Raw genomic sequence first — 115,343 nt, 5'->3', positions numbered from 1 at the left:
ACAATCAGTCTGCGGTAACTATCCATGTGTTGCAGGGTGAGCGTAAACGTGCCGGTGATAACAAATCTTTGGGCCAGTTCAATTTGGATGGTATCCAAGCAGCACCTCGTGGTATGCCTCAGATTGAAGTGACTTTTGATATTGATGCTGATGGTATTTTGCATGTATCTGCTAAAGACAAAAACACTGGTCGCGAACAGCAGATCACTATCAAGGCCTCTTCCGGTCTGAATGAGGACGAAATTCAACGGATGGTTCGTGATGCAGAAGCTAACGCTGAATCTGATCGTAAATTTGAAGAGTTGGTACAAACGCGTAACCAGGCAGATCAACTGGTTCACGGTACCCGTAAGCAAGTAGAAGAAGCGGGTGACAAGCTGCCAGCAGAAGATAAAACTGCGATTGAAAGTGCTATCACTCAGCTAGAAACCGCAGCGAAAGGCGAAGATAAAGCGGATATTGAAGCGAAAATTCAGGCTTTGGTTCAGGCTTCCGCTAAGTTGTTGGAAATTGCTCAGCAGCAGGCTCAGGCTGGTGCAACCGCAGACGCTGGTGACAGTGCGAAGAAAGATGACGACGTTGTAGACGCTGAATTCGAAGAAGTTAAAGATAAAAAATAATAGCCCTTAGCGGGCGCGGTGACAGTTAGATGATGACAACTGTTGCTGATTAACCGGCACGGGCGTCGAGGGAACTCTGCGCCCGTGCGCGTATGTTAAGGGTAAAATAAGAGATGGCGAAAAGAGATTATTACGAAGTTTTGGGGGTTTCCAAAACAGCGAGCGAAAAAGAGATTAAAAAAGCCTATAAGCGGCTGGCGATGAAATATCATCCTGATCGTAATCAGGGTGATAAAGAAGCAGAAAGTCAATTCAAAGAAGTTAAAGAAGCTTATGAAATTCTGACGGATGACCAGAAACGGGCTGCTTATGACCAATATGGTCATGCTGCTTTTGAACAAGGCGGCATGGGCGGTGGCGGTTTTAGCGGCGGTGCTGATTTTAGTGATATCTTTGGTGACGTTTTCGGTGATATCTTCGGAGGTGGTCGTCGTCAACAGCGTCCAAGCCGCGGTGCTGATTTGCGTTACAGCATGGAGTTGACGCTGGAAGAAGCAGTTCGTGGTGTGACCAAAGAGATCCGTATCCCGACACTGGAAACCTGTGATGCCTGTCATGGTAGCGGCGCTAAAGCAGGAACCAGCCCTGTAACCTGCTCAACCTGTCAAGGTGCTGGTCAGGTTCATATGCGTCAGGGGTTCTTCACCGTTCAGCAACCTTGTCCACATTGTCATGGACGTGGTCAGATCATTAAAGATTCTTGCCATAAATGTCATGGTCATGGGCGAGTTGAAAGATACAAAACCCTGTCTGTTAAGATCCCGGCAGGTGTGGATACCGGTGACCGCGTTCGTTTGAGTGGTGAAGGTGAAGCGGGAGCTAAAGGCGCACCCGCAGGTGATCTGTACGTTCAGGTACAGGTGAAATCGCACCATATTTTTGAGCGTCAAGAAAGTAATCTCTATTGTGAAGTGCCGGTTAACTTTGCAATGGCGGCACTGGGCGGAGAAATCGAAGTACCAACCCTTGATGGCCGTGTGAAATTGAAAATACCTGCTGAAACCCAGACAGGTAAAATGTTCCGCATGAAAGGCAAAGGTGTTAAATCTGTCCGTGGTGGCATTCAGGGTGATTTACTGTGCCGGGTAGTGGTAGAAACGCCAGTTAAATTGAATGAAAGACAGAAAGAATTACTGTGCGAATTGGGTGAATCTTTCGGTGGTGCTGGCGAAGAAACGAATAGCCCACGTTCTAAAAGTTTCTTCGATGGTGTAAAGAAATTCTTTGATGATTTGACTAAGTAATAGTCGATGTCGCCACATATATACCCTGTGGATTTCAAGATACATCGCGACGGCAAGGGAGTGAATCCCCGGGAGCATAGCGAACTATGTGATCGGGGTGAGCGAGTGCAGCCAACAAAGAGGCAACTTGAAAGATAACGGGTATAGAGCTGGATTGCTAAATAAAGCTCAAATTACGGGTGAAAAGTCCTCGTTTTAAATGAGGACTTTTTGTTTAAATTGAAAATTATAAACTAACAGTAATTTGTGTGAGCAAGTTATAGGCATCATCCTCTTTCGGTGTCACTGATGGGTGATGAGTATACGATAAGCTATTAGTCCAATAGATTCCGTTGTAAACACGATAGGTATACGCTACAGAAGCGGTTGCACTATAACTTTCAGCAAGTTGACCATTGCGGGCGAAGTAATCTTTTGCATCGTTACTGAATTTATCGTATGCCAGACCAAAAGTGACCATATCGTTTGGACGTGAATTAAATGGCCCAATGCTGAACAGTGATAACGAAATATCAGCATTAAATAGGTTACGATTCTTTGGTGCGTAATTGGCTTTGCCGTCAATATACCAGCCACGGAAAGGCATTGACGCATCCGGTTTGGTTATTTGGCGGGTAGCCGCTATATAATGAGAGTAAGTGTTATCTTCATACTCTAAGTTATTATAGTTAAAATAAGGTGTTTTATTGAACACCGATCCGCCCCGCAGCCAGATCATATTTTCCGTTTCATTGGTATTAACACGATAACCTAATTCATTGATCACCAAGGTGCCTGCTTTGGGAAGTTTCCAGCGCAGACCGTAAGTATTATATTTTGAGTCTGCCTTTAAACCTTCTGAGCTTTGACTTCTGGCAACACCAATGTGGTCATACCAACGTTTATTTTCCGATAAAAACCGAATATCTATCGATGGACTCGGTTTGGTCATGGTGAGGCCAGCTTGGGCCAACATGACACTGGTTGGCCCCAACGCGGATGAGGCTGTACTGCTACCAAAAAATAATCCATAGAAATTGAAGAGTAGTGTTGTATAGCCGTAATTTAATATTACTTGGTCATTAAATAAGGGTTGGTTAATGGAAAAGGCTGAGACAAAAGGATGTCCATCTTGACCATTATTTTTGAAGTTATTATAAGCATAGGTTAAACCTAAACGCAGTTGTGCTTTATCAGTGAAACCAATCCGTGATAAATCGTAAGTGAGTTCTGTAGCCGCCATATTACCGGTAGTTAAGCGCTGTCCCATATAATTGGGATTAGGTGTATTTTTCCAGCTTCTTGATACATCGTAGGTTAGGTTAGTGAGTAGTTGAAAATTTGCATAAAAGCCACGATCTGCCATCTCTTTTCTAAGGCCGCCCCATTCAGGAAATACGGTATCGCATGCAGATGAAACCGAAGGTGTTTCTTGTCCTCTCGGTAAAAGGGCATCATACGAGCTACAGCTATTTTCTGCTGCCACAGTAATATTGTTATAAAGCAAAATAAGTGGAACTGTGAGTAAACGAAATTTATTGGTTATTTTCATTTTTTTCCTCCGGGGATTTAAGCGTATTCCCGTGACTGCTTATCACCTCTTTATACCAACTAAAACTTTTTTTACGTCGCCGTTCTAATGTCCCATTACCTTGGTCATCACGATCGACATAAATAAATCCATATCGTTTTGACATTTCTGCTGTAGAGGCGCTGACCAAATCTATTGGCCCCCATGAGGTATATCCTAATAATTGAACACCATCTTCAATGGCTTCTCGTATCTGAAATAAGTGATCGTTGAGATAGTTAATACGATAATCATCAATAATAGAGCCATCGTCTTGAATAACATCCCTGGCACCCAAACCGTTTTCTACAATAAACAGGGGCTTCTGGTAACGGTCATATAGCATATTGAGAAGATAGCGAATACCTTGGGGATCGATTTGCCATCCCCATTCTGAGCTGGACAGATAAGGATTTTTCACCGGATTAATTATATTCCCTGAGGTCTTGATAATCTCAGGATTTGTCGTTGCACAGCTACTCATGTAGTAACTGAAAGAGAGAAAATCAACGGTTTCTTTGAGTGCTTTTTTATCTTCATCTGTTATATCAAGTGTAATATTTTGCTCTTCAAATAGACGGGACATATAAGATGGATAATATCCACGAGCTTGTACATCAAAGAAGAACAACCATTCGCGATTCTTTTTCAATGATTCTAATATATCATCAGGGTGACAAGTCAATGGATAATAAGGTGCCGCTGCCACCATATTACCTATTTTTGCATCAGGAATAATTTCATGGCAGGCTTTAACTGCTTTAGCACTGGCAACTAATTGATAATGTAGCGCCTGATAAATATCTTGAATTTTACTTTTTTCTGGTAATCCTGCGCCGGTAAAACAAGAGAATAAAGACATGTTAATTTCATTGAATGTCAGCCAATATTTTACTTTATGTTGGTAACGTTTAAAAACAGTTCTGGTATAATGGTCAAAAAACGTAATTGTTTCACGATTTCCCCAACCACCATATTTTTTTACTAAGCCATAAGGCATTTCAAAATGAGAAAGCGTAATCAATGGTTGAATATTATGTTTTATCATTTCGTCAAAAAGGCGATCATAAAAAGCTAAACCATTTTCGTTCGGTATTTCTTCATCTCCTTCAGGGAATATACGTGTCCAGGCGATAGAGGTTCTCAGGCATTTAAATCCCATTTCAGCAAATAGCGCAATATCTTCGGGATAACGATGATAAAAATCGATACCAATATCCTTAATATGAAAATCACCCAAACTGCGTTCTATGCTGTGACCAATGACTCCGCGGGGTTGCATATCTGAGGTTGATAACCCTTTGCCATCTATTTGATAGGCACCTTCAACTTGATTTGCAGCCAGCGCTCCTCCCCAAAGGAAGTTATTTGGAAATTGTTTGTTCATGATTTTCCTCTTGTTAATTGCTCGTTAAACTTGGAAGATATCTTCTTAATATGATTCTTCCTCTCAGAGTTTAAATTAATTTTTTGTACGGGATGTTATTGGTGAAGCTTTTACTTCTGATGGCAAACCGAATAAATAGGTTGCGATACAGGAGAAGACAAATGAACCTAACGAACCTAATACGACACTCCAGAAAGCACTATCTATGCCGGAGGGAGAAATAAATGAGGTAAATGCAAAGATACCCATGCCGCCAACGTTATATGCTGTTCCTGAATAGAAACCGACAATTGCCCCGCCAAGTGCCCCGCCAATACAACCGATAATAAATGGGCGTTTTAGTGGCAGTGTGACACCATAAATAGATGGCTCAGTGATGCCAAAGAGACTTGATATCAGTGCGGTACCTGATAATGTTTTCATATTCTTATCGCGTGTACGTAAAAATACCCCCAGAGTTGCACCTGCTTGACCAAATATTGCTGGCTGGAGCAGTGGAGAGAGCATATCTCTTTTCTGGGTCATCATATTATTGATCATTATTGGGATAAGTCCCCAATGCAGACCGAAAATGACACAAACCTGCCACAATGCGCCCATCAAAAGTCCAGCAATGACCGGATTTAATTGATAGAAAAAGAGATATCCCGCTGCCAGGCTATCACTGAGCTCTGTTGCTATAGGGCCAATAACTAGAAAAGTCAAAGGAACCGTAATCAATAGACATAGGAAAGGTGTGGCAAACATTTTGAAGGAAGAATGAAACCAACTGTTAAACTTCTTTTCCAGCAAGCAGCTAAACCATGCTGATAAAATAATGGGAACAACTGTTGAGCTGTAATTAATGAAAGTAATAGGGACACCAAGGAAATTGAGGTGAATAGCAGGCGTAATTTGTGAAAGTTTAAATGTCTCGGTCATGGTTGGATAGGTTAAGGCTGCCCCGATAACCATGGTAATAAAAGGGTTGCCTCCGAACCGCTTACCTGCGGTATACCCTAATAAAATAGGCATGAAATAGAGCATTGCATCACCGGTAGCGTATAAAATTTTATAGGTACCGCTGTCTATGCTCATCCAATTGAATACGTTGGATAAAGCGAGAATGCCTTTAATTAATCCGGCTGCAACCAATACACCTAATAGCGGGGTAAAAATACTGGAAATAATATCAATGGCGACATCAAGAATGCGTTTTAAACCTCTGGCGTTATCTCGTTTTATCTCTTGTGGTGAAGTTATATTTTGTGCTGCTTCTGCGTCATCTTGTAAGTATTTATGATTAATATCATCGTAAACATCACCTACATGGCTACCGATGACTACCTGATATTGCCCACCACTCTCTACTACGGTAATAATTCCCGCAGTCTGTTTGAGTAATTCGCTATTGGTCAGGCTGCTATCTTTAAGTTTAAATCGTAAACGAGTCGCACAATGGACTAGGCTAGATATATTCTCTTTCCCACCTATTGTGCTGACTATTTTCTCAGCCAGACTTTCGTATCTCATTGGACCTCTCCTTCATTTTAGTACGCTGAAAACAGCGAAAGGCCAAATTTAAGGTAAAAAAAAACCTAACCCACCATCTACAATCGCCTTGGAATAAGGGAACTGTAGCGTGATGGATTAGGTTTTGCCCGACGTCAGTCGCAACTAAGTCGGTAACAAGCCTATATCAGTTGGTCAAAAACTAATTACTCCTTGCGATACTTGCAAGTTATTAAATGTAATTTTGGTAAAAATGTGATGCTTATCATAAATATCCTGGGTAAGTGGATATGTTGCTGTGTCGTTGACTTTGTAAAAATAATGTTTTAGCTTAAAAGGTAACATAATGAATATAGTGTACAGGAGTGTTACTGATTAGACTCAGGCACAACCAGGTCACAAATATATTTCACCTATTTTATAGGCTTAGGTTGGTGCATATATTGGTGCATATAATAGTTTATCCTGTAAGGTATCTCTTTTGTTAACGATAGTAAAACTCATAAATAATAATGTCGTTCTTGCCGTTGATGAGAATAATAATGAAGTTATTCTAATGGATAAGGGCATAGGTTTTAATAGAAAAAAAGGCGATAGGCTGAATATTCAAGATGTTGAAAAAGTCTTCACTGTTGAAAAGAACGATAGAATTAATCAAATTATTGCGACTATTCCAGTCTCAGTTATAGAGCTAACCGAGAAAATTATCGCATTAGGGAAAGATCTTCTTGGCAAATCTCTCAACGATTCATTACTCATTACTTTGTCAGAGCATTTAAACTTTGCATTTGAGCGAATGAGTAAAGGATATCAGATTGGTAATGTCTTACAATGGGAGATCCCTCATCTTTACCCGTTGGAATATGAAGTCGGTAAACAGGCGCTTATCTATATTAATGACCAGATTGAAAAACCATTACCGCCGATAGAAGCCTCATTGATTGCCTTGCATTTTGTCAATGCTCAATATGAAGGGCAAACAATGGGAGATACATTAAAATTAACGAATTTGATTAATAAAACGGTTAAGCTTATTCACTACTATTTTCATGTTAACCTTGATACAACCTCGGTAAATTACTCTCGTTTTATTACGCATTTGCGCTATTTCCTGATTAGACAAAATAAAAATGAGCATTCTTCTGCGATTGAGATGGATTTTTCTCTGCAAGAGTTGATAGAAGAAAAGTATTTCAAAAGCTACAACTGTGCAGTTAAGCTAATTAAATATCTGAGGGAGAAATACCAATGGAAAGTGCCCGATGATGAATTGATTTATTTAGTCATTCATATAGAGCGGGTGGTTAATGATAGTTATAAGGGCAGAGAATGATAAGTAAATGGATCGTCAAATAAGTGTCAATCGCTAATGGTATTAGATGAGTATATTTATGTGATTTAGATTTTTTGGGAGGTGGTGAATAAAATGAGAGATGAAGATTTTGCAAAAGAGATCATTATATTTATTGGCGGACAAGAAAATATAAATAAAAGTTGGCATTGTGTTACCAGATTGCGTTTTAATATTATAGATGATAGTAAAGTAGATATTGCTGCGATCAGAAAAATGCAGGGGGTTATTGGAGCACATTTTCACAGCGGGCAATTGCAAATAATTATTGGCAATAGAGTTGTTGAAATATTTAGTGAAATAATTAAGCAGTTAAAAGAAAATGAAGGAAATCATTATGGTCCAAAAAAGGGTTTCATTAGTCATATTCTTGACGTCATTTCAGGCATATTTGTTCCCATATTGCCTGCAATTGTAGGGGCGGGTTTACTTAAAGGCGGATTAATTTTTTTCTATATGATGGATTGGGTTTCAGAGCAGAGTAATGAGTATAAATTATTATATATTCTTTCTGATACACCTCTCTATTTTTTGCCTGTTCTTTTGGCTTTTTCAGCGGCAAGAAAATTTAAAACAAATGAATTTATTGCCGCCACATTAGCGTGTATTTTAATTTATCCAACATTATCTGATCTTGTGAGCAGTTCTGGTGGTGGATATTTCAGTGTATTTGGTATTACTATTCCCGCTATTCATTATAGTTATACTGCCATTCCAATTATTTTAGGGGTTTGGTTGCTCAGTTATATTCATAGATGGGTAGATAGGTTTATTCCAACGGTATTGAAAATAATATTTACACCATTATTGGTCTTATTAATTTCTGCACCTATTTTATTGATTATTGCTGCACCGTTGGGAAATACAATTGGTTTGTATATTGAAAAGTGGCTTTTAATATTATTTTCCGTGGCTGGACCGTTTGCGGGATTATTGTTAGGTGGATTGATACCTATTTTAGTTATTACTGGAATGCATTATGCCTTTTTGCCAAGTGTTTTTGCTAATTTTAAATCTCTTGGATACGATTTTATGTTATTACCCATCAGTTTTGCGAGTAATATTGCACAAGCTGGTGCGACATTAGCAGTCGCAATTAAAACTAAAGACAGGCAAATGAAATCATTAGCTTATTCATCTTCATTCTCTGCTTTTTTAGGCGTAACTGAACCTGCAATGTATGGCGTTACGCTTAAATTAAGAAAACCTTTTTATGCTGCATTAATGGGTGGAGCCGTTGGTGGCGCTATTATAGGTATTTTCTCTGTGAAAATATTTGCTTTTAGTGTACCGGGATTGGTGTCATTACCTTTTTATATGCAAAAAGATAGCAATAATTTTATTTTTATTTTGCTTGGCATTTTTAGTAGTTTCTTAGTGGCATTTATATCCACTTTATTAATGAAATTAGAATCTAATGTTGATTCTATAGTATTAATAAAGCCACGTTTTTCAAAAAAGAAGAAAATCATATTACGTTCTCCGATGACCGGCACAATAGAATCTCTCTCAAGAGTACCTGACGACACTTTTTCTGAAAAAATTATTGGTGATGGTATTGCTATTATTCCTACCGAAGGTGTGGTTAAATCGCCTTTTAATGGCAAGGTTTCAATGATTACTCCGACTGGACATGCTATTGGTTTAATTTCCGATCAAGGAGTGGAGTTATTAATTCATATTGGTATTGAAACGGTAGGTTTGCAAGGAGCGGGATTTAATTTGCAAATTATAGAAGGGCAGAGAGTAGTTGCCGGTGAGGTATTAGTTAATTTTGATCTGGAATTTCTTCAAGAGAATAAAATTCAGATTATATCGCCAATTATTGTCACTAATAGTGAGGAATATCACTCAATAATGCCTACTAAAAGAAAAAATGTTATTGGATGTAAAGATGATTTGTTGTTTATTAATCGATATTGATTTGTTTTTCAAATGATTAGTGTATATTAATAATATTCTTAATTCTTTTTTTGTATTTAAAGATTGCAATATGACCAGTTTTAATACCTGTTAATTGTTCATGCTGTTTTCTCGTTATTATTGTCTTATTTTATCTTTTCTGTCGAATCCTTAGAAATTATCTAGCTATATAAATTCTGAAAAAATATATTTTGCATAATATGAAGTCATATTGAATACTAATATTTTGAGGTGAAAAATTAATCGATCAACATTGACAATTAACCCTAAAAGGGCTGCTTTTTATTGTGTAATAATATAAGGTAGCGCTCAAATTCATTTAATTAATTGGCCCCGTAAGGGGCTTTGTTCTGGAATACTTATGCGACTGATCGGCAATTATTCTCCTCCTACTACAGAAGATCTCATTAAACTCAAAGAAGAATTAGGTTTCACGGGAGAACAAATGGCCGATTTAGCGGGAGTTTCCGGTAACAATCAATGGAGAAAATACACGGGCGGGAAAATGCCACGTGTTATTTCTCCGCACATTCTATTCTATACCTAATAGATTTCGAGTTGCAGCGCGGCGGCAAGTGAACGAATCCCCAGGAGCATAGATAACTATGTGACTGGGGTGAGTGAAAGCTGCCAACAAAGCAGCAGTTTGAAAGATGAAGGGTATATATAGCAACACAGTTAACACTATCAGAAGATGATTTAAACCGCATTTTGGCTAAGATGCGGGAAATTGGTGCTAATGTAAAATAAATAGGCACGCTTCACTTAACGATTTCCTCTGATTGATAATCTATTTTATTGAGATGTAGATCATCAATAGATCGGTTATATCGAATTATTCTGGTTATAAAATCGATTTTTTTCGAAACCATAGCTAGAGTACCATTTAAGCTCGATCAGTTTCAGAGGTTAATCATCGTGACAGCAATTATTCGTCAATTCCTGAAATTAGAAGCGGCTGGAGGGCTCCTTCTTATCATTGCTGCCATTATTGCGCTGATAATGGCAAACTCGCCATTACAGGGTATTTATCAGCAATTTCTTAATATTTCGATGGTAGTGCAATTCGCTGCACTGGAGATCAATAAGCCTTTATTGTTATGGATTAATGACGGCTTAATGGCTGTCTTCTTTTTGATTGTTGGTCTGGAAGTCAAGCGGGAATTGCTGGAAGGTTCTTTAGCGGGGCGTGATAAGGCAATATTTCCGGTAATAGCGGCGATAGGAGGTATGGCCGCTCCGGCACTGATATATCTGTTATTTAATGGCAATGATGAATTTACCCGTCAAGGGTGGGCTATTCCTGCGGCAACCGATATTGCTTTTGCCTTGGGGGTGATGGCGCTATTGTCTAAGCGGGTGCCAATAGAACTCAAGGTTTTCTTGTTGGCACTCGCGATTATTGATGATCTGGGCGTTATTGTGATTATCGCTCTGTTTTATACCAAAACGGTTTCTCTTGTGGCGCTTGGATTGTCAGCGGCAATGATTGCTTTGCTGGTTTGGATGAATTGGCGTGGTGTCGAAAAAACATCGGCTTATCTGGCTGTTGGCACTATCCTTTGGGTTTGCATCTTGAAATCGGGTGTTCATGCAACACTAGCTGGCGTCATTGTTGGTTTTCTGATTCCTCTGCGTGGTCAGAATGGTCATTCACCATCTGAATTACTTGAGCACGGTTTGCATCCTTGGGTGGCGTATCTTATTTTGCCATTATTTGCATTTGCCAATGCAGGCGTAGCCCTGAATGGCGTTACGTTAAATGGTTTGACCGATATGTTACCGTTAGGTATTGCTGTGGCTCTGTTTCTTGGTAAGCCATTGGGCATTTTTCTTTTTAGCTATATTTCTATTAAGATCGGATTTGCTAAATTGCCACAGCAGATTAATCTTAAACAGATATTTGCGGTCTCTGTTCTTTGTGGAATCGGTTTTACTATGTCTATCTTTATTTCAGGATTGGCTTTTGAAGGAGCGGATGAATCTTTCAGTGTCTATTCCCGTCTTGGCATTCTGATAGGTTCAACCATCGCTGCGTTTATGGGGTATGGCTTGTTACGAATGGTCTTACCAAAGAAAAAGTGATGGCAGAGTGGGGATAAATTCATTAACTTAGCCAAATGAAGTTCTACATTTTAGAGAAAATTTCTGGACTGACTCATCATTTTTGTATTTGCGGTACAACAACTAAAATTGTATCGCGGATACTTTATGTAGTGAAAAAACAGAAAATCACCGGGAGACGGTGGATTAGTAATGTATGGCTGGCGTTGTCTACCAGACGTAAGCGATACATAAGGAAAAACGTATGCGGGTGTCACATCTGAATTTTAATCATCTCTATTATTTCTGGCATGTTTGCAAGGAAGGATCAGTGGTTGGGGCGGCAGAAGCGCTTTATCTAACACCTCAAACGATCACAGGACAGATAAAAGCGCTGGAGGAGCGTCTGGGAGGGAAACTGTTCAAACGTCAGGGCAGGGGATTAGTGCCATCAGAGCTAGGACAGCTTATCTTCCGCTATGCGGATAAGATGTTTATGCTAAGCCAGGAGATGTTGGATATCGTTAACTACAGCCGTGAATCTAATCTTTTATTTGATGTTGGTGTTGCTGATGCACTGTCCAAACGTCTGGTTAGCCAGGTATTAAAAACGGCGGTTGTGGAACATGAGCAGATTCATCTACGTTGTTTTGAATCAACCCATGAGTTGTTGCTGGAACAACTCAGCCAGCACAAACTCGATATGATATTGTCTGATTGCCCGGTGGATTCTTCCCAACAGGAAGGGCTGTTCTCGGTAAAACTGGGTGAATGTGATGTGAGTTTCTTCTGCCGACAACCTATCCCGGAAAAACCTTTCCCGGAATGTTTGGAGGAACGTCGCTTATTGGTTCCAGGGCGTCGCTCTATGTTGGGGCGTAAATTGTTGACTTGGATACGTAATAAAAATCTTCAGGTTGAAGTACTAGGTGAGTTTGATGATGCCGCGTTAATGAAAGCGTTTGGTATGTATCATAATGCGATTTTCGTGGCGCCATCTTTGTATACCAATGATATTTTTACAGATAATGATATTGCCGAGATTGGTCGGTTGGATGCCGTGCAGGAAGAGTATTATGTGATTTTTGCTGAGCGAATGATTCAACACCCGGCTGTTCAAAGGGTATGTAATAAAGATTTTTCTGCGTTGTTTAATGTGCTATCTAAGAAGCGTACTTAAAAAATAATTGATAGTAACTGCAGACACAAAAAAACCGGCGCAGGCCGGTTTTTCAGTAACCCAAACGCAAATTATTACATTGCGTTGATTTGCGCCGTCAGATTAGATTTATGACGTGCTGCTTTGTTTTTGTGGATCAGACCCTTACAGGCGTGACGATCGACAATAGGTTGCATGTCATGAAATGCTTTCTGCGCAGCTTCTTTATCGCCGGTAGCGATAGCAGCATATACCTTCTTGATAAAGGTACGCACCATAGAACGACGGCTAGCGTTATGCTGACGACGTTTTTCAGACTGTATGGCGCGTTTCTTAGCTGATTTGATATTAGCCAAGGTCCAACTCCCAAATATATTCTATCGAGGACAATTCAAAGGCCGAGGAATATGCCTGTTCAACCTTCTTTTGTCAATGGATTTGTGCAAATAAGCGCCGTTGTACCGCGGCAACTTGTTTCGTTGTGATGGCGCAGGATTTTATCAGTTTACTTAGTGGGAATACAGTCTTTCACAATAAAAATCTCATTGAATAGTCCAGATAGAAATAAAATGAATATTTTTCGGGATTCCTGCTCGTTTTTGTTGTATGAATCAGGGCTATTGATTTAAATCATCTTATGATGGTGGGTTAACCTTGAGCTTTGTACAAGGTATAATTTGGTAATTTCCAGGGTATTGAGCCAGCTATGGAGCTAATTCGCGGTATACGTAATATCCGGACATGTCACCGCGGTTGCGTGTTGACGATTGGTAATTTTGATGGTGTCCACAGAGGTCATCAGGCACTACTGAAACACTTAAAACACGAAGGGCAGCGTCTGGGATTACCAGTAATGGTCATGATTTTTGAACCACAACCTTTGGAGTTTTTTGCTAAGGGTAATGCTCCTGCGCGTCTAACGAGATTAAGGGATAAAGCCAAATATCTCGCCCAATGTGGAGTGGATTATTTATTATGCGTGAAATTTGATAGAAATTTTGCGGCAAATACGCCAGAAGCCTTTGTTTCACGGTTGCTGGTGGAAAAATTGGGTGTTAAGTTTCTCGCTGTAGGAGACGACTTTCGTTTTGGTCAATCTCGCAGTGGTGATTTTGCCTTTTTGCAGCGAGCCGGTGAGACATACGGCTTTGATGTGACCAGCAGTGAAAGTTTTTGTGATGATGGTTTACGGATTAGCAGCACAGCTATCCGTCAAGCACTGCAAGATGATGATTTGGTATTAGCCGAAACATTATTGGGACATCCATACAGCATTTGTGGCCGGGTCGTTCATGGTAAGCGACTAGGGAGCACTATTGGTTTTCCAACAGCAAATTTGCCGTTAAAACGATTAGTGGTTCCGGTACACGGCGTTTATGTTGTTGAAGTCTATGGTTTGGGAGACCAGCCTTTACCGGGTGTTGCCAATATTGGTACACGTCCAACAGTCTCTGGTCAGGGTCAACAACTTGAAGTACATCTAATTGATACCCAAATGGATCTCTATGGGCGTTATATTGATGTGGTGTTACGTAAAAAATTGCGTAATGAACAGCGGTTTGCTTCCCTTGATGCACTCAAGCAGCAAATTGCGAATGATTTGGTTGCTGCGAAGGAATTTTTTAAGCAGCTACCTGTGTCATGTATCTAGCGGAAAATTGGAATTGAGAATCGAATGAGTGACTATAAAAACACCCTGAATCTGCCAGAAACAGGGTTTCCAATGCGCGGAGATTTAGCAAAGCGCGAACCAGATATGTTAAAACGTTGGTACAAAGATGGGTTGTATCAAGTAATTCGTAAAGCAAAAGCCGGTAAAAAAACATTTATTCTGCATGATGGCCCTCCTTACGCGAATGGCAGTATTCATATTGGTCACTCAGTCAATAAGATTCTCAAAGATATTATTATTAAATCCAAAGGAATGGCGGGATATGATTCGCCATATATCCCTGGTTGGGATTGCCACGGTTTACCCATTGAGCTTAAGGTTGAGCAGATTATTGGTAAGCCGGGGGAAAAATTTTCCGCCGCTGAATTTCGTGCCGAGTGCCGCAAATATGCTAAAGAGCAAATTGAAGGTCAGAAGAAAGACTTTATCCGTCTGGGCATATTAGGTGACTGGGAACGTCCATATTTGACGATGGACTTTAAGACCGAAGCCGACATTATTCGCGCATTGAGCCGTATTATCGCTAATGGTCATTTGTTGAAAGGTGCCAAGCCTGTTCACTGGTGTACTGATTGTCGTTCGTCACTGGCCGAAGCAGAAGTTGAGTATTACGACAAAACTTCTCCATCGATTGATGTGCGTTTTAATGCGGTTGATGCAGTTGCCGTTTGTGAGAAATTTGGTGTGCAGGTAGCAGATCAACCGGTCTCTCTGGTTATCTGGACAACCACGCCGTGGACGTTGCCGGCTAACCGAGCGATCGCTTTGCATGCTGAATTTAGCTATCAATTAGTACAGATTGAGGGTGAATGCCTGATCCTGGCTGCTGATTTGGTAGAAAGTGTGATGCAGCGCGCGGGTATAACTTCGTGGACAGTGCTAGGGAATTGTGCGGGTGCTGCGTTGGAGTTATTGCGCTTTAAACATCCATTTATGGGTTTTGATTCACCGGTTGTACTGGGTGATCACGTGACTTTGGATGCGGGTACCGGTGCTGTGCATACGGCCCCAGGTCACGGCCCGGACGACTTTGTTCTTGGTCAGAAATATGGCTTGGAAGTTGCAAACCCGGTTGGCCCTAATGGTTGCTACCTGCCCGGTACTTATCCTTCTCTGGATGGTGTGTTTGTCTTTAAAGCGAATGATGTTGTGCTGAATATCCTGAGTGAAAACAATGCGTTGTTGCATTTGGAAAAATTACAGCACAGTTATCCTTGCTGCTGGCGCCATAAGACACCTATCATTTTCCGTGCCACGCCGCAGTGGTTTGTCAGCATGGAGCAAAATGGTCTGCGTAAACAATCGTTGCAGGAGATCAAAGGGGTTGAGTGGATACCGGGTTGGGGTCAGGCTCGTATTGAGGCAATGGTTGAAAATCGCCCTGACTGGTGTATTTCACGTCAACGTACTTGGGGTACGCCGATGTCTCTTTTTGTCCATAAAGAGACGGAAGAGCTTCATCCACGTACTATCGAATTGATGGAAGAAGTTGCAAAACGTGTTGAAGTTGGCGGTATTCAGGCGTGGTGGGATCTGGAGCCAGCCGAACTGTTAGGTGATGATGCGGCTAACTATGTCAAAATTTTTGATACGTTGGATGTCTGGTTCGATTCGGGATCAACTCACGCATCGGTGGTTGATGCCCGCCCTGAATTCCAGGGTAACGCTGCGGATATCTATCTTGAAGGTTCAGATCAGCACCGTGGCTGGTTTATGTCTTCCCTGATGATCTCAACGGCAATAAAAGGTAAAGCACCTTACCGTCAGGTGTTAACGCATGGTTTCACTGTGGATGGTCAGGGCCGTAAGATGTCTAAATCTATCGGTAATACCATCAGTCCGCAGGATGTCATGGATAAATTAGGGGCAGATATTCTGCGTCTATGGGTTGCTTCTACCGATTACACTGGTGAAATTGCGGTATCCGATGAGATTTTGAAACGCTCTGCTGATGCATATCGTCGTATCCGTAACACGGCGCGTTTCCTGCTGGCAAACCTGAATGGTTTCGATCCTGAACAGCATAGGGTTAAACCAGAAGAGATGGCTGTGTTGGATCGTTGGGCTGTGGGGCGTGCTCAAGCGGCGCAAGCGGACATTACCAAATGTTACGATAGATATGATTTCCACACCGTTGTTCAACGTATGATGCAATTCTGTTCCGTGGAGATGGGATCGTTCTATCTCGATATCATTAAAGACCGTCAATACACCGCTAAGAGCGATAGTTTGGCTCGTCGCAGTTGTCAGACTGCGCTGTATCATATTGCGGAAGCATTGGTTCGCTGGATGGTGCCTATCCTCTCCTTTACTGCTGATGAAGTTTGGAATGAGTTGCCTGGTGGCAAACGTGCTCAATATGTATTTACCGAAGAGTGGTACGACGGTTTGTTTGGTCTGGCCGCAGGCGAACCAATGAATGATGTTTTCTGGGCTGATTTGTTGGCTGTGCGTGGTGAGGTTAACAAAGTGCTGGAGCAGGCACGCGCAGACAAACATATCCGTAGTTCACTGGAAGCCGCGGTGACGCTGTACGCCGATAATGAATTGGCGGATAAACTGAATAGCCTCGGAGATGAATTGCGTTTTGTTCTGCTAACATCTCAGGTTGTTGTTGCAGATTATGAGCAGGCTGGTGAAGATGCGCAACAAAGCGAAATCGGTAGTCTGAAAATTGCTTTCCGCAAAGCGGATGGCGAAAAATGTCCTCGTTGCTGGCATTACGCTAAAGATGTGGGATTGGTGGCGGAACATGCAGAACTTTGTGGCCGCTGTGTAACTAATGTTGCCGGTAACGGCGAAGAGCGTAAGTTTGCCTGATGAATAAACCCATTTGCTCCACCGGCCTTCGCTGGCTTTGGTTAGTTGTTGTGGTATTGATTTTGGATCTGGGTAGTAAGCAGCTAGTGTTGCAACACTTTCATCTGTATGAATCCGTTCCGTTGATACCTTATTTTAATCTGACTTATGCCCAGAATTTTGGGGCGGCTTTTAGTTTCCTTGCAGAGAAAGATGGTTGGCAGCGTTGGTTCTTTGCATTCATTGCCGTTGCTATTTCAGTTGTACTGATGGTGATGATGTATCGTGCCAGTGCAAAGAAGAAACTGAGTAATATCGCTTATGCCCTGATTATTGGTGGAGCATTGGGTAATCTGTTTGACCGGTTGGTTCATGGTTTTGTCATCGATTTTATTGATTTTTATGTCGGTGATTGGCACTTTCCAACTTTTAATATCGCTGATATGGCGATATGTATCGGGGCTGGATTGGTTATCATTGATAGCTTTCTAAGCCCGGATGAAAAGACCATCAAAGTGGGATAAGTAATATGTCAAATCAGGTGCAGGCGAATAGTGCAGTTTTACTGCACTTCACTTTAAAACTGCAAGATGGCTCTATTGTCGACTCCACTCACACTCAGGGCAAACCTGCATTATTTCGTTTAGGTGATGGAACCCTTTCTTCACCTTTGGAACAGCAGCTTACTGGGCTAAAAGACGGAGATAAACATACCTTTACTCTGGCTGGTGAGAATGTATTTGGTAAACCAAATCCTGATCTGATCCAATATTTTACTCCGCGTGATTTTGCTGAAACGGGTATTCCTGAAATTGGCACTATAATGTTATTTACGGCAATGAATGGCAGTGAAATGCCGGGCATAGTCAAAGCTGTAACAGAAGAATCTGTGACTGTTGATTTCAATCACCCGTTAGCTGATCAGAACGTCACGTTTGAAATTGAAGTGTTGGAAATTGATCCACAATTGGAGGAAAACCATGCAGATATTGCTGGCTAACCCCCGCGGTTTTTGTGCTGGTGTTGACCGTGCTATCAGTATTGTAGAGCGTGCGCTGGAATTATATGGTGCGCCGATCTACGTTCGTCATGAAGTTGTGCATAACCGTTATGTTGTAGATAACCTGCGCAAGCGGGGTGCTATCTTTATTGAAGAAATTTCAGAAGTACCGGATGATGCGATTCTGATTTTTTCGGCACATGGTGTTTCACAGGCTATTCGTGCTGAAGCACGTTCTCGCAATTTGACAATGTTGTTCGATGCGACTTGTCCTCTAGTGACTAAAGTCCATATGGAGGTAGCAAGAGCCAGCCGCAAAGGCAAAGAAGCTATTCTGATTGGTCACGCTGGACATCCCGAAGTTGAAGGTACAATGGGTCAGTACAACAATGCGGAAGGTGGAATGTATCTGGTTGAATCTCCGGAAGATGTATGGAACTTGAAAGTCAAAGATGAAGACAACATGTGTTTTATGACTCAAACCACATTATCTGTTGATGATACTTCAGAAGTGATTGATGCACTTAATGCGCGATTCCCAAACATCGTTGGTCCCCGTAAAGATGATATCTGCTATGCGACGACTAACCGCCAGGAAGCGGTACGGGATCTGGCGTCTGACGCCGATGTTGTTTTGGTTGTGGGTTCGAAGAATTCATCTAACTCTAATCGCCTTGCTGAGTTAGCTCAGCGGGTTGGTAAACCTGCTTACTTGATAGATTCTGCTGAGGATATTAAAGAAGAGTGGATTACCGGCATCTCTTTGGTTGGCGTAACCGCGGGCGCTTCGGCACCGGATATTTTAGTTCAGCAAGTTATTGAACGCTTGAAATATCTTGGTGCTGATTCCGTCCAAGAATTACACGGTAGAGAAGAAAATATTGTATTTGAAGTGCCAAAAGAGTTACGTGTTGAAGTTAAAGAAATTAGCTAAATTATCAAGATAAATAAGAATAAAGTATTGCATATACTCTTTATTTAGAGCATTCATCTGACTGTTCATCGTGTTAAATATAGTGAGGGCTTATGGCTGATACAGATATTCGTGTTGCTATTGTTGGCGCTGGTGGGCGTATGGGACGTCAGTTGATTCAGGCCATATATCAAATAGATGGTGTTGCTCTTGGTGCAGCTTTGGAACGCTCCGGTTCTTCTCTGATTGGCGCAGATGCCGGAGAGTTGGCGGGTATTGGTCATACAGGTGTGACTGTTTGTGATGACCTGAAAAGTATCGTTAATGATTTTGATATCCTTATCGATTTTACCCGTCCGGAAGGAACGTTGACTCATCTTGAAATTTGTCGCCAGAACGGTAAAGCGATAGTGATCGGTACAACTGGCTTTGATGAGGCTGGTAAACAGGCAATTAAAGAGGCTTCTGCTGATATCCCGATTGTATTTGCTGCGAATTTCAGTGTTGGTGTAAATCTGGTGCTTAAATTATTGGAAAAAGCAGCGAAAGTGATGGGCGAGTATAGTGATATCGAAATTATTGAAGCACATCACCGCCATAAAGTGGATGCTCCATCAGGAACAGCTTTAGCAATGGGAGAATCTATTGCTCATGCTTTGGGGCGGGATCTTAAAGCGTGTGCTGTCTATGCCCGTGAAGGTTATACCGGTGAACGTGATCCAAAAAGTATTGGTTTTGCAACTGTCCGTGCAGGGGATATCGTGGGAGAGCATACCGCTATGTTTGCAGATATTGGGGAGAGAGTAGAGATAACTCATAAGGCTTCCAGTCGGATGACATTTGCAAATGGCGCTGTAAAGGCTGCTTTATGGCTGAGTGGTAAAAATAGTGGTCTTTTTGATATGAAAGATGTGCTAAATCTCGACTTACTTTGAAAGAAAATTTTTACAACTTATTGATATCGCATAATTAAATATTTTATTGTGCGATTTTTAATTTCTTTGTTTATTTTCATTGCTTTTTAGTTTTTTTTTCTATTTTTATCTTATTTCTAACCTTAATTTTCTGCTTTTTTCTCCTTTTCATGATTATTTTCAACTTTTCATCTGAGAATCAAGTTTTCTATGCTGATTACCGTTTTCTAAATTAGTTTTATTGCTGTTTTTAGTCTTATTTCATTAATTCACTCAGTGAAATGTGTAAAAAAATAAGAAAAGTAACATTTTTTGTAGACAACTCTCCCTCTCATCATTAGAATGCGCGCAATTTGCCAAAATTTTGCCTAAAAAGCAGCTTTGGCATTGATTTTGAGGAATAAATCTGAATTAATATGCACTAATTGCGAGTAATTATTCTTTGGAGGGTGTTTTGATTAAGTCAGCTATATTGGTTCTGGAAGATGGAACCCAATTCCACGGTCGTGCCATAGGTGCGGAAGGGGCGGCAGTTGGGGAAGTGGTTTTCAATACCTCGATGACCGGATATCAAGAAATTCTCACAGACCCTTCCTATTCCCGCCAAATTGTCACTCTTACTTATCCCCATATTGGTAATGTCGGTGTTAACTCAGTCGATAAAGAATCACTAAAAGTACAGGCCCAAGGGCTAGTGATTCGTGATCTACCACTGTTGACCAGTAACTTCCGCTGCGAAGAAACACTTTCCGATTACCTTAAACGTCATAATATTGTTGCGATAGCAGATATCGATACCCGTAAACTGACACGTTTGTTAAGAGAAAAGGGTTCACAGAATGGTTGTATTATAGCAGGTAAACAGATTGACGCTCAGGTTGCACTGGAAAAAGCGCAAGCGTTTCCGGGGCTGGAGGGGATGGATTTAGCAAAAGAGGTGACAACTAAACAGATTTATCCGTGGTTACAGGGGAGCTGGACGTTGGCGGGGGGATTACCGGAAGATAAGCAAGAACAGGATCTGCCTTATCATGTTGTTGCTTATGACTTTGGCGCAAAACGTAATATCTTGCGAATGCTGGTGGATCGTAGCTGCCGCCTGACAGTGGTTCCCGCTCAGACACCGGCTGAGGATGTATTGAAGCTGAATCCAGATGGTATTTTCTTGTCCAATGGGCCAGGAGATCCGGCACCTTGTGGTTATGCAGTCGATGCAATCAAAACCCTGCTTGAGACAGAGATTCCGATCTTTGGTATCTGCCTTGGACACCAATTGTTGGCGTTAGCCAGTGGAGCTGAAACTATGAAAATGAAATTCGGCCATCATGGTGGTAACCATCCGGTGAAAGATCTTGAATGTAATGTTGTAATGATTACTGCACAAAACCACGGCTTTGCTGTGGATGAAAAATCACTGCCGTCAAATTTGCGCGTTACTCATAAATCTCTGTTTGACGGTACGTTGCAAGGGATTCATCGTACCGATAAACCTGCATTCAGCTTCCAGGGGCATCCAGAAGCTAGCCCCGGTCCACATGAGACTGCATCGTTATTTGATCACTTTATTGAACTCATTGAGCAGTATTGTCAGAAAAATAATCGTCATAACACCAAGTAATCAGGAGAAAATAAAATGGCAAAACGTACTGATATTAAAAGTATCCTGATCTTGGGAGCGGGTCCAATTGTCATTGGTCAGGCTTGTGAATTCGACTACTCGGGAGCACAAGCTTGTAAAGCGTTACGGGAAGAAGGTTATCGTGTCGTTCTGGTGAACTCGAACCCTGCTACTATTATGACTGATCCAGAAATGGCCGATGCCACTTACATTGAGCCGATCCACTGGGAAGTGGTACGTAAAATCATTGAAAAAGAGCGCCCCGATGCGATTCTGCCAACAATGGGCGGACAAACTGCACTGAACTGTGCGCTAGAACTAGAGCGTCAGGGAGTACTGGAAGAGTTTGGCGTTACCATGATTGGCGCTACCGCAGATGCGATTGACAAAGCGGAAGATCGCCGCCGTTTCGATATAGCAATGAAAAAGATTGGCTTGGAAACTCCGCGTTCTGGTATCGCTCATTCAATGGAAGAAGCGCTGGCAGTTGCTGATCAAGTCGGTTTTCCTTGTATTATCCGCCCTTCCTTTACTATGGGAGGAAGTGGTGGCGGTATTGCTTATAACCGCGAAGAATTCGAGGAAATTTGTGAGCGTGGCCTGGATCTTTCACCAACCAACGAACTCTTGATTGATGAATCTCTGATTGGTTGGAAAGAGTATGAAATGGAAGTTGTGCGGGATAAAAACGATAACTGCATTATCGTCTGCTCTATTGAAAACTTTGATGCAATGGGGATTCACACCGGTGATTCCATCACGGTCGCTCCGGCGCAAACGCTGACGGATAAAGAGTATCAAATCATGCGTAACGCTTCGATGGCGGTATTGCGTGAAATCGGTGTAGAAACTGGGGGATCTAACGTACAGTTTGCGGTGAACCCAAAAAATGGCCGTTTAGTTATCATCGAAATGAATCCACGCGTTTCTCGCTCTTCTGCGCTGGCTTCGAAAGCGACAGGTTTCCCGATCGCTAAAATTGCCGCTAAATTGGCTGTGGGCTATACCCTTGACGAATTGATGAATGATATCACTGGTGGTCGCACGCCAGCTTCCTTTGAACCTTCTATCGACTACGTAGTTACTAAAGTTCCTCGCTTTAATTTCGAGAAATTTGCTGGAGCCAATGATCGTCTGACAACCCAGATGAAATCTGTTGGTGAGGTGATGGCGATTGGTCGCACTCAGCAAGAATCTCTGCAAAAAGCATTGCGTGGTTTGGAAGTGGGGGCAACCGGTTTTGACCCGAAAGTCAGTTTAGATGATCCAGAAGCATTGACTAAAATTCGTCGCGAATTAAAAGATGCAGGTGCTGAACGTATCTGGTATATCGCGGATGCTTTCCGTGCGGGTATGTCTGTTGATGGTGTTTTTAACCTGACTGATATTGATCGCTGGTTCTTAGTGCAAATTGAAGAACTCGTGCGATTGGAAGAGCAAGTAGCAGAGCAGGGCATTAACAGCTTGACGGCCGACTTCCTGCGCCATCTGAAGCGTAAAGGTTTTGCTGATGCACGTTTGGCGAAACTGGTCGGTGTGGCCGAAAAAGAGATCCGCAAACTGCGCCACAAATATAATCTGTATCCGGTTTACAAGCGCGTTGATACCTGTGCGGCAGAATTTGCGACTGATACTGCATACATGTATTCCACTTATGAAGATGAGTGTGAGGCTAATCCGAATAGTGACAAGCCAAAAATCATGGTATTGGGTGGTGGCCCTAATCGTATTGGGCAGGGGATTGAATTCGACTATTGTTGTGTTCATGCGGCCTTGGCACTGCGTGAAGATGGGTATGAAACCATCATGGTGAACTGTAACCCGGAAACCGTTTCAACAGATTACGATACTTCGGACCGTCTCTATTTCGAACCGGTGACTTTGGAAGATGTTCTTGAGATTGTGCGTGTTGAGCAGCCAAAAGGGGTGATTGTTCAATATGGTGGGCAGACTCCGCTGAAATTAGCTCGTGAACTGGAAATTGCCGGTGTTCCCATTATTGGTACCAGCCCGGATGCGATTGATCGTGCGGAAGACCGTGAACGTTTCAAACAGGCGGTAAATCGCCTTGGCCTGAAACAACCCGAAAATGCCACAGTGACCACGATAGAACGGGCAGTTGAGAAGGCAAATATTCTGGGTTATCCGTTGGTGGTTCGTCCATCCTATGTTTTGGGTGGCCGTGCGATGGAAATCGTATATGACGAAGTTGACCTACGTCGTTACTTCCAGACGGCGGTCAATGTCTCTAATGATGCCCCAGTATTGCTTGATTGTTTCCTTGATGATGCAGTGGAAGTGGATGTTGACGCTATCTGTGACGGTGAGCGTGTATTGATCGGCGGCATTATGGAACATATTGAACAGGCCGGTGTGCATTCCGGCGACTCAGCTTGTTCATTGCCTGCTTACACCCTAAGTCAGGAAATCCAGGATGTCATGCGTCAGCAGGTAGAAGAACTGGCGTTTGAATTGGGTGTACGTGGCTTGATGAATGTCCAGTTTGCTGTCAAGAATGACGAAGTTTATCTGATTGAAGTCAACCCGCGTGCGGCTCGTACTGTGCCATTTGTTTCTAAAGCGACCGGTTTACCACTGGCGAAAGTTGCGGCTCGTGTGATGGTTGGTCAATCTCTGGTTGAGCAAGATGCAACTCAGGAGATCATTCCACCATACTATTCGGTGAAAGAAGTTGTATTGCCTTTCAACAAATTCCCAGGTGTGGATCCGATTCTGGGGCCTGAAATGCGGTCAACCGGCGAAGTGATGGGGGTTGGGCGTACATTTGCCGAAGCTTTCTCAAAGGCACTATTGGGGTGTAGCGCCAGAATTCCGCAAAATGGTAGAGCACTTTTGTCCGTGCGTGAAGGTGATAAAGGCCGGGTTGTGGATTTGGCCGCTAAATTGCTGAAACAGGGCTTTGAACTGGATGCGACTCACGGTACTGCGGTTGTGCTAGGTGAAGCGGGGATTAACCCTCGTCTGGTGAATAAAGTTCACGAAGGGCGTCCGCATATTCAGGATAGAACCAAAAATGGTGAATATAGCTATATTGTAAACACGACTGCGGGTCGTCAGGCGATTGAAGATTCCAAACTTATTCGCCGCAGTGCACTGCAATATAAAGTGCATTATGACACCACATTAAATGGTGGATTTGCTACAACAATGGCACTGAGTGCTGATCCAACTGAGCAGGTGATTTCTGTACAGGAAATGCATGCGATGATTAATAGCTAGTCCGTATTATGATTAATTGAAGTAATAAATAAGGTGCGCTTGAGAAAGCGCACTTATTATTTATTACTGACAAAATGCCGGATAAAAAAATCAGCGCTTTGTTAGGTGAGGTCAGAGATCTCACAATTTCCCCGGCATTGGCACCACTGTTAACGCCTTTGGCGCTGTGGGTAACGCTGCCGATGATTTTGCCACCCGCCTGAATTTTCATTGGATCGCTGAATGTTTTATCTGATGTTATTGTTACCCTCTTTTTAAATAATTTTCTCTGATAAGTAAATAGTAACTGACAGGTAAATAAGCCCCAGCCGTGGCTGGGGTTGTGAGTTATTTGTTTCGAGGATAGTTATAATGATCAGGTATTTTGTAATCTTCTGGAATCTCAGGCCACAAGTCCTGACTGTTTATTGATACAACATCGTCGATAATATCTGCATATAGATTAGACAGATTCAATGATGTAATCCGAACTCTTGTCAGCGCACATTGAATAGCTATTTGATCATTTTCTTCAATAGTTCTGTTAAGTAACATCACTGCCTGTTCAAAATCATAAATATATTCCTTGTATTTTTCGGTAATATCTAAATTCAGATTTAACTCAGATTGGATATTTTTCCTAAGTGAGAGTAAATTAATACAATAGCTAAGTTTGTTTAGAGTTTTCATCATTTTAATTTTCTCCCCTCCGCAGCTTTAGTTTTAGCATCATTAATTGAACCATCCAAGTTAAGCACAACTCTAAAATTTCCTCTTTTATCAAAAATTTCAAGATGATTCTTATGATCACCATCTAAGTAAATCTGATCGCCTTTTTTGATATATTTATCAATGTCACTTTTTGCAGAATAAATACTCTGCCCATCATACATTTTACTAGTTTTTTGAGTATTTCCTTTAATTTGGCTCCCAAAATCCGGTTGTTTCAGGAATTCATTCATATTACCAACAGCACCCTGATTCGGCTGATAAGGCTGTTTATTCTTCTCAATAATCGAAGCAACCGAAGCTTTACCGCCGATAGCGCCACCAATATCGGCAGATTCTACCGCCTCTTTGGCTATTAGTGCACCTTTTTCCCAAGTTGGCAGTTGTTCAAGCGTATTAAGAAAAGATCCCAGCTTTTGGTACTGGGATCTTTCTGGTTTAAGGGAGTTGAGCAAGTAAGGATTTTACTTGCTCTGTATCTTCTGGATGTAATTGAAGATATTTCTCACAGGCTAGTTTTATATATTCAAAGCCGATGGATTCAGAAACAATAACTTCACCTTCCCATACACCGAACATTATTCCTTCAAAATGGTATTTCAGGATCGGGATCATCTAAGTTTGGAAAAATACAATAGGTTTCATTAACTCCACACCCGTCCTTTTTTAGAACAAGCGGTAAAGCCCATAAAAATTCACCTTGGGAATATATAGAATTAAAAAACTCCTTCATAACCCACTCTGAATCACTGTTATAATCTATTTTTTCAAAAAGACGTTTATTACTCATTGTGTCACCGGGAAAAAGTTAGTAACTGTACTTATATTCTCTGTCTGTTATACGATAGGTCGAAAATTTCGCAATTTTTTTGGAACAGATAACTTATGGGTATGTCAATTCCCGGCACTGAAAACGCTCAGGGCTTGCTTGAACGTGTGTTTAATCAATCAACTGGCTGATAATTCCCCGTGTTAGCGTACTGCTAACACGGGAGGATAATCATTTCATTAACAAGAGATCACGCAAATCCATTTGTAGACTCTTAAATTTTACAAATATTCTTTAGGTATATTTGATATCTGCTCCTCTAGTGACCAATTTTCTGGCTTGGATCTTTCGAAATTCCACTTTGCGCCTTTATCCAACCACTTAGATCTGTAATTTTTTAATGCTGTTAAAGTAGCATCTTCATAGCCAAATTCCACCCCACAGCAATCACAAATATCAAACGTTGGTGAATTGCCATCTCCACCCCACGGAGGATCTAATTGTTCTGCACCACATACACGGCATACATATAATCTATTATTTTTGTGCATTGAAGTAATCCAAATTTGTTTTATATCCATGATCTACTGGATTTGGTTTAAACATTGTTTTAGGAACACCATCCGCATTTTTTACTGCGAAAATATTTGTCTCTGAATTGTAATATAAAGTATCTCCATTAGCTCGGGTTTTGATTAAAGTTCCTTTCGGAGGATTTTTAATAAAATTATGGGTGGCTTCAACATATTGTTTTGAATTCTGATATTCAGGGAATTTACTTTTATGTTTATCCCAGTGACCATAAGCATTTGCTACAGGTTCTTTTTTCTTCGTTTCCGTCCATATTTGAGTTTCTTTAGTTTTGCCTGAATCTATTGTGTTGCCAACATTACGATTCTTCCCAACAATCGAAGCAACGGAAGCTTTACCGCCGATAGCGCCACCAATACCGGCAGATTCTACCGCCTCTTTGGTTATCAGCGCGCCTTTTTCCCAGGCGGGTAACGAGTTATATAACAGCCCTAAATCGTTCTGGTTTTCTGTCGTTACAAACTGGCTGAGATGGTTGGAATTTTTAATCCTAACTCTGCATTAGACTGATAAATAGAAAATATTTATCCTTATTTAATCTAATCCGCCAAGTTAAAATAATCCCAGCCGTAGCTGACTGGGATTAGAGTTTTATCTAGACTTACGAGTCATTAGTAGATATTTTAGTTAACGGACATTGTGACATTTTTTGAATTACAGAATCAACTGTACCGGCAGGTAATAATGTCTCCTTTATTGTATTCCCATCATCAATACTCCAAATTAGGCGATCATTTTGGCTTGTTTTCATAAAATAAATATAATAGCCATTATCCCCCATTGCAGTACAAGTCATATCAAACAAGCCATCAATAAGATCTTCTCCTTCCCCTGTAAAATAACTTTCTGCATTTCTGTATAAGGTAATAGGATCAAAGGGAATATCATTACATGCTAACTCATCTATTTTCATATTTGAGTAAAATCCAATTGTTGTTCTTAATTCGAAAACATCAACAATGTCAAATAATTTATTCCCTTCTAAATAGAAAGAAAATATTCCATTTTTCCAAAAGCTATCTGGAGAGTTCCATGACTCAACAATGTCAAATTGAAGAGAAAAGTAAAATGGATCACCATAAATCATTTTAGTTTCACCCCTAGTTTTTTCTGAATATCACTTGGCACCTGTTTGCTTGTTAAGGAATTGTTAATATCTCCGGAGCTGCCATTCCAATGATATTCTCCGTTAGTTCCTTCGAATCGGTGAACATTACCGTTCTTATCTACTGAGAATCGAACCTCTTTATTGTTATAGTTTTTTGAGCTTGGTATAGAGTTTTCAAAAAGAATTAGAGAGTCTCTAGGTTCTATTCCTGCATTTTTGCGATTTCCATCACCTCCGGGAGTATGTTTAGGGTTTGATTTGTAAGTTAGCCCATTAGAAGCGACTATTGGCTCTGGTACCGGTATTGCGCTTCCTCGGCGTTTCCCAATAATCGAAGCAATGGAAGCTTTACTGCCGATAGCGCCACCAATACTGGCAGATTCTACCGCCTCTTTGGCTATCAGCGCACCTTTTTCCCAGGCAGGCAGCGAGTTATATAACAGCCCTAAATCGTTCTGGTTTTCTGTCGTTACAAACTGGCTAATACGATGGGCATCTTCAGCTGATAAATCAAACATCCATCTCAGACCACTAATAGCATCCGCTGTTTTTATCCCGCCGTCCATTTCAGCCTGATAGGTCAGTGTGCATAACCCACCGTTCCCGGCACAGGCAGATAACATTTCTGCCCGGTGTGCAGCGCTCAGTTTGTTGTATTTGTTCCAGATTATTTCGGTAGGCGTTCCTTGCTTATTAGCTTCCTGGAGCTCTCTAGCCAGATTATAGGCATTCATGGAGTTCAGGTGGTTAAAGAGAATAACAATTTCCCCGGCATTAGCCCCACTGTTAGCGCCTTTGGCGCTGTTGGTTGCAATGCTGCCGATGATTGCTGACAAAAGGTCGAAAGCCCGCGTGATGTGGGCTTTCGGTTCATAATGGCTGAGATTATTATTTACTAGATGGATAAATGTAATTGTCAGGGATCTTTGGCCAACCATTCAGATGAAGCAATACTTCTGCATCTTCAGTTATTGCTTCAAAGAAACTAGATAAACTCATTGAATGACTACGGATTCTTAATAAGGCTGCCTGTGTAGTCATTTCATCTCCATTTTCTGTTGCATCGGCTAGCAACTCAGCGGTACCACATAATAAAGTTAAATATCTTTTTAGTCTTTTATCTAAGTGGTCATTGTAGTTTATTGATAGGTTATCCGTATCTATCGTGCCAATAGATTTTTGGTTGAGAATGAGCAAAAAGTCTTTTTTCATTCTATCAAGAGGAATATGGTCTATCATTTTGGCAATCTCCGTCCTTCAATCATTGCTTTTTGGGTTTTAACCTCATTATATGAACCATCTAAATTAAGAACAGATTTGAATTTCCCATTCTTATCAAAGATTTCAATATGATTTTTATGCATTCCATCAAGATAATATTTATCGCCTTTAGCTATATGATCTCCGACCACATCTTTAGCTTGATAAACACTTTGGCCTTGATAGATTTGGCTGGTTTTACTTGAGCTATTCTTTATTTGGCTTCCAAATCCTGGCTGTCTAAAAAACTCCCCCATATTACCAACAGCACCTTTATTCGGCTGATAAGGCTGTTTACTCTTCCCAACAATCGAAGCAATGGAAGCTTTACCGCCGATAGCGCCACCAATACCGGCAGATTCTACCGCCTCTTTGGCTATCAGTGCACCTTTTTCCCAGGCAGGCAGCGAGTTATACAACAGCCCTAAATCGTTCTGGTTTTCTGTCGTCACAAACTGGCTGATACGATGAACATCCTCAGCCGATAAGTCAAACATCCATCTTAAGCCACTAATAGCATCCGCTGTTTTTATCCCGCCGTCCATTTCGGCCTGATAGGTTAGAGTGCATAACCCACCGTTCCCGGCACAGGCAGACAACATTTCTGCCCGTTGCGCAGCGCTCAGTTTGTTGTATTTGTTCCAGATTGTTTCGGTAGGCGTTCCTTGCTTATTGGCTTCCTGGAGCTCTCTAGCCAGATTGTAGGCATTCATGGAGTTCAGGTGGTTAAAGAGAATAACAATTTCCCCGGCATTAGCCCCACTGTTAGCGCCTTTGGCGCTGTTGGTCGCAATGGCCCCTGCAACGTTGCCGATGATTTTGCCGCCCGCCTGAATTTTCATTGGATCATTGAATGTTTTATCCAATGTTATCGCGGCCAGTTCTGCGGCTAATGCCCCGGCAGCAGCACCTTTGGCATCACCGCCGCCAATTTCCGCTGCAAGGGCAGAAACTACCGCATGGCTGATGGCTTTTCCGGGTAAACCTGACACCTGACCGTTCTTGCCAATCAACCCGGCCCCTTCGGCGTTAATCTGGCTGCTAATATTGGCCAGTAATGCGGTGGTAAAATTGTCCTTAAAACTACCGCCATTGATGGCTGTACCCAGGCTGGAACTGATAATGGATTGACCTGCTACCCGTTGAGCCACTTTGCTCCAGTCACCCTTGCTCAGTTGAGGTAATGTCGCTTTTGCCGGGTCAATTTGCGTGCCATTGGCGGCTTTATCCCATCCCATGATGTTATCAAAACCCGCCAAAGCGCCACCCATCGCCATTGAAGTGAGGGTTGATTTAACGGTGTCGCTGCTTCCCATCATTTTTAAGGTTTTGGATAAGTCACCCTGATTATCCACTAAAGCTACCGCTGCCTGAGAAGTGAGTGCGGCCATACCGGAAGCTGTCGCGCCGTAAGCGACTGAACTCATGGCGGCGGCCGTGCTGGCGGTAGCGCCTGCTGCCGTCGCGGCTGAACCCGCTGTACTTGCGGCTGACCCGGCAACCGAAACCGTTAAGCCGGCTCCCGCTGTTGCAGCGGCGACGGCAATCGCGATAACCGCAGAGACCACCGGATTCAGGTGCTGGCTTTTATAATCCCAACTATCATAGGCATCTTTAACTAAATTCCATTGAACGTCTTTACGTTCACTGAGTCCTTTTAACCAGGCGGTTTCCGGCGTATTACCGAAGACTGACACCACATTTTGTAACGATTGACCGTTTTGGGCTTTGATATCCGCGCTAACCCCTTTGGCCGCCTCCACGGTGAATTTTCCGCCAATATGAATAGCAGGAAGAACCCACTTATCTTCGGTATAACCTTTATCCCTTTGCGTAATATAAAAGCCTTTGGAATACGTAATAGTCTGTTCAAAAGCGGTATTTTTTACTGCTTTAAAATTGACTTTACTGTGAGTGCTGGTCAGTTTGGCATTTTTATTAGTCGCCATTTTACTGGCTTCGTAAGTGCTGTCATCCCGGCTTAACAGATTAATATCACCGCCAGCGGTAAATTCAGTGACTTTATTCGTGACATCATGACGGGTACGTTTAGCGGTTTTCTTCTTGCCATACCAATTACGATTTGTCTCTGTTTTTTCATAGTGGCTGGATTCTTCCATCGCCTGAGCGTAGAGATAACCGCCTTTCGCCGCGATATCCATTGCCCCTTTGGAAGCCAGTTTGGTGGCCTGAAAAAGAATGCTGCCGTTTGAAAGGACAGTCAGCACGCCACCACTGGTTAATTCAGTACTTTGTTGAGTATAGGTTTCTGTGATGCTGTCATCTTTGAAATAATCAGCGCGATCTTTGTAGAAGTGATTCCGAGCCGACTCGAAACGTATATCACCACCAGAGGTAATCGTGATATCACCATCAGAAAGTAGCGTTGAACCCACAGTGGTAATGGCTCCATTTGCAGCCATTGTCAGCTTTTTGGTACCACGGATTTGTGCGCCATGATTTCTGTCATCCTTATATTCATCATAATGCTCAGGTCTGTCATCGTCATTGTAAGCAATAGCCGAGTAAAGCAGGGGCAGGAGTGTGATATTCCTGCCAGAGGATAATAATGCGTTACCGTTTGCCTGTATCTGGACCGCCTTTCCGTTGATATCTGTACCGCTGATAACACTGATATTATTTCCGGCGGTTAATCGGCTGCTTAATTCTCCTGAACGTGATGAAGGGAATAATTTATTCAGTGACGGCGATAATTCACGGGGAGTCAGATCAATACTTTTTGCCGAAGTTAAGTTGATGTCTTTTTCTGCGGAAAAACGAATACTCTTCGCAGATAAATTTCTGCCGGCATTAATCACAACAGAATTTTTTGCATCCAGTTTACCCATTTTAGATAACATGTTATTAAAAAGTTCTTGCTCTTTAATGTAAGAGAGAATATTGCCAATTCGGTTATGTGATAATAGCACCGCATTGTTATTGTCAATCGTAATATCATTATTTGCCGCCAAAGTAATATTATCACTTTTAGTTAAAAATACATCCCGTAAAATAATATTCTTGCCTGCGTTTAACAATAAATCACCGGTTGCTTCAATGCTGCTGATTATTCGATTACCATCGTGGTTGAAATATCCGGCAGTCTCATTGCTTTGCAATTTTAAATCCGCATTACGGCTAATAACAGTAATATTTTTTCCCTTGATTTTACTCTGCAATGCATCAATATTATCAGCGGCAATCATAGAGATATTACCACCAGAAATAACTTCCGCTGTATTTAATGTAATAGAGTCAGTTGCCAAAATAGTGATATCGTTATTCGCTTTAATAATATTATTGTTACTAATTTTCCCTGAGTTTAATACAATATTTTTAGCAGATAATGTATCATAACTGCCTGCGACAGTTATTTGGGACATTTCATTTATGTCATAGGGTAGTGGGGTGCGAATATTAATATTATCTTTAAAATCAGCGACAAGATTACCGGTAGCAACAACACTGGCTGGTTCAATAATATTTTTTTTATCCTCCCATGTTTTAACGTTTCCTGATTTGTCAAAGTCTGTCCTAATATATACGTCACCAATGGAAGATATATTACTTTCAGTTTCTTTTTCAGTATATACAATATAATTATTTAGCACGCCGGTTATTTTGCTTTCATTAATAAAATTAATTCCCGTCAAGAAAATATCTTTACCGGCACTAATCTTACTGACAAAATTCAAGAGTTCATCACTGTTGATATAAATATTCTTTCCAGATGTTATCACTCCAGGTTGCTTACTATCAGAAATGATGGTTTCAGTTCTAGAGTGATTTACATGAACTTCTCTATCTGTTGTATTATCCCCACCAAAATCAACACGTCCAAACCATTTCTCAGGAAGTGGCGTTATTAATTCAGCCTCATGAATAACTGAGTTTCCAAAATCACTGGTTTCCGTTTCATTAATAATCATGTTTTTATCTGTTGAATCTGGCATTAACTCTTTGTTTTTAAAAACAAAAACATCACGTGCATTATTAAGTTTTTTGGTCCTGACAACCAAATCTCCCTTCACGGTTTTTATTGTCGCAGATCTATTTTCGACTAACTGACCTTTATTCCCCTGAGCATCTTTCTGTATCCACATATTATCGTTGGCTTGTAGCAAGGCTTTGCTGCCTGTATTTTTCACAGTGTCGCCAAATATCCGTATATCCCGACCTGCGGTTACACTGCCTTTATTATCCAGTGTGGTATTTTCCAGAGTAATATCTCGTCCCGCTTGCACTTTAATATTGGGCGCAATATGGGTTTCTTTGCCAATAATATTCAGGTCCGTTTTAGCCTTAATATTTCCCAGCTCAATTTTGCCATTGGCGTTTAAAGTAATATCACGCTGGTTACTGGTTAACTCTTTCAAATTAACGCCAACGCCCTCTTCAGTGGCAACCAGTCGAATTTTATTGGCATACATGCCGCCTAATGCTTTGGTATCAACCGCTAATTGAGGTTTAGCACCTTCGCCAGCGACAGGTTTAACTGTGCCGTCTTTTAAACTGATTCGGTTAGCGCCTTGCGTCAGGGACAGGTTATTAGCCTGAATTTTTCCATTTAATTCCGTTGCACGGCTGATAATATCGATATAATCCGTCGCCTTGCCATCTAACCCTTTACCGCCAATAGTAATTTGGCCTTTTTTAACCTCCAATGCTTCCAACGCGCCCTGTTTATCAAATTGGGGTTTACCCGTGGTCAGTGTTGCGCTCGAGGTATTAATAAAACCACAGCCATCACAGGTAATGCCATTGGGGTTAGCAATCATCACATTGGCTTTATTGCCGAAAATCTCCAATTGGCCTTGCAGATTAGATTGTCCGCTGCCGGTCACTTCATTAATAATCAGTTCCCCTGCTTTTCCATGCAGATTAGGGTTAGCGTTAAGTTGTCCCGCCAGTTGTGATTTAGCCGTTTGAGTGGCGTTATTGAGTACGGCGCCTTGAGTGGCGATATTGAACTCTTTATAAGTATTGTGAGATATCCCCGCGTCATTCGGCGTAGCAATATTCACCACCGGGACATTGCCCTGATTTTGTACCTGAGTCTGGTTATTATCCGGTGTGATTCCAGCGGCAATCGCCGGGTGTAGCGGCTGGATTGCCGTCAGGTAAATTAAAAGATAACTCTTGCCTCTCGCCACAGAGTGGTTGTGTTTACTCATCGTACTCTCCCTTTTGTTGAATTTAAGTGTTACAAAGTTACAAAGTCAGTGATACTGACCAATAAGTGACCCGGTTATCTGCGGTCAGGCTGTGGTGATAAAATGGTCATATACCCACAGAGAATATTGATGATTTAATAGTTACATCATTAAACTATACTAATATGAAATTAATTGATTGTCAGAATGGGTAGTATGAAATGTGATCAGGTGTCGATTTTTTAATCCTGATAATGGGGAATCTGTTATATTAAATGCCGGTAAATTGCGATAAGGCTAGAGGTATTGTTTCCTTACTCCTGCCTTGACACTTTCAGTTTTCGCGTGATGGTATCTGGCAATTTGATTAGGACGGGCTCCCACGATGAAAAGACCCGTAAAGAATTTAACCATTAAAGGTAAAAGACCTTGATTAAAGATTTTTTAAGGTGGGTATATACCATTATGATTAAAATTAATAAAATAACAGGCGTCAAAAATGGTAAAAAATCGTTAAAACTTTATACTATTAAACCCAGATGTTAAAACAATGACTTTTAGTCACAGTTTAAAACCTACCTATCGAAATTCTTAATGAAAAAAATTGACTTTAATAACGTTTTCAACCGAAGAATGAATTTTTTCATAAGCCAATTAAATAATTGATGGTAAAAAACTGGAATAATAAAATCTCTGAATAAATCAGGGCTGGATTTTGAGGTGCGCTTTATTAAGCGCACTTTTCTATGTTTATTGAAAATTTAAAAGAAAAGAATCACTGTCTGTTATCCCAGTGCTACTTTGACACCTAAGCCAATTAAAACGATGCCTAGTAGTTTATCGATAATCTTCTGAGCCTTAGCTAATCCGCGGCGTACTGGGGCACTTTGGATCAATATGACTAACAGTGGCCAATAGATGACTGACAATCCCCAGATAATAGAGGCATACCATAATTTCTCGCCAACACCAGAATTGACATTTAGCAACTGAGTAAATATTGCCAGAAAAAACAATGTTGCTTTTGGATTCAGTAAGTTACATAAGAACCCCTGCATAAACGCTTTTTTGAAAGTAACAATCTGCTGTGGTTGATCATCGAAAGTTAGAGTATTCCCACCACGTGAAAGCATGCTATTGATCCCAATCCAAATAAGATAAGCTGCTCCGGCATATTTCATCAGGTTAAATAGCCACGGCGTTGTGGTGATAACAATAGCCAATCCGGCGACGCAATAAACCATATGGCAAGTTATAGCAGCGATTAAGCCCACTACTGTCATCATAGCGGCGGAACGTTGGTAACGTATAGCATTTTTGACTACCAAAAAGAAATCGGGGCCGGGAGAGAGCATACCCAACGTTGAGATAGTGATGACGACCAGTGATGTTTCCAGCATAATGTACCCTATGGTTAATATTAGCTTTGTTATTATTTTGATCAATAAATGTCTTAAGTAATAAACCAAGTATAAATTAATCTTTTGTACTTAAGAAAGCGTTGAGCCTATCGACTGGGTACATCCCTTTCCGTATAGTGTCATCAATTTTTATACTATTTGCCTATTAAGGTGGCTTAATGAATATCAGCTTGATCGCTGCTTTAGCTATGGATCGGGTTATCGGCATGGAGAGTAAAATGCCGTGGAATCTGCCGGGAGATCTGGCCTGGTTTAAACGTAATACATTGAATAAACCCGTTATTATGGGGCGAGTAACTTATGAATCTATAGGTCGTCCGTTACCGGGAAGACTCAATATTGTATTGAGTAGTCAGCCGGGTAATGATGAATGTGTAACCTGGGTAAGTTCAGTTGATGAAGCACTGGCTGTGGCGGGTGATGTAGAAGAAGTTATGGTCATGGGTGGTGGTAAAGTTTATGACCAATTTATTTCACGAGCGAGTCGTATGTACCTGACTCACATCGATGCAGAAGTGATAGGTGATACACATTTTCCTGACTATGAACCGGATGAATGGGATTCTGAATTTACTGAGTACCATGATGCCGATGAATTAAATTCTCACAGCTACTGTTTTGAGATTTTACAACGTCGTCTGTGATTGATAGAACACGCCGGTGAGCTTTTTTCACGGCGTGTCTGGCTTAATGCTGTTTTACTGCCGGTAACGATGATTGTGTAAAATATTGCTTATCTTCCCAACGCAACATCGTCAGTTGTCCTCCCCAACAGCAGCCTGTATCTAATGCATAAAACCTTTCGGGTGTTCCCTGGCCTTCCAATGATGCCCAGTGACCAAAAACGATGGCATACTCTGATGGGATCTGCCGTTCCAGTTCAAACCAAGGTCTTAGCGGCGCAGGCGCGTTTTCGGGCTTATCTTTGCACAACATGTCTAACTGACCATTTGGAAAACAGTAACGCATACGTGTCAATGCATTAGTACTGAAACGTAAACGTGCCAGCCCAGAGAGTTCTGGTGACCAGTTGTTTGGCATATCCCCATACATGGAATTGAGAAACAGAGGGTAACAGCTACTGTTGAGCATGGTTTCAACTTCGCTGGCACACATTTTGGCTGTTTCCAAATCCCATTGAGGCGTAATACCGGCATGTGTCATGAGCAGTTTTAGATCATCATCGAACTGTAGTAATGGTTGTTTGCGTAGCCAATTAATTAATTCATCGGCATCTGGCGCGGACAGTAACGTATCAATTTTATCTTTAGGTTTATTACGGCTGATCCCGGCATAAACGCCCAATAAATGGAGATCGTGATTACCTAATACCATTCTTACGGCTGAACCTAACTGTTTAACATATCGGAGAACTTTAAGAGAGTTTGGGCCTCGGGCAACTAAATCCCCCGTTAACCACAATGTATCCTTTTTAGGATCAAAATTAGCATTAGTTAATAAAGCACGTAATTCACGGTAGCAGCCATGAATATCACCAATGAGATAGGTAGACATAATCAATTAATCAGCGTTGGGATAGCCAGACGGAAAACCGGAATGGCAACGCGAAATGGTTCGCCATTGTGGTCAACCATTTCATAATGGCCTTCCATAGTCCCCAAGGGCGTTTCCAATATCGCGCCGCTGGTGTAACGGTATTCGGTACCTGGCTGGATTATGGGTTGCTCACCAACAACACCTTCCCCCTGAACTTCCGTTTGATGGCTATCGCTGTTGGTAATCAGCCAGTAACGATTCATTAACTGAACCAGTTCGCGCCCAAGATTTCGAATAGTAACTGTATAGGCAAAAACGAAACGCCGTTGATCGGGACACGATTGGCTTTCTACATAAACACTTTGTACCTGAATAGAAACCCTGGGCGTATTAATCATAATTGACTCCTGTTATGACTGCATTTCAGGTTGTTCTGATAGCCAGTTTGCCATTTTACAGTACTGCTCAACAGAAATATTCTCTGCACGAGTACTTGGATCGATACCAAGTTCTGTTAGCTGTTCTACAGTAAAAAGATCACCGAGGCTGTTACGGATAGTTTTACGCCGTTGGTTGAAAGCTTGAGTCGTGATCCGGCTCAGCATACGAATATTTTTGACGGGGTGCGGTATGCTTTTGTGCGGTACCAGACGTACAACGGCTGAATCGATTTTAGGTGCGGGAGTAAACGCGGTTGGCGGTACTTCCAGCACAGGGATAACCTGACAATAATATTGGGCCATGACACTCAAACGCCCGAAAGCTTTACTTCCGGGGCCAGCTGCCAGACGGTTTACCACCTCTTTTTGTAACATAAAATGCATATCAGCAATAGCATCAGTATAGCTGAAAAGGTGGAACATTAACGGCGTGGAAATATTATAAGGTAAATTACCAAAGACGCGTAGCGGCTTCCCTCTTTGCTGAGACAATTCGCCAAAATTAACCGTCATGGCGTCTTGCTGGATGATGGTAAGTTTATCTTTTAATTGTGGATGAACTTGTAGACGTGCGGCTAAATCGCGGTCGAGTTCAACCGCGGTCATTTTATCTATACGTTCGCCGACCGGTTCTGTCAATGCACCAAGACCGGGGCCAATTTCTAACACTGCTTGGCCGGGTTGTGGATTGATAGCGGCAACAATACTATCAATGACAAATTGATCGGTTAAGAAGTTCTGCCCGAAACGTTTACGGGCAAAGTGCCCTTGGTGGACTCTGTTATTCATTACTGTTTTGTATCATTTTAATTGCTAAATTTAATGCGGTGATAAAGCTTCCCACATCAGCTTGACCTGTCCCGGCCAGTTCCAGTGCTGTGCCATGATCGACCGAAGTACGGATGAACGGCAGGCCCAATGTAATATTCACTGCTCTGCCAAAACCTTGGTATTTTAACACGGGTAATCCCTGGTCGTGATACATTGAGAGTACGGCGTCTGCATGTTGAAGATATTTAGGTTGAAACAAAGTATCTGCCGGTAAAGGGCCTTCCAGCACGATGCCTTCTGCTCTCAGACTGGCTAATGCAGGAATAATAACATCAATCTCTTCCCGTCCCATATGGCCGCCTTCTCCCGCATGAGGATTCAGACCGCAAACATAAATACAGGGTTTTGCCAGGCCAAACTTTGTTTTTAAGTCATGGTTAAGAATAGTAATCACTTCTCGCAGGCTATCGAAAGTGATGGACTTTGGTACATCAATAATGGGTAGATGCGTCGTTGCCAGGGCAACCCGAAGTTCTTCTGTCGCAAGCATCATGACGACTCGTTGGCATCCGCTGCGATCGGCAAAGAATTCGGTATGGCCGATAAAAGGCACGCCAGCATCATTGATATTCCCTTTATGAACTGGCCCTGTGACTAATGCTGAAAATTCCCCGTTTAAACAGCCGTCACAAGCTTGTGCCAGTGTTTCGGTGACATATCTACCGTTTTCTTGATTCAATTCGCCAGCGATTGCGGGTACATGAAGAGGAACTGGCAGTATTGTCAACGTCCCGGCAGCCTGTGGTTCGTGGGGCTTGTCAGCAGAATATTCTTGTAGTTGCAAAGGTAAATTAAGTTGTCTGGCTCTGTCGAGAAGCAGGTTGGGGTCTGCGCAAGCGACCAATTGCCTTGGCCAACTTTGTTGAGCAAGAGCCACTGTTAAATCAGGCCCAACCCCGGCAGGCTCGCCGGGGGTAATAACGATCGGTTTATTAATAACAATTGGTTTATTGTTGTGCATCGCTGCCATCTAAAATTTTCACATAAGCTGAGGCGCGTTGTTCCTGCATCCAACTTTGTGCTTCTTCGGTGAATTTACGGTTGAATAACATACGGTAAGCACGATCTTTCTGAGCGACATCTGTTTTATCAACTTTGTGAGTGTCCAGCAGTTGGATCAGATGCCAACCAAAAGATGAGTGAACTGGCTGGCTGATTTCACCTTTGTTCAGTCGCATTAATGCGTCACGGAAAGCAGGATCGTAGATATCAGGGGTAGTCCAGCCGAGATCACCACCACGCAGGGCGGAGCCTGGATCGTCTGAAAACTCTTTGGCGGCATCGGCAAAATCAGTTTTTCCACTGCGAATATCACTGGCGATTTGCTGCAACTTGGTACGCGCTTGATCATCGGTCATGACAGGAGAAGTTCTTAATAGAATATGGCGGGCATGAACTTCAGTGATGGCGATGGTTGGATTACCGCCACGGATGTCATTAACTTTGAGAATATGGAAACCAACACCGGAACGAATTGGGCCAACAACGGCACCTTTCTGAGCTAATTGCAGTTGTTCAGCAAACAGAGTTGGTAACTCCTGAAGCCTACTCCAACCCATATTACCGCCTTTCAGCGCTTGTGGATCGGCAGAATAGGCGATAGCCAATTTACCGAAATCAACACCATGTTTAAGTTCAGACATAATTTTCTGCACTACCGTCATGGCTTTTTCCATTTGTGCCTGATCAGGATTTTCTGGCAATGGGATCAGAATGTGGCTGATATTCAATTCAGTATCGTTAGTATTCTGGTTGCTAATTTGTTTAACTAAGGCATCGATCTCTTGAGGCAAAATGGTGACACGACGGCGGACTTCATTATTGCGCACTTCTGCTATCAGCATCTCTTTACGGATCTGATCACGGTAAGTATCGAAACTCATTCCGTCAGCAGCAATGCGATGTTTCATTTGATCCACTGTGATGTGGTTCTGGGCTGCAATATTGGCAATTGTAGAATCCAATGCTTGATCAGGAATGGTGATCCCCATCTGTTTTGCCATTTGTAGCAGGATATTATCTATAATCAGACGCTCAAGGATCTGATGACGTAGCGTTTGTTCATCCGGTATTTGCTGGCCGGCATGTTGCGCATCCAGTTTGACAGATTGTAAGCGGTTGTTGATGTCGCTCTCCAGTACCACCCCGTTATTAACGACCGCAGCAATTTTATCCATTTGCTGAGGCGCAGCGAAGGCAGTACTCACTGAAAACATCAATCCGAAAATGAGAGTTCTCCAGTTCTTCATACTTTTCCCATCATATGTAGGTTCCGCAATAGCGGATTTATCATGTTTAATATCAAAATGAAATCCATAGGGTATAGCATCAGAATGCACGTTGGTATGGCATGATGCCAGACTGCAACATTTTTTTGCTACCCAAACTATGATTGTTACTTAAGCCACGAAGTTCAAAGTTAAATGACCATTTGTTGTCATATTCGCTATTGTTGTTTTTCCAACCAACGATCTTACGTTCATAGCCAACGTTAATTGCCCAGCAACAAGTGTTGTACTGCAAACCCACTAACTGACTTGCTGGTTGCTGTTCTTTAGTATCGTAATAGTAAGCACCTACTAAACCCCAGCGATCACTTAACGGCCAACTTGCAACCAGACCAACTTGAGAAATCCCTTGCTGGAAAGCCGGAGCACTCTTAGCTGTAGCTTGGATATAATCTCTGTCAACAAAACGATAGTTCAACTGTACAAGTCGGTCTTCATCACGGCGATATTCTAGTACTGCATTCCCCATCGTTACGCTGCTCAGGCGAGTATCGTACTGCATACCACCTTTCAAGCCCCAGGAATCATTAATTTTCCAGTAAGTATCACCTGCCCAGGTCATCATGCCGGTACTATCTTTACTGTTGATGATGGTTTCTTTACCGGTGCGTGGACGTTCAAAGTAATAGATTTGACCTAATGACAGGTTAAAACGTTCAACCAAACCTTCATCATAAATACGGGTAGTGAGACCGGTAGTCACTTGATTGGCCGATGAAATACGGTCCAGGCCACCATAAAAGCGGTCACGGAACAGGCCGTTGTAGTCAGTTTGCAGTAAAGATGAGTCGAAGTTATTGATATTATCTTGGTCTTTGTATGGCACATACAGATACTGAACCTGCGGTTCTAGCGTTTGGGTGTAATTGTTGTTCAGGTACGTTGAACGCTCAAATACCATTTTGGCTTCGCTTTTGAACTGTGGCAGAACCCGGTTAACGGATTCTTTATATTCAGCATTCTCGGTAGCTTTGGGAATATCCTGCTGATAGTGAGTCGCCATCAGCTTAACTTCATTATTCATACTGGCCCAGCCATTGGAGAGTGGCAGGTTAATGGAGGGTTCCAGATGCCAGCGGGTCGCTTCCGGGTTATTTTTACCTACACTGGTAAATTTCGCCGCTTGACCATAAACTTTAAGGTCAAATGGCCCCAGATCATTTTTGTAATAATTCAAATCTAACTGAGGTTCTGCTCTGTAAGCTTTTCTACTGGTATCTTTAGAAAAAATTTGGAATTGTTTAGTTGATAGCGTGGCATTCCAGTTTTGTTGAGCATAGCCCAGACTGAATTTTTGTGTGGCATAGCCATCGGTGGTGGAACCATATTGAGAGCTGAAATCAGAAAAATATTCGGGATCACTGACTTTGGTATAGTCGATATTAAAACGCCATACCCTATCCATCACACCACTGTGTCTCCAATAAAATAACCAGCGATTATCACTTTCTCTGGCGGTACGTGTGTTTGTCTTTTTGTCTTTGACATACTGTTCGTCGTTATTCAGCCAGTCGAGAGCAAGGGTTCCTGTGCCTGCTTTGGTTAAATAACGGAATTCATTATCCAGTTTTAAACCACGTTTACTGATATAGTGCGGTGTAATCGTGGCATCATAATTTGGTGCGATATTCCAATAATAAGGCAGCAGAAATTCAAAGCCGTCATTTTTGGAATAGCTGGCGTTAGGAATAAGAAAACCGGAACGGCGTTTATTACCGATCGGTAATTGAAGATACGGACTGTAAAATACGGGAACGTTAGCCACTCTGAAACGAGCATTCCATATTTCTGCCACTTCTTCTTCGCGATCGAGAATGACTTCGGAGCCGACAACGCTCCAGCTATCATTACCCGGCAGGCAGGAAGTAAAAGTACCGTTATCCAGAATGGCATAACGGTTTTCACCACGCAGTTTCATTTTGTCTGCGGTGCCGCGTCCTTGACGCCCGACCATCTGATAATCACCTTGATACATATCGGTATCTTTATTATTTAAATTAGACCAAGCGTGTGGACCTTTCAGAATAATCAGGGGATCATCATAATGGACATTGCCCGTTGCAGTTACGGTTCTTAACGGAACTTTATCTTCTGTTTGATCAAGTTGTACCTGATCGGCGGTCAGGGTTTTATTACCCTGTTTAATATTAACATTACCGATAAATTTAGCAGAACGCGGATAATCTGCGCGTGAATCATCTGCCAGAATATTGATAGGAAGTTGATTTAAATCGCCATTAATGATTGGCTGATCATAAACAGGTATCCCCAGCATACACTGCGCTGCGAGATCAGCATGTGCATGCTGACCATAAAGTGCGGCCCATACCGTTGTGGCCAGCAAAGTTGGATAACATTTCTTCATAGATATTTATGCGGTTCCGTCATCAGTGGCATTATGCCGGGCAAACCTCAAGAGACTAGCGTACTCGATGAATATACGCCAGTGTAAAGTCATACCTTTACTTATCTTGCCGTTAGGCACAGAGCTGAATGAATAGTATGATAATGCAAAACTACACTCAGAGCATTGGTGAATTGAGGAGTATATGCATTATTGGGGAAAATTGCTTGGGCTGATCTTTGGTGTTGTGTCTGGAACAGGCTTCTGGGGTATTGTCATTGGTCTATTTATTGGCCATATGCTTGATAGGGCCAGTGTACGGAGAAACCAAGGTTTTTTTGCAAATAATCAGTCTCGCCAACTGCTATTTTTCAGCAGTACTTTTCAGGTGATGGGCCATATTACTAAATCAAAAGGGCGGGTGACTGAAACAGATATCCGGCTTGCGAGCCAGTTAATGGAACGAATGCAACTTCACGGACAAGCCAGGATTGCAGCACAGCAGGCTTTTCGTGAAGGTAAAGAGCCTAATTTTCCTTTGCGTGAGACACTAAGACAATTGCGTCGTGCCTGTTTTGGCCGGTCTGACTTAATTCGCATGTTTTTGGAGATCCAGTTACAGGCGGCATTTTCTGATGGTCAATTGCATCCGAACGAGAGGATGGTACTGTTTATTATTGCTGATGAACTTGGGATCTCTCGTAACCAATTCGAACAATTCCTTGCCATGATGGAAGGTGGTCGCAATTTCGGTGAAGGAGGAGAGTGGCAGCAACGGCAGTATGGCGGTTATCAGAGGGCTGCGCAGGGGCCAACATTCGCGGACGCCTGTAAGGTGTTGGGGGTGCGTGAAAAGGATGATGCGACGACAATTAAACGAGCCTATCGTAGATTGATGAGCGAACACCATCCGGATAAGCTGGTAGCAAAAGGTTTACCACCGGAAATGATGGAGATTGCTAAACAAAAGGCCCAGTCAATTCAGGCAGCTTATGATCTCATTAAAAAAGAGAAGGGTTTTAAATAGCTCATTTTTTATTTTTAAAAACATGTTACTAAATGTATAGGGGAATAACATCCCCTATGGCTGTTGAGTTTATTTTTTATTCCTCTAAAATATTAGAATATTTTATATTTTTGTTTGTTTTAATTGAGGAGGAATGCAAAAAAATGGCAAATATCCGTGTTCTTTTGGCTTGTTGTGGCTTGGCCTTATGTCTGATATTGGCTTCATTAGATTCGGTTACCGTATTTGTCTATTAATCAAAAATCGGCTTTACACTGAAAATGCATTGGCGTTCCATAGACCGGATGTGTGATATATAACTCTTGTGCATGTAATTGCAGGCGAGGTGCCATTGCTCTTGCCTGCTGATGAGCGTAAAACCGGTCTCCCAAAATTGGGTGTTCAAGTGCTAGCATATGCACCCTGAGCTGATGTGAACGACCAGTTATCGGTGAGAGTTTTATTCGAGTTGCCTCATCTTCGTAAGCGAGTACTTCGTATTCAGTCTGGGCTGATTTTCCGGTTTCAAAACACACTTTCTGCTTTGGCCGGTTCGGCCAGTCACAAATCAGCGGTAAATCGACAAGACCCGTTTCTGGTTCCAGACGTCCCCAAACCCGCGCAATATAGGTTTTTTCCGGTTCTCGTTCACGGAACTGACGTTTCAGTTCACGCTCTGCATCTTTGGTCAGTGCAACTACCATTACGCCGCTGGTTGCCATATCCAGCCGGTGAACAGATTCTGCCGCTGGAAACTGCTGTTGTATCCGCGTCATAATGCTGTCTTTATGTTCTTCTGCCCGACCGGGAACAGAAAGTAGCCCACTGGGTTTATTGACCACAATGATATATTGATCCTGATAGAGCACATGTAACCAAGGATCGGTAGGAGGATTATAAGCTTCCATTGAGGCTCCGGTAGCTGAATATCAGGAGGCGCGGGAATAGGGTCCTTAGTGAAGGTTACCCTATCCCGGACCAGCCTCCAGGTATTGCTAATATTTACTGGTGTGTAACGACGACAAGGCGAATAGCATCCAGACGCCAACTTGCCTGATTTAAGTTAAGCAGTGACTGTTGGCGATTGGTTTCAATAGCTTCCAATTCATCATCACGAATATTTGGATTGACTGCCTTCAATGCTTCCAAACGGGAAAGTTCAGCAGCAAGATTTTCATCTGCTTCCTGTTTTGCTTGTTCAATCAATGATTTTGCCTGAGTTTCTACTAAACCTTCGGCCTGTTGCAAAATAGCGTGAACTTCTTTTTGTACCGCATTGACCAGTTTACTTGCAGTATGACGATTCACTGCATTAAGCTGGCGGTTAAAGCTTTCAAACTCCACTTGACCCGCCAGATTATTGCCTTTTAGGTCCATTAGTATCCGCAATGGCGTTGGTGGAAGGAAGCGGGTCAATTGCAGGCGTTTAGGGGCTTGTGCTTCAACTACATAGATCAGTTCTACCAGCAGAGTTCCAACAGGTAATGCTTTATTTTTCAAAAGGGATACCGCACAGCTACCTGTATCACCGGAAAGGATCAGATCCAACCCATTACGGATAATTGGGTGCTCCCAACTGATAAACTGGGCATCTTCACGGGACAATGACTGTTCACGATCAAAAGTGATAGTACAACCATCTTTTGGTAATCCAGGAAAATCTGGGACCAGCATATGATCGGATGGTGTCAGCACTATCATATTGTCATTGCGATCTTCCTGATTGATACCAACGATATCAAATAGATTGAGAGAGAAGTTCACCAAATCAATATCATTATCATACTCTGAAATTTTCTCTGCCAGCCGCAAACCATGCTCGCCGCCATTGGAGTTCATTTCCAGCAGCCGGTCACGGCCTTGCTCCAGTTGCTGTTTGAGTTGCTCATGTTGCTGACGGCACTGATCAATAAATTCACCAAATTTTTCCTGCTCCTGGTTATTGGGTTTGGCAAGATAGTTCAGCAGAGTTTCATAATAGTGATCGTAAATAGTACGACCCGTTGGGCAGGTATGCTCGAATGCATCCAAACCTTCGTGATACCAGCGAATCAGGACTGCTTGGGCGGTATTTTCCAGATAAGGCACACTAATTTGGATATCACGGCTTTGGCCGATACGATCCAGACGTCCGATACGCTGTTCCAGTAAATCCGGGTTGAATGGTAAATCGAACATCACTAATTGGTTGGCGAACTGGAAGTTGCGGCCTTCTGAGCCAATTTCGGAGCATAGTAATACCTGAGCTCCTTCTTCTTCGGAAGCAAAATAGGCTGCGGCGCGATCACGTTCAATCAGTGATAAACCTTCATGGAAAACAGCACCACGAATCCCTTCTCGCTCACGTAGTACCTGTTCCAATTGCAGAGCGGTGGTTGCTTTCGCACAAATTACCAGCACTTTTTCATGGCGATTTGCCATCAAAAAACCGAGTAGCCATTCTACGCGGGGATCAAAGTTCCACCAGGTAGCGTTTTCGCCTTCAAACTCTTGATAAATTTGTTCTGGGTAGAGCATATCCCATGCGCGTGCTTCCAGCGATTTTTTAGCGCCCATAATATCGGAGACTTTAATGGCGGTCTGATATTGGGATGGCAGAGGCAACTTTATCTGGTGCAATTCCCGGTGGGGGAAGCCTTTCACACCATTACGGGTATTACGGAACAGAATACGACTGGTGCCGTGGCGATCCATCAGCATGGAAATCAGTTCACGTCGTGCAGTTTCACTTTCATCGCTATTACTATTGGCGGCTTTCAACAGAGGCTCAATATCCTGCTCACTAATCAACTCACCCATTAGGTTTAATTGATTATTATTAAGTTGTTCACCTGATAACAGCAGTGTGACAGCATCGGCAACTGGACGATATTTTTGTTGTTCGTCGATAAAAGTCTGATAATCGTGGAAACGGTTTGGATCAAGTAGGCGTAGACGGGCAAAATGACTTTCCTGTCCTAGCTGCTCTGGTGTTGCAGTCAATAGCAGTACACTTGGGATCTGTTCAGCTAATTGTTCGACAACCTGATATTCACGGCTAGGTGTATCCTCGCTCCAGGCCAGATGGTGAGCTTCGTCCACCACCATCAAATCCCAGCTGGCTTCAAGCATATGCTCAAAACGCTGTTTATTACGGCGGGCAAAATCCAGTGAACAGAGTACCAATTGTTCTGTTTCAAATGGATTGTCACTGTCGTGCCGTGCTTCGATATAGCGGCTATCGTCAAACAGGGCAAAGCGCAGATTGAAACGGCGCAGCATTTCTACCAGCCATTGATGTTGAAGGCTATCCGGCACAATCACCAGAACACGTTCAGCACGACCGGCCAGCAATTGCTGGTGGATGATCATCCCGGCTTCGATGGTTTTACCCAAACCCACTTCATCGGCCAATAGAACTCTTGGTGCGTAGCGCTTGCCGACTTCATTTGCGATGTGAAGTTGATGAGGGATCAAGCTTGCGCGGATACCCCGCAAACCACTTTCAGCCAGTTTAAATTGTTCGCTTTGGTATTTACGGGCGCGAAAACGTAAGGCAAAGCGGTCCATACGGTCAATCTGACCAGCAAACAGGCGATCCTGTGGTTTGTTGAAGGTAAGTTTACTGTCAAGTAACACTTCGCGCAGACTGATATTTTCTTCCAGAGTATCAAGTCGTGTGCCTGTATAAATCAGCAGGCCATTTTCTTGTTGGATTTCATCTACTTTGAGTTGCCAGCCTTCATGGCTGGTGACAACATCCCCCGAGTTAAACATAACACGGGTAATAGGAGAATCATTGCGTGCATAGAGGCGGTTTTCACCGCTGGCAGGAAAGAGCAAAGTGACCATTCGTGCGTCCAGTGCAACAACGGTTCCTAATCCAAGTTCGCTTTCTGTATCGCTGATCCAGCGTTGACCGAGGGTAAATGGCATAAATTTTAACTCAGTTTCTGTTAGATAATGTTATTCATAGGTGGAGGACGACAGCTTTTTATTTGATCTAACGGAGATAATGGGTAGACAGCAAGACACCCCGTCAATCCCCTTATCACTCGTCAAAGGGGCGATATGTTAATGGAAGCAAAGCCGGTCGTCACCTGCAAAAAATAGTAATCAGCCAAATAGTAATTAGCCAAAAGGCATTACCATCTGTCCGGTGAGTAAAGTTATAAAATCATCCTGTAAAAACGGCAGGATAGCATCAGCGATAGGCTGAAGTTGCTTATTGATATAGTGATCATAGTCTGGTGATGAATACAGATTTTCCAGTGGTTCCGGCCCGGATTGTGTCATGACATAGCTTATCCACCCCCCATTTTGGTACTGCAAGGGCCGGTTATGTTGCAGATTGTATTCATCTGCCAGCCTTGCTGCCCTCACATGGGGTGGTACATTGCGCTGATAGTCAGACAACTTACGGCCCAACCTTTTACGGTAGATTAGTTTATCATCAAATTTTCCTTTTAGGGTACTGGTAACATAACCACGGATAAACTCTTGATAAGGTTGTTCATGAAAAATCAGTGAATACAGTTGCTTCTGGAAATTTTGCGCCAGAGGTGTCCAGTCAGTGCGTACTGTTTCCAGACCTTTATAGACCATGCGGTCATCACTGAGACCGGCATAACGCTTTTTACTGCCTTGTTCAGCTCCACGGATGGTTGGCATCAGAAAACGGCGATAGTGAGTTTCAAATTCCAACTCAAGGGTGCTTTTAAGCCCAAAATGTTCTTGCAGGTGTTTTTGCCACCATTGGTTAACGAATCGCGCAAGTTCTTTGCCGATACTGAGAGCCAGTTCTTCTTCATGCGCCTGTTTCAGCCATATAAAGATAGAATCTGTATCACCGTAGATAACTTGATAGTTTTGAGATTCAATCAGCTTTCTGGTCTGGAGCATAATTTCGTGGCCGCGCATAGTAATGGAAGACGTCAGGCGTGGGTCGAAGAAACGACAGCCCTCCGCCCCAAGAACGCCGTAGAAAGCGTTCATGATGATCTTCAATGCTTGTGACAATGGGGCGTTATGCTGTTTTTTTGCTGCGTCACGTTCATGCCAGATTTGCGTCACGATATCAGGCAGACAGTGCTGAATACGGGAAAAGAAGGCATTGCGAAAACCGGGAACCGCATGCTCGCTGTCCGGCTGTGCCAGACCTTCCACCATACCGACAGGATCGATAAGAAAAGTGCGGATAATCGAGGGATATAGACTTTTATAATCCAGCACTAGCACTGAATCATACAAGCCGGGGCGAGAATCCATCACGAAACCACCGGGGCTGTTATCTTCAGGCTTCCCGCCTGGATTTGGGGCAACATAACCGATGCGGTGCATTTTTGGCATGTAAAGATGGGTGAAAGCGGTGACTGAACCGCCACTGCGATCTACGGCGAGACCGGTAACTGTTGCCCTTTCCAACAGGAACTTCATTAAGTGGGTTTTATCGAAAATCTGGTTTACCAGAATACAGTCTTGCAGATTATATTGTGCCAGTGCGGGCTTATCTTGCTGGAAACGGCGGTCAATCTCATCCATACGCTGATAGGGTGTATCAATGGCTTTGCCTTCGCCCAATAGTTCTTGCGAGACATATTCCAGACTGAAAGAAGGAAAATTCCAGGTAGCGGTTTTCAGTGCTTCAATACCATCAATAATCAACCGACCGGCCGTGGAAACGAAAAAGTGCCCCGGTTTAAAGCCGTGCTCCCGCCACTCCAGTAACCCTCCGGCCCGTCCAAATTTCAGTGGAACACTGTAACGTTCAGCATGTTTTTGTAAAATCCGCAGATCGAACTGAATCAGGTTCCAGCCAATAATGGCGTCAGGGTCATATTTTTCCAGCCACTCGTTGAGTCTTTCCAGCATTTGCGGACGACTTGCTACATATTCCAAGTCAAAATTTACCGGGTGCTCATTACCGTTAGCAGGGCCAAGCATAAATACTTTTTGCTGATCACATCCTGCTAATCCAATGGAATAAAGTTCTCCATGTTGGCTGGTTTCAATATCCAAGGATACCCATTTCAATGTTGGGCGATAAGCCGGGTTAGGTTTCATCTGATAGCTACCATTAGGCGCCTGACTGAACCAGATGGGAGCAGTGATAAAACGTTCCATCATAAACCTGTCTGGTGGACGGATATCTGCTTCATAAACCTGAATTTCCTGTTGCTGTAGCACTTTCTCAATTCGTTGTAATTGGCGATATTGCTGGCAATAAAGCGCGGCAACAGGCTGGAGATTGAAATCCTTCAATGAAAGTGGGCGGAGATGGTAGTTGCGCTCTTGCGCCAGAATTTTTTCCACCTGCGGCATATTAACTTGCAAGATAAAAGCAACAGCTTGTTGGTGAAGAATTTTTATATGACGTGGCCCCTGATCTGTCACCAGCCAGTATTCCACCTCAATACCCGAGGGAGTATCCCGCCAATGGCGTGTCAGTATAAAACCTTGTTCAGCATGATTCTGTTGCATATAGAGGCAGGCGCTTATTATTTGTTGAAAATGACCACAAATATAGCATTAGATAATGGTTATTTGTACAGTTGTTTGAACTCGCTATATCGTGATGTGATGTATACCCGTTATCTTCAAGTTGCCTCTTTGTTGGCTGCACTCACTCACCCCGGTCACATCGTTATCTATGCTCCCGGGATTCGCTCCCTTGCCGTCGCGCTGCATCTTGAAATCCATTGGGTATAGATATTATTTTTGTTCTTGTAAGTTTAAGTTATTTATGGGGGTTATAATAAAGTTAAAAGGCGGGTTAAACTTATAAAACCGCTAGGTTAGACATCATTACGCTTATCCCGTCTAGCAATAAAGCATAAATCTAGCGTAGTAAGTATAGAACCAATAAAGAGCAAAGACAGCGGAAAAAACGAAGTAAATCACAGATCTGACTTTGTTTTTTTTAAATAAAACGAATGATTTGTAGAAACATGCAATATAAAAAGGGATAAGCGGAGTTAAAATAAATAAAGGAGTTATTATATCAATGCCGCCTTCTTTATATTGCCAAAGTTCACAATCAACATAACCAAAATCGAAATAAGGTTCCTTAATATTAAAGGCAAATCCGTTAATAATAAGGAAAGATAAGAATGACAATACTACGAATGTTATAATATCTGTAAATTTTATTTTCATTTTTATCTATTCAATAAATTATCTATATGATCTAGTCGATTATATACAGCTTCTCCGTATGAGACCCATTCATCTTCAGCTAATGTCCTTTGCCCTTTTGATTTGTAAATTGCTTTAATAAAATTGTCTTTTTTTCTTGTTATTCCTCGATTATATCTAGAACCCACCATAATATACTGTTCTTTTGTTAAGTTGCTAGTATCTGCATTAGGATAATCATAGAGAATTAAATCCTTTAAATGTCGAGCGACCATTTTAATATTAAATTCATCAAGTTGTAGGCAAGTTGCAATTTCTAACTGATCCCTAGTGGTTAATGTGTTTGAATCAAACCCCATCATATCGGCTACATGTCTTATCTGCATTGCAACTATACCAGTAGAGGTTTCATTTGAACCTTTATGGCGAGTTTTATTAATATTAAAAGCCTGCTCGTTCCATTGCCTCATTGCAATAGTATTTAATTTCCACATATCCTGTTCCCGTTTATTTTGATAGCGATGACATTAATAACGCCTAAATAGAAGCGACCTTCCTCCCCAAAATAGCAGCTTCAGAAACAGTACCGGCAACCAGTGCATTTGTTGAACCGTCATAATGAATATTGCCATCAACAATTAATAGAGCGCGATCAGCTATACGAGCGGCATCATCCAGATTATGGGAAACCATCAATAATGTAAGCTGGCGTTCATGGCAAACTTGTTCCAGTAATACCAGCATTTCATTACGCAGTGCCGGATCTAGGGCTGAAAAAGGCTCGTCAAGTAATAAAATTGGTTGCTGGCGTACTAGGCAACGAGCTAATGCTGCTCGCTGTCGTTGTCCACCAGAAAGTTGAGCTGGCAGACGGGTTAGACAATTTTCCAACGAAACTTGAGAGACTATTTGCTGTAATGTCTGTTTCTGCATGCTATTAAGGCGTAATCCGGGATGTAAACCTAGTCCGATATTCTGCTCAATTGTCAAATGAGAGAAGAGATTATTTTCTTGAAACAACATAGAAACCGGGCGTTGAGCAGGTGACGTACTGGTATGATTTTCCCCGTTCAGCCATAGGGAGCCTTTTTCTGCTGTTTGGAAGCCGGCGATTAAGTTCAGGAGTGTACTTTTACCCGCCCCACTAGGGCCTAGGATTGCGATACGTTCTCCGGCCTGAATTTGCAAGTCAAAGCGCATCGCCAGATGTTCATTGCGGTAAGTCAGATTTTCAAGTTTGAGCATTACGTGGTCTCGGTAAGCGTTCAAGTAAACTAAACAGCATAAAGCATAACAATAACAGCAATAAGGCAGTGATCGCGCCATCCTGACTACGATAAGCCCCAATTTGCTGATAGAGGTAGAAGGGCAGGGTACGGAAATCTTCATTACCAAACAGCGCGACAATGCCAAAATCTCCAACGGAAAGGACACAAGCAAAGGCCAGCGCTTGTACCAGCGGAACTTTTAGTGCTTTTAGTTCAATCCAGCGTAGTCGGTTAATACCTTGAATATTCAGGGAGCGACACAGTGGATTATAGCGAGCCGCCAGATCTTTCATTGGATTATCCAGAACTTTCAGTGCATAGGGAATTGCCATCAGTGCGTTGGTTAAAATCACCAGACCGTAGGGTGAACGGGGCAGGCCGACGGTATCGTTGAGCAACAGAAAGAATCCTGTTGCCAATACAATGCCTGGCGTAGAGAGGATCAACAAACCACTCATCTCCATTGCTTGTCCCCAGTGAGGAGAATAACGCAGGTACAGCTCACGGCTGCTCCACAGCAGCATCATAGTGAATAAAACACATAATAACCCCGCGCCTAAAGCAATCACCGCTGAGGTGATAAATGCTTGCCACAATGCAGGCTGGCGTAATACGTTAAGCAACCCGCTGTTAAGGCCATCCACGACAACCGCCAGTAATGGTGGCACGAGTAGTAATAATGCTGCGATAATTAACAGACTGTCGCAGATTTTTCTCAACAAAGTATCCTGTGGATTACGCCATTGCTGTTGGTTGCTGTAGCCGACAGATAGAGCACTGTTAAGTTTCTGACTGAGGAGCACAAGGCCAAGGCAGCAGGTAATCTGAATTAACGCCAGTAACGCGGCACGGTTAAGATCGTAGTCATAGCTTAACGCTTGATAGATTGCCAGTTCGACAGTTGTTGCAGCAGGTCCGCCACCTAACGCCAGCACAGTAGCAAAACTGGCGAAACAGAGCATAAAAATCAGTGCGCCAGTGGGCAGGATCTGGCGGCGTAGATAAGGCCATTCAACAAAACGGAAATGTTGCCATTCATTCATACCTAGCTGCGCCGCTAATTGCCGTTGTTCCACCGCAATGTTTTCCAGCGATTGCAGTAAAAGCCGTATTGCCAGTGGCATATTAAAGAAAATATGTGCCAGCAAAATGCCTGGTAAACCGTAAGGGGTGAAGTGGTAATCGATGCCGATCCATTTGCAGAACTGAGCCAGCCAGCCGGCTCTGCCATAAACCGTCAGAATGCCGAATAGAGCGACTAGCACGGGCAAAACCAGCGTCATAGCGCACAGGCGCAGAAAGAGGGTTCGGCCTGGAAAATGACGGCGATAGAGTGCTCTGGAAAGAAAAATAGCCGGAATAACAGAAAATAGCGCTGATAAAAAGGCTTGCCAGAATGTGAAGCGTACCACGTGCCACAAATAGCGATCTTCTATCAATAAATACCAGTCACTTGCAGGTGAATTAAACCAGAGCGTTCCGAATGCCAGTAAGGCGACCAACAGTAAAAAACCGGCGGCAATCGCCCCCGGTAACAGCCATCCGGCTATCAGCGGCTGACAGCGCTTTGCCATGTACGAATCCATTGGTTACGGTATTTTGCGACTTCTTCCGCGCGATATTGTAGAGATTTTGCGGGTATGGAAAGCTGCAAATATACTTCCGGGAGTGGGATATCAATGACCGGATACATCCAGTTAGTGGTTGGAATTTCCTGTTGGAAAGTTGGAGTCAGCATAAACTGCATAAATTTCTGAGCAAGTTCCGGTTGCTTGCTGGAGGCCAGTTGTGCGGCCACTTCGATTTGAAGGTAATGACCTTCACTGAATGTAGCCGCAGCGTAATTGTCATTCTTCTCAGATAACAGGTGGTAACCCGGTGAAGTGGTGTAACTCAGCACCAGATCGCCTTCTCCTTTGAGGAACAGACCATAAGCTTCGCTCCAGCCCTTGGTAACGGTCAGCGTTTTCTTTGCCAGTTTTTGCCAGGCTTGTGGGGCATCATCACCGTAAATTTTCTGCATCCATAACAGCAAACCTTGCCCCGGTGTGCTGGTGCGAGGATCTTGATAAATCACTTTCCAGTTATTGTGGCTGTTAATTAGCTCATCCATGCTTTTTGGCGGGTTTGGTAAAGTCTTTTTGTTGTAAATGAAGGCAAAATAGCCATAGTCATAAGGAATGAATACCTTGTTATTCCATGACACCGGCAGTGTCAGTTTGCTGGTATCTACTTGACTTTCAGTAAACAGCCCCGTTTGTTGGGCTGCTTGAATCAAGTTGTTATCCAACCCAAGAATAATATCGGCAGCAGTACGCTTGCCCTCCATTCTTAGGCGATTGAGCAAGGAAACACCGTCTTCCAGAGCAACCAGTTTCAGCTCACAGTGACATTCAGCTTCAAACGCTTTTTTAATTGCGGGCCCGGGTCCCCATTCAGTGGCAAAAGAATCATAGGTATAGACCGTTAATACTGGCTTGGCCTGTACAACTTGACTTAATAGCAACGCAGGAGCTGATAGGGCTGTCAGTACGATTAATTTGGAAAATAACGTCTTAAACACTTTGCTCTCCTTAAATTAAGAGGATTGGCAAAGGATTTGAGGAAGCGCTAAACGGCAAGATAACGTCTGTGAAATAGTTAGCAGCTCAAATCCCTACGCCGGTATTAGCCGGATCAGGTTCGGCGGGTTTACTCTCAGCAAGGCTGTTTTAAACAGCCAGCACCCCGTTGAGATGGCGCTATTGTAGAGATTTAGCTAGCGACTGCAAAGTCCAATGATAGAGGTTTACCACTTGAGGGTAGTGTGAAACAATTAGTCATCTTTCAAATTTAGTTTATCGAGGTAGTCTGGTGATCGATGATGATGGCTACCGCCCGAATGTAGGAATTGTAATTTGTAATCGGCAAGGCCAGGTTTTGTGGGCCCGGCGTTATGGGCAGCATTCCTGGCAATTTCCTCAAGGGGGAATTAATCCGGGGGAATCACCAGAACAGGCTATGTACCGGGAACTGTATGAAGAAGTGGGGCTAGGTCGGAAAGATGTACGCATTCTGGCCTCTACTCGTAATTGGTTACGTTACAAATTACCCAAGCGTTTGGTGCGTTGGGATACACGACCTGTCTGTATTGGTCAAAAGCAGCGATGGTTTTTATTACAACTGCTCTGTAATGAAGAAGATATTAATGTGCAACACAGTAATACCCCGGAGTTCGATGGTTGGCGTTGGGTCAGCTATTGGTATCCTGTTCGGCAGGTAGTCTCTTTTAAGCGTGATGTTTATCGGCGCGTGATGAAAGAGTTTGCTTCGGTTGTAATGCCAATGCAGGAAAGCGTATCTCTGCCACGTTCTTCGTATTTTTACCGCCGCAAAAGAAGTTAGGTGAGTTCCATGCTCATGCGTTTACGGGAAATTGTTGAAAAAGTTGCTATGGCAACCAATCTGGCCGAAGCGCTTGAGCTATTGGTGAACGAGACCTGTCTGGCAATGAGCACGGATGTCTGTTCTATCTATCTTGCTGATCATCAACGGCGGTGTTATTACCTGATGGCAACCCGAGGGTTGAGGAAACCCCGAGGAAGGACTATCAGTTTGGCTTTTGGTGAAGGAGTTGTCGGGCAAGTTGGTCAATTGTCTGAACTGATTAATCTGGCGGATGTCCGCAGCCATCCAAGTTTCAAATATTTGCCTCAAGTTAAAGAGGATAGCTTTCGCGCCTTTTTGGGCGTTCCCGTGGTTTACCACCGTCAGTTGCAAGGTGTTTTGGTCGTTCAGCAGCAGGAACAACGCTTGTTTAATGAAACCGAAGAGTCCTTTATGGTGACGCTTGCGACACAACTCGCGGTGATCCTTGCTCAAGCTCAGACTAAAGGCTTGTTTGGTCGATATCGGCAGACCAGAATTAAAGCATTGGCAATTTCCAATGGCATCGTGATGGCTCAGGGATGGCAAGATTGCTCCCAACCCTCACTTGACCAAATTTTTGAAGCCTCAACCCTTGATCATGCAGCAGAACGTTCTCGTTTAATTCAGGCACTGGAAGATGCAACAGCAGAATGTCGTCGGCTCAGTAAACGTTTTACCGCGGGTTCTCAAAAAGAGAGCGCCGCGATTTTTGATCTTTATTCCTACCTTTTGAATGATCCCCAGTTGAAACAAGATCTGTTCTCCTGTGTTGAACAGGGCTCTGTTGCGCAATGGGCTGTTAAACAAGTTATTGAGAAATACGCAGAACAATTTTCCTGCTTGCAGGATGCTTATATGCGGGAAAGAGCATCAGATTTACGGGCACTTGGACAGCGATTATTATTTCATCTGGATGATTCACTTACTGCCAGCCATCAATGGCCTGAATGGTTCATTCTGGTTGCAGATGAACTGAGTGCTAACCTATTGGCAGAAATGCCGCAGGAAAGGTTAGCAGGGGTTATTGTTCGTGATGGCGCTACTCATTCACACTCTGCCATATTGGTTCGAGCAATGGGTATTCCGGCCATTATGGGGGCGGATGTCCAGCCGGAACTCCTGAACAATCGTATGCTAATTCTTGATGGTTTCCGTGGGGAAGTTTTCATTGAACCTGAACCACTGATTTCGCAGGAATATAAACAGATTATCGAAGAAGAAAAAGCACTTAGCAGACTGGCTGAGGGAGATGTTGAGCAGGAAGCACGGTTAAAAAGTGGCGAGCGCATTTTGGTTCAGCTTAATGCGGGTTTGAGCCTGAAATATGAGTTGCAGATCAGTAATAGTATTGATGGTGTTGGACTCTATCGCACCGAAATACCCTTTATGCTGCACTGTGGTTTCCCATCAGAAGATGAACAAAAAGCGCGTTATCAGGAGATGTTACAATTATTTCCCGATAAGCCAGTGGTATTGCGTACACTTGATATTGGTGCGGATAAACAACTGCCCTATATGCCGATCAGCGAAGAGAACCCTTGTTTGGGATGGCGTGGTATACGAGTGACGCTGGATCAACCGGAGATTTTTCTTATCCAACTGCGGGCAATGCTCAGGGCTAACGCTGATATGGGTAACTTGAAAATCCTGCTGCCAATGGTGACGAGTGTAGAAGAAATTGATGAAGCTAAGCGATTGGTAGACAGAGCGAAAGAGGAAGTCGAGCAAATGCTGGCGCGCCAAATATCTATGCCTCAGCTCGGTGTCATGATTGAGGTTCCTTCGATGATTTTTCTGTTGCCACAACTCAAAAACAGAGTCGATTTTGTGTCTATTGGCACCAATGACCTAACACAATATCTATTGGCAGTGGATCGGAATAACACTCACGTCGCTTCTCTTTATGATTGCTTACATCCGGCGGTGATTCGGGCATTAAAACTGGTATTTGAAAATAGCCAGCGGGCAGGTCTTACGATCAGCATTTGTGGTGAAATGGCAAGTTTCCCTATGGGAGCGCTGTTATTGATTGGTCTTGGCTATCGCAGTTTGAGTATGAGTGGTTGTAGTGTGCCAAGAATTAAGTATTTATTACGTCATCTGGAGCTGGCTCAGGTTGAAAAATTAATGACCGAAATACTACAAGCTGAAACCAGCCTAAGAGTAAAGGAGCTGTCAGCAACGTTTATGGAGCAGCATGGGGTGGGCGGTTTGGTCAGAGGTGGCATTTAATCCGTTTAACGGCCTGTGCTATGATTCTCAATCAATTGCCTTAGGGCATTAACGCTAAATATTAAGTGGGGAAAGATGAGTAACAGCTACCTGGCATTTCCTAATATTGACCCGGTCATTTTTTCAATAGGTCCAATAGCCCTCCATTGGTATGGTTTCATGTACCTGGTTGGGTTTGTATTCGCCATGTGGCTAGCGACACGCAGGGCAGCGAAACCCAATAGTGGTTGGACAAAAAACGAAGTAGAGAACTTGCTTTATGCAGGGTTTGCTGGCGTATTTGTCGGTGGCCGTCTAGGTTACGTCCTGTTTTATAATTTCCCGGCATTTCTCGATAACCCCCTTTATTTGTTTAAAGTTTGGGATGGTGGGATGTCTTTCCACGGTGGTTTAGTGGGGGTTATCTGCGCAATGTGGTGGTTTGGCCGCAGAACGAAACGCCATTTCTTACAAGTTGCTGACTTCATTGCCCCGTTAGTCCCTTTTGGTTTAGGCATGGGGAGAATCGGTAATTTTATTAATGGCGAGTTGTGGGGACGTGTCACATTGGATACGCCGTGGGCGATGTTATTTCCAAGCTCCCGTGGTGAAGATATTGCACTGGCTGCAACAGATCCCTCACTGTTATCAGTACTTGAACAATATGGTGTTCTGCCTCGTCACCCTTCACAGCTTTATGAAATGGTGTTGGAAGGGATCGTTCTGTTCATTATTTTGAATTTATATATCCGTAAACCTCGGCCGATGGGCAGTGTTTCCGGTTTATTCTTAATTGGCTACGGTATTTTCCGAGTGATAGTCGAGCTCTTCCGCCAACCAGATGCGCAACTGGGCTTATTCGACGGGATCAGTATGGGGCAAATTCTTTCTATACCAATGATTCTGGCAGGAATATTAATGATGATATGGGCATACAAACACCAAGGTAATAAGGTACAAGAGGTAAAATGAAACAGTATCTGGACTTAATGAAAAGAGTGCTTGCAGAGGGCACTCCGAAAGCAGACCGCACTGGGACGGGGACACTCTCGATTTTCGGGCATCAGATGCGTTTCAATTTACAGGATGGTTTTCCGCTGGTCACAACTAAACGTTGCCATATCCGCTCAATTATTCATGAACTTCTCTGGTTCCTGCATGGTGATACCAATATTAAATATCTGCATGAAAATGGAGTGACTATTTGGGATGAATGGGCGGATGAAAATGGTGATTTAGGGCCGGTATATGGTAAGCAATGGCGCGCATGGGGGGCCGCGGATGGTCGCCAGATTGACCAACTAAAAACCGTACTGGAACAACTTAAAAGCGATCCAGATTCACGTAGGATCATTGTTTCAGCTTGGAACGTTGGTGAACTAGATAACATGGCATTAGCGCCATGCCACGCTTTCTTCCAGTTTTATGTCGCGGATGGCAAACTTTCCTGCCAGCTTTATCAGCGTTCCTGTGACGTATTCCTTGGCTTACCGTTCAATATTGCCAGCTATGCATTGCTGGTTTATATGATGGCGCAACAGTGTGATCTAGAAGTGGGTGATTTTGTCTGGACTGGTGGTGATACCCATCTTTATAGCAACCATATGGAGCAGACAAAGTTACAACTCAGCCGTGAGCCGCGTTCACTGCCAAAATTGGTGATAAAGCGTAAACCGGAATCACTTTTTGATTATAAATTTGATGACTTTGAAATAGTCGATTATGACCCGCATCCAGGAATAAAGGCTCCGGTTGCTATTTAGTTGTTTGGTTATTAGCAATAATCTGGAGGGAGACTATTGAGTATAAATTGTCTCTCTTTTAATTTTGATGATATAAACACAGACATGCAGAAGTAGAGAAAAAAGGCCATCAACTATTTTTCAAAAGAAAATTTCTCAGAAGAACGTCAGAGATCTGCTTGGCAACTCAGAGTATTTGGAGCGTAGGATGTTTATCATGAAAAATGAGATATCTGAATTGAAACGTGAGAAAGATCAAGCCGATATAAACGCAGAACAGCAGGCGATAGCGTTGCTTAAAATCGCGATGCATCTTGAAATCCATAGGGTATATATTTAAAACATTGAACGCTATACTTAATAAAATATTCTCAATTAATTATTTTCTGGTCTGATATTATTTATTTTTATAGAATAAATTAATAGTAATAACATCCTTATGTCAAGCACTCAATCTTTTCTTTATTATATTCATGAAACTTCTTCCTCATAGCCATATAAGCTTACAATGCATGACAATAATAATAAATAAAAATCGCTATTCTTATTGGTTTTTGCGAAGCTCTACGCAATTTAAATGTAACAATGATAAACTATTATTTTTTTATTGATGCACTCTCGCATAAAATTCAATTATGTATTTATTCTGTGTTTAAAATGAATAAAATGTTTTACGAAAGGAAATAAGGAATTATCAATGGTAAGTAATATGAATATAATCGATCATTATAATATTGATAATCAATCAGGTTTTTCTTTATTGGAATTGATGATCGTTATTGTTTTGGTTTCAATATTTTCCTTATGGGGTGTGCAGGAATGGGGCGATCACCAGGAAAGAGCCAGGTTACAGGAATCAGCACAGAAGATATTGACATTTATATCCAGGCAACAATCTTTGGCAAATTATTTGAACAAAAGGGTGATATTGTGGTTGAAAACTGGAAAAAACTGGTGCATAGCGCTCTCTAATTCGGTATTGGCTAATTGTGATTTAGAAAATGTTGAGGGAATAAGTTCCCCCTATCAGGATGTTATTATTAATTCAGCAACTAAGGATCAGATAGAGTTTCATGGAATAAGAAACACCATGATACCTGCGAGTTTTACTTTGGCGAATTCCGCAGGTGAAATATCCATTATTTTTTCTTCACGAGGTAGGATGAGATCATGTAGTAATAATAAGTTTAATCAAATTCCAGCTTGTGATTAATTATACTTTTTCTACTAAAATAATTGATACTTTATTGGAATAATGAAAAATAAAAATCAATCTGGAATGACATTATTAGAGGTTATTGTAGCGATGGCTATTGGTAGTATTATCTTACTAGCGATTGCTAAAAGTTATCCTATTTTAACTAAACAAATAATGGAGTTATATCAGAGATATCGTTTAGGTTATTTTGTTAAACAAACATTACATATTATAGAAAAGGATATTCGCCGTGCTGGATATTGTCAGCATTATTGTGATGGAAAGCCAATATTCATCGATAATAAAAGTGATGAGAGTGAGGATTCATGCCTGATTATTGCATACGATCTTAACATCAATAACCAATGGGAGCCGCCAGAACACAGTGAATCAGAATTCTTTGGCTATCGTCTTAGCAATAAGTCAGTAGAGTGGAAAAGGGGGGCGGGTAACTGTCAGGAAAATGGCTGGGAAAGGCTGTTTGATCCAAATGAAATAGTGGTAGATTCCTTTAAAGCTGAAAAATTACCGGCAAAAGATGGCTTAGTTTTTATCAAATTGGTGCTTATTGCACATTGGTTTAAACATCCATCGATAAACTACCAATATCAGTCAGTAATACGTTTGCGCAATATCAGGGGATAAGTACCGTGGCTGAGCATTCTCCACATGTCTGTTTTCAATATCAGCAAGGTAATGTATTGCTCATTTCAGTGCTGATATTACTGGCCGTTAGCCTGATGATGTTAAAGGCTTTGCATCATCATCTGGATAACGCTTTAATCATGATGGTCGATGAACGCAGATATCTAAAAGCTTTTCAGCAAGCAGAATCTTCATTGGCATGGGGAATTGCTCAGTCATGGTCACTTGATAGTAATAAAACAGAAGAGTGGTATTGCCAGCAACAACAAGAATTTCATTTGACCAGTTGTTTAAAAAGGCAATCGAGTCATTTTTTTCTACTGAAAGGTATGGCTGATGTGGCATCCGGGCAATCTGTTGGATTATATCAATGGATGAAATTACACTCATCTGGTGGAAGTGATTCCCTTATTCCGGTAGAGAGTGGTTGGCTGGATTTTTGTCCTGAGGTAGATGTGGGATTTTGTTCATGAAGTCAGAGCTTTTTTATGAGCATCAAGCAGGCATGAGTTTGCCCGAAGTGATGATTGCTGTTATGGTCTTTTCGGTCTCTTTATTGGGATTAATGCGTTATCATCAGGCGTTATTATTTGGGTTTCAGCAACATTGGCAGCAATCAAAGGCGGATAAATTATCTTATGGATATTTGGAACAATATGAATTAATTGCAGGTCAAAATGTTTTACCAGAAATAACATTGCCACCGGGATGGCATGCTGAATTTCAGACAGCCTATCCGTTGTCTGGCTGCTATCAGCTTACAGTTATAGTGACAACGCCTTATAATCAGCAAAGTAAAGCAAGCCGATTGATTTGTTCAAATGGGAGTTCTGATGTTTAAGGTTTATCATTCTAACCAATTAGATCTTCTTAAGGAATTGATAGCAATATTGATCGGGGGTAACCCACTGACTGATCCATTTGCGCAGGAAGTCATTTTGGTACAAAGCCCAGGTATGTCACAGTGGATGCAAATCCAACTGGCCGAAAGAATAGGCATATCAGCTAATATTTCATTTCCGCTTCCCGCTACGTTTATTTGGGATATGTTTACCAAAGTATTGCCTGATATTCCTAAAGAGAGTGCTTTTAGTAAAGATGCTATGACATGGAAATTGATGGCGTTATTGCCTCAATTGCTGCCGGAAGCGGAGTTTGTCGCACTCAGGCACTACCTTGATCAAGATTTTGATAAACGGAAGATTCATCAATTAGCTGGACGGGTTGCTGATCTGTTTGACCAATATCTCGTTTATCGTCCGCAATGGTTGGAAAGTTGGCAGCAAGGTCAGCTTATTGATGGCTTGAGTGATAATCAGTTGTGGCAGAAAAGATTATGGCTGGAACTGACGAAATATACTCACCAGTTACAACAACCCCAATGGCATCGTGCTAATTTGTATCAGCGTTTTATTTCGATGCTGGAAAATAATACTGAACTGGAAAATAGTACTGACTTTTCAGCTTGTTTACCGAAGCGGGTATTTATCTGTGGTATTTCTGCCTTACCACCGGTCTATTTACAAGCTTTACAGGCATTGGCACGGCACATTGATATTCACCTGATGTTTACTAATCCATGTAAATATTATTGGGGAGATATTCAGAATTATGCTTTTTTGGCAAAACTGAGTAGCCGTAAACCACGTCATTATAAGAGCGAACAGGAGCTGGAATATTTTAAAGATCCTGGTAATGCTCAATCATTGTTTAACGATGACGGTGAACAAGATGTAAGTAATCCCTTGTTGGCATCGTGGGGACGGTTGGGCCGTGATAATCTCTATTTATTGTCGCAGCTTGAGCAGAGTTCGGATATTCACGCTTTTGTTGAATTAGAACAGGATAATCTATTACATCAATTGCAAAGGGATATTCTCTATCTGGAAGATCATGCCCAAATTGGTTCAACAAAAGAAACATTTGAAAACAGTTTGAAAAAAAGAGTACTTGATCCGTTGGATCGTTCTTTATCTTTCCATGTTTGCCATAGCCCTCAACGTGAAGTGGAAGTTTTACAGGATCAGCTATTGAGATTATTGGAAGATAATCCATCGCTGACGCCAAGGGATATTATTGTGATGGTCGCAGATATTGACAATTATACTCCCTATGTTCAGGCAGTATTTGGTAATGTCTCTGTTGAACGCTATATTCCATTTGCTATTTCTGATCGTAAAGCCCGTCAGGCACATTCGATTTTACAGGCATTTATTACACTGCTTGATTTACCTCAAAGCCGTTTTACAACAGAACAGGTTTTAGCATTGTTGGAAGTACCCGCGCTGGCGAATAAATTTGACGTACATGAAGATGGTTTGCGTTTATTAAGACGTTGGGTTGAAGAATCAGGCGTTCGTTGGGGGCTGGATGACGATAATGTCGAAGAGCTATCTTTACCGGTGACAGGCCAGCATACATGGCGTTTTGGACTGACCCGAATGTTATTGGGTTATGCAATGGATAGCCGGTCGGGTCCTTGGAAAGAGGTATTGCCTTATGATGAATCCAGTGGTTTAGCTGCGGAGCTTGCCGGCCAATTGGCTGAATTTTTAATGCAATTAAGCTATTGGCGCAAAATTCTTGCTGAGAGCCGAGCATTAACAGGTTGGTTACCTGTCTGCCAGCAGTTGCTGGAAACATTTTTTGTATCAGATAATGAGACTGAATTAGTACTGGCAATGATAGAACAGCAATGGCAAAAAGTCATAGTCAATGGCTTGAATGCCCGTTATCAGGAAAGTGTGCCATTAGTTTTATTGCGAGATGAATTGGCACTTCAGTTTGATAATGAAAAAATCAGTCAGCGTTTTCTCGCCGGATCTGTCAATTTTTGTACTCTAATGCCGATGCGTTCTATTCCCTTTAAGGTTGTCTGTTTATTGGGAATGAATGATGGTATCTACCCCCGTTCAATTCCACCGCTTGGATTTGATCTGATGGCGGAAAAAGGTCAGAGGGGAGACAGAAAACGGCGGGATGATGACCGTTATCTATTCCTCGAAGCCTTGATATCTGCCGAACGGTTTCTCTATATCAGCTATATTGGTAAGTCTATTCGTGATGATACGGAATGTAATCCTTCCGTGTTGGTGAATGAATTACTGGATTATGTTTGCCAAAGTTTTTGTTTACCGGGAAATGAAAAACTGAATGTTGATGAAAGTGCTACCCATGTTAGAAAACATCTGTTGTATCTTCATGCCCGCGTTCCATTTGCACCGGAAAATTTTATACCGGGCAGTTATCAGCAAAGCTATGCCGGGGAGTGGTTACCAGCGGCAACTGAGCAAGGTGCAGCATACGCTGAATTTTGCCAATCTATTGAAATGGTGCAAATTCAAGAAATTACACTTGATAATTTGAGCAGTTTTTACCGCCATCCCGTTCGGTTTTTTTTCCAACGTTGCTTGAAAGTAAATTTCGTTATTGAAGAAACGGAATTACCAGAGGAAGAACCTTTCGTTTTAGATAATCTTCAACGTTATCAGTTTAATCAGCTATTGTTGAGTGCGTTAATTGAACAGCAATCGCCTGAACCACTTTTCAATCGGCTGCGTGCTGCTGGAGGATTACCTTTTGGTGCTTTTGGTGAGGTTTATTGGTTAAGACAGCAAAAAGAGATGCAGCCTTTGGCGGATAAAATTCGTGAACAACAAATGGAAACTTTATCTGTCGATTTACATCATGATTTAGGCCAGATGATTCTGACGGGGCGTATTAATAAGGTACAACCGGATGGTTTGCTACGTTGGCGGCCTGCCAGTTTGACAGCCAATGATGGTATGCAATTGTGGATTGAGCATCTGGCTTATTGTCTGACAGGTGGTGAGGGTGAAAGTCGCAGCTATGGGCGTGATGGCAACGAATGGCGTTTTGCTCCTGTACCTTCAGAGCAAGCTAAAGATTATCTGAATCAATTGATTGAAGGCTATCAGCGAGGAATATCCGAGCCTTTACCGCTGTTTTGTAAAAGTGGTTGGGCGTGGCTTTCAGCATGTATGAATAAAGAGACTGGTGAGATTGATGATAGTGATGAAATTCAATCAAAAGCTGAAAGCCAGTTATTGAAAGCATGGCTTGGAGATCAAGGACGCAGAGGCGAAGGGGATGATCCTTATATTCAGAGGGCTTTCAGGCAAGTGGATAAATCATTTTTGGCAAAACTTAAACAGGAAGCGCTCAGTTATTTGTTACCGATAGCGCGATATCAGAATACATAGGGAGAATATCAAATAATGCATAAACATTTTGTTCGCATGATAACTGTGATGTTCCTGCTTTTTTGGGGAACGGAGAGTTATGCGCAAACACCACAATCACCACAACTACAGTGGCAGCTACTGCAAGAGACAATTTATAAAAGCGAAAATGATCATCGTCAGTATCAGGGAATCAGATTGGCAAACAATATGACGGTCTTGCTGGTATCTGATGAGAAGGCAACCAAATCTCTGGCAGCGGTAGCAATTCCGGTTGGTAGTATGGAAAACCCTGACAGCCAGCTCGGGCTTGCACATTATCTGGAACATATGGTTCTGATGGGATCTGAACATTATCCACAATCAGGTGATTTATCTGAATTTTTGCAAAAACATGGTGGTAGCTATAATGCCAGCACGGCTTCTTACCGCACGGCTTTTTATCTTGAAGTAGAAAATGAAGCGTTAGCTCAAGCCACAGATCGTCTGGCTGATGCACTGGCTGAGCCGTTACTTGACCCAGTGAATGCAGATCGGGAGCGAAACGCGGTTAATGCAGAGCTGACAATGGCGCGTTCGCGTGATGGGATGCGGGTTGCTCAAATACGAGCAGAAACGCTGAATCCTAAGCATCCCAATGCCCGTTTTTCTGGTGGTAATCTAGAAACATTGAAAGATAAACCAGGGAGTCAATTACAGACAGAACTGGTGGATTTCTATCAGCGTTATTATTCAGCCAATCTGATGAAAGGTGTCATTTACGGTAACCAGCCTATCGATAAACTGACTCAAATTGCTGTTGATACTTTTGGTCGGATACCTGACAGAAAAGCGAGTGTGCCGCTGATTACTGTTCCGGCAGTCACGGAAAAAGAGAAAGGCATTATCATCCATTATGTTCCTGCTCAACCGCAAAAGGCATTGCAACTGGAGTTCAGCATTGACAATAACAGTGCTGATTTCCGCAGTAAAACTGATGAATATCTTGGTTATGTGATAGGCAACCGTAGCCTGAATACATTGTCAGACTGGCTGCAAACTCAAGGGTTAGCAGAAAGTATCAGTGCTGGTGCGGAACCTATGGTTGATCGTAACAAAGGTATCTTTTTTATTTATGTGACGTTGACAGACAAAGGGCTTGCGCAACGGGATCAGGTTGTTGCGGCTATTTTTGCTTATATTAATTTATTAAAACAAAAAGGCATCCAGAAAAGTTATTTTGATGAGATCGCAAAGGTTTTGAATCTGTCTTTCCGATATGGCTCCATTGTTCGTGATATGCATTATATCGAATGGTTATCGGATGCTATGTTGCGGGTTCCTGTTTCCAATGTACTTAATGCCGGTTATTTGGCTGATGACTATGACCCGGAAGCAATCGCCAACCGACTTGATGAATTGACTTCTGAAAATGCGCGTATCTGGTATATCAGCCCAAAAGAGCCGCATAATAAACAGGCTTATTTTGTTCAGGCACCTTATCAGGTTGATCGAATTACATCTCAGCAGCGAGTTAAATGGCAGCAATTAGAGGCACAGATGAGCTTTTCTCTGCCAGCACCAAATCCTTATATTGCTGATGATTTGAAGCTGATAAAAGCAGACAAGAGTCAAAAACATCCAGAGATGATTCTTGAACAACAAAGCGTTCGCCTGTTCTACATGCCGAGCCAATATTTTGCTGATGAGCCTAAGGCTAGCATTACGTTAGATTTACGTAACGCAAAAAGTTTGGATAGCGCCCGTGAGCAGGTCACTTCCTCTTTGCTTGATTATTTGGCGGGGCTTTCCCTTGACCAGCTTAGTTATCAGGCTTCTGTTGCTGGAATGAATATTTTTACGAGTTCATCACAGGGAGTGCAACTAGGAGTAAGCGGTTACACTCAAAATTTGCCGGAACTTTTAACCTCTTTAATCAGTAATTACATAGCATTTACGCCAACTGAGAGTCAACTGGAGCAAGCTAAGTCTTGGTATCGTGAACAGATAGAAGTTTCCAATAACGCTAAAGCTTATGAAATGGCTATGCAGCCGTTGAAGCGCCTTTCTGTGGTGCCATATACGGAACAGTCTACTCGTCTGAAGGTGCTGGAAACTATCACTATTCAGGATATTGTTACGTATCGTCATGAAATGATAAAAAATGCTGCTTTGCAGATGATGATCATTGGAAACTTGGCCGAACAACAGAGCAAAGTGATTGCCGAATCTGCTCATAACCAACTAGCAAATCAAGGAAATGACTGGTGGATTGGGGATAAGGTGGTGATTGATAAAAATTACCCGGTCAATTTCCAGCGCGTTGGCAGTAGCACCGATGGTGCTTTGGCAGAGGTTTATATTCCGACAGGTTATAACCGTATAGAAAGTTATGTTTATTCCAGTTTGTTGAGCAATATGCTCCAACCGTGGTTCTATGATCAATTAAGAACAACAGAGCAACTGGGGTATGCGGTGTTTGCTTTCAATACCAGTGTGGGGGAACAGTGGGGGTTGGGGTTCCTGTTACAAAGTAATAGTAGGCAACCAAAATATTTGAATCAGCGTTATCAAGATTTCTATCAGAACGCCGGTAATAAATTGAAAGCAATGTCTCAAGCTGATTTTGAACAGTACAAGAGTGCGCTGATTAATGAAAAGCAGCAACCGCCACAAACTTTCTATGCCGAAGTTGCCCGCTTCTCTGGTGATTTCAGCCGCAATAACTTTAATTTTGATAGCAGAGATAAAATGCTTGAGATTCTAAAGAAAACTACACAACAGCAACTGATTAATTTCTATCGGAATGCGGTAATCGAACATCGGGGGCTGTCATTAATTTCACAAGTGATTGGTAAATCAGGAAACTTGGATGGATATGCGAAATTGAAAGGTTGGAAAACCTATCAGAATGTGACTGAATTTCAGAAACGGTTACCTGTTGAGGTAAGAGAGCAGTGATCACAGAGATATCTGTTCACAGGCTTAATGTATTAACTCTGCCGCTGAATGGTCAGCGGCTGATCGAAGCATCGGCCGGGACGGGTAAAACCTACACTATCGGTATCTTATATTTGCGTCTTTTACTTGGACTGGGAAAAGATGCTGCTTTTTCACGGCCTTTGAGTGTGGAAGAGATTCTGGTGGTTACTTTTACTGAGGCAGCAACAAATGAGTTACGTGGGCGTATCCGTGAAAATATTCATAAACTTCGCCTCGCTTGTATTCGAAACGAAGTAGAAGATGCAGAACCAGCCTATCAACAGCTATTGGATGAAATCCCAGATAAAGGGAGGGCGGCTATCTGGTTACTGGCTGCAGAGCGGCAAATGGATGAAGCGGCGATTTATACTATTCATGGTTTTTGTCAGAGAATGTTGGCACATAATGCTTTTGAATCTGGGATCTTGTTTGAACAGACATTAATTCAGGATCAACAGCCATTAGAACGGCAGGGGTGTGCCGATTTCTGGCGGCGCCATTGTTATCCATTGCCGTTATCAATGGCACAGGTAATCAGTCAGGAGTGGAGTGGGCCTGAAGCTCTGATGGCTGAATTACATCCTTATTTACAAGGGGATATGCCATATATTGTTAATGCGCCGGACAGTGATGAAACGTTGTTAAGTCGCCATGAAAAAATTATCCAGTTGATCAGCGATGTTAAATACCAATGGAATGAAGTTGCTGGAGAATTGCACGATTTAATTGCGGGCTCTGGTGTTGATAAAAGAAGTTACAGTAGTAAGCACTTACCAAATTGGTTGAATAGTGTCTCGGATTGGACTCAAGCGCCTACAGAGGATTATCTGTTGCCAAAAGCATTGGAGAAATTCCGACAGTCGGTATTGGCAGAAAAGACAAAAAAAGGTGAGGTGCCTGAACATTCACTTTTTGTTGCGATAGATGATTTATATAAGCAGCCACTTACTTTACGTGATTTGATTATCTCCAAGGCTATTATTGAGATTCGCCAATCAATCTGTCAGGAAAAATTAACGCGTGGTCAGATGGGGTTTGATGATTTATTAACCCGTCTTGATGATGCTCTGAGAGGCCCTGGCAGTGATTTGCTTGCTGAGACAATTCGCCGACGCTATCCGGTTGCGTTGATCGACGAATTTCAGGATACCGACCCACAGCAATACCGGATTTTTCATACCATCTATGGCAGTCAGTCTGAAAATGGGTTGCTGTTTATCGGCGATCCTAAACAAGCTATTTATGCATTTCGTGGCGCAGATATTTTCACTTATATTCGTGCCCGTTCTCAGGTAAGTGCTCACTATACTCTGGAAACAAACTGGCGCTCAGCCTATTCAATGGTACAGGCAGTAAATAAGCTATTTATGCGTTCGGAAAACCCATTTTTGTTTGAGCAGATCCCTTTTATTGAGGTTTCCGCGGCAGAGAAAAATCGAGCACTTTCTTTTCGTTATGACGGCGAAGGACAGGCTGCATTAAATTTCTGGTTACAACCAGGAGAAGGTGTTTCTACTGGAGATTATGAGCAAACGATGTCACGGCTCTGTGCTGCGCAAATTCGTGATTGGTTGCAGGCAGGTAGTGAAGGGCGGGCTTTATTACATAAAAGTGAAGGTTCTCGACCTGTGACGGCTGCTGATATTACGGTTTTGGTGCGTAGCAGAAAGGAAGCTACACTGATCCGTAATGCACTTAACCTGTTATCTATTCCTTCTGTATTTCTTTCTAACCGAGAAAGTGTATTTGCTACCGCGGAAGCCAAGGATATTCTCTGGTTATTACAAGCGGTGTTATCACCAGAGAAAGAGCGGGTTTTGAGAAGTGCGCTTGCCAGTGGTTTGTTTGGTTTGACCGCTCGACAGATAGACAAACTAAATCATGATGAGAAGGTGTGGGACCAGTTAGTTGATGAGTTTGATGGCTACTTTCGTCTGTGGCAACGCCGTGGCGTGTTACCTATGTTACGAGCGGTAATCGCCAACCATCATATTGCTGAGAACCTGCTTGCCAGTTATGACGGTGAACGGCGTTTGACAGATGTGATGCATATTGGTGAGTTGTTGCAGGAGATATCTTTACAACTTGATAGTGAACATGTAGTCACCCGCTGGTTGGCTCAGCAAATCTCTCATCCTGATCCACAATCTGAAAATCAGCAGATGCGGCTGGAAAGCGATCGTCATTTGGTACAAATTTGTACTATCCATAAATCTAAAGGTCTGGAATATCCGCTAGTATGGCTGCCATTTGTCTGTAATTTCAGGGAGCAGAAGCGGGCGATATATCATGATCGTACAAGCTTTAATGCTTGCCTCGATATCTTTCCTGACGACGAGACGATTGAGCTGGCGGAACAAGAGCGATTGGCAGAGGATTTACGTTTACTCTATGTCGCATTGACGCGTTCTGTTTACCATTGCAGTGTCGGCGTGGCTCCGCTGATAAAAGGCAATAAGAAAAAGATCGGCGATACTGATCTGCATCAGTGTGCTCTAGGCTACCTGTTGCAAAAGGGAGTAAAAGGGGATGCTGATTTTCTGGCAACATCGCTTAAAGAATTAAGTGGGGATGGCATCGTTGTATCGTTAATCAATGATACTGACGATCATCCTTGGCAGTCGCCAAGTAAAAATGATTTAGTCCTGTCGGCCCGGCAATTTAAACGCAGAGTTCAGGATGAGTGGCGTATTACCAGTTATTCTGGTTTACGAAACTCTGTGGTTCATCGTGGTAATGCTTCTGCTTATTTTGCTGGAGAAGAATTTATTGACGTGATTGTCCAGTCTATTGCGCCAAAGCTTGATGTTGATGCTAGTGGTGAAAAGCAGTTAGCAGAACAACCTGAAATGACGCCACATACATTCCCTCGGGGAGCCTCTGCGGGGACTTTTTTACACGCTATTTTAGAAGAAATTAGTTTCAGCCAACGACCTGATGAAAAATGGTTGGCAGAACAACTGCAATCAGCCGGATTTGATGAACGCTGGAATGCGACATTACAGCAATGGATGACCGACATTTTTACCATTCCATTGAATGATGAAGGAATGCAGCTTGCAAAAATTCCGCTGCATCATCAACAGGATGAAATGCAGTTTTATCTGCCGGTTGAGCAACTTTTGCGCTCTCAGACATTGGATACACTGATGCGTCGTTATGATCCGATTTCTGCTCGTTGCCCCCCACTGGAATTTCAACAGGTGAAAGGGATGCTGAAAGGGTTTATTGATTTAGTTTTCTGTTGGCAAGGCAAATTCTACGTGCTGGATTACAAATCAAACTGGTTGGGGGAGGAGAGTCAATCTTATACCCGCCAGGCAATGGAAATAGCCATGATTGAGCATCGCTATGACCTGCAATATCAACTTTATACACTAGCATTACATCGTTACTTGCGTCACAGGTTGGCTAGTTATGACTACCAACAACATTTCGGCGGTGTGATTTATCTGTTTCTGAGGGGGATAGATAAGCAACAGCCGGGGAATGGTATTTTCAATTGTCGGCTATCGGCTGAATTTGTTGATGCTTTGGATCTGCTTTTCAGTGGTAATGAACAGTCTGAAAAAGAGAAAAATTGATGATTTCGTTATTACAACAGGCAGTAAACCTCAGACTTTTGCGTTCATTGGACTTACAGTTTGCTCATGCATTGATTGAGGATAAAGATCCTGTTTTGTTGTTGGTGATGGCGTTGTTGAGCGCCGAAACTGGTACCGGGCATGTTTGCCTGCCGGTTAATCGGATAACGCCAGAATATTTTTTTGATGGGCGACATCGTGAATTTGCAGAGCAATTATGGCGAGCTGCGGGAAAACCTGATGAGCAGAGTTTGCTGATAGCACTGGAAAATTGTGCTGCTGTTAGTGATGGATTTCAACCAACGCCTGTGGTGCTTTCCCATGACCGGCTTTATTTGCAGAGAATGTGGCAAAGTGAATGTCAGGTGGCGGCTTTCTTTTCCGGCAACCAACCAACCGATAATATTCAGGAACAGCAACTGAGAACTGTTTTAGATGAATTATTCATATTGCCTGAGGAAACGGTGGATTGGCAAAAGGTGGCTGCGGCTGTCGCGGTGACTAGCAGAATTTCGGTTATTTCTGGCGGACCGGGAACCGGAAAAACAACGACAGTTGCTAAGTTATTGGCTGCCTTAATCAAACTTAATCCTGATAAAAAGCAGGTTATCCAACTGGCAGCGCCGACTGGAAAGGCAGCTGCCAGATTGACCGAATCTCTTAATAGTGCGGTCAGAAAATTGCCTCTGACGGAGAAACAGTTTGCATATATGCCAGATCAGGCGCAGACGATTCATCGGTTGTTGGGAGCTCAACCTGATAGCCAGCGATTGCGCTATGACCGGGATAACCCATTGAATCTGGATGTGCTGGTGGTGGATGAAGCTTCAATGGTGGATTTACCCATGATGGCTAGGTTGATTGATGCATTGCCACCGAAAGCGAAAATTGTTCTGCTGGGTGACCGAGATCAATTGGCATCAGTGGAAGCAGGCGCGGTGTTGGGTGATATTTGCCGTTTTGCTGAACTGGGATACAGCATAACGAGGGCACAACAACTAAGCAGATTGACAGGATGTCGGTTAGTTGCGGGTGATCAGCAAAATATTCCAGAGGTTCGTGAACATTTATGTCTTTTACGCAAAAGTTACCGCTTTAATGTAGATTCTGGAATTGGTCAGTTGGCTGCGGCTGTTAATCAGGGAAAGAGTCGGCAAGCTCTCTCTATTTTGCAGCAACTGTTGAAGGATATCTGTTTTTACCCATTGTCCGACGATGAAGATTATCAGCGGTTGCTGACAGAAACGGTATCGGGTTATCACGCTTACTTGTGTCTGGTGGCAAAGCAGGCACCTGTCAAAGAGATTTTAGATGAATTTAACCGCTATCGTTTGTTGTGTGCGCTTAGAGAAGGGCCATTTGGTGTCGCTGGGCTTAACGAGCGTATAGAACAGCTATTGCATCGTCAGGGGCTTATTCGTCGCCCAGTCGGGACTTTCAGCCGTGGTTATGCAGGCCGCCCCATCATGATATCGCGTAATGACAGCACATTGGGCCTGTTTAATGGTGATATCGGTATTATGCTCAGAGACGAAAATCATGAACTGCGCGCTTATTTTCAGCTGCCTGATGGACAGATTAAAGGAATCCAGCCAAGTCGTTTACCACAACATGAAACTGCGTATGTGATGACCGTACATAAATCGCAGGGCTCAGAATTTGACCATACAGCTTTAGTATTGCCAACGCAGTTTGTGCCGGTTGTCAGCCGTGAACTGGTTTATACAGCGATAACCCGTGCCAGAGAAAAACTAACTCTTTATGCACATGAAGCGGTATTGCGTCAGGCAATCCAGACGCCAACTCAAAGGCGAAGTGGATTAGCAGAGCGGCTTAGCTTACAGGTGGATTAGCGCTTGCCCAGATAGACTAATTTGTGCAAAAAAATTTATATATTAATGATGCGGTCATATCTTCCCTGACGTTTTTTGATCGCTATTTGCGCAGCTGTTGGATTGGGCTTTTTAAGCCTGACAAGTATATCATTAATTATTTTAATGAATTTTCTGATTTGCCGTACTAACTTCGGTAAATATGCCTTTTATTTTTGTAAAAAGTTCTCGATTGGGTGATTGCAAAACCCTCGCGCAGTGATCTATAGATTATATTGACCTATGCAAGACAAATGTATCTTAAACCTGCCTATATGCCAAATTTTGGCTAATTTCTAACTAAAATATCCTTTATTCGTTTTTTGAGTTGAGTGATTATTGCTCGTAATGTTCAGTCGGTAATACCGATTAGTTTCATTGTGATGGCGATAACTGATCGATATCTTAATTTCACCGATTCAAAAATCGTTGCAATGACTGAATCAAATTGTTGATGTTTGTATTTTGTTATCAATGTAAACAAAAAAATTATAAATTTAATAAATTTTAATATTATTGTGTGGTTAATGTCACAGTTTGTGAATATATTAAATGAAATTTATTATTATTTGATGATATAAACGCCTAATTATATGAATTGTAATTTGTTTACTAAACGGATTGCGGATATGTCTGGATAGCTTGCTAGGGGTGAGATGAATATCCAGATTTTTGATTTAAGGATTAAGTTGTCTGATGCAAGATAATGAAATAAGTACTGAGCCACCCCATTCTTCCCCGGAGCTGGACACCGGCCTGATTTGCCTGGCTATGTTGGCTAGGTTTCACAACATTGCTATATCGACTGAACAACTTTCACACGAATTTTCCACTTCCAACCAAGGTCTTACCCTGAAGGAGCTGCTGCTGGCTGCTCGTCATTCAGGGCTGAAAGCCAAGGCTGTACACACAACACTTGCCAGACTTGAACATACTCCCTTGCCCGCCATTGCCATTGACCGAGATGGGCAGTTTTTTATTTTGGCTAAACTGGACAAAGAACAGGCTCTGATTCAGGACCCACGTTCGGCGCGTCCCGAAGTTATCAGCTTCGAGCAGCTTGAGCAGCGTTGGACAGGGCAACTGGTGCTTGTGCGTTCCAGTAACAGTCTGTCCGGAGAGACTTCTCGCTTTGACTTCACTTGGTTTATCCCGGCTATCGTCAAATATCGCAAGTTGTTGGGGGAAGTTTTGCTAGGGTCTTTTGCCTTGCAGCTGTTTGCCTTGGTGACGCCGTTGTTCTTTCAGGTGGTTATGGACAAAGTACTGGTGCATCACGGCCTAACCACACTGGATGTTGTCGCGGCGGGATTGCTGGGCATCATGCTGTTCGAGTCGGCCTTGAGCGGTTTGCGTAGCTACGTGTTTGCTCATACGACCAGCCGTATTGATGTGCAGTTGGGATCGAGTCTTTTTCGGCACTTGATTAATCTGCCGCTGGCTTACTTCCAAGCCAGGAGAGTCGGTGATTCTGTGGCTCGTGTACGCGAACTGGAAAACATCCGCAGCTTCCTTACCGGCAACGCCATTACCCTGATGCTCGACGTGCTTTTTTCTCTGGTGTTCATCCTTGTGATGTTCTATTACAGCGGCTGGCTGACTCTCGTTGTGGTGTTATCATTGCCGCTCTATGCACTCGTCTCGGGGTTGGTTACACCTCTCTTGCGTAAGCGATTACAGGATAGCTTTACACGTAACGCCGAGAATCAGGCATTCCTTGTCGAAACGGTAAATGGCATCGATACCCTAAAGTCAATGGCGGTTGAACCGCAGGCCATCCGCAAGTGGGACAACCAACTGGCGGCTTATGTTGCCGCAGGTTTCAAAACACAGACCTTATCCACTATCGCCAATGAAAGCGTCTCGCTTATTGGCAAGTTAGTGACGGTCGCCACACTCTGGCTCGGCGCCCGCCTCGTGATAGACGGGCAGCTGTCAGTGGGGGAACTGATCGCATTCAATATGCTGGCTGGCCGTGTCAGCGGCCCTATCATGCGTCTGGCGCAACTGTGGACCAGCTTCCAGCAGACCGGGGTCTCAGTGCAGCGTCTGGGAGACATCCTTAATTCCCGTACTGAATTGTCTCAGGCTACACGTAGTACAGTACCGCCGCTCAAGGGGCAGGTAGCGTTCGAACAGGTACATTTTCGTTATCGGGCTGATGGTTCTGAGGTGCTGCGCGGAGTCAACTTGGTCATTGGCGCGGGAGAAATCATTGGTGTGGTGGGTCGCTCCGGTTCCGGTAAAAGCACCCTGACCCGCTTGTTGCAGCGGCTCTATGTTCCTGAGCGTGGACGGGTCATGGTCGATGGCATGGACTTGGCATTGGCTGATGTGTCCTCGCTGCGTCGGCAGATTGGTGTGGTGTTGCAGGACAATATGCTATTCAACCGCAGCATTCGTGAAAACATTGCCTTGAGCGATCCGGGGGCGCCGCTCGAAGTGGTCATGCATGCCGCCCGTATGGCTGGAGCCCATGAATTCATCCTTGAACTGCCCGAAGGTTACGACACCATTGTGGGTGAGCACGGAGCGTCACTTTCGGGTGGTCAACGGCAACGGGTAGCCATTGCCCGAGCCTTGATCGGCAATCCTCGCATTTTGATTTTTGACGAGGCGACCAGTGCGCTGGACTACGAGTCTGAACGGGTTGTCCAGCAGAACATGCAAAGCATTTGCAAGGGGCGTACGGTCATCATTATCGCTCATCGGTTGTCCGCTGTACGCGACGCGCATCGTATCCTCGTGATGGATCGCGGGCAGATCGTTGAACAGGGAGACCACGCCGAGTTACTGGCGCGTCAGGACGGCCACTATGCACGGCTGTATCGAATGCAGCAGGGCTGAAAGGCTTCCATTTCCCGAACGTACGATGAAAGCGGCTAATAACGTAATCAATGGTTAATAACACAAGCAATGGTTAATAACACAGTCAGAGGTAGATGTGACCAAGATAAACATACTCCGATTCAAGGAAAATAACTTCGAATGAGCGCCACCCTTCCCTTATTGCAGCGTTATCGTCACGCGTGGCGTCAGTCTTGGCGCCAACGTAAAAGCATGGACGTGTCGCCGCGACTTGCTCATGAATTACAGTTTTTACCGACGGCTTTGGAGTTGCAGGAAACACCTGTTCACCCAGCACCGAGGATTTTCACCTGGGGCATTATGGGTTTCGCTGTATTGGCGTTGCTCTGGGCCTACATCGGCAAAATCGAGGTAGTGGCTATCGCTCCGGGAAAGGTTGTTCCCAATGGCAAGACCAAGTTGATTCAATCTAGCGAAACGGCGGTGGTCAGAGCGATCCACGTCAATGATGGTCAGACGGTGAAAGTCGGCGAATTGTTGGTCGAACTCGACCCGACGGCGGCGAATGCCGACGTCAGCCGGATTCAGAGCGAGCTGCTGGCTGCTCGTATCGACAGTGCGCGGAGTGCCGCTATGCTTGATGCTATCAATCAGCAACAGTCGCCGGCGTCGCTGGTAGGGACGATTGCCAACGCCAACCCTGAGCAGGTGCTCAGTGCTCAGCGCTGGCTTCAAGGACAATACCAGGAATACCGCAGCAATCTAGAGTTGGTGGACGCAGAAATCCTCCAACGCAGTGCCGAAATCCAGTCTGCCCAGTCTCAGGTGGCTAGCCTGCAAAAAACGTTACCGATTGCTACGCGATTGGCCGAGGATTACCAACGGTTATTAACAAAACAGTATGTGTCGCGGCATGAATATCTGGAAAAAGAGCAGACTCGGCTGGATCTGCAACGCCAGTTAAGCGTACAGCAGGCCAGTGTCTTGCAGCACACCGCCGCCCGGGACGAAGCGCGACGTCGGCGTGAGGCTGTTGTTGCGCAAAATCGCCGCGCTATGCTCGACCTGCAACAGGAAGCCAACAAAAAAGCAGCAACCTTGGTTCAGGAGCTGGCGAAGGCCCATTACCATGAAACCCTGACCAGCCTCAAAGCCCCGGTGGTTGGCACAGTTCAACAACTTGCTATCCATACCGTCGGTGGTGTGGTAACACCGGCACAGCCGCTGATGGTTATTGTTCCCGCAGACCAACCGGTAGAAGTGGAAGCCATGCTGGAAAACAAGGATGTGGGTTTCGTTCACGTTGGCCAACCAGTCACTGTCAAGGTGGAAACTTTCACTTTCACCAAGTACGGTACCGTTGACGGTGAAGTGCTCAACGTATCGAACGACGCTATCGAGGATGAAAAACGTGGGCTTATCTATAGCAGCCGTATTCGCTTGAAGTCTGATCACGTGCTGGTCAATGGTCAGCGAGTCGCGCTGTCTCCGGGCATGTCGATCACGGCAGAAATAAAAACCGATCAACGTCGAGTGATCGATTACTTCCTAAGCCCGTTGCAGCAGCATCTGGATGAAAGCCTGAGAGAACGATAAGAGAACGGCGGCTCGTGGGGGCAGCTCTGTGAACCCGGCTCGCTATACTCACCGTTTTCCGCGTTTGAGATAACTTATTGTTAATGGTCAAAGATGGTTTTTCACAGTTTTACTTTGTTTGGAGTGACGTGATGAAAATATTACGGGTACATGAAAGATTCAAAAATTGGCGAAATATTATTATTTTTATGAGCTGCACCTTATTAATGGCATGCTCTAAGTACATTGATATATACAGACCGATTGATGTATCGAAGTCTGGTCAATCAGTAAAAATTGATTTTGAAATCAGCAAGGAAGGTAATTATCAGTTTGTCCTGCTGTTTGAAACTGGGGAGGGTTATGATGAAATGGAAAGGAGGTTTAAGTTGTTTGGGAGAACTGATAAAGATGGAGTAATAATCCCTGTTTCACTCCATATCGTTAAAGATGGAGAGATTTTTTTTGACAAGAAAATAAATGCTAGGGGATACGATGGGGGACAAGCCTTCTATTACGAAGAGAAATATGTAAATACGGCGGTGCGAGAAATTAAAACATTTTTGTTACCCCCCGGGCGTTACTCTGCGGTTATTACCACCCTGGGGGATGTTCCCGCTTTTAGTGGAATCGAGAGTTTTGTTGGATTCACCTATTACGATCCGAAGATTTAAAATGGTATCAGTATAAACAAAGGAAATATCAAATTTTGGAGTGATGAAATTAAAGTATTACGTATATATGAAAGGTTCAAAAACTGGCGCAATATTATTATTTTTTTAAGTGGCGCTTGGTTATTGGCCAGCTATATATACATTGATATATACAAACCGATAGATATAACGAAGCTTGGCCAATCCGTCAAGATTGATTTTGAAATTATAAACGAAAGAGACTATCAGTTTGCCCTGCTGTTTGCTACTGGGGATGATCATGATGAAATGGAAAGGCGATTTAAGTTGTTCGGAGATCTTGGTAACGATGGGATTATTATTCCAGTTTCGCTTCGTTTGGTTAAAGACGGTCAGGTTCTTTTTGATGGAGAAATAAACACGCTGGGGACCGGCTGGGAGCACGCCATTCATTATAAAAAGAAAAAAATAAATACGGCGGGGCGTAATATTGAAATATTTAAATTACCTCCTGGAAGTTACTCTGCGGTAATTACCACCTTGGAAGATGCCCCTGCTTTTCATGGCATTGAGAGTTTTGTTCAGCTCACGTATTTTCCGAGTATTTAAAATAGTATCAGCGTATACTTTACAAATTTTAAGTTGAGGTTCGCAAGATGAAAGCAACTTATTATCTCCCCCATACTATGGAGAGGTAATAAATACATATTGAAGTACGACAAGCATAAGTAAATAAAATATCAAAATTTGGAATGACATAATGAAAGTTTTACAGGTTTATGAAATGTTCAAAAAATGGTACAAGATGATTATTTTTTTAAGTTGTGCTTGGTTGGCGGCCTGCTCTGAGCCCATTGATATATACAGGCCGATTGATGTGACGCAATCTGACCAATCAGTCAAGATTGATTTTGAAATCAGCAAGATTGGAGATTATCAGTTTGCCCTGTTGTTTGCTACTGGGCGTGGTCATGGTGAAATGGAAAGACGATTTAAGTTATTCGGGGATCTTAATCATGATGGGGCTGCTATTCCCGTTTCGCTTCGCTTGGTTAAAAACGGCGAGATTTTTTTTGACGGGAAAATAAACGCCGTGGGAACCGGTTGGGGGAGTACCGTCTATGATAAAGCAAGAAGTATAAATACGGCAGTGCGCAATATTAAAATACTTGAGTTACCCCCGGGGAGTTACTCTGCGGTAATTACCACCTTGGAGGATGTGCCTGCTTTTCATGGGATTGAGAGTTTTGTCGAGTTCACTTATTACAATCCGAAGATTTAATAAGATTTAAAATGGTATCAGTATAAACAAAGAAAATATTAAAATTTGGAGTGATGAAATGAAAATATTACAGGTATATGAAAGATTTAAAAATTGGCTAAATATTATTATTTTTATGAGCTGTACATTATTAATGGCCTGCTCTAAGCACATTGATATATACAGACCGATTGACGTATCGAAGTCTGGTCAATCAGTTAAAATTGATTTTGAAATCAGCAAGGCTGGAAATTATCAGTTTGCCCTGCTGTTTGATAAAGGGGATGACTATGAAGAAATGAAAAGGCGGCTTGAATTGTTCGGGAATGTTGATAAGGACGGGGTAATAACCCCTGTTTCGCTTCGTCTGGTTAAAGATAGCAAGATTTTTTTTGACAAAAAAATAAATGCAGGAGGACGTGGTTGGGGACAGTCTTTCGATTACGAAGGGAGAAGAATAAATATGGCTGTGCGAAACATTAAAATACTGGAGTTACCCCCCGGACGTTACTCCGCGGTAATTACCACACTGGAGGATATCCCTGTTTTTAATGGTATTGAGAGTTTTGTTGAATTCAACCATTACGATCCGAAGATTTAAGAAGGTTTAAAATGGTATCGATATAAATAGAGAAAATATTAAAATTTGGAGTGACGTGATGAAAGTATTACGGGTACATGAAAGGTTAAAAAACTGGCGCAATATTATGATTTTTTTAAGTTGTGCCTGGTTAGTGGCATGTTCTGAGTCCATCAATATATACAGACCGATTGACGTGTCGAAGTCTGGTCAGTCAGTCAAAATTGATTTTGAAATCAGAAAGAAAGGAGATTATCAGTTTTCCCTGCTGTTTGCTAGAGGGCATGGTCATGATGAAATGAACAGGCGAGATGAGTTATTTGGGAGTATTGATGATGACGGGGTGACAACTCCCGTTTCGCTTCATTTGGTTAGAAACGGCCAGGTTTTCTTTGACAAGAAAATAAACGCAGGGGGATATGCTTGGGGGCACGCTTTCTATTACGAAGAGAGAAGGGTAAATACGGTTGTGCGAGAAATTAAAACATTTTCGTTACCCCCCGGACGTTACTCTGCGGTAATTACCACCCTGGAGGATGTCCCTGTTTTTAATGGAATTGAAAGTTTTGTCGAGTTCACTTATTACAATCCGAAAATTTAACGAGAATTACTTTATTTGGAGTGACGAAATGAAAATATTACGGGTACATGAAAGGTTTAAAAACTGGCAAAACATTATTATTTTTATGAGTTGCACTTTATTAATGGCATGCTCTAAGCACATTGATATATACAAACCGATTGACGTGTCGAAGTCTGGTCAGTTAGTCAAAATTGATTTTGAAATCAGCAAGGCTGGAAATTATCAGTTTGCCCTGCTGTTTGATAAAGGGGATGACTATGAAGAAATGAAAAGGCGGCTTGAATTGTTCGGGAATGTTGATAAGGATGGGGTAATAACCCCTGTTTCGCTTCGTCTGGTTAAAGATAGCAAGATTTTTTTTGACAAAAAAATAAATGCAGGAGGACGTGGTTGGGGACAGTCTTTCGATTACGAAGGGAGAAGAATAAATATGGCTGTGCGAAACATTAAAATACTGGAGTTACCCCCCGGACGTTACTCCGCGGTAATTACCACACTGGAGGATATCCCTGCCTTTAATGACATCGAGAGTTTTGTTGAATTCGCCTATTTTAATCCAAAGATTTAATTTATTCAGAAAAAAACAAAGAGAAATAACAAGTAGAGGAAATAATAAGTATGGAAAAGAAATATACTGTGACCTATAAAGTTGCTCCGATGGGGGCGAAGTATGTTTATCAGGAAGATAAGAACGAACATAAAACGGGAGACGTACATTCTTCATCCGGCGGTCATATGTGGTATGTTTTGAATGACGGGAGCGGAAATGAAATAAGTTACGGTTTCGAGTCAAGGTATGATGAACCGTGGGGCGAAGGGCGAGTAACAAATAATGATAATGCTGCCTACCAACAGATCTCTTATGAAGTTACCGTAGCCTTGACTGAAGCTCAGTATAACAAGTTAGTCAAATTTTCGGAAAATCCAAAGAAAATAGGTGGATTTAGGGATAAAGAATACAGTGTGAACAGCAACAGTTGTGTAGATTTCGTGTTTTTCTCATTAACATCCATTGGATATAATACGCATGGTATGCAAGGAAATCAGTTTCCCGTAAATAACATTATTCCTTTGAGTAATATGTTAAAATATAATGGAGCTGAAATTATTCGTAACAATCTGGTTCGTGATGGTAAGTATTATGAGTATCATGAGGCAAGAGATGTTATTAAAACTTTATGGTTGACCCCAGATGAGAATAAGCGCGTTTCCCCACCATCGACAAACTTGATTAATATTGATATCAATTCTTCTCCACAGCCGCAGAAACATATTCAGGGCGAAAACAAAGCTCAGCAGGATGTTGCCAACGGGTTTATACAAAATGCCGCGACACATAAAATATCTGCTCTTGGAGATATCCTCAATAAAACAGACTTCACCTCAACCCAAATGGCAAGCCTTGCCACCGGTGGTATTCGTCCCGGTGAAATGCAGCTCGACCCCAATGTCCGACCTAACACCTATCTGTCGGAGTTCTACAAGCCTTTCTACCAACCCGGGGACACTAGCAAGCTGGACTTTGGCCTGCGCAACGCCGTGACGTTGAACGGTTTATCGGCGATGACGACGTTCAACACCTATGTTGACCCGTTGTTATTAGATTTGAGTGGCAATGGTGTGCACATGACCGACATCCGTGATGGCGTACTGTTCGATATGGACAACAGTGGAACGTTCAAGCGTAGCGGTTGGGCAGATAGCAATACCGGAATACTGGTGATCGACGATGGTAGCGGTCAGATAAAAAATGCCAGTCAGATGTTCTCCGAGTATTACAGTGGTAAGGCCGGAATAAACGGAGCCGCTGGCGAAAAAAAATTCAAGGATGGTTTTGGTGCCTTAGCCAGTGAAGATGCCAACAAGGATGGAGTGATTGATGAACGTGATCCTATCTGGAGCCAGTTGCGGGTTTGGGTCGACAGCACCCACGATGCAAAAGTCGATGCGGGCGAACTCAAGACACTGGCGGAATTGGGTATTACCCAGATAAACGTCCGGGCTTTGGACAAAGCAGAAGTGCGTGATGGGAATAAGGTCGTTGCCAGTGGATCGTTTACTATCAATGGTAAAACTCAGGAAATGCTGGCCGTCGATTTTCTTGGTGATACTGTTAGCAACACCCTGAGTACTCAGGGTGCTGGCACGAAAGTGACTTCCACCACCAAAGGTATCACTACCACGGCTTATGCCAGTCAGAGTAACACAGATGAAACCCTAAATGCTGAGCAATTGGGAGTAAGCAATCTATATGGTGGTAGCGGCAATGATACGTTGATTGCGGCAAAAACCGGCAGTTGGCTGGTCGGGGGCGCGGGAAGCAATACCTATGTTGGCGGTGCCGGCGATGACGTTTTTGTCATCAGCGCTTCTGACGATACGAAAAACATTCACGGCAATGGGGGAAATGATACAGCGATCATTGTTGGTAACAAAGGCATAGAACTGAACATGGCCGAGGCCGGTTTAACTATGGCTCAAGGCGGGAGCGGCAGTGATGTCATTAAAAGCGGAGGAGCCAACGGTGTCTTTATCAAGGGAGGTTCCGGCGATTCAGTTTTGGTCGGTGGAATGGGTAACGATGTCCTGGTCGGCGGCAGCGGACATAACACCATCATTGGCGGCAGTGGCAAGTCGGTTATCTATGCCGGTCCTCAGGGCGACACAATCTATGCTTCCGAAGGCGGCAGCATTATTCACGCTGGCGGCGGCGCCGATAAAATTTTCGGCGGTTTGGGTGACGACGTAATCGAAGTGGGTCACGGCAATGCAACTATTGATGGTGACGGCGGGGTCAACATCGTCAGCCTACACGGTAACCACGGCGATTATCAGATCACCCGTACCGATAGCGGATATATCGTGGCCGACAAGGTCGCCGGACGTGACGGCACGGTAACGCTGAAAAATATCCAGAAACTCAATTTTTCAGATATTTCAGCTGTTGATTTACAAATACCTGATGCTATGCCTGTCGAGGATGTCCTCACCCACGACAAGGACGGCAAGGTTTTTGATCGTACTCAGCCTCATCTGATTTCCGCAGAGAGCCTACTGGCCAACGATCAACACCTTAACAGTCAGGGAGCCTTGCGCATTGCCAATGTTGGGGATGCGATAGGCGGTATGGTCAAACTCACAGCCCAGGGCGATGTCTTGTTTACCCCAGACCCGAATTACACTGGCTTGATTAGCTTCAAATACGGTGTCACCGATGCGGCCGGTAATCCTTCGGCATCGGTAGTAGACCTGAACAGCGGGGAGACTGCGCCGATGCGTGCTCCTGTCACGTTACTGACCCCGGAAGTTCCTCTCGATCCATTGGCTGCTCAGCAGTGGTATCTGAGCGATGCCAATATTCTGCCGGTCTGGAAGGACTACACCGGCAAGGGAGTACGCATTGGTCAGTTCGAGCCGGGAGGTAAGTTTGCCACCGCGCCTGAAATATTTGATATCAATCACCCCGACCTTGCGGCGAATGTCGACAAAGCTTGGTTGCAGACTCAACAAACCAATGGCGCCTTGCCGGACGTGGTCTCCAACCACGCGACAATGGTGGCGGGTGTGATGGTCGCGGCGAAAAATAATGCAGGTGGCGTCGGGGTTGCCCATGATGCTACGTTGGGCGGCTATTATCTGGCCAATGACGGTGCCGATCTTGCGGGACTGGGGCATATGGTCAGTTTTGACGTTGCCAACAATAGCTGGGGATTTACCAACGATTTCGCACTCAGCAGCTTTCAGGACGGCTCTATAAATACCGCCGCGTCGCTGAGTATGAATGCGCAGTACGCGGCGGCTAATGGTCGTGGCGGATTGGGTACCGTTATCGTAGCGGCGGGCGGCAATAATCGTGCAGAAGGCGGCAATGCCCAAGGGTCGCTGACCAATAACAACCGTTTTTCGGTGGAAGTCGGTGCGATCAACGCACAGGGCGATTTGTCGACTTTGCAGATTGGCTCTTCACCGTTCTCCAATCCGGGAGCCAGCCTGCTGGTTTCGGCGCCGGGCAGCAATGTCGTGTCTACCAGCCATATGCTGAAAACTGAACGTGGCTCAACTTTCGGCAATGACTACACCAGCATGCAAGGCACCAGCTTTGCCGCTCCGATAATTTCCGGTGTTGTTGCGCTGATGCTTGAGGCCAACCCGAACTTAGGTTATCGGGATGTGCAGCAGATCCTTGCTCTATCCGCTCGCAAGATCAATGATCCATCTACCAAATGGAACGATAATAACAGCCATAGCTGGAATGGCGGCGGTATGCATACCAGCAACGATTATGGTTTTGGTCAAGTCGATGCGCGAGCGGCTGTTCGTTTGGCCGAGTCTTGGATGACTCAAAGCACCGCTGCTAACGAGTACGTCTATAGCGCATCCAGCGGCCCTCTGGGGAAAACCTTGGCCGCGGGTGAGACGCTAACGTCGTCCATCGCCATGAATGCCGGTCTGAATGTCGAGCATGTCGAGATCGATTTTGACGCCCAAGTAGGCCGTCTTGGCGATCTGACGCTCAAACTGATCTCTCCTGATGGCACTCAGAGCATATTGCTCAATCGTCAGGGTAAGGTTCCAGACGGCATGCCGGGCGCGAGTGCGACCGATCTGGGTAGTAGTCAATCGGGGACGTTCAAGTACAGCTTTATGTCGACCCATGATTTTGGCGAACGCTCGGCTGGCAACTGGACCCTCCAAGTGACCGATGCGAATTCCGGCCTGCCGGTCACATTAAATGCCTGGTCGCTACGTTTGTACGGCAGCAAGAACACCCCGGATGACACTTACTTTTACACCGACGAATATATCCAGTCGGTGGTCAAGCAGGCCAACCGCGCGGTGCTGGATGATGCGGTCAATGGCGTGGCGGGAGGGCGTAATACCCTCAATGCGGCGGCTGTTTCACGGGATACCTCAGTTAACTTGCTGACCGGTGTTGCCAGTATTGGCGGCGCAGCGTTGACGATAAAGAATCCGTCGGGCATTCAGAACATTATCACCGGAGATGGCAACGATACGCTGGTCGCTGGTAATGCCGATGCATTGCTTGATGGCGGGCGTGGAAACAACACACTGGCAGGAGGCGCGGGTAAGGACTTCTTTGTGGTCCACCGTCGTGAGGCGGGCAGCGATATTATCAGCAACTTCGAGGCTGCTCGTGGCGAAATTATCGATCTGGTAGGATTTGGTGGCAAAAAATTTGCCGATCTGTTGCTGACGCAGCAGGGGGCGGATGTTAAGGTCGATCTGGGTAAGGGGCAGAGCATTGTTCTGAAAAATCAGACACTCGCCGGGATCGGTGCGACGAACTTCGAGTTCCAAGACACCTTTATCGCCCCGGTGGCTTACACGAGTAGTGACGCTTCAACACTCCAGCCACAAGAAGGCTTGGGAACCGTGATCCTTAAGGGCGGCGGCAAGGGCGTCATGCTTACTAGCGATGCTCAGGGTCAGATGAAATTTAGCTTGAATGGGACTATCTATAGTCATGACAGTGCGGTGTCAGACGTTTTTGTGGTGGCAGCCCAACCGGGCGTCAAGGACTACAAGAATGCATTACGTGGATTCCGTCATGGCATTGATAAAATTGATTTGCGTCAAACCGGAATCACTGATTTCAGCCAACTAACCATCACTAAGAGTAATCGTGGCACGATCAACGGCCTGTCACAAATTCATGGCGTTGAAGTTATCTTTAATGGGGCCAGCGGTACTGATTCAAACGTGAAGCTGCTGTATCTCGATACCTTGGATATTTCGCAGGTTGATGCTGCCGACTTCCTCTTTGCGGAGCCTTCGCCGGATTTGGTGCCAACGGTTGGGCCAGTGGTGACGCAATCTCCTGATAAACCGACGGTGACTTTCCCTGACGCATTAACACCGATCACTATTCCTAAGTGGGAACCGGTGACTATTCCTCCTATTGAGTGGGAACCGATTAAGTTTGAACCGTTCACTTTTCCTAAAGTTGAACCGATTGATATGTCTAAGTTTGAACTGACTGTTACCCCTGAGCGGGAAGCGATCAGTATCCCTCCTTTTGAACTACACCTAATGCCCAGCGTTCCGAAAATTGAGCCAGCGGTGGAACCTACACCAGTGACTACTGATCCTAATTCCATTACGGTCGAAATTCCCTTTGCCAAGGTTACTTTGGGGGACGAGAGCAAGACTATCAATGTGGAAGCTATGGGTGGCAATGTGGTTGCCGGCAACGGTGACAATAAGGTGAATGTGATGGGCCGTTCTGCCGATATCACGTTAGGTAATGGTAACAACGTTATTGTCGGTAATGTCGACAGACTAACAGTCGGACATGGCAACAACACCATTAAAGCGTCGGGAACCTTCACGAAAGTAAAAGTAGGGGATGGTCATAACCATATCGTGACCAGCGGTGAGATGTCGACGGTAGAAGTAGGGAATGGTGATAATCATATCGTGACCAGCGGTATTATGTCGAAAGTGAAAGTCGGGGATGGTAATAACAATATTGTGACCAGTGGCACTATGTCGACGGTGGAAGTCGGGCATGGGGACAATGATTTGGAATTTAGCGGTAATATGGGGCGGTTGGTGTTCGGAAAGGATATCAGCCCTGAGCGTCTGTGGTTCCAGCATGAAGGGCAGGATCTGCAAATTTCAGTCATTGGCAGCAAGCAGGAGGTAACGCTGCATAATTGGTATTCCAGTCACCCCGAACGACCAAGTAACATCATGGCCGGTGATGGTCATCGGTTGATGGACAGTGATGTCGAACACCTTGTCCAGGCTATGGCTGCATTCGCGCCGCCAGCGCCTGCGACCGCAATGCTCGGCGATGTCGAGCAACAGCGGCTGCAACCTGTGCTGGCAGCTAACTGGCACTAACTCGGTAACAAGGCCCGCGATGGTTATCGCGGGTCTTCCATAAATAGGTGAATTGCGTCGTTTAACAAAACCTGCGGAATTCTCCCTCCTGAATGCTCATTGTGAGTAAAACGCGCTTTTAGCATTAGGGGGAGATGGAGAATAAATAGCTCGAAGAGCTGTTATTTCGTTGGGTTTTCTTGCTTCTGGATATCTATTTTTAGTCTCTTAATCGGAGCGCCGTCTGCGGTAATCATACAATATGCACGAGTCCAAAGTCCCAGTTTCCAGTAAAAACGGCTGATATATTCAGCATACTCTTTTCGTAAAAGTCGGCTTTTTCGGCATGAATGCGTTTATTACTGTGGTTCCAAACTTAACATAAGGATTTTAGAACGGCGTTGATAGTTGTATAACACTTGTTTCTGAATCGGTAGCATTGAGAGTTCTGCGGGCTCAAAACCCCGTTCCTGGAACCAATGAATGCTGCGGGTAGTCAGAACAAACAGTTTTTCCAGTCCGAACTGTTTGGCGTGCTCCGCAATGCGATTCAGTAATACTTCACCTCTTAAAGAGCTGCGGTATTTAGGATGAACGGCTAAACAAGCCATTTCGCCAATTTTCTCATCAGGATAAGGATAGAGCGCAGCACAGGCGATAGTCAGGTTATCGCGTTCGATAATGATGAATTTATCAATTTCTCTTTCAAGTTGTTCTCTTGAACGGCGAACCAAAATGCCTTGTTGTTCCAGTGGGCGAATAAGTTCGAGAATACCACCAATATCATTGATATTAGCCCGGCGTATTTGTTCTGCACTTTCCATCACTATTTGAGTGCCAATGCCATCTCGGGAGAATAATTCTTGAAGTAGAGAACCATCTGCCTGATAACTTAATAAATGGCTGCGGCGAACACCACGACGGCAAGCTTTTACTGCACTCCGTAAAAAACGGACTGTGCCTGAATAGTAATCACCTTTAACTTCTAGTTTTTTAATTAACTCCGGTGCTTGATTAAGAAAAACTTCCGATAGAATTTTTCCGTCTTCATCTTGTACACCTTGAGTAGAGCAGAAACCAATCAGTTTTTCAGCCTGTAGTGTGATAGCTAACTGCGTAGCAACATCTTCAAATGCCAGATTAAAACTCTCTCCGGTAACAGAAACTGCAACAGGACCAATTAGCACGATTGCTCCACTGTCTAATTGGCGATTTATGGCATGTTCATCGATACGGCGAATTTTTCCACTGTGGCAATAATCCACACCATCATCAACGCCAAGCGGTTGAGCAATAATGAAGTTACCGCTGACAACATTAATATTGGCTCCTTGTAACGGGGTATTATTTAGGTTCATAGAAAGACGTGCGGTAATATCCAGTTGCAGCAAACCAGCAGATTGTTTGACTAATTCTAATGTTTTATTATCGGTTACACGGGTATGTTTGTGGTAAATCGGTTGGTAATGATGGTCTACAAGATTTTGTTCAATTTGAGGTCTGGCGCCATAAACGACGACCAGGCGGATACCCAAACTATGCAACAATCCTATATCGTTGATAATATTGGTAAAATTTTCATGGGCAATAGCCTCTCCACCAAGCATAATAACAAAGGTTTTACCACGATGTGCATTGATGTACGGAACAGAATGACGAAATCCTTCAACTAATTCGGTGCTGCGTTCTTTCATAACAGACTCTCGATTGAATTTTTATTCGTAATTTATGCTTTTTTATTCCTTTTGAGAGAAAATGGCAAGAGGCAATTCAGATAAAAACATTTTCATATACCTGTAGACGTTAATAATTTGCAAAATATAAAATGCTGTTTATTGATGACAGCATAATGCCGATTGGTTAAAGTTTTTTATTTGATCGTTTCTTTGGTGAATATCACCTGAGTGTTTGTATTTTATGAATGGAATATTAAGTAGATGAGTCATTCAGATCATAATCTGTCACGACGTCGTTTGTTGCAGGGAGCCGCAGCGATGTGGTTACTTAGTGTTAGCCAGGTGGGTTACGCAGCGTCAGCAAAAGTTATAGCGGTACGTATTTGGCCAGCATCCAGTTATACCCGTGTGACTCTTGAATCCAATATTCCACTCAAATATCGCCAGTTTGTGTTAAAAAATCCAAATAGAATTGTGGTTGATCTTGAAGGTGTACAACTGAATCATACTCTAAGCGGGATGGGGGAGCAGATTCAATCCCGTGATCCTTATCTTAAACTGGTGAGGGTAGGGCAGTTTAATCCTAAAACTGTTCGCTTGGTGTTCGAAGTTAAGCAATCGGTCAACCCACATATGTTTACTTTGAAACCAGTGGCGAAATTTAAACATCGTTTGGTATTGGATATTTATCCGGCAGCGAGGGTTAATACGGATGATGATCCATTACTTGCTCTACTTGAAGAGTACAATAAAGGTCATTTAGCAGAAGATTTGCCAGTGGAAAGGCCAAAGTCAGGTAAAGCAGGTAAAGACAGGCCGATCATTATCATGCTTGATCCTGGACATGGAGGGGAAGATCCTGGCGCTATTGGCAAATATAAAACTCGTGAAAAAGACGTTGTTTTGCAAATTGCCCGTCGATTAAAAGCGCTTATTCAGCGTGAACCGGGTATGAAAGTTTATATGACCCGTAATGAAGATGTGTTTATCCCGCTAAAAGTCCGGGTGGCAAAAGCGCGTAAAATGCGAGCTGATCTCTTTGTTTCTATTCATGCTGATGCCGTTACTAACCGAGTTGCCCGTGGTTCTTCGGTTTTTGCACTCTCGACTAAAGGTGCAACCAGTAATACCGCACGTTTTCTAGCCCAGACGCAAAACGAAGCTGACCAAATTGGCGGAGTGAGTAAAAGCGGTGATAAGTATCTGGATCATACGATGTTTGATTTGTTACAAACTGCGACAATCAATGACAGCCTTAAATTTGGTAGCGAAGTGCTTAAGCGTATGGGCAAAGTGAATAAATTGCATAAAAATCGGGTGGATCAAGCTGGATTTGCGGTACTGAAAGCACCAGACATCCCTTCGATTCTGGTAGAGACTGCGTTTATTAGCAATTTGGAAGAGGAGCGGAAACTGAAAACCGCACGTTTCCAGCAGCAAGTCGCAGAGTCAATTTTTGCGGGTATCAAAGCTTATTTCAAGAATGGTGGTAATTTGGCGATTTGAACCCGCTGCTATGGGTAATTTTTGCTGTTAAAAAGGGAAGGGGCTATTTTCCTTTAGCCTATACTCCCTCCCCCTATTTTAGTGGGTAGTGATGAGTTGAACTGCCAGGCGCAAGCCCATGACACGCAGAATCGCACTTAGACTCCTAACTTCCGGGTTGCCCTTGGCCGACAAGGTGCGATAGAGCAATCAGTAATTCGGCTTGTTCGCTATCTTCAAGGATGCTGTTTAGTAACTCGATCACGTAAGCTGGGTCTTTGCGGAACACCTCGGTCATTGCTTCGTCGTATGATCTATCCTTCATTACTTGTTCTCGCCATTCTTCAAAGACGTCACGTCCGGTATTGTCGATATAGTATCGTATCTCGTTCATGGTTTTGTTGTCGTTTGTAAACGATAATCTGTCAAGCCAGAAATGACCACAGGTGGATGTTTGTCATTAAACTGAACGCAGATACGATGGCGAAAAAATTATCGAAAAGTCATTCACAAGTTGCTTTTGGAGTTTGTATGCTGAAATGCATAGAGAATTGGTTGCGGGGGCCGGATTTGAACCGACGACCTTCGGGTTATGAGCCCGACGAGCTACCAAGCTGCTCCACCCCGCGTCCGTATAGATATTTTGAGTAGCGAAAATTGGTTGCGGGAGCCGGATTTGAACCGACGACCTTCGGGTTATGAGCCCGACGAGCTACCAAGCTGCTCCATCCCGCGTCCGTATTAGAACCTACTTTGTACTTTCCTGCATCACTAACGCCTGCTGGAATCGGTTCCATTCGCAAATATTGAACTACTTTATAGTGTTGGTTGCGGGAGCCGGATTTGAACCGACGACCTTCGGGTTATGAGCCCGACGAGCTACCAGGCTGCTCCATCCCGCGTCCGATGCGGGCACTATACTCAGGATAAGATCTGTTGCAAGTTTTTTTATTAATTATTGTTTGTTTCGTTACGTTTTTGATTAGTTACTCTGCGTATTGATGTTTTTCTATTCGTTTGTGTCGTTGTTTTGTTAAGTTATTTTTTTTATGGTAAGTTGCATCGTTTCTATTGGTTTAGCATTTTGTTCGCCACAGAGTTATGTTGGTAAGAGAGAAAACAACAATGAAATACTGGGGTAAGTATCTGCTGTGTGGAGCCGTGATTTCACTGTTGGTTGGATGTCATTCTCGCCCAACGGCACAGGGCCAACAATATAGAGATGGTCATATCGAGCAGGATTTACGGCTGGTTAATCAACCTAATGCGCAGGGTAAGCCAGTTAATGCAAAGGATTTTTCAGAGCAGGTTGCGCTAATTAGTCAGTCTGCTCCTCGTCTGTATAATCGTAATAGCTTAACTTTTGACGCTGTTCAAAACTGGATGTTAGCGGGTGGTGAAACCAGTAAGTTGAATCTGTTTAATTTACGCGCTTATCAGATGGAAGGGGTGGATAATTACGGCAACGTCCAATTTACCGGTTATTATACGCCAGTGTTACAAGCTCGTCGTGTTAAACAGGGGGAATTTAAGTATCCTCTGTACCGGATGCCGCCTAAGAGTAAATACCGTTTACCAAGCCGAACTGAAATAGACAACGGCGCTCTTAGCCCCAGTCTGATTATTGGTTATAGTCGTTCACTGATTGATAATTATATTATGGAGGTACAAGGGAGTGGTTATGTCGATTTTGGTGATGGTGAGCCACTGACTCTTTTGGGTTATGCCGGTAAGAATGGGCATATTTACCGGAGCATTGGCAAGTTGCTGATTGAGCGCGGAGAAATTGCGCAGGAAGATATCTCTATACTGGCGATTCGTAAATGGACAGAATCTCACAGTGAGGCAGAAGTCCGTGAGCTGTTGGAGCAGAACCCATCATTTGTTTTCTTTAAACCTGAAAACTATGCGCCGGTACGAGGTGCGAGTAGTGTTCCTTTAATTGCAAAAGCTTCTGTGGCCGCTGATAAAATGCTTATTCCACCAGGAACAACCCTGTTAGCAGAGATACCTCTGTTGGATAGAGAGGGTAAATTTACCGGTCAGTACCAGATGCGGCTGATGGTTGCATTGGATGTTGGTGGGGCGATAAAGGGACATCATTTCGATATCTATCATGGTATTGGTGGGGCGGCGGGTATAGCGGCAGGTTTCTATAACCACTACGGTCGGGTTTGGGTGTTAAAAAAAGCGCCGCCTACCATGTTGACGGTAAATCAGTGATTGCTTTTCATAAATTTTATAACAGGTTTTCAGGATTGATATTCAGTAATGCAAACTTCTCTTTCTGATGCATATATGCAGCGCTTTGCGGGGACTGCCCGTTTATATGGTCAAAAAGCGCTTTCTTTGTTTTGCCATTCTCATGTTTGTGTTGTGGGTATCGGTGGTGTTGGCTCCTGGGCGGCTGAGGCTTTGGCTCGTACAGGAATCGGTGCGATCACCTTGATTGATATGGATGATGTTTGTATCACCAATACCAATCGCCAATTACATGCTTTAAAACAGCATATTGGGCAACCAAAGACTGAGGTGATTGCCGAGCGTATTCTGGCAATTAATCCAGAGTGCAAAGTGACTTGTGTTGATGATTTTCTCACACCCGATAATGTTGAAGAGATGATGGCGGTTGGATTTAGTTATGTGATTGATGCTATCGATAGTGTCAGGCCGAAAGCGGCGCTGTTGGCTTATTGCCGCCGCCATAAAATTCCGCTGGTGACAACCGGTGGAGCAGGAGGGCAACTTGATCCTACACAGATTCAGGTTGTTGATTTGGCAAAAACGGTTCAGGACCCTTTAGCGGCTAAACTGCGAGAAAGGCTGAAATCTGATTATTGTGTTGTGAAGAATGGCAAAGGTAAATTGGGCATCGATTGTGTGTTTTCAACCGAGCAGTTAGTTTATCCGCAGAGTGATGGTTCTGCTTGTGCCGCGAAAAGTACCGCAGAGGGAACTAAGCGTATGGATTGCGCTTCTGGTTTTGGTGCCGCAACGATGGTCACGGCGACATTTGGATTTGTGGCGGTTTCCCATGCCTTGAAAAAAATGGTGGCTAAAGCGCAACGTCAGGGTGATCTTTGATATACCCGTTATCTTTCAAGTTACCTCTTTGTTGGCTGCACTCGCTCACCCCGGTCACATAGTTATCTATGCTCCGGGGGATTCACTCCCTTGCCGTCGCGATGCATCTTGAAATCCATAGGGTATATAAGATGTTGCGGCGTTCTGCACAGTATTGATTAGCGATTTGACTCCGTTCAACCGTGAGCCACTTATCTGTTGTTCCAGCCCTAGTTGGTGGAACAGTGCCAATAGGTTAGTTGCTAAAACTTGTTCCGGTGTTTTGCCTTCTACGGCAGTTAAGATTACCGCCAGCAGGCCTTTTACAATGCGGCCTTCGCTGTCACCATAAAAATGTAAATAGCCATCTGGCAGTAATTGATGCCCTAACCAAACCCGGTTTTCACAGCCGGACATTTCAGTGTCTTGCTGTTTCAAGTTCTCTGGTAATGCGGGCAGTTTCTTTGCCAGTAAGATTAACTGGCGATAACGATCTTCCCATTGGCGGCATTGGTCAAAGGTTGCAATGAGCTGTTGTTGGCTGATTTCCTGGCCAAATGGGTGTGGTGCAATCCGGTTTTCAGCGGTTTGAGTCATAATGTCATTCATCTTGTATTCATTCATCCCGTAATAAAGAAAGGCCAAATTTTACTGCCTGAATTAAAGCATCGGCATCCTGTTGGTTGTTGTAAGGCATAAAGGAGGCGCGCAAACAGCCGCTGATGCCTAACGCTTCGATCAAGGGTTGAGCGCAATGCTGACCGGAACGTAAAGCAATATTTTGTTCTGCCAGAATGGCTGCCAAATCACTGTGATGAATGTCGGTAAAATTAAAAGCCAATAAGCTGGAACCGGCAATGCGATAGCTGATAAATCCGGGTAAAGCGGAGAGTTGTGCTTCGGTATAATCAGCAAGTGCGACTGCATGGGTTTCGGCTTTGGCAATATCAATATCTTTCAACCATTCCAGTGTGGCAGAAAAACCAATAATACCTGCAACATTCGGTGTGCCCGCTTCAAACCGGAAAGGTACTGCTTCGGGTATAAAACCGCTGAATGAAGTGTGAGAGAGCATTTTCCCGCCACCTTGCCAAGGAGACATAGCATTAAGAAGCTCACTTTTGCCGTAAAGTATACCAACGCCGTTCGAACTATAGAGTTTATGAGCAGAGAATGCGTAGAAATCGATATCTGATTGTTGAACATCAATGGGATTATGAACAATGCCTTGGGCACCATCCACAACAACCAGGCAACCATGTTGGTGTGCTATTGCAGTTATTGCAGCGAGATCAACTGCTCCGCCAGTCACATTGGACATCTGGCTGATGGCTATCAATCGGGTGTGTTTGTTTAGCAGTTCAGGCAAAATGTTGATATCAGGCAATTTACCATTGCCTAAAGGCCATTTAATAACCTTGGCGCCGATTTGCTCTGCCAACATTAACCACGGTATCAGATTGGAATGGTGTTCCTGCTCACTAACGATAATTTCATCATCGGGCTGGAGATGAGGGCGGAAATAACTTTGAACAACTAGATTGAGGGATTCTGTTGTTCCTTTTGTCCAGATAATATTTTCAGCTTTAGGGGCGTTGATGAATTCAGCAACTCGTTGCCGGGCCTGTTCATAGCGGGATGTAATTTCCAGTGCTGCTTTGTGTTGGCTACGATGTACAGTAGCGCCACTGTTTTGATAATAGTCTTGAGTTGCCTTTATCATGGCTTGTGGTTTGAGTGCAGTGGCTGCACTATCCAGAAATACCGTCTGTTGTTGTGATGAAAATTGTTGTGATGGAAATTGTTGTAGCGCTGGAAATTGCTGGCGGAACTGTTCTGGTTCGAACTTTTTCATAGATGTATTAATTTTGTTTTGGTGGTGATGGTGCTTAACCATTTATTTCTGGCTGAAAATGGATAGGTTATTACATGGAATAATATTGCCATGTTCCACGCCTTATGCCAAAAAAAAAAGCACCGCAACTGCGGTGCATTAAAAAATCACTATGGACAGACAGGGTAAATGTACAGGAAGTGAAAAAACAGTAGCTTGAGCTACAGGGTCCGGTTTCCCAGACAACTTGCAAACACAACATCACAACCACAAAGCCAAAAGTTTCATAGCGTTAAGCTGATTCACTTTTCGTTCCGGCTTAGGAAGTGGCGCCACTATAGGGATTTACTGGTGTATCCTCAATGGACAATTTATAATGATTCGGATTACAAAAACTAATAACTAAATATAAAGAGTTACCGGTATCGTCAACATTACATAAGGGCTCACATGTCCAAACGTTTACCTCCACTTAATGCGTTGCGGGTTTTTGATGCCGCAGCGCGCCATTTAAGTTTTACTAAGGCGGCTGAAGAGTTATTTGTGACGCAGGCCGCAGTTAGCCACCAGATGAAAAGTCTGGAGGATTTTCTTGGGTTGAAGTTGTTTCGTCGTCGCAATCGATCACTATTGTTGACTGAAGAAGGTCAAAGCTACTATCTGGACATTAAAGAAATATTCACGGCGATAAATGAAGCAACACGTAAACTTCAAGCTCGAAGTGCCAAAGGTGCTTTGACGGTTAGCCTTTCACCTAGCTTTGCTATCCAGTGGTTGGTTCCAAGGCTGTCCAGCTTTAATTTAGCTTATCCCGGCATTGATGTCAGAATACAGGCGGTAGACAGAGAAGAAGATAAGCTTGCTGATGATGTTGATGTTGCCATATTTTATGGTCGTGGAAATTGGCCGGGGTTACGCACCGATCGCCTTTACGCAGAATATTTGCTTCCCGTTTGTTCTCCTTCGTTACTGACTGGAGAAAATCCTTTGAAGACCCCCGCAGATTTGGCGCGTCATACGTTGTTACACGATTCTTCTCGTCGTGACTGGCAAGCGTATGTGCGCCAGCTTGATATGCAGCAGCAGATAAACGTTCAGCAAGGACCGATATTTAGCCATAGTGCAATGGTGATCCAAGCCGCTGTTCATGGGCAAGGTATTGCACTGGCAAATAATGTCATGGCTCGGACTGAAATTGATGCGGGGCGCTTAGTTTGCCCATTTAATGATGTGTTAGTGAGTAAGAATGCATTTTACCTTGTTTGTCATGACAATCAGGCTGAATTGGGGAAAATTGCCGCATTCAGACAATGGGTTTTGGCTCAGGCAGCCAGTGAGCAGGAGAAATTGGGCTTTATTACCAATGAGTAAGAGCGGAATAAGGCATTCGAGCAGATATACCCTATGGATTTCAAGATGCATCGCGACGGCAAGGGAGCGAATCCCCGGGAGCATAGGTAACTATGTGACCGGGGTGAGCGAGTGCAGCCAACAAAGAGGCAACTTGAAAGATGACGGGTATAGAATATGAAAAAGGAAGATAACAGTGAATAGTCGCTTAATGCTTATCTTTGCTGGCTTCAGTGGGTTTTTCTATGTGGCGTTTGGTGCTGTAGGGTCACATTTATTATCTCCGATGATGGAAAAATATCAGATAAGTTGGATTGATCTCGGTCTGCAATATCAGGGTATTCACACTCTGGCAATGATGGCGATGTCTGCCATGCTAATGCGTAAAGTTGTGCTCTGGTTTTACTGGAGTGGCGTTTTTTTTGCAGTAGGTATTTTGTTGTTTAGTGGCAGTCTCTATTGTATGGCTTTATTGCAGGTTAAATTTTTCGCTTATATTACGCCAGTTGGAGGATTTAGCTTTCTTATCGGCTGGTTTTTAGTATTAATTGGCGCTTTGCGTCTAAGGAAATCGGCGCTTCGCCATGAATAAAATTGCTTTATATTGCCGCCCTGGTTTTGAAAAAGAGTGTGCAGCAGAAATCACTGATAAGGCGGGTCAAAAAGAGATTTACGGTTTTGCCCGGGTGAAAGACAACAGTGGTTATGTCCTGTTTGAGTGTTATCAATATGAAGATGCCGATCGGCTGATTCGTGAGATCCCATTTCGGGAGCTGATTTTTGCCCGCCAGATGCTGGTCGTGGGTGAATTATTGCGAGATTTACCTCCTGAAGATCGGATAAGCCCGATTGTAGGTATGCTGCATGGTGTCATTGAGCGTGCCGGTGAGTTACGGGTTGAGGTGCCTGATACTAATGAAAGTAAAGAGTTATTAAAATTCTGTCGAAAATTTACTGTTCCGTTGCGTAATGCTATGCGTCAGGAAAAGATCTTGCAGATTCGGGAAAACGTTAATCGCCCGGTGATACACGTTTTCTTTATCGCTCCGGGTTGCTGTTATGTTGGTTATTCTTACAGTAACAATAATTCGCCATTTTATATGGGTATTCCTCGGTTGAAATTTCCTTCGGATGCACCAAGTCGTTCAACATTAAAACTGGAAGAAGCCTTTCATGTTTTTATCCCACATGATGAATGGGAAGAGCGGTTGGCTAGCGGTTTGTATGCGGTTGATTTAGGTGCATGCCCTGGTGGTTGGACTTACCAACTGGTGAAACGTAGTATGATGGTTCATGCGGTAGATAATGGCACGATGTCGAAAAGTTTGATGGATACGGGGCAAGTTAAACATCACAAAGTTGATGGTTTTAAGTTTGAGCCTTCGACAAAAAACATTTATTGGCTGGTATGCGACATGGTGGAAAAACCAGCAAAAGTGACGCAGTTAATGGCAGATTGGTTAGTTAATGGCTGGTGCCGGGAAGCTATTTTTAATCTTAAATTACCCATGAAAAAGCGTTATGAAGAAGTTGCTCATAATTTGCAGAAAATGAACTTGCAATTAAAAGAGGGGGGTATAAATGCACAAATTCAGGCAAAGCACCTTTATCATGACAGGGAAGAAATAACGGTTCATGTTCGTCGTATTTGGTCTGCTTATGCAGCTAGCCGGAATGATTACTGATTCACTGTTGTTCATCATCATTCTGGAATAACTCATAAAATAAGATTTTCTAAATCGTCTCAGCTATATCCTGAGGCGTTTTTTTCGATATTGGATGACATTATTATTTCAAGATGCATCGCGACGGCAAGGGAGTGAATCCCCGGGAGCATAGCAAACTATGTAACCGGGGTGAGCGAGTGCAGCCAACAAAGAGGCAACTTGAAAGATAACGGGTGTATTTTATTTTTCATTCTGTTACGGAATAGAATGAGTGTATTAAGATGATTTAATCCACTTAATTAGTAAGAAAAGGCTACATAATATTCTGTTGTGACTTAATATAATGATTGATATTGTATGGTTTTTGTCGGGAAAATGTTGATTTTTTCACTTGACTTAAATGAAATAACAAAATAAATATGTTTTTATAATTATTTAATTAATCGTTAGTTTAGTCTGGAATAATTATATAAATTAACATTATAATCTGGGAAATAATGGAAGGGATTATTTTTTACAATTTATTTAATTAATGGTTAGATATGAAAATTAATTTTAATATTAAGTAAGGGCAATGTCTATATTATATAGGTTAAGTTTGCTATTTTAAATTTGATATCTTTTTGAATGCATTGATTTATTGGTTTTTATACCTTGTCTTTAAGGGTATTTAATCAGATATATGGATCTTCTTATTTAATTCTTCAAAACCATAATTTAATTATATTGGTAAAAAATGATTTAGAATAAGGAAAGTATTAACTACTCTGTGATATATGTTTTTTATTGATTTAATCAAGTTGTTATTGCTTTATTAAATAATAATATATAGGTATTACTTGATTTAAACCTCTTATATATACTTATGCCCCGCAGTATTGCGTTGAAGGAAGTTTTTTATTCTAGACTCTTCTATTTATATAACGGATTGGGATAATTACTTATTAAAATTATCAACAATAATTCTATAAATTTTTTAAAGTTTACTTTATAGATAGTCAAATAATCGATAATTAATGCATAAGAAAATACCGCTAAGAAATTAGCGGTATTTTTTTCGCCTTAAATAGTTATGTTATATAAAACAATCGTTTATTTGTTTTATGTTATTTTTATCACGTTTATATTAAAAAAATATGTTAATTGCTTTTTACATAATTAACTTTAGTGTTACGTTTATGTGAAAGGGATTTTAGTTGTTAATTTGTATGACCAGGGGCGGTCTGTTGTTTTCAGGTTTTATTGACTTGTATTTAATTAAATAAAAAGAATTTTATATCTAAGTCCTGAATTTATGGAGAAATATATGTCTTTAAAGAAGAAAATTTCATACTCGGAAGACGTTAGCGGTTCAGAAAAGGCAAATGAGTTGCTGAAATGGTTACAGGCTTATATACCAGGTAAGGATTCTAATATTGTCGTTGAGCATGAGCCCAGTAAAGATGCTGCTAAAGAATTAATCCGGGGTGATTATCGTTGGGGGCATCAGGACGACGATAAATCTAAAGCTTTCCAATTAAAGTATACTTTCCTGGAGAGTAAACCGGATAATATGCCGTGGCATATTTCTGAATTTTCAGCATTTAATGATGAACAAAAAGCTGCTGCAAAACTGTCAATACAATCTTGGGCTGATGTTGCTAATATTAATTTCGTTGAAACCACTGATGTTAAAGAGGCAAATGTCACCTTTGGGTTCTTTGATGTTAGTTTGACAGGGAGCTATGCGTTTGCTTATCTGCCAAGACCAGAGAAGACACAGTTAGGAACTTGGTATAATGCAAAAAGCCGTACTTTCTTAAACAACGATATTGACGTGAATGGTTATGGCCGTCAAACGCTTACTCATGAAATTGGTCATACTCTGGGGTTGCAACATCCGGCTGATTATAATGCGTCTGATGAGGTAAGCCCGACTTATAAGAACAGCGCGACTTATTTTGAAGACAGCCGTGCTTATACTGTTATGAGTTATTTTAGTGAAAAAAATACCGGGCAGGACTTTAAAGGTATTTATTCTTCCGCACCATTACTTAATGATATTTCTGCCATTCAGGCGGTATATGGCGCGAATAATACCATCCGTGCCGATGACACCGTATATGGTTTTAATTCCAACACAGATCGTGACTTCTATACCGCAAAAGATGAGAACAGCAAACTGTTGTTCACCGCTTGGGATACCGGTGGCAATGATACGTTTGATTTCTCTGGTTTTACTCAAGATCAACGTATCAATCTGAATGAAGCCTCTTTCTCTGATGTCGGTGGACTAAAAGGAAACGTCTCTATTGCCCGTGGCGTCACAATTGAAAATGCGATTGGTGGCAGTGGTAATGACGTTTTAATCGGGAATGATGCCGCCAATACTTTGAAAGGGGGAGCTGGTGATGACATTATTTACGGTGGCTTAGGGGCAGATAATCTTTGGGGTGGGGAAGGCAAAGATACCTTTGTCTACCTGAGTGCCAAGGAATCACCTCCTCTTGAGCGTGATTGGATCCATGACTTTGTTTCCGGTGAAGACAAGATTGATGTGTCACTGTTTGATCTGGGTGAAGCCGGGAAGGGTGGCGTTAAATTTGTAGAGGAATTCACTGGTGAAGTTGGAGAAGCTGTGCTTCGTTATAACACTGTTGATAAGGTGAATGATTTCGCCATTAATTTGGGCGGTAAATTTTCCTACGATGATTTTTGGGTGAAGATTGTTGGAGAACCCATATTAGAGTCTGATTTCATCCTTTCGTAACACAACAACACAACCGCATCTGACTTAGATGCGGTTATTTGTTTGGAGGCGGCATGGTTTTTGCGGCTTGGTATCTGAAATTTGCATTCTTTGTTGCTCTGACATTCAGCATTATCGGAGGAAGTATGGCTAGTAGTCTTGATCTCCCACACGCGAGTGAATTGAAAGGCGTGTGGCAATTGTCGGATAAACATCAACAATGCGATGTGTTATTGACTGACCATCCCTTACCAGAGGGATCAATTTGGTCACTTAATGGTGATAACGATTGTTTAGCGTATATGTTTGGTGAAGTGCCTGCCGGTTGGCGGCCAACTCCAGATGGGCTCACAATTACTGATGAACAGGGGAGTGGTTTGGCTTTTTTTGCTCATGAGCCAGATGGTTGGTTTGCCCGCTTTGCCGATGGTCGGGAATTAATGATAAAGCCCAATAAGACTAATAAGAAAAATGAATAAGAAAGGAAACATTAACATCAGATAGTTATATTTTTAAAAAAATAAAAATAAGGAAATAATGTGAAACTACTGCTCCCGAAGGATGAAATTACTGATGTCATTCGTGCTCGTAGCCGGGTATTCTGGGCTATCGGGTTGTTCACTGCTTTTATTAACCTGCTGATGTTAGTTCCGTCTGTTTATATGTTGCAGGTTTATGACAGAGTATTGCCGTCGGGCAATGAAATCACTTTGCTGATGTTGACTCTGATTACTCTCGGCATGTTTGCCATGATGGGAATGCTGGAATATATCCGTAGCATGATTGTTATCCGTATTGGCAGCCAGCTTGATATGAAGCTGAATAACCGGGTTTATACCGCATCTTATGAATCGAATCTGAAAAATGGCACTACTGATGCCGGTCAGATGCTCAATGACTTGGCCAATATCCGCCAGTTTTTGACGGGTAATGCCTTGTTTGCCTTCTTTGATGCCCCTTGGTTTCCAATCTATCTGCTCGTTATTTTTCTTTTTAACCCCTGGCTTGGTCTATTGTCACTGGGAGGCGCGCTGGTATTGATTGCCTTGGCTGTGTTGAATCAGTGGTTATCAAGTCAGCCGTTATCCGAAGCCAGTAAACTCTCTCTACGTTCAGCAAGTCTTGCCAGCACTAATTTACGTAATGCCGAAGTCATAGAGGCGTTAGGTATGTTGCCGGTGCTACGTCGGAGATGGTTTGGATTACATGAGCGTTTCCTGGATTTCCAGCGCATTGCGAGTGAGCGGGCTTCAGTGATTAATTCAGTCACTAAAACAGTGCGTTTGGCCTTGCAGTCACTGATCCTTGGATTAGGGGGCTGGTTAGCGATTGGTGGGCATATTACGCCGGGTATGATGATTGCGGCTTCAATTTTGATGGGACGGGCACTTTCACCGATTGAACAACTGATTCAAGCCTGGAAAGGCTGGAGTGGTGCTCGTTTGTCATGGCAACGGTTAACCAACCTGTTGGAACAACAACCGGAACGCAAACCGGGGATGTCATTGCCGGCGCCAAAAGGAAGTTTAGCCGTGGATAAAGTTTCCGCAGCGCCGCCGGGAAGAAACAGTAAGGTTGTTTTACAGGATATTAGCTTTTCGTTGGATGCCGGTGATGTGATGGGATTAATTGGTCCCAGTGCGTCTGGGAAATCGACTCTTGCCCGGTTACTGGTCGGAATATGGCCGGCACAGGAAGGCGTTGTTCGTCTGGATAATGCAGATATTTATCAGTGGAATAAAGATGAACTGGGCTCCTCAATCGGTTATTTACCGCAAGATATTGAGTTGTTTGGTGGCACTATCGCTGAAAATATTGCTCGTTTTAATGAAGTGGAGCCAGAGAAAGTGGTACGGGCGGCAAAGAAAGCGGGCGTTCATGAGCTGATATTAGCACTTGATAAGGGCTATGACACCGTGATTGGTGCTGGCGGAGTTGGATTATCTGGTGGGCAGAAACAGCGAATTGGCCTTGCTCGTGCGTTATATGACGAGCCGTCATTGGTCGTGTTGGATGAGCCTAATTCCAGCCTGGATGAGGCAGGGGAAAGAGCATTAAATGAGGCGATTTCTCAGTTAAAAGCACAAGGAAAGACTGTGATTGTGATTACTCACCGCACCTCATTGCTATCACAGACAAACAAAATATTGCTACTGGTTCAGGGGAAAATGAAGATGTTCGGTTCATCTCAACAGGTGATGGCCGCTTTATCACAAAGAAATAATAGTCAGGAACATTCTGCGACCAAGGCAGTCGCGCAGGCATCATAAGTAAATGTGCATTTAATTATAATAATATCAAATAGCTGAGACGGAGATTTCTGTCCGGGAGTGGATATGTCTGATCAGATTACGCCGGTAAGAGATGAAAAAGGATTGTTGCCTTTGGAAGAAAGGCATTTTTTGCGACTAGGATGGTTAGTGATTGGTGTGGGGATCCTAGGATTTCTCATTTGGGCCGCGTTAGCACCGTTGGATAAAGGAGTCGCGTCTTCTGGTGTAGTGGTTGTGGATGGTAATCGTAAAACAGTTCAGGCCCCGGCAAGCGGTATTATTAGCCAGATTAAGGTTGTTGAAGGAGAAACAATCAAAGCAGGTCAGACACTCGTCCAGCTTAGTCAGGTGCAGGCAAAGGCGCAGGTTGATGCACTTCAGGATCAACTGTATACCACGCTGGCAACGGAAGCCCGTTTATTAGCCGAGCAGCATGGTGATGAAGCGTTAATTTTCCCCGACATATTACAGCAATTACAATCTGAACCACGGGTGAATGAGATTATCGAACTGCAAAAACAACTTTTTGTATCACGCCGTGAAGTGCTGAGAAGCGATTTGCGAGGGCTTGAACAGTCTGTCGAAGGAACAAATTTTCAAATTAAAGGGCTGAAATCTTCTCTTCTCAGTAAGCGTATGCAGCAGGCGGCGCTTAAGGAGCAGATAACTAATCTGAAATCTTTAGCGGATGAGGGCTATTTTCCGCGTAATCGTTATCTGGAACTTCTGCGTGAACAGGCTGAACTCAACAGCAGCATAGCGGAAATGGCAGGGCGAGCAGGTCAGCTTGAAAAACAGTTACAGGAAACACAGCAGCGTATTATTCAACGCACAGCTGACTATCAGCGGGAAGTGCGCACGCAATTAGCGGAGGTGCAGGTCTCTGCCAGTGAATATAGAAATAAGCTGGATACAGCACAGTTTGAACTGACTCATACCTCAATTGTGGCGCCGGTTGACGGCACGGTTGTGGGATTAAATATTTTTACCCAAGGTGGGGTTGTTGCTCCTGGCGAGAAGTTAATGGAAATTCTGCCGGACCAGATGGCGCTTGAAGTGGAAACGCGTGTTGCGGTTAATTTGGCAGATAAGATTAGTAAAGGGTTGAATGTGGATCTGATGTTCACCGCTTTTAACCAGAATCGGACGCCAAAAGTTGAAGGAAAAGTTGCCGTGATTTCCGCGGATAGGTTGGTCGATCCAACAACCAGTCAACCTTATTATCAGATGAGAGTAGTTGTCGCTCCTGAGGGAATGGAAAAACTGAAAGGGTTGGATATCAGGCCAGGAATGCCGGTTGAGGTCTTTGTCAAAACGGGTTCCCGCTCTTTGTTGAGCTATCTGTTTAAGCCATTGTGGGATCGGGCTTCAACATCGTTGATAGAGGAGTGATTATGAAACTGAATAATGTTTCTTTATCAATTGGTTTGCTGATTCTTTTCAGCGTCAGTCTGTTCTCTTTTCCTACATGGGCGTTGAGTTTGACTGAAGCCTATGCGCTGGCATTAGAAAATGATCCTACTTTTCTCGCCGCAGTGAAAGAGCGGGAAGGGGGGGCAGAGTATGAAAAGCTCGGCAGGGCAGAGTTGTTACCTAAAGTAATGATGTCTTACCAGAATTCACCACGGAATTGGCAACATATGGAATCTGTTGGGTATGACTTTTGGGGCAGGAAGACAACTAGCAGCCGGGATCGCCAATATAGCAGTTATAACGCGGCTGTTGTATTGACTCAGCCGTTGATCGATTTTGAAATATGGGCTCGTTATAAAGCCAGTCAGGCTCACACTTTGATGAGCAATGAACGTTTTCGGGCAGATTTTCAGCAACTGGCTGTTCGGGTTGTGAATGCTTACGTGGATGTGGCTTATGCGCAGGATCAGATTGATTTAGTCATACGGCAGAAAATGGCTTATGAAAAGCAACTGGAACTGAATAAGAAATTATTTACTTCTGGTGAAGGGACACGTACTGATGTGGTGGAAACGCAATCTCGTTACAGTCAGGCGATTGCCGATGAGATAGCAGCCAAAGACGATTTAGATGCGGCAATCCGAAGTTTACAGCTAATTGTGGGCGTTCCTCTCCCTGTAGATTTGCCTGTGCAACGGCTATCAGATAAAAAGCGTTTCCATGTATTGAGATTGTCGCCTGAGCGTTATGAGGCGTGGGAAAAATTGGCATTGGCTAACAACCCGGTTTTATCTGCCTCTCGTCAGGAAGTGCAAGCCGCGTACCATGAAGTGCAGCGCAACCGGGCAGGCTATTTACCTAAGCTGGAGTTCTATGCATCCCATTCTGAAAACGAATCCAGTAGCGATAATACTGTAGATCAAAAATATCGAACCGATACCATTGGCTTACGGATGAGCATGAATATCTATAATGGTGGTGCTACGTCTGCCTCTGTACGTCAGGCGGCGGCCCACTATGGCAGGACTAAATATGATCTTGATGCTCAGGCTGGAGAAATCCTCAATGCATTACGCCGCAATTATAATCAGTACTTAAATAGTGAAAAACGGATTAGTGCTTATGAAATGGCGGTTGAATCAGCTAGCTTGCAGGTAGACGCGACCAGTAAAAGTGTTGCGCTTGGGCAGCGGGTTAATGTGGATGTCTTGAATGCTGAACAGCAGTTATATACTGCTCGACGCGATCTCTCACAAGCAAAATATAATTATATTAAGGCTTGGATCGGCCTGCTTAGTGAGGCCGGAGAATTAAGAGGCGAACATCTGGATAAGATAGCGAAGTATTTTCGTTAGGTTACTGTTGTCAGCCGGAGTTGTTGCAGATTACCATTTAAAGCCAGATCGGTACGTAATGACGCAACTTCCCGGCTGATAAATGCCATTTCTTGATTAGATTCTAGTTTATTGCGCCATTTATCGGGTTGTTGGTCGAGGTTCTGAAAGAGGTTATCTAGTGTGCCGGCCTGTTGCAATAAAGTGGCAGCGGTTTTCGGCCCGATCCCCTGAATCCCCGGAATTTTACTGCTACTTATCCCAGCCAGTCCCCAATAATCAGTTAATTGTTCTGGTAAAACGCCAAACTCTTGTTGAACAAATGGCATATCCAGCCAGCGTTTTTGAAAGTAGTCACGGATACGGATATTGGGTGAAAGTAACTGGCAATACCCTTTATCAGTAGAAACAATCGTCACGTTGTGACCAGCAGAAGTCACTTTTACGGCCAGTGTCGCTGCCAGATCGTCAGCTTCATGTCCTGTTGCGTGCCAGCAGGCAACTCCTTGTTGCTCAAATGATGTTCTGATTTGCGGCATTTCTTGTTGCAGATTGTCAGGCATGGGCGAACGACCGGCTTTATAGTCAGGTAATATCTGGTGACGCCAACTGTGACTGCGACTCTCTTCATCGAATACTGCGACGGCATGTGTGGGATGAGTGTGTTGGATAAGCTGCCTTAGTGCATGTTCACAAGCAGGAATACATGGACTGCCCTGTACAGCATGAATGCGTCGGATAAGGTTAAGAGCATCAACAATAAGAAGGTGTATCATATGGGATCACTTAAATAGCATAATGCTCCATCCGTGGAGCGCAGATATTTTTTCAGGTAATTTTATTTGATAATTTCGTAGCAAGGCTCATAGGCGGTGCCTCCCGGTAGCTTCATTCGATGCTGTTCCACAAAGTCTTTCAGTAGCTTATCCATATGGCGCATTATTTTAGCATCCCCGTGGATTTTGAATGGACCCTGTTTTTCAATCGCTTGAATACCCACCTCTTTCACATTACCTGCAACAATTCCGGAAAAAGCCCGGCGCAGTGACGCTGCCAGTTTTTCAGATGGTTGATCAGGATGGAGATTAAGATCAGCCATGTTTTTATGGGATGGTTCAAACGGCTGTTGCAAATCATAATTGATTTTCATTGACCAATTAAAACTATATGCATCACCGGTACTGTGGCGGCTATCTCTCACTAATGGCATCGCTTCTTTCATTATTCTGGCAACTTCAGGCGCATTATCAATGATGATGTGATAGTAGCGTCGTATATCTTCGCCTAATGTATGAACAATAAATTCGTCCAGAACCTGGAAATAGTCTTCACTCTCCTTTGGTCCGGTAAGAATTAATGGCAGTACTTGCTCTTGGTTTTCTGGATTCATCAGAATACCTAGTAAATAAAGCAATTCTTCTGCTGTACCGACACCACCTGGGAAAATAACGATACCATGAGCGATACGAACAAAAGCTTCCAGACGTTTTTCGATGTCTGGCATGATAATCAACTCGTTCACTAATGGATTTGGGGGTTCAGCCGCAATGATTGATGGCTCGGTAATACCAATAAAACGGCTATTTTTGTAATTCTGTTGGGCATGGCCGACAGCCGCACCTTTCATCGGTGCTTCCATTGCTCCAGGGCCACAGCCGGTACAGATATTCAGTCCACGTAACCCAAGCTGATTACCGACTTTACGGCCATACTGATACTCTTGCTTACTAATTGAGTGGCCTCCCCAACAGACGATCATGTTGAGATCTTCATCGGTATGCAGTGCTCTGGCGTGGCGCAGAATAGAGAATATTCTGTTGGTGATATGCGCGCTATTCTCTGAATCGGAATAATCTTGTTGTCCTGGTTCGGTAATCTGAGTATGGACAAACAAGATATCCCGCAGCACTGCGAACAGGTTAGCTTGTAGTGAATGAATAATTTTTCCATCAACGAATGCATCTTCTGGTGGATCCACCAGTTCCAGTTTTACCCCGCGCTCACGGCGCAATACGTTAATCTCAAAATCGGTGTATTTAGAGAGCAGCTCTTTGCTATTATCGGTTTGGCTACCTGAATTGAGTACGGCCAGTGAGCAATTACGGAACAGGCGATACAGATCACTTTTTGCGGTACTCTTTAGCATATCTACTTCAAGTTGAGATAATAAATCCATCGAGCCGAGTGGGTTGATATGTGTGATCAAGAATGACTCCTTGTATACCGTGTATGGATTACATATCAATATCACTAAACTGAATGTATTACATGCCCTATTTCAGCTTATTTTTCACGAATTGCGTTTAGGAAAGCAGATTTAAAACGGATTTATTGACGTGCCAATCTGCCTGTTGCTGGAACAAAGCCTTCACTATTTGTACGCCACGGATTGATATCTAATCCCCCACGACGGGTATAACGAGCGTAGACTGAGAGCTTTTCTGGTGCACATAATTGTTGTAAATCGCTGAAGATACGCTCGACACATTGTTCGTGAAACTCATTGTGATGCCGGAATGATATCAAGTAACGTAACAATGCTTCCCGATTGATTTTTAACCCTTTGTAGTGAATCTGGACAGATCCCCAGTCAGGTTGATGAGTGATCAAGCAATTAGATTTCAGCAGATGGCTAACTAAAACTTCTTCCACTTGTGGGCCTTGTGCTGCATCTTGCAGATAATGACGGTTGAAATTATATTCAGTTACTTCAATATCTTGATCATCAATACATTCACCGGTAAAAGCGGCGATTGGTTGGTTATTGAAATGATCTAAATGATGAAGTGTCACTTCTACCTCACCTTCAGCACAAGCAGCCAGATCGCGCTGTAGTGTTTCTTCAACGGCCTGCCAATTTTCAAAACGAGTCTGGTTAAAGCTGTTCAGATAGAGCTTAAAACTTTTAGATTCAATCAGGTTTTTACTTTCTGCATTTAAACTAACGTGCCCGACAGCAACTTGTGGCAAACCGCGGCTATTCAGCCATGACAGTTCATACAGTGTCCAGATATCAGCGCCATGAAATGGCAAATTATCAGGGAAAATTTCCAGCGGTTCACGGTTCATATTGCGGGGTACAGCTTGCAATAAGCTGGCATCATATTGGTCACGATATAAAGTGGTTTTACCCAGAGTAAGTTGCTCAAGAGCTTGGTGATCCCGATATAACGACATGTTATTCCTCAAAATCTGATAATAGTGGTTGCTTAAGTTTAGCAAGTTAACGCGTTTGTCTGAATTTTATTTGTTCGCTCATTTTACTATCTTTGGTTTACTATGAAATTGCCAAGTACACCTTAACATAAGTACACCCTAACAGTTACCGGTTGAAAATAATATGATTTCTAATGTTACAGAAGCGTTGTCTAATTTTACCCGTTGTTATGTTGATTTGTGGCAGAAGGAAACCGGAGCCCCTCCTGCAAGCCGTGAACTTTATGGTGTACCATCACCTTGTATTACCCAAACTGGTGACAACGAAGTTTATTGGCTTCCTCAGCCTTTTCCTTTAGAGGATAAGCTGAATAGCGTCGAAGTTGCACTGGATATACAATTGCAGCCAGCAATTCATGATTTTTATACATCACAATTGGCCGGTGATATGACGGTAACGTTTGAAGGTCAACGGCTTAGTTTGATTCAGGTTTGGAGTGAGGATGACTTTATCCGTTTACAGGAAAACTTGATAGGGCATTTGGTGACACAGAAACGGCTGAAACTGTCGCCAACGGCGTTTATTGCGACGATGGAATCAGATGATATGGGTATCATTTCTCTGTGTAATTTGACCGGTGAAGTGATCTTGGAACAGTTTGGCAGTCATAAACGAAAGCGCTTATTTACCGACTTAATTAAGTTTCTTGGCGCAATTGAACCTGTCTCTATGCGTTAGACCCCGATTTTTAACGCTGCCTTTGTGAGATATCTCTTACACTTCATGTAAGAGATATCATAGTTTACTTTTGTGAGTTTCACATTAGTTTATTATTTTCATTTTATTTCAATAGCCTATAAATAATCACAGATTTTATTCTCTGCCCTGACTTACTGGTTCCATTATGTGTAGCTTGTTTCATCGAAAGAATTAATTCATTCTGTCCTCAGCAGGAAAGGAATCATTGCGCACAATTTCTCAAGGACAGATGAGTGATGATGGTCAGGATGACACAATGCATAACAGGATGATATGCAACAAATAAAATGATGGGTAAGGGATAACCAACTAGGGACAATTTGTCAAGGAGTGAGCAGGGAGCGTGTTATTAGCGGGACTGCTATAGAATTTAACTTAAGGGGAGCGCTTGTGCGCTCCCTTCTCTTATTTGGTGGAGCAAGCAAATTTTCAGCTAAAGGGTATCGATGGTATTCTTGCTAACTTGGTTGTTTTGAATAAAAACTGAGTCAGGCTGAAAATATGAGTACTGCAAAACAAATTCTGTATAAATTACAGTTAATTGAAGAAGCCATGAGGGAAATTGACTTGTGGCAGAGTCATCCGCCTAAACCGGAAGCTTTCGAAAGTGTTGAGCCGTTTTCCATTGATAGGATGTTAGCTGAAGAGTGGTTGCAGTGGGTATTAATTCCGAGAATGTATGCATTGTTGGAGCAGGGATTGGCGTTGCCTACGGCATTTGCTATCGCGCCTTATTTTGAGGAGTCTTATAAAGAAGATACTACCGGGCGTTACCAGCAACTGTTTAAACATCTTCGTGCGTTGGATCGCTTATTTATGCAGGATAACGTCTGATATGTTGGAAGTGTTATATCAGGATGATCATATTGTGGCAGTTAACAAGCCAGCGGGGTGGTTAGTTCATCGTAGCTGGTTGGCGCGTCACGAAACTGTCTTTGTTATGCAGACATTGCGTGATCAGATTGGTCAGCATGTTTTCCCTGTACACCGTCTGGATAGACCGACGTCAGGCGTATTGCTGATGGCGCTTTCCAGCGATGTTGCCCGTCAGCTCTCTCAACAGTTTGAACATCATCAGTTACAAAAAACTTATCACGCCGTCGTGCGCGGTTATGTGTTGGAATCAGCTATTATTGATTACGCTCTGGTTGAGGAGCTGGATAAAATCGCGGATAAATTTGCCGAGGGTGATAAAGAGGCTCAGCCCTGCGTGACTTATTACCGACCACTGGCAACGGTGGAGTGTCCGGTAGAAATAGGTCGTTATCCTACATCACGTTTTAGTTTGTTGGAATTGACACCGAAAACAGGCCGAAAACATCAATTAAGACGCCATATGGCACATATTCGTCACCCAATTATTGGTGATACAGCACATGGCGATTTACGGCAAAACAGAGGGGTTACCGCGCATTATCAAACCAGTCGGTTGATGCTTCATGCCAGTTGTCTTGAGTTGGATCACCCTGTTACGGGGGATAAATTATCGCTTACGGCAAAATGGGATGCATCATGGCAGCATTTAATACAACAATTTGGCTGGCAAGGTATTATCTCCGATTTGGAATATGATAGTAATTAGCGAAAGCTGTCGTCGACTCTCGCCACCCCGCCAGTACTACAAGCAAAGCAAGCTCTCTACGACAGTAACCCAGTCTTGCTTTGTAGGTATGTTGCTGGCGTAGTAGATGGAATGTTTCACCCTGACAAAACCCGAATTACTTATTGCAAAGCGCAAAGACGGGAAACAAAAGGACGGGTATGAACACACCCGTTTCGACTTCCTTGGATATACCTTTTCAGTCGAGGCTTAGTAAAGCTACAAGAGAAACGATCTGCTCAAAGTATTATTGCGTTGAGTTAGGCGTAAATTTAAGAACCAGTCTGGTGATACTGCTGAAATTCTGGCTTGTATATGATCTGACTTTGAATATGTTTCGTGCGGAAACAATAAAAAAACCAGTATTCGTGGCAAACGAAAACAGGCCAACATGAATAGAGCCTATATGGATAAAGTACTGATAGTTGGTTTTAATACGATGAGTAATAAACAAACACTCAGTTTCTACCTTGTTTAGATTAAAAGTTTCCTAGTGTAATATTACGTTAGTATTTAAATAAAAAATGCATGATTTTTTGAAAAAATGGATTTAAATATTATTTTCGTAAATATTTTGTTCGATTTGAAAAAAGATGTTTTTTCTACAATGATAATGTAAATTTTTGAAATTTATGAATAAAATGAAATTTTGGAAATAATAAAAATGTAAATAAATGTAAATGAAATTTTGTTTTAAACTAAAAAAATATAAATTCCCTGAACCAAATTGGTCTTTATTATATTAACTATATTAGAGTAGGAAGATGACATATATTAAGGAAATTAAACCTGATCAAAATGAAAGTAAAGTGATTAAAGATTTAATAGATCATATTGTTTTTGATGAGAAATTAGATAATCAATATGACTTTCTAGAAAGAGCCTCAATTTTCGCACAAGAGTTGCCTCGTAGTATTAGAGAAGAGTTTTATCATTTTAAGAGGCATGAGAAATATGCTGCTATTCATGTTAAAGATAACCCTGTTTTACTTAATGGTGTTCAACCAACTCCGAGAAAATTAATAGAATTAGAAGATGGATATAAAATTAATGATGCAAAAATATTATTAGGTATATACCCGTGCTCATTGAAACTGCTTGATTTTCGCCCAAATGAGGTTCATGGTATCCATCATGAAAATATTCATTACCGATGAACAAAAAGCCGAACTTGAACACCTTCATCACACCTGCCGTGATAAGCGGGAGTGTGATCGCATCAAAGCGGTCCTGCTGGCCTCTGAGGGCTGGAGTTCTGTCATGATCGCTCAGGCCCTGCGCCTGCATGAAATGACCGTTAATCGTCATATCAGCGATTACCTTAATCACCGCAAACTCAAGCCCGACAATGGCGGCTCTCAGAGCCACCTCAGCGAAACACAGACGCAGGAACTTATCGCTTATCTGACCGCGAATCTTCTGCCCACCACACAGGCGGTTATCCACCTTGTCAAAGAAGCGTGGAATATCAGTTACACCGTTCCCGGCATGAATAAATGGCTGCACCATAATGGATTCAGTTATAAAAAACCTTGTGGCGTCCCTCATAAATTCGACGCAGAAAAACAGCGACAATTTATTGAATATTATGAAAATCTTAAAGTTACAGCGAAAGACGAACCCATCCTTTTTCTTGACGCGGTTCACCCGACTCAAGGTACCAAACTCGGTTATGGCTGGATGCGAAAGGGCGAGAAAAAAACAGTCAAAACAACAGGAAGCCGGACTCGCCTGAATCTATTGGGCGCGCTCAACCTGAATGCCATTGGTCGTACCGTGTTCCAGGAATATCAAACCCTCAATGACTACAATATTTGCTGTTTTTTTAATGAAATAAGAAAGTCTTATCCTGACTATCATCAAAAAATTCATCTTATTGTGGATGGGGCGGGTTACAACAAAGCTCATCTTGTGAAGGAGTGGGCTTATGTTAGCAATATTGAATTACATTACCTTCCTCCATACAGCCCAAATTTAAACCCGATAGAGCGATTATGGAAGGTCATGAATGAACAGGTTCGAAATAACCGTTATTTCGCGGATAAACATGAATTTCGAGACAAAGTGTTCAAATTTTTCACTACAACGCTACCTGATATAGCGGACTCGCTGACGTCCAGAATTAACGACCATTTTCAGGTGCTAAAAACTGCATTTTGAAGTTTATTGGGTATATA

The 115,343-nt window shown here is 43.1% G+C and carries 91 protein-coding genes, 3 tRNA genes, 2 pseudogenes and 1 riboswitch (1 of these 97 running past the window's edge); of the genes and pseudogenes, 57 read left to right on the top strand and 39 right to left on the bottom strand.

Features of this window, described 5'->3' with window-relative positions:
• Positions 1-620, top strand: the 3' portion of a protein-coding gene (gene dnaK, locus AACQ83_RS06490; protein WP_112876432.1) for a molecular chaperone DnaK. Its footprint begins 1,291 nt before the window's first position; 620 of the gene's 1,911 nt are visible here — the last part of the coding sequence; its start codon lies off the left edge, out of view; its stop codon occupies positions 618-620.
• 113 nt (positions 621-733) lie between these two features.
• Positions 734-1,864, top strand: a complete 1,131-nt coding sequence (gene dnaJ, locus AACQ83_RS06485; RefSeq protein WP_112876433.1) for a molecular chaperone DnaJ — start codon at positions 734-736, stop codon at positions 1,862-1,864.
• Between the two features lie 226 nt (positions 1,865-2,090).
• Here dnaJ and AACQ83_RS06480 read toward each other — a convergent pair whose 3' ends face one another.
• The 3 genes from AACQ83_RS06480 to AACQ83_RS06470 all read right to left on the bottom strand — a co-directional run bounded on the left by AACQ83_RS06480 (position 2,091) and on the right by AACQ83_RS06470 (position 6,312).
• On the bottom strand, positions 2,091-3,395 hold the full coding sequence (locus AACQ83_RS06480; protein WP_112876434.1) for a carbohydrate porin: 1,305 nt from the start codon (positions 3,393-3,395) through the stop codon (positions 2,091-2,093).
• Entirely contained in the window at positions 3,379-4,800 is a 1,422-nt protein-coding gene (locus tag AACQ83_RS06475) for a glycoside hydrolase family 1 protein (RefSeq protein WP_112876435.1), read from the bottom strand. Before AACQ83_RS06475 ends, AACQ83_RS06480 begins: the two co-directional genes overlap by 17 nt.
• A 75-nt stretch (positions 4,801-4,875) precedes the next feature.
• On the bottom strand, positions 4,876-6,312 hold the full coding sequence (locus tag AACQ83_RS06470; protein ID WP_112876436.1) for a PTS transporter subunit EIIC: 1,437 nt from the start codon (positions 6,310-6,312) through the stop codon (positions 4,876-4,878).
• 460 nt (positions 6,313-6,772) lie between these two features.
• Here AACQ83_RS06470 and AACQ83_RS06465 point away from each other — a divergent pair, with 460 nt between their 5' ends.
• From AACQ83_RS06465 to nhaR, 5 genes are all read left to right on the top strand, one after another.
• Positions 6,773-7,624, top strand: a complete 852-nt coding sequence (locus AACQ83_RS06465) for a PRD domain-containing protein (RefSeq protein WP_112876437.1) — start codon at positions 6,773-6,775, stop codon at positions 7,622-7,624.
• Positions 7,625-7,717: 93 nt separating this feature from the next.
• On the top strand, positions 7,718-9,565 hold the full coding sequence (locus tag AACQ83_RS06460) for a beta-glucoside-specific PTS transporter subunit IIABC (protein WP_112876438.1): 1,848 nt from the start codon (positions 7,718-7,720) through the stop codon (positions 9,563-9,565).
• Between the two features lie 361 nt (positions 9,566-9,926).
• The gene (locus AACQ83_RS06455; protein WP_192880979.1) at positions 9,927-10,112 is read left to right on the top strand and encodes a hypothetical protein; all 186 of its coding nucleotides are present in this window, start codon (positions 9,927-9,929) and stop codon (positions 10,110-10,112) included.
• A gap of 371 nt (positions 10,113-10,483) precedes the next feature.
• A complete protein-coding gene (gene nhaA / locus AACQ83_RS06450) occupies positions 10,484-11,650 on the top strand; it encodes a Na+/H+ antiporter NhaA (protein ID WP_112876439.1) in 1,167 nt (388 codons plus the stop codon).
• Between the two features lie 223 nt (positions 11,651-11,873).
• Positions 11,874-12,788, top strand: coding sequence for a transcriptional activator NhaR (nhaR, locus tag AACQ83_RS06445; RefSeq protein WP_112876440.1), 915 nt, complete (start codon positions 11,874-11,876; stop codon positions 12,786-12,788).
• 74 nt (positions 12,789-12,862) lie between these two features.
• On the opposite strand, the gene rpsT is transcribed toward nhaR, so the two are convergent.
• Positions 12,863-13,123, bottom strand: a complete 261-nt coding sequence (gene rpsT, locus AACQ83_RS06440; protein ID WP_112876441.1) for a 30S ribosomal protein S20 — start codon at positions 13,121-13,123, stop codon at positions 12,863-12,865.
• Positions 13,124-13,473: 350 nt separating this feature from the next.
• Here rpsT and ribF point away from each other — a divergent pair, with 350 nt between their 5' ends.
• From ribF to AACQ83_RS06395, 9 genes are all read left to right on the top strand, one after another.
• Positions 13,474-14,418, top strand: coding sequence for a bifunctional riboflavin kinase/FAD synthetase (ribF, locus tag AACQ83_RS06435; RefSeq protein ID WP_112876442.1), 945 nt, complete (start codon positions 13,474-13,476; stop codon positions 14,416-14,418).
• A 24-nt stretch (positions 14,419-14,442) separates the two neighbouring features.
• Positions 14,443-17,259, top strand: coding sequence for an isoleucine--tRNA ligase (gene ileS / locus AACQ83_RS06430; protein ID WP_112876443.1), 2,817 nt, complete (start codon positions 14,443-14,445; stop codon positions 17,257-17,259).
• Positions 17,259-17,762 carry a signal peptidase II gene (gene lspA, locus AACQ83_RS06425; RefSeq protein WP_011144971.1) on the top strand — a complete coding sequence of 168 codons (504 nt, stop codon included), beginning with the start codon at positions 17,259-17,261 and terminating at the stop codon, positions 17,760-17,762. Before ileS ends, lspA begins: the two co-directional genes overlap by 1 nt.
• Positions 17,763-17,767: 5 nt before the next feature.
• Positions 17,768-18,238 carry an FKBP-type peptidyl-prolyl cis-trans isomerase gene (gene fkpB, locus AACQ83_RS06420; protein WP_112876444.1) on the top strand — a complete coding sequence of 157 codons (471 nt, stop codon included), beginning with the start codon at positions 17,768-17,770 and terminating at the stop codon, positions 18,236-18,238.
• A complete protein-coding gene (gene ispH / locus AACQ83_RS06415; protein WP_112876445.1) occupies positions 18,219-19,172 on the top strand; it encodes a 4-hydroxy-3-methylbut-2-enyl diphosphate reductase in 954 nt (317 codons plus the stop codon). Before fkpB ends, ispH begins: the two co-directional genes overlap by 20 nt.
• 92 nt (positions 19,173-19,264) lie before the next feature.
• Positions 19,265-20,086, top strand: coding sequence for a 4-hydroxy-tetrahydrodipicolinate reductase (gene dapB, locus AACQ83_RS06410; RefSeq protein WP_112876446.1), 822 nt, complete (start codon positions 19,265-19,267; stop codon positions 20,084-20,086).
• A 433-nt stretch (positions 20,087-20,519) separates the two neighbouring features.
• Positions 20,520-21,683: a glutamine-hydrolyzing carbamoyl-phosphate synthase small subunit gene (carA, locus tag AACQ83_RS06405; RefSeq protein ID WP_112876447.1), complete on the top strand. Its 1,164-nt coding sequence runs from the start codon at positions 20,520-20,522 to the stop codon at positions 21,681-21,683.
• A gap of 15 nt (positions 21,684-21,698) precedes the next feature.
• On the top strand, positions 21,699-24,923 hold the full coding sequence (gene carB / locus AACQ83_RS06400) for a carbamoyl-phosphate synthase large subunit (RefSeq protein ID WP_112876448.1): 3,225 nt from the start codon (positions 21,699-21,701) through the stop codon (positions 24,921-24,923).
• Between the two features lie 74 nt (positions 24,924-24,997).
• Complete coding sequence (locus AACQ83_RS06395; RefSeq protein ID WP_262980979.1) at positions 24,998-25,126, top strand: hypothetical protein; 129 nt, start codon at positions 24,998-25,000, stop codon at positions 25,124-25,126.
• Positions 25,127-25,250: 124 nt separating this feature from the next.
• Here AACQ83_RS06395 and AACQ83_RS06390 read toward each other — a convergent pair whose 3' ends face one another.
• The 11 genes and pseudogenes from AACQ83_RS06390 to AACQ83_RS06335 all read right to left on the bottom strand — a co-directional run bounded on the left by AACQ83_RS06390 (position 25,251) and on the right by AACQ83_RS06335 (position 35,912).
• A complete protein-coding gene (locus tag AACQ83_RS06390; protein WP_112876449.1) occupies positions 25,251-25,595 on the bottom strand; it encodes a hypothetical protein in 345 nt (114 codons plus the stop codon).
• Positions 25,592-26,086, bottom strand: coding sequence for a hypothetical protein (locus AACQ83_RS06385; protein WP_240000716.1), 495 nt, complete (start codon positions 26,084-26,086; stop codon positions 25,592-25,594). Before AACQ83_RS06385 ends, AACQ83_RS06390 begins: the two co-directional genes overlap by 4 nt.
• Positions 26,070-26,210 (bottom strand): ribonuclease toxin immunity protein CdiI, encoded by a 141-nt coding sequence (gene cdiI / locus AACQ83_RS06380; protein WP_255566851.1) that lies wholly within the window; start codon positions 26,208-26,210, stop codon positions 26,070-26,072. The genes AACQ83_RS06385 and cdiI (AACQ83_RS06380) overlap by 17 nt, the downstream gene beginning before the upstream one ends.
• Before the next feature lie 7 nt (positions 26,211-26,217).
• Positions 26,218-26,421 carry a ribonuclease toxin immunity protein CdiI gene (gene cdiI / locus AACQ83_RS06375; protein WP_255566853.1) on the bottom strand — a complete coding sequence of 68 codons (204 nt, stop codon included), beginning with the start codon at positions 26,419-26,421 and terminating at the stop codon, positions 26,218-26,220.
• A 260-nt stretch (positions 26,422-26,681) separates the two neighbouring features.
• Entirely contained in the window at positions 26,682-26,951 is a 270-nt protein-coding gene (locus tag AACQ83_RS06370; RefSeq protein WP_112876450.1) for a hypothetical protein, read from the bottom strand.
• Positions 26,938-27,465: pseudogene (locus AACQ83_RS24555) on the bottom strand (DUF637 domain-containing protein); the annotation flags it as partial. The gene AACQ83_RS06370 and the pseudogene AACQ83_RS24555, both read right to left, overlap by 14 nt.
• A 127-nt stretch (positions 27,466-27,592) precedes the next feature.
• Positions 27,593-28,078: an immunity 42 family protein gene (locus AACQ83_RS06355; protein WP_112876451.1), complete on the bottom strand. Its 486-nt coding sequence runs from the start codon at positions 28,076-28,078 to the stop codon at positions 27,593-27,595.
• On the bottom strand, positions 28,075-29,037 hold the full coding sequence (locus tag AACQ83_RS06350) for a hypothetical protein (protein ID WP_240000715.1): 963 nt from the start codon (positions 29,035-29,037) through the stop codon (positions 28,075-28,077). The genes AACQ83_RS06355 and AACQ83_RS06350 overlap by 4 nt, the downstream gene beginning before the upstream one ends.
• Positions 28,988-29,338, bottom strand: coding sequence for a hypothetical protein (locus AACQ83_RS06345; protein ID WP_112876452.1), 351 nt, complete (start codon positions 29,336-29,338; stop codon positions 28,988-28,990). The genes AACQ83_RS06350 and AACQ83_RS06345 overlap by 50 nt, the downstream gene beginning before the upstream one ends.
• Positions 29,335-34,533: a DUF637 domain-containing protein gene (locus AACQ83_RS06340; protein WP_240000714.1), complete on the bottom strand. Its 5,199-nt coding sequence runs from the start codon at positions 34,531-34,533 to the stop codon at positions 29,335-29,337. Before AACQ83_RS06340 ends, AACQ83_RS06345 begins: the two co-directional genes overlap by 4 nt.
• A gap of 764 nt (positions 34,534-35,297) precedes the next feature.
• Positions 35,298-35,912 (bottom strand): LysE family transporter, encoded by a 615-nt coding sequence (locus tag AACQ83_RS06335; protein WP_112876453.1) that lies wholly within the window; start codon positions 35,910-35,912, stop codon positions 35,298-35,300.
• A 179-nt stretch (positions 35,913-36,091) separates the two neighbouring features.
• Here AACQ83_RS06335 and folA point away from each other — a divergent pair, with 179 nt between their 5' ends.
• The gene (folA, locus tag AACQ83_RS06330; RefSeq protein WP_112876454.1) at positions 36,092-36,577 is read left to right on the top strand and encodes a type 3 dihydrofolate reductase; all 486 of its coding nucleotides are present in this window, start codon (positions 36,092-36,094) and stop codon (positions 36,575-36,577) included.
• 43 nt (positions 36,578-36,620) lie between these two features.
• Here folA and apaH read toward each other — a convergent pair whose 3' ends face one another.
• From apaH to lptD, 6 genes are all read right to left on the bottom strand, one after another.
• Positions 36,621-37,448 carry a bis(5'-nucleosyl)-tetraphosphatase (symmetrical) ApaH gene (gene apaH, locus AACQ83_RS06325; RefSeq protein WP_112876455.1) on the bottom strand — a complete coding sequence of 276 codons (828 nt, stop codon included), beginning with the start codon at positions 37,446-37,448 and terminating at the stop codon, positions 36,621-36,623.
• 2 nt (positions 37,449-37,450) lie between these two features.
• Positions 37,451-37,828 carry a Co2+/Mg2+ efflux protein ApaG gene (gene apaG / locus AACQ83_RS06320; protein WP_112876456.1) on the bottom strand — a complete coding sequence of 126 codons (378 nt, stop codon included), beginning with the start codon at positions 37,826-37,828 and terminating at the stop codon, positions 37,451-37,453.
• A gap of 12 nt (positions 37,829-37,840) precedes the next feature.
• A complete protein-coding gene (gene rsmA / locus AACQ83_RS06315; protein WP_112876457.1) occupies positions 37,841-38,659 on the bottom strand; it encodes a 16S rRNA (adenine(1518)-N(6)/adenine(1519)-N(6))-dimethyltransferase RsmA in 819 nt (272 codons plus the stop codon).
• Positions 38,652-39,671: a 4-hydroxythreonine-4-phosphate dehydrogenase PdxA gene (gene pdxA, locus AACQ83_RS06310; protein WP_112876458.1), complete on the bottom strand. Its 1,020-nt coding sequence runs from the start codon at positions 39,669-39,671 to the stop codon at positions 38,652-38,654. Before pdxA ends, rsmA begins: the two co-directional genes overlap by 8 nt.
• Positions 39,649-40,950 (bottom strand): peptidylprolyl isomerase SurA, encoded by a 1,302-nt coding sequence (gene surA, locus AACQ83_RS06305; protein ID WP_112876517.1) that lies wholly within the window; start codon positions 40,948-40,950, stop codon positions 39,649-39,651. Before surA ends, pdxA begins: the two co-directional genes overlap by 23 nt.
• A gap of 79 nt (positions 40,951-41,029) precedes the next feature.
• Positions 41,030-43,354: an LPS assembly protein LptD gene (gene lptD, locus AACQ83_RS06300; RefSeq protein WP_112876459.1), complete on the bottom strand. Its 2,325-nt coding sequence runs from the start codon at positions 43,352-43,354 to the stop codon at positions 41,030-41,032.
• A 184-nt stretch (positions 43,355-43,538) separates the two neighbouring features.
• On the opposite strand from lptD, the gene djlA reads away from it, so the two are divergent.
• Entirely contained in the window at positions 43,539-44,360 is an 822-nt protein-coding gene (djlA, locus tag AACQ83_RS06295) for a co-chaperone DjlA (RefSeq protein WP_112876460.1), read from the top strand.
• A 236-nt stretch (positions 44,361-44,596) separates the two neighbouring features.
• On the opposite strand, the gene rluA is transcribed toward djlA, so the two are convergent.
• The 3 genes from rluA to AACQ83_RS06280 all read right to left on the bottom strand — a co-directional run bounded on the left by rluA (position 44,597) and on the right by AACQ83_RS06280 (position 50,798).
• Positions 44,597-45,247, bottom strand: a complete 651-nt coding sequence (gene rluA / locus AACQ83_RS06290) for a bifunctional tRNA pseudouridine(32) synthase/23S rRNA pseudouridine(746) synthase RluA (protein WP_112876462.1) — start codon at positions 45,245-45,247, stop codon at positions 44,597-44,599.
• A gap of 94 nt (positions 45,248-45,341) precedes the next feature.
• Positions 45,342-48,254 carry an RNA polymerase-associated protein RapA gene (rapA, locus tag AACQ83_RS06285; RefSeq protein ID WP_112876463.1) on the bottom strand — a complete coding sequence of 971 codons (2,913 nt, stop codon included), beginning with the start codon at positions 48,252-48,254 and terminating at the stop codon, positions 45,342-45,344.
• Positions 48,255-48,449: 195 nt separating this feature from the next.
• Positions 48,450-50,798: a DNA polymerase II gene (locus tag AACQ83_RS06280; RefSeq protein ID WP_112876464.1), complete on the bottom strand. Its 2,349-nt coding sequence runs from the start codon at positions 50,796-50,798 to the stop codon at positions 48,450-48,452.
• Between the two features lie 21 nt (positions 50,799-50,819).
• On the opposite strand from AACQ83_RS06280, the gene AACQ83_RS06275 reads away from it, so the two are divergent.
• Positions 50,820-51,026 carry a hypothetical protein gene (locus AACQ83_RS06275; RefSeq protein ID WP_158537761.1) on the top strand — a complete coding sequence of 69 codons (207 nt, stop codon included), beginning with the start codon at positions 50,820-50,822 and terminating at the stop codon, positions 51,024-51,026.
• Positions 51,027-51,475: 449 nt separating this feature from the next.
• On the opposite strand, the gene AACQ83_RS06270 is transcribed toward AACQ83_RS06275, so the two are convergent.
• Genes AACQ83_RS06270 through thiB form a run of 4 tightly spaced genes read right to left on the bottom strand, consistent with a single transcriptional unit; the run spans position 51,476 to position 55,283 of the window.
• Positions 51,476-51,946: a hypothetical protein gene (locus AACQ83_RS06270; RefSeq protein ID WP_112876466.1), complete on the bottom strand. Its 471-nt coding sequence runs from the start codon at positions 51,944-51,946 to the stop codon at positions 51,476-51,478.
• Between the two features lie 43 nt (positions 51,947-51,989).
• Positions 51,990-52,697: a thiamine ABC transporter ATP-binding protein ThiQ gene (gene thiQ / locus AACQ83_RS06265; protein WP_112876467.1), complete on the bottom strand. Its 708-nt coding sequence runs from the start codon at positions 52,695-52,697 to the stop codon at positions 51,990-51,992.
• Positions 52,684-54,294: a thiamine/thiamine pyrophosphate ABC transporter permease ThiP gene (gene thiP, locus AACQ83_RS06260; protein WP_112876468.1), complete on the bottom strand. Its 1,611-nt coding sequence runs from the start codon at positions 54,292-54,294 to the stop codon at positions 52,684-52,686. Before thiP ends, thiQ begins: the two co-directional genes overlap by 14 nt.
• Positions 54,270-55,283 carry a thiamine ABC transporter substrate binding subunit gene (gene thiB, locus AACQ83_RS06255; RefSeq protein WP_112876469.1) on the bottom strand — a complete coding sequence of 338 codons (1,014 nt, stop codon included), beginning with the start codon at positions 55,281-55,283 and terminating at the stop codon, positions 54,270-54,272. The genes thiP and thiB overlap by 25 nt, the downstream gene beginning before the upstream one ends.
• 72 nt (positions 55,284-55,355) lie before the next feature.
• Positions 55,356-55,460: riboswitch (TPP riboswitch) on the bottom strand.
• A gap of 113 nt (positions 55,461-55,573) precedes the next feature.
• On the opposite strand from thiB, the gene rppH reads away from it, so the two are divergent.
• From rppH to AACQ83_RS06145, 22 genes are all read left to right on the top strand, one after another.
• A complete protein-coding gene (rppH, locus tag AACQ83_RS06250) occupies positions 55,574-56,104 on the top strand; it encodes an RNA pyrophosphohydrolase (protein WP_112876470.1) in 531 nt (176 codons plus the stop codon).
• A 9-nt stretch (positions 56,105-56,113) separates the two neighbouring features.
• Positions 56,114-58,360: a phosphoenolpyruvate--protein phosphotransferase gene (gene ptsP / locus AACQ83_RS06245; RefSeq protein ID WP_112876471.1), complete on the top strand. Its 2,247-nt coding sequence runs from the start codon at positions 56,114-56,116 to the stop codon at positions 58,358-58,360.
• Between the two features lie 75 nt (positions 58,361-58,435).
• Positions 58,436-59,311 carry a prolipoprotein diacylglyceryl transferase gene (gene lgt, locus AACQ83_RS06240; RefSeq protein WP_112876472.1) on the top strand — a complete coding sequence of 292 codons (876 nt, stop codon included), beginning with the start codon at positions 58,436-58,438 and terminating at the stop codon, positions 59,309-59,311.
• On the top strand, positions 59,308-60,102 hold the full coding sequence (gene thyA, locus AACQ83_RS06235) for a thymidylate synthase (protein ID WP_112876473.1): 795 nt from the start codon (positions 59,308-59,310) through the stop codon (positions 60,100-60,102). Before lgt ends, thyA begins: the two co-directional genes overlap by 4 nt.
• 196 nt (positions 60,103-60,298) lie before the next feature.
• Positions 60,299-60,421 (top strand): hypothetical protein, encoded by a 123-nt coding sequence (locus AACQ83_RS06230; RefSeq protein ID WP_255566856.1) that lies wholly within the window; start codon positions 60,299-60,301, stop codon positions 60,419-60,421.
• A gap of 357 nt (positions 60,422-60,778) precedes the next feature.
• Complete coding sequence (locus AACQ83_RS06225; RefSeq protein WP_112876474.1) at positions 60,779-61,294, top strand: prepilin peptidase-dependent protein; 516 nt, start codon at positions 60,779-60,781, stop codon at positions 61,292-61,294.
• A gap of 42 nt (positions 61,295-61,336) precedes the next feature.
• Positions 61,337-61,924 carry a prepilin peptidase-dependent protein gene (locus tag AACQ83_RS06220; RefSeq protein WP_112876475.1) on the top strand — a complete coding sequence of 196 codons (588 nt, stop codon included), beginning with the start codon at positions 61,337-61,339 and terminating at the stop codon, positions 61,922-61,924.
• A gap of 5 nt (positions 61,925-61,929) precedes the next feature.
• Entirely contained in the window at positions 61,930-62,397 is a 468-nt protein-coding gene (locus AACQ83_RS06215; protein WP_112876476.1) for a YgdB family protein, read from the top strand.
• On the top strand, positions 62,394-62,765 hold the full coding sequence (locus AACQ83_RS06210) for a prepilin-type N-terminal cleavage/methylation domain-containing protein (protein WP_112876477.1): 372 nt from the start codon (positions 62,394-62,396) through the stop codon (positions 62,763-62,765). The genes AACQ83_RS06215 and AACQ83_RS06210 overlap by 4 nt, the downstream gene beginning before the upstream one ends.
• Positions 62,758-66,147 (top strand): exodeoxyribonuclease V subunit gamma, encoded by a 3,390-nt coding sequence (recC, locus tag AACQ83_RS06205; protein ID WP_112876478.1) that lies wholly within the window; start codon positions 62,758-62,760, stop codon positions 66,145-66,147. Before AACQ83_RS06210 ends, recC begins: the two co-directional genes overlap by 8 nt.
• 15 nt (positions 66,148-66,162) lie before the next feature.
• Complete coding sequence (gene ptrA / locus AACQ83_RS06200) at positions 66,163-69,066, top strand: pitrilysin (RefSeq protein WP_112876479.1); 2,904 nt, start codon at positions 66,163-66,165, stop codon at positions 69,064-69,066.
• Complete coding sequence (gene recB, locus AACQ83_RS06195) at positions 69,066-72,671, top strand: exodeoxyribonuclease V subunit beta (protein WP_192880983.1); 3,606 nt, start codon at positions 69,066-69,068, stop codon at positions 72,669-72,671. The genes ptrA and recB overlap by 1 nt, the downstream gene beginning before the upstream one ends.
• A complete protein-coding gene (recD, locus tag AACQ83_RS06190) occupies positions 72,671-74,524 on the top strand; it encodes an exodeoxyribonuclease V subunit alpha (protein ID WP_112876481.1) in 1,854 nt (617 codons plus the stop codon). The genes recB and recD overlap by 1 nt, the downstream gene beginning before the upstream one ends.
• A 714-nt stretch (positions 74,525-75,238) precedes the next feature.
• Positions 75,239-77,389: a type I secretion system permease/ATPase gene (locus tag AACQ83_RS06185; protein WP_112876482.1), complete on the top strand. Its 2,151-nt coding sequence runs from the start codon at positions 75,239-75,241 to the stop codon at positions 77,387-77,389.
• Between the two features lie 141 nt (positions 77,390-77,530).
• Positions 77,531-78,946 carry an HlyD family type I secretion periplasmic adaptor subunit gene (locus tag AACQ83_RS06180; RefSeq protein ID WP_112876483.1) on the top strand — a complete coding sequence of 472 codons (1,416 nt, stop codon included), beginning with the start codon at positions 77,531-77,533 and terminating at the stop codon, positions 78,944-78,946.
• Positions 78,947-79,077: 131 nt separating this feature from the next.
• Positions 79,078-79,599, top strand: coding sequence for a DUF5625 family protein (locus tag AACQ83_RS06175; protein ID WP_112876484.1), 522 nt, complete (start codon positions 79,078-79,080; stop codon positions 79,597-79,599).
• Positions 79,600-79,722: 123 nt separating this feature from the next.
• Entirely contained in the window at positions 79,723-80,166 is a 444-nt protein-coding gene (locus AACQ83_RS06170) for a DUF5625 family protein (protein WP_339366756.1), read from the top strand.
• A gap of 151 nt (positions 80,167-80,317) precedes the next feature.
• Positions 80,318-80,839: a DUF5625 family protein gene (locus tag AACQ83_RS06165; RefSeq protein ID WP_112876486.1), complete on the top strand. Its 522-nt coding sequence runs from the start codon at positions 80,318-80,320 to the stop codon at positions 80,837-80,839.
• 58 nt (positions 80,840-80,897) lie between these two features.
• Positions 80,898-81,419, top strand: coding sequence for a DUF5625 family protein (locus AACQ83_RS06160; RefSeq protein WP_112876487.1), 522 nt, complete (start codon positions 80,898-80,900; stop codon positions 81,417-81,419).
• A 58-nt stretch (positions 81,420-81,477) separates the two neighbouring features.
• Positions 81,478-81,999 carry a DUF5625 family protein gene (locus tag AACQ83_RS06155; RefSeq protein ID WP_112876488.1) on the top strand — a complete coding sequence of 174 codons (522 nt, stop codon included), beginning with the start codon at positions 81,478-81,480 and terminating at the stop codon, positions 81,997-81,999.
• Between the two features lie 28 nt (positions 82,000-82,027).
• Positions 82,028-82,549 carry a DUF5625 family protein gene (locus AACQ83_RS06150; RefSeq protein ID WP_112876489.1) on the top strand — a complete coding sequence of 174 codons (522 nt, stop codon included), beginning with the start codon at positions 82,028-82,030 and terminating at the stop codon, positions 82,547-82,549.
• Between the two features lie 50 nt (positions 82,550-82,599).
• Positions 82,600-88,848 carry a S8 family serine peptidase gene (locus AACQ83_RS06145; protein ID WP_112876490.1) on the top strand — a complete coding sequence of 2,083 codons (6,249 nt, stop codon included), beginning with the start codon at positions 82,600-82,602 and terminating at the stop codon, positions 88,846-88,848.
• Between the two features lie 161 nt (positions 88,849-89,009).
• Here the strand turns inward: AACQ83_RS06145 and AACQ83_RS24550 are convergent.
• Positions 89,010-89,159, bottom strand: a pseudogene (locus tag AACQ83_RS24550) (IS200/IS605 family transposase); the annotation flags it as partial.
• Between the two features lie 27 nt (positions 89,160-89,186).
• Positions 89,187-90,521 carry an amino-acid N-acetyltransferase gene (argA, locus tag AACQ83_RS06140; RefSeq protein ID WP_112876491.1) on the bottom strand — a complete coding sequence of 445 codons (1,335 nt, stop codon included), beginning with the start codon at positions 90,519-90,521 and terminating at the stop codon, positions 89,187-89,189.
• Between the two features lie 243 nt (positions 90,522-90,764).
• Between argA and amiC the strand changes: the two genes are divergently transcribed.
• Positions 90,765-92,009 (top strand): N-acetylmuramoyl-L-alanine amidase AmiC, encoded by a 1,245-nt coding sequence (gene amiC, locus AACQ83_RS06135; protein ID WP_112876492.1) that lies wholly within the window; start codon positions 90,765-90,767, stop codon positions 92,007-92,009.
• A gap of 145 nt (positions 92,010-92,154) precedes the next feature.
• Here amiC and AACQ83_RS06130 read toward each other — a convergent pair whose 3' ends face one another.
• From AACQ83_RS06130 to AACQ83_RS06115, 4 genes are all read right to left on the bottom strand, one after another.
• Positions 92,155-92,382, bottom strand: a complete 228-nt coding sequence (locus AACQ83_RS06130; RefSeq protein WP_370446040.1) for a hypothetical protein — start codon at positions 92,380-92,382, stop codon at positions 92,155-92,157.
• A gap of 158 nt (positions 92,383-92,540) precedes the next feature.
• Positions 92,541-92,617, bottom strand: a tRNA-Met gene (locus AACQ83_RS06125).
• A 29-nt stretch (positions 92,618-92,646) separates the two neighbouring features.
• Positions 92,647-92,723, bottom strand: a tRNA-Met gene (locus AACQ83_RS06120).
• A gap of 90 nt (positions 92,724-92,813) precedes the next feature.
• Positions 92,814-92,890: transfer RNA gene (locus AACQ83_RS06115), tRNA-Met, on the bottom strand.
• 223 nt (positions 92,891-93,113) lie between these two features.
• Between AACQ83_RS06115 and mltA the strand changes: the two genes are divergently transcribed.
• Both mltA and tcdA read left to right on the top strand, forming a co-directional pair.
• Positions 93,114-94,211: a murein transglycosylase A gene (gene mltA / locus AACQ83_RS06110; protein ID WP_112876493.1), complete on the top strand. Its 1,098-nt coding sequence runs from the start codon at positions 93,114-93,116 to the stop codon at positions 94,209-94,211.
• Positions 94,212-94,259: 48 nt separating this feature from the next.
• Positions 94,260-95,072: a tRNA cyclic N6-threonylcarbamoyladenosine(37) synthase TcdA gene (gene tcdA, locus AACQ83_RS06105; protein WP_112876494.1), complete on the top strand. Its 813-nt coding sequence runs from the start codon at positions 94,260-94,262 to the stop codon at positions 95,070-95,072.
• Between the two features lie 66 nt (positions 95,073-95,138).
• Here the strand turns inward: tcdA and csdE are convergent, their stop codons facing one another.
• Complete coding sequence (csdE, locus tag AACQ83_RS06100) at positions 95,139-95,648, bottom strand: cysteine desulfurase sulfur acceptor subunit CsdE (protein WP_112876519.1); 510 nt, start codon at positions 95,646-95,648, stop codon at positions 95,139-95,141.
• 19 nt (positions 95,649-95,667) lie between these two features.
• Positions 95,668-96,906, bottom strand: a complete 1,239-nt coding sequence (csdA, locus tag AACQ83_RS06095) for a cysteine desulfurase CsdA (RefSeq protein WP_112876520.1) — start codon at positions 96,904-96,906, stop codon at positions 95,668-95,670.
• A gap of 429 nt (positions 96,907-97,335) precedes the next feature.
• Between csdA and AACQ83_RS06090 the strand changes: the two genes are divergently transcribed.
• The 8 genes from AACQ83_RS06090 to AACQ83_RS06055 all read left to right on the top strand — a co-directional run bounded on the left by AACQ83_RS06090 (position 97,336) and on the right by AACQ83_RS06055 (position 107,671).
• Positions 97,336-98,256: a transcriptional regulator GcvA gene (locus AACQ83_RS06090; protein ID WP_112876495.1), complete on the top strand. Its 921-nt coding sequence runs from the start codon at positions 97,336-97,338 to the stop codon at positions 98,254-98,256.
• 175 nt (positions 98,257-98,431) lie between these two features.
• Positions 98,432-98,827 (top strand): DUF423 domain-containing protein, encoded by a 396-nt coding sequence (locus tag AACQ83_RS06085; RefSeq protein WP_112876496.1) that lies wholly within the window; start codon positions 98,432-98,434, stop codon positions 98,825-98,827.
• The gene (rlmM, locus tag AACQ83_RS06080) at positions 98,820-99,920 is read left to right on the top strand and encodes a 23S rRNA (cytidine(2498)-2'-O)-methyltransferase RlmM (RefSeq protein WP_112876497.1); all 1,101 of its coding nucleotides are present in this window, start codon (positions 98,820-98,822) and stop codon (positions 99,918-99,920) included. The genes AACQ83_RS06085 and rlmM overlap by 8 nt, the downstream gene beginning before the upstream one ends.
• A gap of 1,276 nt (positions 99,921-101,196) precedes the next feature.
• Positions 101,197-102,651: a serralysin gene (prtA, locus tag AACQ83_RS06075; RefSeq protein ID WP_275658140.1), complete on the top strand. Its 1,455-nt coding sequence runs from the start codon at positions 101,197-101,199 to the stop codon at positions 102,649-102,651.
• A gap of 53 nt (positions 102,652-102,704) precedes the next feature.
• Positions 102,705-103,109 (top strand): protease inhibitor Inh/omp19 family protein, encoded by a 405-nt coding sequence (locus AACQ83_RS06070; RefSeq protein WP_192880980.1) that lies wholly within the window; start codon positions 102,705-102,707, stop codon positions 103,107-103,109.
• 60 nt (positions 103,110-103,169) lie between these two features.
• The gene (locus AACQ83_RS06065; protein ID WP_112876499.1) at positions 103,170-104,900 is read left to right on the top strand and encodes a type I secretion system permease/ATPase; all 1,731 of its coding nucleotides are present in this window, start codon (positions 103,170-103,172) and stop codon (positions 104,898-104,900) included.
• 66 nt (positions 104,901-104,966) lie between these two features.
• Complete coding sequence (locus AACQ83_RS06060; RefSeq protein ID WP_192880981.1) at positions 104,967-106,295, top strand: HlyD family type I secretion periplasmic adaptor subunit; 1,329 nt, start codon at positions 104,967-104,969, stop codon at positions 106,293-106,295.
• Between the two features lie 2 nt (positions 106,296-106,297).
• Positions 106,298-107,671, top strand: coding sequence for a TolC family outer membrane protein (locus AACQ83_RS06055; protein WP_112876501.1), 1,374 nt, complete (start codon positions 106,298-106,300; stop codon positions 107,669-107,671).
• On the opposite strand, the gene xni is transcribed toward AACQ83_RS06055, so the two are convergent.
• The 3 genes from xni to queF all read right to left on the bottom strand — a co-directional run bounded on the left by xni (position 107,668) and on the right by queF (position 110,827).
• Entirely contained in the window at positions 107,668-108,426 is a 759-nt protein-coding gene (xni, locus tag AACQ83_RS06050; RefSeq protein ID WP_112876502.1) for a flap endonuclease Xni, read from the bottom strand. The genes AACQ83_RS06055 and xni overlap by 4 nt on opposite strands.
• Positions 108,427-108,488: 62 nt before the next feature.
• Positions 108,489-109,856, bottom strand: coding sequence for a nucleotide 5'-monophosphate nucleosidase PpnN (gene ppnN / locus AACQ83_RS06045; RefSeq protein WP_112876503.1), 1,368 nt, complete (start codon positions 109,854-109,856; stop codon positions 108,489-108,491).
• A gap of 122 nt (positions 109,857-109,978) precedes the next feature.
• Positions 109,979-110,827, bottom strand: a complete 849-nt coding sequence (queF, locus tag AACQ83_RS06040) for an NADPH-dependent 7-cyano-7-deazaguanine reductase QueF (protein WP_112876504.1) — start codon at positions 110,825-110,827, stop codon at positions 109,979-109,981.
• Between the two features lie 163 nt (positions 110,828-110,990).
• Here queF and syd point away from each other — a divergent pair, with 163 nt between their 5' ends.
• The 5 genes from syd (at position 110,991) to AACQ83_RS06015 (ending at position 115,326) form a co-directional block, all read left to right on the top strand.
• Positions 110,991-111,545, top strand: a complete 555-nt coding sequence (syd, locus tag AACQ83_RS06035; protein ID WP_112876505.1) for a SecY-interacting protein — start codon at positions 110,991-110,993, stop codon at positions 111,543-111,545.
• Positions 111,546-112,067: 522 nt separating this feature from the next.
• A complete protein-coding gene (locus AACQ83_RS06030; RefSeq protein ID WP_112876506.1) occupies positions 112,068-112,400 on the top strand; it encodes a YqcC family protein in 333 nt (110 codons plus the stop codon).
• A gap of 1 nt (position 112,401) precedes the next feature.
• Positions 112,402-113,148 carry a tRNA pseudouridine(65) synthase TruC gene (gene truC, locus AACQ83_RS06025; RefSeq protein ID WP_112876507.1) on the top strand — a complete coding sequence of 249 codons (747 nt, stop codon included), beginning with the start codon at positions 112,402-112,404 and terminating at the stop codon, positions 113,146-113,148.
• 782 nt (positions 113,149-113,930) lie between these two features.
• On the top strand, positions 113,931-114,323 hold the full coding sequence (locus AACQ83_RS06020; protein WP_112876508.1) for a hypothetical protein: 393 nt from the start codon (positions 113,931-113,933) through the stop codon (positions 114,321-114,323).
• Positions 114,301-115,326 carry an IS630 family transposase gene (locus AACQ83_RS06015; protein WP_112879849.1) on the top strand — a complete coding sequence of 342 codons (1,026 nt, stop codon included), beginning with the start codon at positions 114,301-114,303 and terminating at the stop codon, positions 115,324-115,326. Before AACQ83_RS06020 ends, AACQ83_RS06015 begins: the two co-directional genes overlap by 23 nt.
• Positions 115,327-115,343: the final 17 nt, after the last annotated feature.

Origin of the sequence: Photorhabdus sp. S10-54 (genome assembly GCF_963878145.1) — a bacterium.
In the GTDB taxonomy this organism is placed as follows: Bacteria; Pseudomonadota; Gammaproteobacteria; order Enterobacterales; family Enterobacteriaceae; genus Photorhabdus; species Photorhabdus kayaii.
The sequence above is the reverse complement of the archived record's forward strand: the minus strand, read 5'-3'. Positions and strand labels throughout refer to the sequence as shown.

Excerpts from the sequence above, each read along its gene's own strand:
- fkpB (WP_112876444.1), top strand. The coding sequence starts at position 17,768 with ATGTCAAATCAGGTGCAGGCGAATAGTGCAGTTTTACTGCACTTCACT.
- csdA (WP_112876520.1), bottom strand. The coding sequence starts at position 96,906 with ATGAAAAAGTTCGAACCAGAACAGTTCCGCCAGCAATTTCCAGCGCTA.
- argA (WP_112876491.1), bottom strand. The coding sequence starts at position 90,521 with ATGAAAGAACGCAGCACCGAATTAGTTGAAGGATTTCGTCATTCTGTT.
- AACQ83_RS06370 (WP_112876450.1), bottom strand. The coding sequence starts at position 26,951 with ATGCACAAAAATAATAGATTATATGTATGCCGTGTATGTGGTGCAGAA.
- AACQ83_RS06060 (WP_192880981.1), top strand. The coding sequence starts at position 104,967 with ATGTCTGATCAGATTACGCCGGTAAGAGATGAAAAAGGATTGTTGCCT.
- carB (WP_112876448.1), top strand. The coding sequence starts at position 21,699 with ATGGCAAAACGTACTGATATTAAAAGTATCCTGATCTTGGGAGCGGGT.
- nhaR (WP_112876440.1), top strand. The coding sequence starts at position 11,874 with ATGCGGGTGTCACATCTGAATTTTAATCATCTCTATTATTTCTGGCAT.
- xni (WP_112876502.1), bottom strand. The coding sequence starts at position 108,426 with ATGATACACCTTCTTATTGTTGATGCTCTTAACCTTATCCGACGCATT.
- AACQ83_RS06030 (WP_112876506.1), top strand. The coding sequence starts at position 112,068 with ATGAGTACTGCAAAACAAATTCTGTATAAATTACAGTTAATTGAAGAA.
- djlA (WP_112876460.1), top strand. The coding sequence starts at position 43,539 with ATGCATTATTGGGGAAAATTGCTTGGGCTGATCTTTGGTGTTGTGTCT.
- AACQ83_RS06470 (WP_112876436.1), bottom strand. The coding sequence starts at position 6,312 with ATGAGATACGAAAGTCTGGCTGAGAAAATAGTCAGCACAATAGGTGGG.
- AACQ83_RS06145 (WP_112876490.1), top strand. The coding sequence starts at position 82,600 with ATGGAAAAGAAATATACTGTGACCTATAAAGTTGCTCCGATGGGGGCG.
- rapA (WP_112876463.1), bottom strand. The coding sequence starts at position 48,254 with ATGCCATTTACCCTCGGTCAACGCTGGATCAGCGATACAGAAAGCGAA.
- AACQ83_RS06090 (WP_112876495.1), top strand. The coding sequence starts at position 97,336 with ATGTCCAAACGTTTACCTCCACTTAATGCGTTGCGGGTTTTTGATGCC.
- thiQ (WP_112876467.1), bottom strand. The coding sequence starts at position 52,697 with ATGCTCAAACTTGAAAATCTGACTTACCGCAATGAACATCTGGCGATG.
- syd (WP_112876505.1), top strand. The coding sequence starts at position 110,991 with ATGATTTCTAATGTTACAGAAGCGTTGTCTAATTTTACCCGTTGTTAT.
- AACQ83_RS06345 (WP_112876452.1), bottom strand. The coding sequence starts at position 29,338 with ATGATAGACCATATTCCTCTTGATAGAATGAAAAAAGACTTTTTGCTC.
- AACQ83_RS06175 (WP_112876484.1), top strand. The coding sequence starts at position 79,078 with ATGAAAATATTACGGGTACATGAAAGATTCAAAAATTGGCGAAATATT.
- AACQ83_RS06350 (WP_240000715.1), bottom strand. The coding sequence starts at position 29,037 with ATGGTTGGCCAAAGATCCCTGACAATTACATTTATCCATCTAGTAAAT.
- apaH (WP_112876455.1), bottom strand. The coding sequence starts at position 37,448 with ATGTCTACCTATCTCATTGGTGATATTCATGGCTGCTACCGTGAATTA.
- AACQ83_RS06180 (WP_112876483.1), top strand. The coding sequence starts at position 77,531 with ATGAGCGCCACCCTTCCCTTATTGCAGCGTTATCGTCACGCGTGGCGT.
- tcdA (WP_112876494.1), top strand. The coding sequence starts at position 94,260 with ATGCAAACTTCTCTTTCTGATGCATATATGCAGCGCTTTGCGGGGACT.
- cdiI (WP_255566853.1), bottom strand. The coding sequence starts at position 26,421 with ATGAGTAATAAACGTCTTTTTGAAAAAATAGATTATAACAGTGATTCA.
- recC (WP_112876478.1), top strand. The coding sequence starts at position 62,758 with ATGTTTAAGGTTTATCATTCTAACCAATTAGATCTTCTTAAGGAATTG.
- rluA (WP_112876462.1), bottom strand. The coding sequence starts at position 45,247 with ATGGAAGCTTATAATCCTCCTACCGATCCTTGGTTACATGTGCTCTAT.
- AACQ83_RS06340 (WP_240000714.1), bottom strand. The coding sequence starts at position 34,533 with ATGAGTAAACACAACCACTCTGTGGCGAGAGGCAAGAGTTATCTTTTA.
- lgt (WP_112876472.1), top strand. The coding sequence starts at position 58,436 with ATGAGTAACAGCTACCTGGCATTTCCTAATATTGACCCGGTCATTTTT.
- AACQ83_RS06130 (WP_370446040.1), bottom strand. The coding sequence starts at position 92,382 with ATGAACGAGATACGATACTATATCGACAATACCGGACGTGACGTCTTT.
- AACQ83_RS06070 (WP_192880980.1), top strand. The coding sequence starts at position 102,705 with ATGGTTTTTGCGGCTTGGTATCTGAAATTTGCATTCTTTGTTGCTCTG.
- AACQ83_RS06270 (WP_112876466.1), bottom strand. The coding sequence starts at position 51,946 with ATGTGGAAATTAAATACTATTGCAATGAGGCAATGGAACGAGCAGGCT.
- AACQ83_RS06395 (WP_262980979.1), top strand. The coding sequence starts at position 24,998 with ATGCCGGATAAAAAAATCAGCGCTTTGTTAGGTGAGGTCAGAGATCTC.
- dnaJ (WP_112876433.1), top strand. The coding sequence starts at position 734 with ATGGCGAAAAGAGATTATTACGAAGTTTTGGGGGTTTCCAAAACAGCG.
- AACQ83_RS06210 (WP_112876477.1), top strand. The coding sequence starts at position 62,394 with ATGAAGTCAGAGCTTTTTTATGAGCATCAAGCAGGCATGAGTTTGCCC.
- rsmA (WP_112876457.1), bottom strand. The coding sequence starts at position 38,659 with ATGAATAACAGAGTCCACCAAGGGCACTTTGCCCGTAAACGTTTCGGG.
- truC (WP_112876507.1), top strand. The coding sequence starts at position 112,402 with ATGTTGGAAGTGTTATATCAGGATGATCATATTGTGGCAGTTAACAAG.
- folA (WP_112876454.1), top strand. The coding sequence starts at position 36,092 with ATGAATATCAGCTTGATCGCTGCTTTAGCTATGGATCGGGTTATCGGC.
- AACQ83_RS06225 (WP_112876474.1), top strand. The coding sequence starts at position 60,779 with ATGGTAAGTAATATGAATATAATCGATCATTATAATATTGATAATCAA.
- AACQ83_RS06220 (WP_112876475.1), top strand. The coding sequence starts at position 61,337 with ATGAAAAATAAAAATCAATCTGGAATGACATTATTAGAGGTTATTGTA.
- apaG (WP_112876456.1), bottom strand. The coding sequence starts at position 37,828 with ATGATTAATACGCCCAGGGTTTCTATTCAGGTACAAAGTGTTTATGTA.
- AACQ83_RS06335 (WP_112876453.1), bottom strand. The coding sequence starts at position 35,912 with ATGCTGGAAACATCACTGGTCGTCATCACTATCTCAACGTTGGGTATG.
- AACQ83_RS06150 (WP_112876489.1), top strand. The coding sequence starts at position 82,028 with ATGAAAATATTACGGGTACATGAAAGGTTTAAAAACTGGCAAAACATT.
- thyA (WP_112876473.1), top strand. The coding sequence starts at position 59,308 with ATGAAACAGTATCTGGACTTAATGAAAAGAGTGCTTGCAGAGGGCACT.
- cdiI (WP_255566851.1), bottom strand. The coding sequence starts at position 26,210 with ATGTTCGGTGTATGGGAAGGTGAAGTTATTGTTTCTGAATCCATCGGC.
- AACQ83_RS06015 (WP_112879849.1), top strand. The coding sequence starts at position 114,301 with ATGAAAATATTCATTACCGATGAACAAAAAGCCGAACTTGAACACCTT.
- rlmM (WP_112876497.1), top strand. The coding sequence starts at position 98,820 with ATGAATAAAATTGCTTTATATTGCCGCCCTGGTTTTGAAAAAGAGTGT.
- csdE (WP_112876519.1), bottom strand. The coding sequence starts at position 95,648 with ATGACTCAAACCGCTGAAAACCGGATTGCACCACACCCATTTGGCCAG.
- AACQ83_RS06160 (WP_112876487.1), top strand. The coding sequence starts at position 80,898 with ATGAAAATATTACAGGTATATGAAAGATTTAAAAATTGGCTAAATATT.
- mltA (WP_112876493.1), top strand. The coding sequence starts at position 93,114 with ATGAAATACTGGGGTAAGTATCTGCTGTGTGGAGCCGTGATTTCACTG.
- AACQ83_RS06185 (WP_112876482.1), top strand. The coding sequence starts at position 75,239 with ATGCAAGATAATGAAATAAGTACTGAGCCACCCCATTCTTCCCCGGAG.
- AACQ83_RS06055 (WP_112876501.1), top strand. The coding sequence starts at position 106,298 with ATGAAACTGAATAATGTTTCTTTATCAATTGGTTTGCTGATTCTTTTC.
- thiP (WP_112876468.1), bottom strand. The coding sequence starts at position 54,294 with ATGGCAAAGCGCTGTCAGCCGCTGATAGCCGGATGGCTGTTACCGGGG.
- pdxA (WP_112876458.1), bottom strand. The coding sequence starts at position 39,671 with ATGGCAGCGATGCACAACAATAAACCAATTGTTATTAATAAACCGATC.
- amiC (WP_112876492.1), top strand. The coding sequence starts at position 90,765 with ATGAGTCATTCAGATCATAATCTGTCACGACGTCGTTTGTTGCAGGGA.
- dapB (WP_112876446.1), top strand. The coding sequence starts at position 19,265 with ATGGCTGATACAGATATTCGTGTTGCTATTGTTGGCGCTGGTGGGCGT.
- surA (WP_112876517.1), bottom strand. The coding sequence starts at position 40,950 with ATGAAGAACTGGAGAACTCTCATTTTCGGATTGATGTTTTCAGTGAGT.
- AACQ83_RS06155 (WP_112876488.1), top strand. The coding sequence starts at position 81,478 with ATGAAAGTATTACGGGTACATGAAAGGTTAAAAAACTGGCGCAATATT.
- AACQ83_RS06020 (WP_112876508.1), top strand. The coding sequence starts at position 113,931 with ATGACATATATTAAGGAAATTAAACCTGATCAAAATGAAAGTAAAGTG.
- AACQ83_RS06390 (WP_112876449.1), bottom strand. The coding sequence starts at position 25,595 with ATGATGAAAACTCTAAACAAACTTAGCTATTGTATTAATTTACTCTCA.
- AACQ83_RS06480 (WP_112876434.1), bottom strand. The coding sequence starts at position 3,395 with ATGAAAATAACCAATAAATTTCGTTTACTCACAGTTCCACTTATTTTG.
- queF (WP_112876504.1), bottom strand. The coding sequence starts at position 110,827 with ATGTCGTTATATCGGGATCACCAAGCTCTTGAGCAACTTACTCTGGGT.
- AACQ83_RS06165 (WP_112876486.1), top strand. The coding sequence starts at position 80,318 with ATGAAAGTTTTACAGGTTTATGAAATGTTCAAAAAATGGTACAAGATG.
- ptsP (WP_112876471.1), top strand. The coding sequence starts at position 56,114 with ATGCTCATGCGTTTACGGGAAATTGTTGAAAAAGTTGCTATGGCAACC.
- lptD (WP_112876459.1), bottom strand. The coding sequence starts at position 43,354 with ATGAAGAAATGTTATCCAACTTTGCTGGCCACAACGGTATGGGCCGCA.
- recD (WP_112876481.1), top strand. The coding sequence starts at position 72,671 with ATGATTTCGTTATTACAACAGGCAGTAAACCTCAGACTTTTGCGTTCA.
- AACQ83_RS06460 (WP_112876438.1), top strand. The coding sequence starts at position 7,718 with ATGAGAGATGAAGATTTTGCAAAAGAGATCATTATATTTATTGGCGGA.
- AACQ83_RS06280 (WP_112876464.1), bottom strand. The coding sequence starts at position 50,798 with ATGCAACAGAATCATGCTGAACAAGGTTTTATACTGACACGCCATTGG.
- AACQ83_RS06455 (WP_192880979.1), top strand. The coding sequence starts at position 9,927 with ATGCGACTGATCGGCAATTATTCTCCTCCTACTACAGAAGATCTCATT.
- lspA (WP_011144971.1), top strand. The coding sequence starts at position 17,259 with ATGAATAAACCCATTTGCTCCACCGGCCTTCGCTGGCTTTGGTTAGTT.
- ribF (WP_112876442.1), top strand. The coding sequence starts at position 13,474 with ATGGAGCTAATTCGCGGTATACGTAATATCCGGACATGTCACCGCGGT.
- ileS (WP_112876443.1), top strand. The coding sequence starts at position 14,443 with ATGAGTGACTATAAAAACACCCTGAATCTGCCAGAAACAGGGTTTCCA.
- ispH (WP_112876445.1), top strand. The coding sequence starts at position 18,219 with ATGCAGATATTGCTGGCTAACCCCCGCGGTTTTTGTGCTGGTGTTGAC.
- prtA (WP_275658140.1), top strand. The coding sequence starts at position 101,197 with ATGGAGAAATATATGTCTTTAAAGAAGAAAATTTCATACTCGGAAGAC.
- AACQ83_RS06475 (WP_112876435.1), bottom strand. The coding sequence starts at position 4,800 with ATGAACAAACAATTTCCAAATAACTTCCTTTGGGGAGGAGCGCTGGCT.
- AACQ83_RS06230 (WP_255566856.1), top strand. The coding sequence starts at position 60,299 with ATGAAAAATGAGATATCTGAATTGAAACGTGAGAAAGATCAAGCCGAT.
- AACQ83_RS06355 (WP_112876451.1), bottom strand. The coding sequence starts at position 28,078 with ATGATTTATGGTGATCCATTTTACTTTTCTCTTCAATTTGACATTGTT.
- ptrA (WP_112876479.1), top strand. The coding sequence starts at position 66,163 with ATGCATAAACATTTTGTTCGCATGATAACTGTGATGTTCCTGCTTTTT.